Annotated in this window: 97 protein-coding genes (1 of these 97 running past the window's edge); 50 read left to right on the forward strand and 47 right to left on the reverse strand. The window is 42.9% G+C overall.

The genetic code is table 11. The features are described from left to right. Window positions 1–182 precede the first annotated feature (182 nt). The gene (ggt, locus tag JMY02_RS01370) at window positions 183–2,072 is read left to right on the forward strand and encodes a gamma-glutamyltransferase (protein ID WP_227678380.1); all 1,890 of its coding nucleotides are present in this window, start codon (window positions 183–185) and stop codon (window positions 2,070–2,072) included. A 106-nt stretch (window positions 2,073–2,178) separates the two neighbouring features. On the opposite strand, the gene JMY02_RS01375 is transcribed toward ggt, so the two are convergent. Further along, window positions 2,179–3,309, reverse strand: a complete 1,131-nt coding sequence (locus JMY02_RS01375) for a restriction endonuclease (protein ID WP_201594457.1) — start codon at window positions 3,307–3,309, stop codon at window positions 2,179–2,181. A gap of 359 nt (window positions 3,310–3,668) precedes the next feature. Here JMY02_RS01375 and dnaE point away from each other — a divergent pair, with 359 nt between their 5' ends. From dnaE to cysE, 4 genes are all read left to right on the forward strand, one after another. Further along, window positions 3,669–7,382: a DNA polymerase III subunit alpha gene (dnaE, locus tag JMY02_RS01380; RefSeq protein WP_201594459.1), complete on the forward strand. Its 3,714-nt coding sequence runs from the start codon at window positions 3,669–3,671 to the stop codon at window positions 7,380–7,382. Window positions 7,383–7,454: 72 nt separating this feature from the next. Beyond that, complete coding sequence (locus JMY02_RS01385) at window positions 7,455–7,832, forward strand: Hpt domain-containing protein (protein ID WP_201594461.1); 378 nt, start codon at window positions 7,455–7,457, stop codon at window positions 7,830–7,832. Next, the gene (locus JMY02_RS01390; RefSeq protein ID WP_201594463.1) at window positions 7,833–8,723 is read left to right on the forward strand and encodes an RNA methyltransferase; all 891 of its coding nucleotides are present in this window, start codon (window positions 7,833–7,835) and stop codon (window positions 8,721–8,723) included. A 145-nt stretch (window positions 8,724–8,868) separates the two neighbouring features. Further along, on the forward strand, window positions 8,869–9,783 hold the full coding sequence (gene cysE / locus JMY02_RS01395) for a serine O-acetyltransferase (RefSeq protein WP_201594465.1): 915 nt from the start codon (window positions 8,869–8,871) through the stop codon (window positions 9,781–9,783). Window positions 9,784–10,056: 273 nt separating this feature from the next. On the opposite strand, the gene JMY02_RS01400 is transcribed toward cysE, so the two are convergent. The 7 genes from JMY02_RS01400 to pheA form a co-directional block, all read right to left on the reverse strand. Further along, window positions 10,057–11,319 carry an RCC1 domain-containing protein gene (locus JMY02_RS01400; RefSeq protein ID WP_201594467.1) on the reverse strand — a complete coding sequence of 421 codons (1,263 nt, stop codon included), beginning with the start codon at window positions 11,317–11,319 and terminating at the stop codon, window positions 10,057–10,059. 182 nt (window positions 11,320–11,501) lie between these two features. Continuing rightward, on the reverse strand, window positions 11,502–12,044 hold the full coding sequence (locus JMY02_RS01405; protein WP_227678367.1) for a 2-amino-4-hydroxy-6-hydroxymethyldihydropteridine diphosphokinase: 543 nt from the start codon (window positions 12,042–12,044) through the stop codon (window positions 11,502–11,504). Continuing rightward, entirely contained in the window at window positions 12,016–12,402 is a 387-nt protein-coding gene (gene folB, locus JMY02_RS01410; protein ID WP_201594469.1) for a dihydroneopterin aldolase, read from the reverse strand. The genes JMY02_RS01405 and folB overlap by 29 nt, the downstream gene beginning before the upstream one ends. A 37-nt stretch (window positions 12,403–12,439) precedes the next feature. Continuing rightward, entirely contained in the window at window positions 12,440–13,402 is a 963-nt protein-coding gene (gene rarD, locus JMY02_RS01415) for an EamA family transporter RarD (protein ID WP_201594471.1), read from the reverse strand. Between the two features lie 232 nt (window positions 13,403–13,634). Then, the gene (locus JMY02_RS01420) at window positions 13,635–15,977 is read right to left on the reverse strand and encodes a bifunctional prephenate dehydrogenase/3-phosphoshikimate 1-carboxyvinyltransferase (RefSeq protein ID WP_201594473.1); all 2,343 of its coding nucleotides are present in this window, start codon (window positions 15,975–15,977) and stop codon (window positions 13,635–13,637) included. 113 nt (window positions 15,978–16,090) lie between these two features. Beyond that, the gene (gene hisC / locus JMY02_RS01425) at window positions 16,091–17,233 is read right to left on the reverse strand and encodes a histidinol-phosphate transaminase (RefSeq protein WP_201594475.1); all 1,143 of its coding nucleotides are present in this window, start codon (window positions 17,231–17,233) and stop codon (window positions 16,091–16,093) included. Window positions 17,234–17,325: 92 nt separating this feature from the next. Next, window positions 17,326–18,498 (reverse strand): prephenate dehydratase, encoded by a 1,173-nt coding sequence (gene pheA / locus JMY02_RS01430; protein WP_201594477.1) that lies wholly within the window; start codon window positions 18,496–18,498, stop codon window positions 17,326–17,328. 384 nt (window positions 18,499–18,882) lie between these two features. On the opposite strand from pheA, the gene JMY02_RS01435 reads away from it, so the two are divergent. Continuing rightward, window positions 18,883–19,824 (forward strand): transaldolase, encoded by a 942-nt coding sequence (locus JMY02_RS01435; protein WP_201594479.1) that lies wholly within the window; start codon window positions 18,883–18,885, stop codon window positions 19,822–19,824. Between the two features lie 153 nt (window positions 19,825–19,977). Then, on the forward strand, window positions 19,978–20,454 hold the full coding sequence (locus tag JMY02_RS01440; protein WP_201594481.1) for a hypothetical protein: 477 nt from the start codon (window positions 19,978–19,980) through the stop codon (window positions 20,452–20,454). A gap of 77 nt (window positions 20,455–20,531) precedes the next feature. Here JMY02_RS01440 and JMY02_RS01445 read toward each other — a convergent pair whose 3' ends face one another. Then, complete coding sequence (locus tag JMY02_RS01445) at window positions 20,532–21,098, reverse strand: adenine phosphoribosyltransferase (protein WP_201594483.1); 567 nt, start codon at window positions 21,096–21,098, stop codon at window positions 20,532–20,534. A 375-nt stretch (window positions 21,099–21,473) separates the two neighbouring features. Here JMY02_RS01445 and JMY02_RS01450 point away from each other — a divergent pair, with 375 nt between their 5' ends. Both JMY02_RS01450 and JMY02_RS01455 read left to right on the forward strand, forming a co-directional pair. Continuing rightward, complete coding sequence (locus JMY02_RS01450; protein WP_021814629.1) at window positions 21,474–21,638, forward strand: rubredoxin; 165 nt, start codon at window positions 21,474–21,476, stop codon at window positions 21,636–21,638. Between the two features lie 27 nt (window positions 21,639–21,665). Next, a complete protein-coding gene (locus JMY02_RS01455) occupies window positions 21,666–22,727 on the forward strand; it encodes an alpha/beta fold hydrolase (RefSeq protein WP_227678368.1) in 1,062 nt (353 codons plus the stop codon). A 123-nt stretch (window positions 22,728–22,850) separates the two neighbouring features. Here the strand turns inward: JMY02_RS01455 and JMY02_RS01460 are convergent, their stop codons facing one another. Further along, window positions 22,851–23,894 carry a WG repeat-containing protein gene (locus JMY02_RS01460; RefSeq protein WP_201594485.1) on the reverse strand — a complete coding sequence of 348 codons (1,044 nt, stop codon included), beginning with the start codon at window positions 23,892–23,894 and terminating at the stop codon, window positions 22,851–22,853. A gap of 474 nt (window positions 23,895–24,368) precedes the next feature. On the opposite strand from JMY02_RS01460, the gene JMY02_RS01465 reads away from it, so the two are divergent. After that, on the forward strand, window positions 24,369–25,301 hold the full coding sequence (locus JMY02_RS01465; protein ID WP_201594487.1) for a DMT family transporter: 933 nt from the start codon (window positions 24,369–24,371) through the stop codon (window positions 25,299–25,301). 88 nt (window positions 25,302–25,389) lie between these two features. Here the strand turns inward: JMY02_RS01465 and JMY02_RS01470 are convergent, their stop codons facing one another. Next, complete coding sequence (locus tag JMY02_RS01470) at window positions 25,390–26,838, reverse strand: solute carrier family 23 protein (protein WP_227678369.1); 1,449 nt, start codon at window positions 26,836–26,838, stop codon at window positions 25,390–25,392. Between the two features lie 522 nt (window positions 26,839–27,360). Here JMY02_RS01470 and JMY02_RS01475 point away from each other — a divergent pair. Further along, entirely contained in the window at window positions 27,361–28,797 is a 1,437-nt protein-coding gene (locus JMY02_RS01475; RefSeq protein ID WP_406947711.1) for an L-serine ammonia-lyase, read from the forward strand. A gap of 129 nt (window positions 28,798–28,926) precedes the next feature. Here the strand turns inward: JMY02_RS01475 and JMY02_RS01480 are convergent, their stop codons facing one another. The 3 genes from JMY02_RS01480 to xthA all read right to left on the reverse strand — a co-directional run bounded on the left by JMY02_RS01480 (window position 28,927) and on the right by xthA (window position 32,064). After that, on the reverse strand, window positions 28,927–29,325 hold the full coding sequence (locus JMY02_RS01480) for a DUF4377 domain-containing protein (protein ID WP_021814635.1): 399 nt from the start codon (window positions 29,323–29,325) through the stop codon (window positions 28,927–28,929). A 455-nt stretch (window positions 29,326–29,780) separates the two neighbouring features. Then, entirely contained in the window at window positions 29,781–31,004 is a 1,224-nt protein-coding gene (gene argJ / locus JMY02_RS01485; RefSeq protein WP_201594491.1) for a bifunctional glutamate N-acetyltransferase/amino-acid acetyltransferase ArgJ, read from the reverse strand. Window positions 31,005–31,239: 235 nt separating this feature from the next. Then, the gene (gene xthA / locus JMY02_RS01490) at window positions 31,240–32,064 is read right to left on the reverse strand and encodes an exodeoxyribonuclease III (RefSeq protein ID WP_201594493.1); all 825 of its coding nucleotides are present in this window, start codon (window positions 32,062–32,064) and stop codon (window positions 31,240–31,242) included. Window positions 32,065–32,402: 338 nt separating this feature from the next. Here xthA and JMY02_RS01495 point away from each other — a divergent pair, with 338 nt between their 5' ends. After that, window positions 32,403–33,020: an acyl-CoA thioesterase gene (locus JMY02_RS01495; protein ID WP_227678370.1), complete on the forward strand. Its 618-nt coding sequence runs from the start codon at window positions 32,403–32,405 to the stop codon at window positions 33,018–33,020. A 122-nt stretch (window positions 33,021–33,142) separates the two neighbouring features. Here JMY02_RS01495 and JMY02_RS13695 read toward each other — a convergent pair whose 3' ends face one another. Then, window positions 33,143–33,370, reverse strand: coding sequence for a hypothetical protein (locus JMY02_RS13695; RefSeq protein ID WP_265087939.1), 228 nt, complete (start codon window positions 33,368–33,370; stop codon window positions 33,143–33,145). Here JMY02_RS13695 and JMY02_RS13775 point away from each other — a divergent pair. The 5 genes from JMY02_RS13775 to JMY02_RS01515 all read left to right on the forward strand — a co-directional run bounded on the left by JMY02_RS13775 (window position 33,306) and on the right by JMY02_RS01515 (window position 39,332). Beyond that, window positions 33,306–33,596: an ATP-binding cassette domain-containing protein gene (locus JMY02_RS13775; RefSeq protein WP_406947712.1), complete on the forward strand. Its 291-nt coding sequence runs from the start codon at window positions 33,306–33,308 to the stop codon at window positions 33,594–33,596. The genes JMY02_RS13695 and JMY02_RS13775 overlap by 65 nt on opposite strands. Next, window positions 33,478–33,924 (forward strand): ABC transporter ATP-binding protein, encoded by a 447-nt coding sequence (locus JMY02_RS13700; protein ID WP_406947713.1) that lies wholly within the window; start codon window positions 33,478–33,480, stop codon window positions 33,922–33,924. The genes JMY02_RS13775 and JMY02_RS13700 overlap by 119 nt, the downstream gene beginning before the upstream one ends. A gap of 77 nt (window positions 33,925–34,001) precedes the next feature. Continuing rightward, window positions 34,002–34,796 (forward strand): ABC transporter permease, encoded by a 795-nt coding sequence (locus JMY02_RS01505; protein ID WP_201594499.1) that lies wholly within the window; start codon window positions 34,002–34,004, stop codon window positions 34,794–34,796. A 510-nt stretch (window positions 34,797–35,306) separates the two neighbouring features. Beyond that, window positions 35,307–36,998 carry an AMP-binding protein gene (locus JMY02_RS01510; protein ID WP_201594501.1) on the forward strand — a complete coding sequence of 564 codons (1,692 nt, stop codon included), beginning with the start codon at window positions 35,307–35,309 and terminating at the stop codon, window positions 36,996–36,998. Between the two features lie 633 nt (window positions 36,999–37,631). Next, complete coding sequence (locus JMY02_RS01515) at window positions 37,632–39,332, forward strand: AMP-binding protein (protein ID WP_201594503.1); 1,701 nt, start codon at window positions 37,632–37,634, stop codon at window positions 39,330–39,332. 99 nt (window positions 39,333–39,431) lie between these two features. On the opposite strand, the gene JMY02_RS01520 is transcribed toward JMY02_RS01515, so the two are convergent. From JMY02_RS01520 to sohB, 5 genes are all read right to left on the reverse strand, one after another. Continuing rightward, entirely contained in the window at window positions 39,432–40,301 is an 870-nt protein-coding gene (locus JMY02_RS01520; RefSeq protein WP_201594505.1) for an SDR family oxidoreductase, read from the reverse strand. Between the two features lie 185 nt (window positions 40,302–40,486). Next, window positions 40,487–41,242 carry a histidine phosphatase family protein gene (locus tag JMY02_RS01525; RefSeq protein WP_201594507.1) on the reverse strand — a complete coding sequence of 252 codons (756 nt, stop codon included), beginning with the start codon at window positions 41,240–41,242 and terminating at the stop codon, window positions 40,487–40,489. Between the two features lie 75 nt (window positions 41,243–41,317). Continuing rightward, window positions 41,318–42,628: a phosphotransferase family protein gene (locus JMY02_RS01530; RefSeq protein WP_201594509.1), complete on the reverse strand. Its 1,311-nt coding sequence runs from the start codon at window positions 42,626–42,628 to the stop codon at window positions 41,318–41,320. 185 nt (window positions 42,629–42,813) lie between these two features. Then, window positions 42,814–44,064, reverse strand: a complete 1,251-nt coding sequence (locus JMY02_RS01535) for an acyl-CoA dehydrogenase family protein (RefSeq protein ID WP_201594864.1) — start codon at window positions 44,062–44,064, stop codon at window positions 42,814–42,816. 230 nt (window positions 44,065–44,294) lie between these two features. Next, window positions 44,295–45,275: a protease SohB gene (gene sohB, locus JMY02_RS01540; RefSeq protein ID WP_201594511.1), complete on the reverse strand. Its 981-nt coding sequence runs from the start codon at window positions 45,273–45,275 to the stop codon at window positions 44,295–44,297. Between the two features lie 356 nt (window positions 45,276–45,631). Here sohB and aspS point away from each other — a divergent pair, with 356 nt between their 5' ends. From aspS to JMY02_RS01560, 4 genes are all read left to right on the forward strand, one after another. After that, entirely contained in the window at window positions 45,632–47,458 is a 1,827-nt protein-coding gene (aspS, locus tag JMY02_RS01545; RefSeq protein ID WP_201594513.1) for an aspartate--tRNA ligase, read from the forward strand. A 67-nt stretch (window positions 47,459–47,525) separates the two neighbouring features. After that, window positions 47,526–48,482 (forward strand): lysophospholipid acyltransferase family protein, encoded by a 957-nt coding sequence (locus JMY02_RS01550; RefSeq protein WP_201594515.1) that lies wholly within the window; start codon window positions 47,526–47,528, stop codon window positions 48,480–48,482. A gap of 294 nt (window positions 48,483–48,776) precedes the next feature. Then, a complete protein-coding gene (locus JMY02_RS01555; protein ID WP_201594517.1) occupies window positions 48,777–49,577 on the forward strand; it encodes a glycosyltransferase in 801 nt (266 codons plus the stop codon). A gap of 108 nt (window positions 49,578–49,685) precedes the next feature. Beyond that, window positions 49,686–50,531 (forward strand): hypothetical protein, encoded by an 846-nt coding sequence (locus JMY02_RS01560; RefSeq protein ID WP_227678371.1) that lies wholly within the window; start codon window positions 49,686–49,688, stop codon window positions 50,529–50,531. Here the strand turns inward: JMY02_RS01560 and JMY02_RS01565 are convergent. Then, entirely contained in the window at window positions 50,528–51,658 is a 1,131-nt protein-coding gene (locus tag JMY02_RS01565; RefSeq protein WP_201594521.1) for a glycosyltransferase, read from the reverse strand. The genes JMY02_RS01560 and JMY02_RS01565 overlap by 4 nt on opposite strands. 510 nt (window positions 51,659–52,168) lie before the next feature. Between JMY02_RS01565 and JMY02_RS01570 the strand changes: the two genes are divergently transcribed. From JMY02_RS01570 to JMY02_RS01580, 3 genes are all read left to right on the forward strand, one after another. Next, entirely contained in the window at window positions 52,169–53,335 is a 1,167-nt protein-coding gene (locus tag JMY02_RS01570; RefSeq protein WP_201594523.1) for a nucleotide sugar dehydrogenase, read from the forward strand. A 286-nt stretch (window positions 53,336–53,621) separates the two neighbouring features. Continuing rightward, on the forward strand, window positions 53,622–54,371 hold the full coding sequence (locus JMY02_RS01575) for a hypothetical protein (protein WP_201594525.1): 750 nt from the start codon (window positions 53,622–53,624) through the stop codon (window positions 54,369–54,371). A gap of 5 nt (window positions 54,372–54,376) precedes the next feature. Then, entirely contained in the window at window positions 54,377–55,228 is an 852-nt protein-coding gene (locus JMY02_RS01580; RefSeq protein ID WP_201594527.1) for a glycosyltransferase family 25 protein, read from the forward strand. A gap of 26 nt (window positions 55,229–55,254) precedes the next feature. On the opposite strand, the gene JMY02_RS01585 is transcribed toward JMY02_RS01580, so the two are convergent. The 3 genes from JMY02_RS01585 to JMY02_RS01595 are packed head-to-tail and all read right to left on the reverse strand — an operon-like array spanning window position 55,255 to window position 58,100. Next, entirely contained in the window at window positions 55,255–56,349 is a 1,095-nt protein-coding gene (locus tag JMY02_RS01585; protein ID WP_201594529.1) for a glycosyltransferase, read from the reverse strand. A 7-nt stretch (window positions 56,350–56,356) separates the two neighbouring features. Then, window positions 56,357–57,190 carry a glycosyltransferase family 25 protein gene (locus JMY02_RS01590; protein WP_201594530.1) on the reverse strand — a complete coding sequence of 278 codons (834 nt, stop codon included), beginning with the start codon at window positions 57,188–57,190 and terminating at the stop codon, window positions 56,357–56,359. 22 nt (window positions 57,191–57,212) lie between these two features. Continuing rightward, entirely contained in the window at window positions 57,213–58,100 is an 888-nt protein-coding gene (locus tag JMY02_RS01595) for a glycosyltransferase family 2 protein (RefSeq protein WP_201594532.1), read from the reverse strand. A 932-nt stretch (window positions 58,101–59,032) separates the two neighbouring features. On the opposite strand from JMY02_RS01595, the gene rfbB reads away from it, so the two are divergent. From rfbB to rfbC, 4 genes are read left to right on the forward strand one after another with little or no spacing between them, the layout of a single operon-like run. Next, a complete protein-coding gene (gene rfbB / locus JMY02_RS01600; protein ID WP_201594534.1) occupies window positions 59,033–60,097 on the forward strand; it encodes a dTDP-glucose 4,6-dehydratase in 1,065 nt (354 codons plus the stop codon). Window positions 60,098–60,117: 20 nt separating this feature from the next. Further along, complete coding sequence (gene rfbD / locus JMY02_RS01605; protein WP_201594536.1) at window positions 60,118–61,023, forward strand: dTDP-4-dehydrorhamnose reductase; 906 nt, start codon at window positions 60,118–60,120, stop codon at window positions 61,021–61,023. After that, window positions 61,020–61,910 carry a glucose-1-phosphate thymidylyltransferase RfbA gene (gene rfbA / locus JMY02_RS01610; protein WP_201594538.1) on the forward strand — a complete coding sequence of 297 codons (891 nt, stop codon included), beginning with the start codon at window positions 61,020–61,022 and terminating at the stop codon, window positions 61,908–61,910. Before rfbD ends, rfbA begins: the two co-directional genes overlap by 4 nt. 27 nt (window positions 61,911–61,937) lie before the next feature. Beyond that, window positions 61,938–62,510 carry a dTDP-4-dehydrorhamnose 3,5-epimerase gene (rfbC, locus tag JMY02_RS01615; RefSeq protein WP_201594540.1) on the forward strand — a complete coding sequence of 191 codons (573 nt, stop codon included), beginning with the start codon at window positions 61,938–61,940 and terminating at the stop codon, window positions 62,508–62,510. A 247-nt stretch (window positions 62,511–62,757) separates the two neighbouring features. Here the strand turns inward: rfbC and JMY02_RS01620 are convergent, their stop codons facing one another. From JMY02_RS01620 to glnE, 3 genes are all read right to left on the reverse strand, one after another. After that, window positions 62,758–63,600 (reverse strand): glycosyl transferase, encoded by an 843-nt coding sequence (locus JMY02_RS01620; protein WP_201594542.1) that lies wholly within the window; start codon window positions 63,598–63,600, stop codon window positions 62,758–62,760. Between the two features lie 104 nt (window positions 63,601–63,704). Then, window positions 63,705–64,634, reverse strand: coding sequence for a branched-chain amino acid transaminase (locus JMY02_RS01625; RefSeq protein WP_201594544.1), 930 nt, complete (start codon window positions 64,632–64,634; stop codon window positions 63,705–63,707). Window positions 64,635–64,869: 235 nt separating this feature from the next. Next, a complete protein-coding gene (gene glnE, locus JMY02_RS01630) occupies window positions 64,870–67,737 on the reverse strand; it encodes a bifunctional [glutamate--ammonia ligase]-adenylyl-L-tyrosine phosphorylase/[glutamate--ammonia-ligase] adenylyltransferase (protein WP_201594546.1) in 2,868 nt (955 codons plus the stop codon). A gap of 206 nt (window positions 67,738–67,943) precedes the next feature. Here glnE and tusD point away from each other — a divergent pair, with 206 nt between their 5' ends. The 4 genes from tusD (at window position 67,944) to JMY02_RS01650 (ending at window position 69,573) form a co-directional block, all read left to right on the forward strand. Then, the gene (tusD, locus tag JMY02_RS01635) at window positions 67,944–68,357 is read left to right on the forward strand and encodes a sulfurtransferase complex subunit TusD (protein WP_201594548.1); all 414 of its coding nucleotides are present in this window, start codon (window positions 67,944–67,946) and stop codon (window positions 68,355–68,357) included. Between the two features lie 48 nt (window positions 68,358–68,405). Further along, window positions 68,406–68,729, forward strand: coding sequence for a hypothetical protein (locus tag JMY02_RS01640; protein ID WP_201594550.1), 324 nt, complete (start codon window positions 68,406–68,408; stop codon window positions 68,727–68,729). 149 nt (window positions 68,730–68,878) lie between these two features. Then, window positions 68,879–69,208 (forward strand): hypothetical protein, encoded by a 330-nt coding sequence (locus JMY02_RS01645; protein ID WP_201594552.1) that lies wholly within the window; start codon window positions 68,879–68,881, stop codon window positions 69,206–69,208. A 50-nt stretch (window positions 69,209–69,258) separates the two neighbouring features. Beyond that, window positions 69,259–69,573 (forward strand): TusE/DsrC/DsvC family sulfur relay protein, encoded by a 315-nt coding sequence (locus tag JMY02_RS01650; protein WP_201594866.1) that lies wholly within the window; start codon window positions 69,259–69,261, stop codon window positions 69,571–69,573. Window positions 69,574–69,625: 52 nt separating this feature from the next. On the opposite strand, the gene JMY02_RS01655 is transcribed toward JMY02_RS01650, so the two are convergent. Continuing rightward, entirely contained in the window at window positions 69,626–70,186 is a 561-nt protein-coding gene (locus JMY02_RS01655; RefSeq protein WP_201594554.1) for a tRNA (cytidine(34)-2'-O)-methyltransferase, read from the reverse strand. 256 nt (window positions 70,187–70,442) lie between these two features. On the opposite strand from JMY02_RS01655, the gene JMY02_RS01660 reads away from it, so the two are divergent. Then, on the forward strand, window positions 70,443–70,583 hold the full coding sequence (locus tag JMY02_RS01660) for an entericidin A/B family lipoprotein (protein ID WP_201594556.1): 141 nt from the start codon (window positions 70,443–70,445) through the stop codon (window positions 70,581–70,583). A 119-nt stretch (window positions 70,584–70,702) separates the two neighbouring features. Here the strand turns inward: JMY02_RS01660 and hemW are convergent, their stop codons facing one another. Next, window positions 70,703–72,007, reverse strand: a complete 1,305-nt coding sequence (gene hemW / locus JMY02_RS01665) for a radical SAM family heme chaperone HemW (protein WP_201594868.1) — start codon at window positions 72,005–72,007, stop codon at window positions 70,703–70,705. A gap of 287 nt (window positions 72,008–72,294) precedes the next feature. Here hemW and JMY02_RS01670 point away from each other — a divergent pair, with 287 nt between their 5' ends. The 4 genes from JMY02_RS01670 to accC all read left to right on the forward strand — a co-directional run bounded on the left by JMY02_RS01670 (window position 72,295) and on the right by accC (window position 76,802). Next, window positions 72,295–72,777: an EVE domain-containing protein gene (locus JMY02_RS01670; RefSeq protein WP_201594558.1), complete on the forward strand. Its 483-nt coding sequence runs from the start codon at window positions 72,295–72,297 to the stop codon at window positions 72,775–72,777. Between the two features lie 489 nt (window positions 72,778–73,266). Next, window positions 73,267–74,634, forward strand: a complete 1,368-nt coding sequence (locus JMY02_RS01675; protein WP_201594560.1) for an MATE family efflux transporter — start codon at window positions 73,267–73,269, stop codon at window positions 74,632–74,634. Window positions 74,635–74,885: 251 nt separating this feature from the next. Beyond that, window positions 74,886–75,314, forward strand: coding sequence for an acetyl-CoA carboxylase biotin carboxyl carrier protein (accB, locus tag JMY02_RS01680; protein ID WP_021814675.1), 429 nt, complete (start codon window positions 74,886–74,888; stop codon window positions 75,312–75,314). Between the two features lie 126 nt (window positions 75,315–75,440). Further along, a complete protein-coding gene (gene accC / locus JMY02_RS01685) occupies window positions 75,441–76,802 on the forward strand; it encodes an acetyl-CoA carboxylase biotin carboxylase subunit (protein WP_201594562.1) in 1,362 nt (453 codons plus the stop codon). A gap of 68 nt (window positions 76,803–76,870) precedes the next feature. Here accC and JMY02_RS01690 read toward each other — a convergent pair whose 3' ends face one another. Together JMY02_RS01690 and leuA are read right to left on the reverse strand one after the other, a co-directional pair. Continuing rightward, window positions 76,871–77,491, reverse strand: a complete 621-nt coding sequence (locus JMY02_RS01690) for a hypothetical protein (RefSeq protein ID WP_201594564.1) — start codon at window positions 77,489–77,491, stop codon at window positions 76,871–76,873. A 303-nt stretch (window positions 77,492–77,794) separates the two neighbouring features. Beyond that, on the reverse strand, window positions 77,795–79,579 hold the full coding sequence (leuA, locus tag JMY02_RS01695; RefSeq protein WP_201594566.1) for a 2-isopropylmalate synthase: 1,785 nt from the start codon (window positions 79,577–79,579) through the stop codon (window positions 77,795–77,797). 218 nt (window positions 79,580–79,797) lie between these two features. Here leuA and JMY02_RS01700 point away from each other — a divergent pair, with 218 nt between their 5' ends. After that, entirely contained in the window at window positions 79,798–80,286 is a 489-nt protein-coding gene (locus JMY02_RS01700) for an Lrp/AsnC family transcriptional regulator (RefSeq protein ID WP_201594568.1), read from the forward strand. 5 nt (window positions 80,287–80,291) lie between these two features. Here the strand turns inward: JMY02_RS01700 and JMY02_RS01705 are convergent, their stop codons facing one another. The 5 genes from JMY02_RS01705 to JMY02_RS01725 all read right to left on the reverse strand — a co-directional run bounded on the left by JMY02_RS01705 (window position 80,292) and on the right by JMY02_RS01725 (window position 86,665). After that, window positions 80,292–81,542: a YbfB/YjiJ family MFS transporter gene (locus tag JMY02_RS01705; RefSeq protein WP_201594570.1), complete on the reverse strand. Its 1,251-nt coding sequence runs from the start codon at window positions 81,540–81,542 to the stop codon at window positions 80,292–80,294. Between the two features lie 93 nt (window positions 81,543–81,635). Next, window positions 81,636–82,988 carry an ABC1 kinase family protein gene (locus tag JMY02_RS01710; protein WP_201594572.1) on the reverse strand — a complete coding sequence of 451 codons (1,353 nt, stop codon included), beginning with the start codon at window positions 82,986–82,988 and terminating at the stop codon, window positions 81,636–81,638. 76 nt (window positions 82,989–83,064) lie between these two features. Then, entirely contained in the window at window positions 83,065–83,859 is a 795-nt protein-coding gene (locus JMY02_RS01715; protein WP_201594574.1) for a HesA/MoeB/ThiF family protein, read from the reverse strand. Between the two features lie 226 nt (window positions 83,860–84,085). After that, on the reverse strand, window positions 84,086–84,967 hold the full coding sequence (gene prmC, locus JMY02_RS01720) for a peptide chain release factor N(5)-glutamine methyltransferase (protein WP_201594576.1): 882 nt from the start codon (window positions 84,965–84,967) through the stop codon (window positions 84,086–84,088). Window positions 84,968–85,033: 66 nt separating this feature from the next. Next, window positions 85,034–86,665: an AmpG family muropeptide MFS transporter gene (locus JMY02_RS01725; RefSeq protein ID WP_021814684.1), complete on the reverse strand. Its 1,632-nt coding sequence runs from the start codon at window positions 86,663–86,665 to the stop codon at window positions 85,034–85,036. A 768-nt stretch (window positions 86,666–87,433) separates the two neighbouring features. Here JMY02_RS01725 and katG point away from each other — a divergent pair. The 5 genes from katG to JMY02_RS01750 all read left to right on the forward strand — a co-directional run bounded on the left by katG (window position 87,434) and on the right by JMY02_RS01750 (window position 95,166). Beyond that, window positions 87,434–89,620, forward strand: a complete 2,187-nt coding sequence (gene katG / locus JMY02_RS01730) for a catalase/peroxidase HPI (RefSeq protein ID WP_201594870.1) — start codon at window positions 87,434–87,436, stop codon at window positions 89,618–89,620. 434 nt (window positions 89,621–90,054) lie between these two features. Then, window positions 90,055–90,984, forward strand: a complete 930-nt coding sequence (locus tag JMY02_RS01735) for a LysR substrate-binding domain-containing protein (RefSeq protein WP_201594578.1) — start codon at window positions 90,055–90,057, stop codon at window positions 90,982–90,984. A gap of 203 nt (window positions 90,985–91,187) precedes the next feature. Next, window positions 91,188–93,707 (forward strand): glucose/quinate/shikimate family membrane-bound PQQ-dependent dehydrogenase, encoded by a 2,520-nt coding sequence (locus tag JMY02_RS01740; RefSeq protein WP_201594580.1) that lies wholly within the window; start codon window positions 91,188–91,190, stop codon window positions 93,705–93,707. Window positions 93,708–93,963: 256 nt separating this feature from the next. Next, window positions 93,964–94,983, forward strand: a complete 1,020-nt coding sequence (locus JMY02_RS01745) for an LLM class flavin-dependent oxidoreductase (protein WP_201594582.1) — start codon at window positions 93,964–93,966, stop codon at window positions 94,981–94,983. A 30-nt stretch (window positions 94,984–95,013) separates the two neighbouring features. Further along, entirely contained in the window at window positions 95,014–95,166 is a 153-nt protein-coding gene (locus tag JMY02_RS01750; RefSeq protein WP_021814690.1) for a hypothetical protein, read from the forward strand. Window positions 95,167–95,280: 114 nt separating this feature from the next. Here JMY02_RS01750 and JMY02_RS01755 read toward each other — a convergent pair whose 3' ends face one another. The 5 genes from JMY02_RS01755 to ispF all read right to left on the reverse strand — a co-directional run bounded on the left by JMY02_RS01755 (window position 95,281) and on the right by ispF (window position 100,391). Beyond that, window positions 95,281–96,240: an AEC family transporter gene (locus tag JMY02_RS01755; RefSeq protein WP_201594584.1), complete on the reverse strand. Its 960-nt coding sequence runs from the start codon at window positions 96,238–96,240 to the stop codon at window positions 95,281–95,283. A 243-nt stretch (window positions 96,241–96,483) separates the two neighbouring features. Next, entirely contained in the window at window positions 96,484–98,379 is a 1,896-nt protein-coding gene (gene mnmG, locus JMY02_RS01760; protein ID WP_201594586.1) for a tRNA uridine-5-carboxymethylaminomethyl(34) synthesis enzyme MnmG, read from the reverse strand. Between the two features lie 250 nt (window positions 98,380–98,629). After that, window positions 98,630–99,169 carry a hypothetical protein gene (locus JMY02_RS01765; RefSeq protein WP_201594588.1) on the reverse strand — a complete coding sequence of 180 codons (540 nt, stop codon included), beginning with the start codon at window positions 99,167–99,169 and terminating at the stop codon, window positions 98,630–98,632. A gap of 213 nt (window positions 99,170–99,382) precedes the next feature. Further along, window positions 99,383–99,733 carry a Grx4 family monothiol glutaredoxin gene (gene grxD / locus JMY02_RS01770; protein ID WP_201594590.1) on the reverse strand — a complete coding sequence of 117 codons (351 nt, stop codon included), beginning with the start codon at window positions 99,731–99,733 and terminating at the stop codon, window positions 99,383–99,385. Between the two features lie 157 nt (window positions 99,734–99,890). Continuing rightward, entirely contained in the window at window positions 99,891–100,391 is a 501-nt protein-coding gene (ispF, locus tag JMY02_RS01775; protein WP_201594592.1) for a 2-C-methyl-D-erythritol 2,4-cyclodiphosphate synthase, read from the reverse strand. A 260-nt stretch (window positions 100,392–100,651) separates the two neighbouring features. Between ispF and mnmA the strand changes: the two genes are divergently transcribed. Beyond that, window positions 100,652–101,863 carry a tRNA 2-thiouridine(34) synthase MnmA gene (gene mnmA, locus JMY02_RS01780; RefSeq protein WP_201594594.1) on the forward strand — a complete coding sequence of 404 codons (1,212 nt, stop codon included), beginning with the start codon at window positions 100,652–100,654 and terminating at the stop codon, window positions 101,861–101,863. Window positions 101,864–102,103: 240 nt separating this feature from the next. On the opposite strand, the gene JMY02_RS01785 is transcribed toward mnmA, so the two are convergent. Then, the gene (locus JMY02_RS01785) at window positions 102,104–102,874 is read right to left on the reverse strand and encodes a hypothetical protein (RefSeq protein WP_201594596.1); all 771 of its coding nucleotides are present in this window, start codon (window positions 102,872–102,874) and stop codon (window positions 102,104–102,106) included. A gap of 105 nt (window positions 102,875–102,979) precedes the next feature. Further along, window positions 102,980–103,417 carry a hypothetical protein gene (locus JMY02_RS01790; RefSeq protein WP_201594598.1) on the reverse strand — a complete coding sequence of 146 codons (438 nt, stop codon included), beginning with the start codon at window positions 103,415–103,417 and terminating at the stop codon, window positions 102,980–102,982. A gap of 268 nt (window positions 103,418–103,685) precedes the next feature. Between JMY02_RS01790 and purB the strand changes: the two genes are divergently transcribed. Together purB and JMY02_RS01800 are read left to right on the forward strand one after the other, a co-directional pair. Continuing rightward, window positions 103,686–105,077, forward strand: coding sequence for an adenylosuccinate lyase (purB, locus tag JMY02_RS01795; RefSeq protein WP_201594600.1), 1,392 nt, complete (start codon window positions 103,686–103,688; stop codon window positions 105,075–105,077). A 27-nt stretch (window positions 105,078–105,104) separates the two neighbouring features. Continuing rightward, the gene (locus JMY02_RS01800; RefSeq protein ID WP_201594602.1) at window positions 105,105–105,743 is read left to right on the forward strand and encodes a DUF2238 domain-containing protein; all 639 of its coding nucleotides are present in this window, start codon (window positions 105,105–105,107) and stop codon (window positions 105,741–105,743) included. 4 nt (window positions 105,744–105,747) lie between these two features. On the opposite strand, the gene JMY02_RS01805 is transcribed toward JMY02_RS01800, so the two are convergent. Beyond that, window positions 105,748–105,933, reverse strand: coding sequence for an NF038104 family lipoprotein (locus JMY02_RS01805; protein WP_201594604.1), 186 nt, complete (start codon window positions 105,931–105,933; stop codon window positions 105,748–105,750). A gap of 128 nt (window positions 105,934–106,061) precedes the next feature. Between JMY02_RS01805 and JMY02_RS01810 the strand changes: the two genes are divergently transcribed. Further along, window positions 106,062–107,234, forward strand: coding sequence for a cupin domain-containing protein (locus tag JMY02_RS01810; RefSeq protein ID WP_201594606.1), 1,173 nt, complete (start codon window positions 106,062–106,064; stop codon window positions 107,232–107,234). A gap of 174 nt (window positions 107,235–107,408) precedes the next feature. Here JMY02_RS01810 and JMY02_RS01815 read toward each other — a convergent pair whose 3' ends face one another. The 3 genes from JMY02_RS01815 to JMY02_RS01825 all read right to left on the reverse strand — a co-directional run bounded on the left by JMY02_RS01815 (window position 107,409) and on the right by JMY02_RS01825 (window position 113,399). Next, window positions 107,409–108,101, reverse strand: a complete 693-nt coding sequence (locus tag JMY02_RS01815; protein WP_201594607.1) for a 1-pyrroline-5-carboxylate dehydrogenase — start codon at window positions 108,099–108,101, stop codon at window positions 107,409–107,411. Between the two features lie 11 nt (window positions 108,102–108,112). Beyond that, window positions 108,113–111,385, reverse strand: coding sequence for a bifunctional proline dehydrogenase/L-glutamate gamma-semialdehyde dehydrogenase PutA (gene putA, locus JMY02_RS01820; RefSeq protein WP_201594609.1), 3,273 nt, complete (start codon window positions 111,383–111,385; stop codon window positions 108,113–108,115). A gap of 718 nt (window positions 111,386–112,103) precedes the next feature. Then, window positions 112,104–113,399, reverse strand: coding sequence for an NCS2 family permease (locus tag JMY02_RS01825; RefSeq protein ID WP_201594611.1), 1,296 nt, complete (start codon window positions 113,397–113,399; stop codon window positions 112,104–112,106). Window positions 113,400–113,886: 487 nt separating this feature from the next. Here JMY02_RS01825 and tolQ point away from each other — a divergent pair, with 487 nt between their 5' ends. The 3 genes in view from tolQ to JMY02_RS01840 are tightly spaced (at most 15 nt apart) and all read left to right on the forward strand, a layout consistent with a single transcriptional unit that may run on beyond the window. Further along, the gene (gene tolQ, locus JMY02_RS01830) at window positions 113,887–114,609 is read left to right on the forward strand and encodes a protein TolQ (protein ID WP_201594613.1); all 723 of its coding nucleotides are present in this window, start codon (window positions 113,887–113,889) and stop codon (window positions 114,607–114,609) included. Then, the gene (gene tolR / locus JMY02_RS01835) at window positions 114,606–115,064 is read left to right on the forward strand and encodes a protein TolR (protein ID WP_201594615.1); all 459 of its coding nucleotides are present in this window, start codon (window positions 114,606–114,608) and stop codon (window positions 115,062–115,064) included. The genes tolQ and tolR overlap by 4 nt, the downstream gene beginning before the upstream one ends. A gap of 15 nt (window positions 115,065–115,079) precedes the next feature. After that, on the forward strand, window positions 115,080–115,343 hold the 5' end (the start) of the coding sequence (locus JMY02_RS01840; protein ID WP_201594617.1) for a cell envelope integrity protein TolA. 726 nt of this gene lie beyond the right edge of the window; the window shows 264 of its 990 coding nt (coding positions 1–264); the start codon lies at window positions 115,080–115,082; its stop codon lies off the right edge, out of view.

Here is a 115,343-nt window from a genome sequence, read left to right on the forward strand (position 1 = left end):
AACTACGGGTCACCATCTAATCAGCTTAAAACTCTGAGGAAATGGTGTGATATTTAATCCTTATCTACTACAGCCCCAACTATTTTTCTCACTCGCGTAAAAAGGACTTTGCGATGTCACACTTATTTTCTGGTCATCATCACGCCATTCAGTCACCTAAAATCCAGCAATCCCAAAAGCAAATGCCATTCAAAATGACGGCCTTATTAATCAGTAGTACGCTACTGTTGTCTGTATCCGCCCATGCTCTTGAAACAACGGCTTCGATAAACGGCGACACAATCAACAACACCTCCGTCAATACCAGTGCAATTAATTTAGCAGTCATGGCAGACGCACCGATCGTATTGTCTGAAAATCAGCGCATTACGCGAGCGAAAACCACTGGCATTAAACCTGCAATCAATACTGCTCAAGCGGATCAAGCCATCTATTCTGCGGATACTATTCATCATCCTGTTTGGGCAAAGAACGGCATGGTCGCCTCACAAGAAGCGCTTGCGTCTGATATCGGACTTAAGATTTTAAAAGATGGTGGTAATGCGGTAGATGCTGGAGTCGCGGTTGGCTTTGCTTTAGCCGTGACCTTGCCGCGTGCGGGCAATATTGGTGGTGGCGGTTTTATGATGATTTACGATGCCAAACAAGGCAAGACCGTGGCACTCGATTATCGCGAAAAAGCACCAAGTGCTGCCACTCGTGATATGTATCTCGACGCAGATGGCAATGCCGTTAGCGATTTATCTCGTTATCATGGCTTAGCGGTTGGTGTCCCCGGTACAGTCGCAGGACTCCTAAAAGCACTAGAAGACCATGGCACGATGAGTCGCGGACAGGTCATGGCACCCGCCATTGCGTTGGCTGAGGACGGTATAGAAGTCACTGCTGGCTTATCTGAGTCACTCACCGCCTTAAGCGATCGCTTGCAGAAATGGCCAAGTACCAAAAAGGTGTTTTTTAAAGCTGACGGCAGCGACTATCAGCCGGGCGAACGTCTCAAACAACCAGAACTTGCCCGCTCTCTCAAGCTGATTGCAGCCCAAGGCGCGGATGGGTTTTATAAAGGAGAAACCGCCCGCAAACTGGTCAAAGCCGTCAATGATGCTGGCGGCCGTATGAGTTTGCAGGACTTGGCCAATTATGAAGCCATCGCTCGCGAGCCAGTAAAAGGTGAATACCGTGGTTATGAGATTGTCTCTATGCCGCCGCCTTCCTCTGGTGGTATTCACATCATCCAAATCTTGAATACTTTAGAAGGCTATCCGCTAAAAGACTATGGGCAAAACAGCGCCCAAACCATTCACCTAATGGCGGAAGCGATGCAATTGGCGTATGCTGATCGTGCAGAATACTTGGGAGATTCCGACTTTATTGATGTCCCTGCCAGCGGCTTAACGTCACAAGCTTATGCTGACAAACTGCGCGCTTTGATTGATCCAAATAAAGCCACGCCAGCCGCGACGATTAAAGCCAACAATCCACTCCCTTACGAGAGTGACCAGACCACGCATTTCTCTATTGTTGATAAAGACGGTAATGCCATAGCGAATACGTATACGCTCAACTTCTCTTACGGTACGGGTCTTGTCGCTGAAGGGACAGGCATTTTATTGAATAATGAAATGGATGATTTTTCTGCCAAGCCCGGCGTACCGAATGGTTATGGATTGTTAGGCGGTGAGGCAAATGCCGTTGAAGCCAACAAGCGACCACTGTCCTCTATGAGTCCGACGCTGGTTTTCAAAGACAGCAAACCCTATATCGTCACTGGTAGCCCAGGTGGTAGCCGCATCATTACTACCGTCACCCAAGTCATCTCAAACGTCATCGATCATGACATGAATATCGCTGAGGCGACTCATGCCCCGCGTATTCACGACCAATGGTTGCCTGATGAGATTCGTATCGAAAAAGCGCTCAATGTCGATACCGTCAAAAAACTAGAGTCGATGGGACATACGGTAAGCCCGCAATCAGCGATGGGGTCAACGCAATCGATTATGGTTACCCCAAATGGCGTTTATGGCTCATCTGATCCGCGTATTGTCGATGCGGCGGTGGTTGGTTATTGATTTTAAACGGCTTTAGATTTCTAATTAAAATAGCCTTCTATACTTTATTGTATTGAGGGCTTTTTAATAAGAAACAGAAAGCTCTTTTTTAATGCATAGAGACCAATTAATACAGCTTTATCTTTTCAAAAAAATCATTGTCTAATAATAACTTCGGTCTGGCATTTACCTCTTTCAAACCCACCTTATGTTGCATCATAAGCTCAATTAAATTCATTTGATCAATAAGTATTAAACTGTGCGAATCAGTGGAATTAGCATATTCCTGCGCAGGCTTGGTAAAACTGGTTGTGGTAATAAATAAACCATGATGATTGGTTTTTTGCGGTGGATAAGCACCTATAAAATTTCTCAAATCGCCATTAGATATGTTATTACCAGTACTATAAAGTTTGGCTTGAATATAATAGTTATGAACCTCACCATCTGGAAAATCTTGAATAATAAGACCGTCAATACCATTGTCGTTTGAGCGCCCTGTATGACGAGACGTCAAATTACTCTCGGGACTTTCAATTTCTAGAGAGCGTTCAATCAACTTCAAACAAAACCATTCAAACTGTAAGGGCGATAAGCTCTCAATCTGAGACATAATCATATCAGGCGTTACTTTGACAAAATCATTGCCAATAGTAGCATCTGCATAATTATTCATAAATATAGACGTCCGACGCTGGGTTTCTTGTACTAAGTGGTTAATAAGCGCATCACCATTTTTACCATAAGCAGCGACGTTTACTTTTTGCAAATCTGCAAAAGCTTTATGATCAAAACGCTTTAAATTGGCAATATAATCACTGTTTGGGATACGTTCGCCAATATACTGAGTAAAATTATTTCCCGCTAGCCAGAAATATACTTTGCCAAAAGGGTCTAAACGTATAATATTTTTGGGCGTTACTTTTTCGTCAAAGGTAATAAAGTTAGCAAAATTTTGATTTAAATTTGGTACCAAGCTGAACTTATCTTCTTTAACCAAACCTATTGCAGATAAACATAATAAAACTAAATCAATAATCTCGTCATAACAAGGTGAACCATTATGACATTCATTACGTACATCATAATTACTTATATAATTGATTTCTTTATGATCATTTACAATTTGTGCTAACTTTTCAAACTCTCTATAAAATACAGTGCGACCAATAGTATTGCGTGTGCTTAGATTTTTTACCGTTTGTATTCCCGCATTCAACATGTCACCAAATGCAGGCAGCTTCGTAATATTGCTCATAATGTTATCGTCTTTTGGTTGCGTGCACAGTATTGTGTGAACAATATAGTCAAATTGATTTTGTATAACAATAACTTAAGTAAAAATATTTGTGCTACAGACTATTAATATAAAAAGTATTAATTGTTCATACTTGTTCATACTTGTTCATAATACAAAACAACCTACCTCATAACGATTACTAAACTCAATCAGTGGCTGTCTACGGCAAATAATGCTATTATTCACGACCTGATTTAAAGCGAATAAATACGACTATGACTGTATTTTCTGTCGCAGATTATCAGTATAAACCTTTGATAATAATATCTTTATATTTTTATCAGCCTATTTTTTGATCGCATCCGTAAGAGTCCTCTATGGCATTTGTACATCTTGGTATTCATAGCGAATATTCAATCACCGATTCTATCGTGCGCATTAAGCCGTTGATCAAAGCTGCTGCGGCTGACAATCAGCGTGCGCTTGCGTTGACTGATTTATCCAACCTTTATGCGACGGTGAAGTTCTATCGTGCCTGCCTAGGCGCTGGTATCAAACCGATTATCGGCAGTGAGGTCATCATGGAGAATGAAGACACGCGGCTCACTCTGCTGGCGATGAATAATGAGGGCTATCAAAATATTACCCGCATCGTATCGCTTGGATTTACCGAAGGACGTGCTGACCCCATCAATCATGGCACACCAGTCATTAAACGCAGCCATATTTTAGAGCATGCAGCGGGTGTCATTATTTTATTTACCGAAAAGTCAGATGTCGGTCAAGCATTGGTCGGCTCTATGCCAGAAAAAGCCGATGAGCTGCTAACAGAATGGCAAGCACAATTTGATGATCGCTTATATTTTGCGATTAAACGTACCAATCGCTCAGGTGAAGATGCCTTTATTAAAGCCGCTATTCACTCAGGTGCCAAACACAATATTCCCATCATTGCTCATAACGACGTGCGCTTCTTAGAACAAGACGATTTTGATGCGCACGAAGCGCGTGTTTGTATCGCAGGCTCTTACGTACTTGCTGATCTAAATCGACCGCAAACTTATTCAGATGAGCAGTATCTTAAAACTCAAGACCAAATGGCGCAGTTGTTTGCGGATATTCCACAGGTGATTGACAATACGTCACGATTGGCAACGCGCTGCAATGTGACTTTGACGCTTGGTATTAACGTCCTACCCGACTTTCCTGTTCCTGAAGGCGAAACGATTGAATCCTTTTTTCGAGCAGAATCCCAGCGCGGTCTCACGCAACGCTTAGACAAGCTATTTCCTGTTGAAGCGCGCACTGATAATTGGAGCAATATTCGCCAAAAGTATGATGAGCGCCTAGAGTACGAGCTGGAAGTGATCTTATCCATGGGTTTCCCCGGTTACTTTCTGATCGTTATGGACTTTATCCGCTGGGCAAAAGCCAATGGTGTGCCCGTCGGACCGGGTCGTGGCTCTGGTGCAGGCTCGCTAGTCGCCTATGCGCTCAATATTACCGATCTTGACCCTATCCATTATGATCTGTTATTTGAGCGCTTCTTGAACCCTGAACGGGTATCCATGCCCGATTTTGATATTGACTTTTGTATTGAAGGTCGTGATCGCGTCATTGATTATGTGGCGCAAACTTATGGACGTGAAGCGGTCTCGCAAATCATTACCTTTGGTACGATGGCAGCAAAAGCGGTGGTACGCGATGTGGCGCGAGTACAGAGCAAATCCTACTTTTTAGCCAGCAAACTCTCCAAACTGATCCCCAAAACGCCCGGTATTACGCTTAGCCAAGCACTAGAGCAAGAGCCTCAACTCAAAGATTTGATCTCCAATCCTGACAACATGGATTATGAAGACGCCATTGAGATTTGGGAGATGGCAATCAAGCTCGAAGGCGTATGCCGAAATGTCGGTAAACATGCTGGTGGCGTATTGATTGCCCCGCATAAAATTACCGATTTTAGCGCCATTTATTGTGATGATGACGGTCATCGCGTCAGTCAATTCGATAAAGACGACGTTGAAGCCGTTGGGCTGGTGAAGTTTGACTTTTTGGGTTTGCGCAACTTAACGGTGATTAACGCGGCGGTTGAAAACATCAATCTACGCCGCGCTCGCGAGGGCAAAGATGCCTTGGTGCTAGAAGATTTACCCTTAGATGACAAAAAAGCTTATAAGCTGTTGCAAGATGCCAAAACCACGGCGGTCTTTCAGTTAGAAAGCATGGGTATGAAAAAGTATCTAGCTAAATTGCAGCCGACCAATATCGAAGATGTCATCGCTATGTGTGCGCTATACCGTCCGGGGCCACTCGATGCTGGCATGGTAGAGATGTATATTGACCGTAAGCATGGGCGTGAGGAAGTTATTTATGACCATCCCAATCTTGAGCCAATTTTAGAAAACACCAATGGCGTGATTGTCTATCAAGAACAAGTCATGCAAATCTCTCAGGTAATGGCTGGCTACAGCTTGGGCGGCGCTGACATGCTACGCCGCGCCATGGGTAAGAAAAAACCTGAAGAAATGGCCAAACAGCGTGATATCTTTGTCACGGGCGCCACCTCGCAAGGTATTGATGAGGTCACGTCAGGCGGTGTCTTTGACTTGATGGAGAAATTCGCAGGTTACGGTTTTAACCGCTCGCATTCGGCCGCTTATGGGGTTTTGGCGTATCAAACAGCCTATTTAAAACAGTACTACCCTGCTGAATTTATGGCAGCGGTACTCACATCCGATATGAACAACACCGACAACGTGGTGTTCTTTATTAACGACTGCCGTGAAAACTTTGGCTTAACCGTGGTTAATCCGTCGGTCAACCGTAGTGAATGGCACTTCGTTGCGGATACGCCAACCAACATTATTTATGGACTTGGTGCTATCAAAGGTGTGGGCGAAGGCGCTGTTGAGTCTATTGTGGAAGCACGCCGACGTGAAGGTTCTTTCAAAGATTTATATGATTTTTGTCGCCGAGTGGATATCAAAAAAGTCAATAAGCGCACCCTTGAAGGATTGATAAACGCGGGCTGTTTTGATGACTTTGCTGCCACTTTACGACCTGACTTGCCAGCCGATGAAGCGTACGAAATTCGCGGCGCATTAATGAGTCAGCTGCCAAGTGCCGTCCAAGCGGCTGAACAAGACCGTCAAAACCGCGAAATAGGCATGATGGACTTGTTCGGCGAGATGGATGGTGTGGTTGCCGCGCCGCCACTCGTCATGACACCAGAGCTGATCTGGGGTGATAAACATCGCTTAAAAGCGGAAAAAAACACCTTGGGACTGTACCTAACAGGTCATCCCATCAACGAGTATTTGGATGAGTTAAAACGCTATACCTCAGGCTCGCGCCTCGACAAGCTCACTGACACTGGCTACAACGGCAGCTGCTATTTTGCAGGATTAATTATCGATATTGCCAATTTCGGTAATCGCAATGTGATTATCTTGGATGACGGTACGTCTCGACTTGAAGTTAGCTGTTATGCGGAGCGCTTTAACCGTGTTAAAGATCAGCTAAAAGTCGATGAAGTGGTCATCATCAAAGGCAGCATACGCGAGCGTGATGGACGGTTGTTTGCGCGTCTCGATAGCGCGATGAGCATGGTTGATGCACGCTTGCGTTGGCTCAAAAAGATCAGCATCAAAGTTCATGGTAACGACATGACTTTACTCACGCGTTTGCAACCCTTGCTTAAATCGGCACAAGCTGACATTATCCCTGCGCCTCGGTTAGGACATAACAATGAGCAGGATGAGCAAGGTAGCGGTCCTAATGGCGCTTATGATCCTGCTATGGGCGGCAGCTTGTATGATGAAAATGGTAATGACTTATTGGCGTTAGAAAATGATGTCAGTCAAGATAGCCGTTATCCAAACGAGGACAGTTACGCTAACAATGCGCTGAGCAATACGGGTGCTTCTATTAATGACAACTGTTTGCCACTTGGCCTGAGCGTTTATGACGTGTTTGGTATTGCCAATGTGGGACTGTCTGAACATTGGCGTCTCTACCCTAACGATGACAATTTACAACAATTGAAAAACATGGTCAGTGAAGATAACTTACATTTTCATTATAGCTAAGGCGTGTCATCACTTAGTACATTTATCATAGCTATCTTATTGCTTTAATTTTTACAAACTGGATATAAAATCATGGATACAGCCCCACATAATAATATGCCTGAGCAAACAGAAGAAGTCATTAATCACGAGCAGTTCGAAGAGATGCGTGATTTGCTAGAAGAAGACTTTGCAGGACTAATACAAGTCTATATCACTGACTGTGAGCAACGAGTGGCGGCGCTACGAAACGCTCAACAAACAAATGACAATGCCAATGGTTTTGAGATTGCTCATGCCCTAAAAGGCGCGAGTGCCAACTTGGGAACGACACAACTGGTAAACCTTAGCAGTCAATTACAATCACTCTGCCGTGACCATCGTATCAGTGAACAGGCTGAACTTATTGAAAATATCGCAACCGCACTACAACGTGCAAAACAAGAAATCCATCAACGATTGGGACAATAAATGCGTAACGACTTGCCATCCTCTACCGCCCCAATAAAAGCTCATAGTGTGATTGACTATCTCAGTTGCCTGCAAGTGGTCATGGTTAATACGACTTTGCCTGCCAATATTGGCTCGGCCGCCCGTGCCATGCACACCATGGGTTTGTCACGCTTGACTGTCGTTGACCCGAAGCTACCGATTGATGAAACCAGTGTGTCTCATGCCGCCGGTGGTAGCGATCTATTGTCATCCGCAATGATAGTACCCACCCTAGAGTCTGCGATAGCGGACTGTCAGCTAGTATTTGCCGCAAGCAGTCGCAGCCGTCATATGCCGCGCCCTGTCGTGACGCCCACCCAAGCGGCTAATATCATGTTTGATTTTATCGACAAGCAATCCACTCTCGATATAGCTAATGACAATGTAAGCGCTCAGTCACCAAGCAAACCAAATATTGCCATCTTATTTGGTCGTGAAGACCGTGGCTTGACCAATGAAGAATTGGCTTATGCAGATTATCATATTCAAATCGATGCCAACCCTGCCTATCCAGTGCTGAATGTTGCCTCAGCCGTACAAGTGATAGCGAGCTTTATCTTCGCTTATGCACAAACACATTCTCAGCCAGCCCGCAGCCGAGACAATGAGTTGGAGGCAGCAGTTCAGCCTACATTAGACGTCCATCTGCGGCAGCAATGGGATGAGCCAGCCATTACTCAGCAACAGCAGCAGCAACTTACCCAGCGGATGACTGAGCTTATGGTTCAGCGCGGTTTGGCCGATAGCGAACATCTAAAGTCATTACCATCACGATTGTCCAGACTTGGCTCACGCCTACAGCTTGATCAAAAAGAATACCAATTATTGAGCGCTTTAATAGCCAAACTTTCAAAAGACGGCGGCAACTGATTGCGCTTCATTATGCCCTAAGTGATGAATGAATTCTTATATGATCATTCATCACTATATTTTATGATACAAAACTGCTATAACTTAAGAGAAACAAAGACGCTTTTAGTCACGATATTTTACCGACGAATAGATAGGACGCTTTATGTCATTCCCATCCAAATTGTTCAAATCGCTTACCAGCATCAAAAAAGACTTAAAAGAAGATATTGATGCGGTATTCAATCGTGATCCTGCGGCACGTAATAGTCTGGAAGTCATATTGACCTACCCCGGCATTCACGCACTTATCTTGCATCGCGGTGCACATTGTCTGTGGAATCACGAACAAAAACTGGCAGCACGGGTTATCTCCTACGGCTCACGAATTATTACTGGCATTGAAATTCACCCTGCTGCCAAAATCGGTAGACGTTTTTTTATTGATCATGGTGTGGGGGTCGTCATTGGTGAAACCGCTGAGATTGGTAACGACGTCACTCTGTATCACGGCGTGACTTTGGGCGGCGTTTCTTGGAATAATGGCAAACGTCATCCAACGTTAGAAGATGGTGTCACCGTTGGTGCTGGTGCAAAAGTTTTGGGGCCATTTACCGTCGGTAAAAACGCAAAAATAGGCTCAAATGCAGTGGTTGTAAAGCCTGTACCAGCGGGTGCAACAATGGTTGGCAGTGCGGCACGTATGATCTCAGATCATCACGATGACAAAGGCAACCCCATCACAACCAAAGTGCAAGATGCCAAACAGCAAGAAAAAGTGGCGCAAGCTGGTAACACTGACAGACAGCAGACGAAAGACACAGTGTCAGATACGAAGCGCACCACTACTTTTCAAGCCTACGGTGTCGATCCTTTTTCACAAGATCCAGTCACAGAAGCCTTTGCCAAAATGCTGGAACACATCAAGCAATCAGAAAATCGCTTAGATCAAATGCAAGCCGCTATGTGCCAACTAGATCCTAATTTTTGTAAAAAAGAATATGATAAGTTGTGTTTAGAAGATTTAGATATCATTGGGCGTGCTGATATAGAAGATATCAATGATGAGAAAAATCGCTAAGACAGTCGTTAGAAATAGGCAGAACTATTGCCTTATAAACTGGTAAAAAATGCTTATATGGGTTTTAGAAAAAAGGTAATAAAGTCAAAGCGGGTTTAGATCAAATCTACTATATCTACATATATGGTGGATTGATCTGCTTAATCTTCTAGCAAATTCCAATTTTATGAATCGTTGCTTTTCATCTCAGAGTAAGATGCACGAGCTAGTAGCGCATGATAAAAGATATCTTTGATGAACTGTGGCATAATACTTTTCCTTTAATTTTAAAGTCTAATTTAACGTAAATAGCGATTTTTCGGGGGTCAATACGTAATCTTTTTCCATGCTCTCTACTACTTCACCTGTACCACGTTGTCCATTTTCATTCCAATTCCAATACCAAACATTGCCATCGTTGGTTACGACAGCATATAACAGATACCCATCAATGAGTTGAATAGGCTTAACATTTTGCATTATCAAAAAAGGCTTATCATATGTACGAGTTGAAATAGAGTTTCTATTTTCCCCAAATCCATATTCTCCCCATACATATAAATCGCCATTTTCAGTTATTGCTGAACTTTCATCGATATTAATAATTTTATGCAATTTTTCATGTTTTTGAGGTACCAAAATATCTCCAGTAGCTTTCATTGCCAATTGGCCTGATCCATTAGACCCCCAAACCGATACCCTACCGTCTTCTAATAGCGCCATAGCGTGAGAAGAACTAGCATAAAAATCAACTACTTTATTTGGTAGCTGAACTTTTTGTGCTGGATAATACTCAAAGTCTGGGTCTTGAGATAATTCGATGGAACGTCCTAATGCATACTCTGCTTTGCCTGTTGAAAATAGCTCACCTTTTTTGTTTAAAGCAAGTAATACTCCATTTTGAAACTCAATACGAATAATATTCTCAAGATTAGCGACCTTAGTTGGTTCTGATAACACCTCTACTTCTCGAATACCATTTACCCATGCGTGTTCGTTATTACCTAAAACATAAACCTTGCCATCATTATCCAAGAATATAGAATTCATTTCTCCAGCAGCGATGTCTACTATATTCTTAATGCCTTCAATCTTACGAAGCTCTTCAACGAAAGTGTCTTTATCATTAGGATCAACTTGTCCATGATAGTTACTACCCCAACCCCATACTGTGCCATCTTTTCGTAGTAGTAACATATGACCCGCACCTGATACGGCCACCGCATCATTCACACCCTCCACTTGCCTAGGCGTTGGGTCTTGTCCTGTTTTGGTATCACGCAGTAGACCATCTGTACCCCATGTCCAAAGCGTGCCATCGTCTTTTACCCCTGCACTCCATGAGCTGGTCATGGCTAAGCGCTTGGGTTCAATATTAATCTCAAGTGGGGTTTGTAACGGCTCATCTGGCATATTTGCCACAGGGTATTTGTCTTTGGTAAGGGCTTGAAGATGCTCGGAAGGCGTTTTATCACAGGCAGACAAAGTAGACATCATGAGTATTATTGCTAAACTCATGGTTGGTTTTTTCTTCGAGAAATTCATTAGTTTTTGCATAGGTAGTAGTATCTTGAAGATTACATCATCACTTATATTAACAATTGCTTATATAATCGCATAGTTTTTATTAGATTTTTGTCTAGGGAAATGATGGGTTGAGGCAGAGTCAATGCTGAGTAGCGATGATTTTAGGTGAAAGAATATAATAGAGATTAAGATTCAACTACTCACTAGCCAAATTAGAGTTTGGTTAAAATTAGTTCCTGAACTCCAGCTTTCTCATGCGCTTTAAATGGATAACGATCGTTCATAATTATCCATTTAAAAGTGCAATTTTTGCTTAGGCTATTTTCTTTGGTATACAAATTTACGAGCAATACATCAATATCCATCGTAACTTGTTTTATAGACATTGATGGTTCTGCCAAGCGCTGCCTGTGACACTCACATTCAAACTGTTTAAACGTTTGCTGTAGCTGCTGCAAGGTCATGGGCGATTTTAGAGACAGATAGACACATTGATTGGTATAGTCAGGCTTTGGCAACTCAGGGGTCGCTGTAAAGTCGGGATTTTGAAAAGCCGTCGATAATTGTATTTCACCCAAGGCCGACAAGCGCTCCCGAACCATCGCTAAGTATTTTTCAGCATGATAATTGCTACCCAAAGCCAATAGTACGGCAGTCACCAATTGCGTCTGCAACGCTTCAGGCGCATATTTTTCTAAAGTGTCAGTATCTAAACCAGCCAGCGCTTTATGCATCATTAGAGGAAGCTTTGGCATGACGCGTGATTTGCACACCAACCGCATCCGCTTGTTTAATCGCCGTTGGCTTGGCAATGCTTAACGTGACTTTGTGAGTGGCATATTTTTCGAGTAGTTTATCTGCGATTTGTCCCGCCAAATGCTCAAGAAGCTTCGCCTTGATGGCTTGGCACCATTCGCTCACATCATCACAGACCGCTTTATAATTCAGCGCATCGTCAACATTATCCGAGATTGCTGCTTGACCAATATCCGTTTCAAGTGCGATATCAATCAATAACGGCTGAGTGATAGCACGTTCCCACTCATAAACACCAATCACCGCCTCGATTTTCAAACCTTTTATAAATACCACATCAGACTGGGTATGAAACATGTTGCCATCCTCATTTGCTTATTTTTAATTCAAAATTTTATTGACCTTTCTGTAAGGCTTCTTCGCGTAAGCGTTCGGCCTTCAATGCTTTGCTGGGACGATGTCGCCACAAATCGATGCTGAACAATAGCAGACCCAACCAAATCAAACCAAATACCGCCAAACGATGCAAATCAAAAGGCTCGTTGTAATAAAATACCGCTAAGAAGAAAATAAAAGTCGGCGTCAAATAATTCATAAAACTTAAGATACTATAAGCCACCAGCTTAGTCGACTTGTTAAACAGCAATAGCGGTATCAAGGTAATCGGGCCTGCTATCATGAGTAGCCAAATGTTGGGACTGAACCAAAAGCTCAATTGACTACTGACCACATCCGCCTGCCAAAACCACCACAAGCAAATCGGCACCAGCATAGTCGTTTCGACAAACATCGCATCGACTGCCGTCAACGGCGTTTGCCGTTGAATCGTCCCATACGTACTAAAACTAAAGGCCAATATTAGCGATATCCAAGGCAAGCTACCAATCATAACTACTTGAATGACCACGGACAATAAGGCAAAGCCAATGGCGACCCACTGCAACGTTCGCAGGCGCTCTTTGAATAAAATCATTGATAACGCCACGCCCACTAAGGGTCCGATAAAATACCCTAAACTGGCTTCGAGGATACGGTCGTGATTGACCGCCCATACATACGTGAGCCAATTGGTTGCGATAATCAGACCCGATATGAACGAAAAGGCTATCCATCTTGGATTTTTCTTTAGGGTATCGATCCATCCCCAACGTTTGGTAACCACCAACACGACAAGCAAACATGCAAATGTCCAGACGATACGGTGTCCGATAATCTCAGTCGCGTCATAGGCAGCCAATTGTTTAAAATATAACGGAAACCCGCCCCAGATAAAAAACGCAATAAGCGCAGTTACAATGCCACGTCTGGTTGTTTTAATAGGCGCGGCTGGTGTTTTGATGACATTTTGGGTGGTCATAGTACAGTACAACTTTTTAGAGCAAAGCGCGCCCTCGCCTAATACTAATAGTAATAGTACCTGTCAAGGCAATGGCAAGAACGCAGGGTTACTACAGGTAAGGTATAAGTTAAAAAGCAATGCGCGAATGTCCTTACAGACATCAACACATTGCTAACGATATTAGATTAAGCTTTTTATTGATACTTTACGGTGCATGATCATAGGAGCGTATTGATCCATACTCACTCATTTATTCAGCGTCAGTATCCACTTGAATAGACATCCCGATTTGGTTGGCAAGCTCTGCAAAGCCGGGGAAGCTGGTATTGACCGTTTCAACACCTTCGATAGTGATTTGCGTCGAGGCACGTAAACTGGCTACGGCAAAACTCATGGCAATACGATGATCGTGATGTGAGGTAATTTGACCACCGCCAAAAACAGGATGACTGTTATTTATATCTCCGCTTTCACTTGCAACCCCTTTACCCTCAATAATTAGGCCATCGTCAGTCACCGTACAATCAATACCAAGCGTTTGCAATCCTTCTGCCATGACCGCAATACGATCAGATTCTTTTACGCGCAGCTCTTTGGCGCCAGTTAATATCGTACGGCCTTGTGCACAGCTGGCAGCAATAAATAGCACGGGGAATTCATCAATCGCCAATGGCACCAAATACTCTGGTATCTCGATACCAACCAAGTTTGAGCTACGAATCGTAATATCTGCCACTGGTTCGCCGCCCACATGCGTCTCATTACTCAAGGTAATATCGGCTTTCATCAACGTTAAGATATCAATCACGCCAGTGCGCGTAGGGTTAATACCTACCTGCGTTAAGGTCAGCTCACTGCCTTGACTAATGGCAGCTGCCACCATAAAAAAGGCCGCTGACGAAATATCAGCAGGCACGGCGATATCACCACCTGTTAATGTACCGCCACCTGTTACACTGATGCGATTGCCATCGACAGCGACGGGATAACCAAAGGCTGACAACATGCGCTCGGTATGATCGCGGCTGACTTCTGGTTGGGTAACCGTCGTTGTGCCTTCGCTCCATAGACCCGCCAGCAATAAGCAAGACTTGATCTGTGCAGAAGCAACTGGCATCTCATAATCTATCGCCTGTAGCGGCTTACCAACTGTGTCTCGACCAGTAATACTGAGTGGTGCCGTACCACTATGCCCAGTGCTCTGGATGACCGCGCCCATACCACGTAGCGGTGCTGCCACACGCTCCATAGGACGTTTATTCAGACTGGTATCGCCTGTCAACACGCTATCAAAAGGTTGTGCCGCCAAGATACCCGATAACAGGCGCATGCTGGTGCCTGAGTTTCCCATATATAGCGGCGTTTTGCTCGGTTTTAAACCATTCAGCCCCACACCATGAATGGTCAACTTGCCATTATCAGGCCCTTCAATCGTGACACCCATATCGCGGAACGCTTGCAAGGTGGCAAGCGCATCTTCCCCTTCCAAAAACCCAGTGACATTAGTCACGCCTGTCGCAAGGCTGCCCAGCATAATGCTGCGATGCGAGATAGACTTGTCACCAGGAATGGCAATCGTGCCAGAAACGGTATTGCTAGGTGTAATAATATAAGAAGCTGACATGGTAGAGGTATCCGTATAAGGGGTGCTGGCTAACATATGGCCAAAATGTCGCCGTGCGGCTTGCGCACGGCCCAAAATTCCCATCAGGGCGGTTGAGTCTTTATCAATGATAAGCTGACGCATGGTCTGTAAATAAACGCCATATTCATCAAGGGCGCTGACAATCGCGCTTTGATTGGCAAAAAATATATCGTGCCACATCTTAGGATCACTGGCAGCAATACGGGTAAAATCACGGAAGCCGCCAGCAGCGTAACGAAACATATCTAAGTTATCATCATGGCTTGCCAGCTGCTCAACCAAATTAAACGCGAGCAAATGCGGCAAATGACTGGTATGCGCCAATATGGCGTCATGATGGTCAGCGGCCATTGTCATAACCGTCGCGCCCACTGCTTCCCATAACAGACGCAATTTCGCAATGGCTACATCACTGGTCGTGGGTAGCTCGCAAATGATAACGCTATGATTGACAAACAAGTTGGCGCGGCGAGCATGATACCCTGAATTTTCAGCACCAGCAATTGGATGGGCAGGAACCAAACCCACAGGCAGCGATCCAAACACTGCTTTTGCAGCATCAATGATATTGACTTTGGTGCTACAAACATCAGTAATCATGCAATCACTGGCAATTTTTCCATCATCCATTGCCTGTTTGATATTAACAAACACCGCTTGCACCGCTTGTACTGGTACAGCAATGATGATTAAATCACTGCCACCGATTACATCGCTCAGATTGTCACTACCCGTATCCAGCAATTGTTGTTGGATCGCTTCGGCGATACTTGGTGCATGCCTATCAACTGCGACCAGACGCGCACTCGAGCCGTTGTCTTTGATGGCTTGAGCAAGGCTAGCACCAATCAGTCCTAGGCCAATGACACAAACTTGCCTAAATAGTGGCAACTGAGTATTTAAAAGCGGTTTTTTATTATTCTGATGGTGTTTTTGCTGGCTACTCACGGCGTTTCTCGTTGAACAAACTAGCGTCAGTCTTGGTAAAGTACGTGAGCGCTAGTATCATAAAATTGAATGGTCAATGGTGTCATTTATCCAAATCCATATAATGACACGCATTAATCCTCGGTCAAAATAGAACGCAAAGTATCAATCAACCGCAAGTTGTCTTCGGCCACACCCACCGTGATACGCAACCAGTTAGGTAATCCATATACACCTAGTGGACGGACAATAACACCTTGCTCAAGTAGCGCTTGATGGATGGAAGCAGCAGTTATATCTTCCATCTCAACCTGCACCTCAACCATAATAAAATTGGCATGCGACTTCACAAAACCCAGCCCTAGGGTATCAAACTGCTTTTCTAACCAACGCATTTGCTCATCGTTCATCAGACGAGTTTTTTCGATAAAATCTTGATCGGCAAGTGCGGCAGCAGCAGCAGCCAAACCAACACGGCTGACATTAAATGGCTGACGAATACGATTTAATAATTCTGCGACAGCCACCGAACTTAGAGCATAGCCCACGCGCAAACCTGCCAGCCCATAAGCTTTTGAAAACGTGCGAACGATAATAACATTATCAAATTCGTCCAATAGCGCACGGTTATTACTCTCAGGACTGTATTCGATATAAGCTTCATCTAGTACCACCAATACTGAGCTTGGTACACTGGTAACAAATTGACGCAGCTCTTTATGCGCTAACTGTGTGCCAGTTGGATTGTTAGGATTGGCAATAAAGACGATCTTAGTATTAGGGTTGTCTTGAACTGCTTGACTCATGGCTTTTAGATCATGACCAAAGCGCTGCGCAGGCACTTCAACATCCATCGCACCTTGCATCTTCGCCAGCATCGAATACACCACAAAGGCATACTGACTATAGACGATCGCGTCATCAACACCCACAAAACTACGTGCCAAAATGTCAAGCAAATCATCAGAGCCATTACCTAAGGTGATCTGCTCGACTTTAACATCATTGAAGTCAGCCAATGCTTGCTTAAGATAGTAGCCATTGCCATCAGGATAACGTGACAATTGACCCAGTTGCTCAGTGACCGCGAGCGTCACTCGCGGTGAGCATCCCATCGGATTCTCGTTGCTAGCCAGTTTCACCACATCTGAGACACCATATTCGCGCGTCAACTCTTCAATTGGCTTACCTGTTTGATAAGGTGCCAACGCCAGAATACTGTCGTAAGCGGGCACTAATGGCGATAGGTTTGATGCTGTCAATTGATCAGGCTGCATGGTTTATCCTTAAATATTGTCTCTAAATGCTGTCTTTAAATGCTACGACCCATCTATTACATGTCAATTTTAATAAATGAGCCGATATATTCCTACAATACGGCTTTTGGATAAGAGCCAAGTATACGGACATCTTTTACCAATGGGCGAATATCGTTTATAGCTGCGCTGACATTTGGATCATTGATGTGACCGTTCATATCAATAAAGAACACGTACGCCCACTTATTAGGACGCTCAGGCCGTGTTTCAATACTGGTCATCGATACGCCATGATATGACAGCGGTTTTAAGATTTCGATCAATGCACCAGCTTTGTCATGTGCTGAGACAACGATAGAGGTTTTGTCTTGACCAGAGGGTTGAATGGCTTCATGACCGATAATAAGGAAACGTGTGGTGTTACTTGGGTTGTCTTCGATATTGGAGTAAAGCTTATGTAAGCCGTACTCTGCAACAGCGACATCACCGGCGATCGCGGCTGAATGCCACTCGTTTTTGAGACGACGGGCAGCTTCGCCGTTGCTCGATACGGCAACGCGTTCCACATTAGGGAAGTTCACATCCAGCCAATGACGGCACTGAGCCAGTGACTGCTGATGCGAATAAATACGGCTTAAACCGTCAAGTTTGGTATGCTCAGCGACCAAGAAATTTTGATGAATTGGCAGTTCAACTTCACCAATAATCTTTAAGGTAGAAGATAAGAATCCGTCCAAGGTATGATTGACTACCCCTTCTGACGAGTTTTCAACAGGTACCACGCCATACATCGCTGTACCTGCTTCGACTTCACGGAACACATCAGTAATAGTCGTCATCGGCACGGTGTCAGCGGCTTTGCCAAAATGCTTGAGCGCGGCAGCATGGGTAAAGGTACCGACTGGCCCCAAAAAAGCGATGCGCTGCGGTGCTTCTAGATCCAAACAAACCGACATGATTTCACGGAACAAACGCGCCATCTTTTCATCAGCGATTGGGCCAGTATTGCGCGCCATCACTGCTTTTAATACTTGAGCTTCGCGCTCAGGACGATAAAAAATAGGATTACTATTGTTGGCAGTGGCATGATTGGCTGTGTGGTTTTTCTTAACGGCGGCCACTTGTTGCGCCAGTTTGGCACGGTTATTGATTAACGTTTGGATTTCACAGTCTACTGCATCAATACTTTGACGAATATTGTCCAAAAACTCTTTTTCAGTTGCGGTATCGCCGATGGTTTGATTTAGATTGTCCATATTTCGCTCTGATGACTGCTCACTCATTACCGCTCACCCTTTTTAGATTTTATACTTTGTAAGTATTACTGTATTGATTTTAATATGCTATAGATTGGTAGATCAAAAATATTGTGCGCGGCTGTCGCTCACTTATATGATGCGACGAACTGACCATACTTCAAATATCAATGTGGCCGCCAGCCAACTGCCCCGCCCTACTATAGCAAAAACTAGACTCAGTGCCCATGTGTAAATGCGTGTAAATGCACGCAAACTCGCTAATATTCGCAAAGTGCTACAATATGACAGGGACACACGATAAAACTGCGAGCCAACATGGCATCAAAATTATGTTACAGTTCAAAATAAATGGCAAATACCCCTACAAATAAGACAATAATTCCGTAATTAAAGAAGGAAAGATATCTGATGAGCGCATTACAACAGCTTCGTACCATGACCACGATTGTCGCTGATACTGGTGATCTAGCCGACATTGCGCGCCTAAAACCTATCGATGCGACTACCAACCCAAGCCTAATTACCAAGGCGCTCATTCATTCTGACAATCAAGGCATGCTTTCTGAAACCATGAGTCGTTATAATGGGCATATAGATGCCGTGATTGATGCGCTGACCATTCAGGTTGGCTGTGATATTTTGGCACTCATCGAAGGACGTGTTTCTACTGAAGTTGACGCCCGTTTGTCTTATGACACTGGGGCGACAATTGATAAAGCCTTAGCGTTTATAGAAGCTTATCAAAAGGCAGGTATCGACTCAGATCGTGTGTTAATCAAAATGGCCGCTACTTGGCAAGGCATCGAAGCCGCTCGCTATCTTGAGACCCAAGGTATCCATTGTAATCTGACCTTGCTGTTTGGCCAACACCAAGCGATTGCTTGTGCAGATGCTGGCGTGACATTGATATCGCCTTTCGTTGGCCGTATTTTGGACTGGCAAAAACGCCAACAAAACCGGCAAAACGTACCCGCTTCAGATGATATGGGTGTACAATCAGTGAAGCGTATTTATCAATATTACAAACAACATAACTACGCTACGCAAGTAATGGGCGCAAGTTTCCGCTCAACTGAGCAGATATTGGCGCTAGCAGGGTGTGATTTACTGACCATCGCGCCCAATCTTATCGATGAGCTGGCAGCAATGGATACAGAGGTTACGCAGCAGTTATCATCAAGTATGTCACTGGATATGGCTGATATGACCCGAGTGAGCTTAACACATGAAGAGTTCAGCGCTGCTTATCAACAAGACACAGTCACCCAAGACCTATTACCAAAAGGTATCGATGGCTTTATTGGTGCTCGTGATGAGCTGGCTCAGATGTTGGCGGCGATACGTAACTAGGGTGTGTGCTCCTTGTAAAATCCTTATTTATGCATTCCAGACAGCCTCTATTTTACGAGCATAATTAGAGCAGTATATATAAAAGAAATTTGCCTCCCAATAGCAAGTTGGCTATTATGGCCCACTTCCCACAAGAAGAAGCAAGGCTTTACTATGAAACGGCTATCAGTATTATTAGCAAGCGGTGCTCTAGCAGTCAGTGCACAAGCAGTGAATTGGTCAAAGTTGGCAGACAGTCCTACTGGGTCAGTTTTTAGCTTGGATTTAGACTCTATCGAAAGCTCCGACATCAATATCATAGATGAAAAAAGTGTTGAAAACATCACGGTATCTATTCGTAGAACCTACCCTGCACAGAAAAAACCTGCGCAAAAAAACGAAGTACAAGCCAACAAAGAAAACAATATTCACCATAGCGATCAGCAGTTACTCATTTCTTGTAAAGATTTCAGTTACTACAGAAGGGCGTACGTGAATTACGGTGCGGACAATAAAGTCATCAAATCTTGGCAGTCAGAAAAACCGATACTGACTACCAAGGATTTTACCATCACGACCCCTAACACCATTGGTCGCACGATAGTAGAACAGGCTTGCAAAAATCATGAGCAAGCCAAACAAAAGGCATGACATTGATCCCTATAAAAAAGCGCGCTGAATTCTATCAGCGCGCTTTTTTATTTTATAAGACTGGCCTAAAACAGCTATTAAGCTTTTAATACCGTATAAACTGGCACCGGAAACGCACCATGCAAATCGACCAAATCCAGCAGTACCAAAACCCCGACTACAGTATGGCTTGCTGATTGGCAAAGCTCATAAGCCGTTGTCAATGTACCGCCAGTGGCCAAAATATCATCAACCAACAATACGCGCTCAGGTGGTAAATTATTTTGCATCTCAAGCGTGTCTTTACCATACTCTAATGCATAGGATTTATTAGCGACAGGGGGCGGCAGCTTACCGGGCTTACGCAGCAAAATCATACCCTTACCCAATCGACCTGCCAGCAGACTGGCAAATACAAACCCACGCGCTTCTACTGCCCCTAGGCAGTCTACTTCATCCATCAACCCGTCCGGCAATGCAGCAAGCAATGCATCAATCACCTCATTAATATGACTGCGCAGTAATGGGGTAATATCATAAAAATCAATGCCGACTTTTGGGAAGTCTGGTACTGTACGAATAATTTGCCAAAACCGATGATCTGTATTGAGTATATGAGACGGCTCGGCGGCGTTGTTAGCGGATATGGTGGCATTGCTGCTCATAATAACCCTTAATTTATATGGCTTAGATAACAGTATGTAGATAATAATATAACGGTAGTGAGTCACGATGATGATAAATATTCATGAATGTCACTATGGATTTTGCGGTAGCAATTATATCATAGCTGACAGAAATGTTGTGGCTTGCGGCATAAGAATGGCGTTACTCATTGCAAAATACAGCCTAGACTGGTCTTGATAAAAGCCAATCAATCTCAATATACAAGTGTAAACTTAACGACGAAAACCCTAGCCATTTAGCAAAGGTTATATGCTAAACTACGTGCGCTTTTGCAGTCGAACATACGGACTGTGACTCTAAATATAAGCGTTAACCCCTTACTGCAACACTGGTAATGATCGATAGGATTATTTATGAAACGTTATGAATGTATCGTCTGTGGCTGGATATATGACGAAGAGCTCGGCTGTCCTGAAGAAGGCATCGCACCTGGCACCAAATGGGAAGACATTCCTGATGACTGGACTTGTCCAGAGTGCGGTGTCGGCAAGCTTGATTTTGAAATGCTTGAAATTTAGTAGCCGACCCTCTAATTAGGACACTTCATGACAAAATCAACTGACATCAATGACGCCGAACTGTCTGAGAGCTTAGCTGCAAACTCAAGTAACTCTCCAGCATCTGACTCAAGTCATTATCCAACACCTGAGTGGCAAAAATTCGGTGAACATCAATGGCGTGACTCTGACCTTAGCGAACATCTCTCCCAAGCCATGATCGATATTGGTGATGGTATTGAGCTTTGTGTTGAGGCTGGCGGTAATCCCAATCATCCACCCTTGCTGATGGTGATGGGGCTTGGCTCGCAGATGGTGTTTTGGCCAAATAATTTTGTTAAACGCCTTATTGATGCAGGTTTTTTTGTGATTCGCTTTGACAATCGCGATATTGGTTTGTCCTCTAAGGTTCAGATTGATGGTCTACCACGCATCAACCAACTCAAAATGATGATGCGTTTGCAGACTGGACTCTCAAATAAAGGCGCGCCCGTCGCTTACAATCTAACCGATATGGCAGAAGACACCGCGCGTTTGATCAAAGCCCTTAACCTTGGTAAAACCCATCTGCTTGGTGCCTCAATGGGCGGGATGATTACTCAAATTGTAGCAGCCCGTTATCCAAGTCTTGTGCAGCGCATGGCATTGATGTTTACCACCACCAATCGTGCGTTTTTAAGACCGCCAAAACCCAAACAGTTATACACACTGATCAATCGCCCTGAGAGTCATTCTGAACGCGATATCGTGCGCCATAGCGTCTGGTTTATGAAGACCGTTGGTACACCGGGACACGTAAATGTGCGCATGGTGCGTGAGATTGCCAAACTGCGTTATCAGCGTAATTTTCATCCACTCGGTACTGTACAGCAGCTCAATGCTATTTTGGCATCAGGTTCTATTAGCCGGTTTAGCAAACAAGTAAAAGCCCCCACTATCGTGCTGCACGGCAGCGCAGATGGGCTATTACCTGCCTCTCAGGGGCGTGTGGTTGCCAAGACCATTCCGAATGCGACGTTTCACTTAATCGAAGGAATGGCACATGATATTCCTGAGTACTATCAACCTTATATGGTCGACTTGATTCGCAATCATTTATCAGACCAGTGATTTTGCCACTCTCATTACTTGGCTGACTGGCAATAAAAAAGTGTAAACCCTGCGATAGGGTTTACACTTTTTTTCTTATGTTAAATATCAATTTTTTTCTTAAATGCTAGGTTTAAAAAAGCTTCAGTCACAACCGACACCAGCGCCTTCTTTATCGATACACATCTTATTGCCATTTTGTAAATTACCGATCCAAGCCTTACCATCTGTAAATACAAACGCTGACTTGCCTTGATAATCACCATCAGCCGACACGCCGCTATTAGCAAAACGAAAAGGAATCACAAGCTCACCGCCAAGATTTACAAAACCCCAGTCTGTACCAATACGTACGCCCGCCAGCCCTTCAGAAAATGCGCTCACTTCGTCAAAAGAATAGGTAATCATGGTCACATTGTTGTCATCAACAAACCCCCATTTACCATCTTGCTGACGTGGTGATAGCGTTGTAAAACGACTGGGCACTGTTTGTCTTGATGCTGTTTGTCTTGAAGAGTCTGATGCGTTGGCGCTGTCATTCGCAGCAGACTGTGCTACGGTTTTGTCATTGTTCTTACTGTTTGGATCATTTGTCGTTTTACCGTTTGTATCCAGCCAGCTGATCGCGTTATTTTTACGAACACGTGTGACGCCATTTTGATAATTATCAATGTCACTGATCGTAGATGAAAATGGCACGATGGTTTGATTGGAGGGGCTAATCACTCCGTAGTTACCGTCCTTTTTTACCACGATACGCCCATTAGATACTGGACGCGCCCAGCCTTGACTTCCGGTTAGTGTGTCATACATCGTAGGGACGGTTTCTTGACCTTGCATGTTAAGATAACCAACTTTACTGTAGCGTTGCACAGGGAGCAAACCACCTGATAATTTGCTGACATCAACTTTTTGATAGCGTAATAAATCAACGACGACTTTGCCTTTACTGTTAATTAAAGCCACGGGCGCGCCAAAATCTTTCGTTGCCAAAAAATAGCTACTGTTCGCCGTACAAGCCACATTTTTATAATAACTTTTGGGGATTTTACAGCTAGCGGCTTGTGCTGTCGGCATCACAAACCATGCTCCCAATAACACGCCAATAGCCAAACCGTATCGCGGCAACACCTGCGATACTTCACCCATTAAGAATAGTTGTGTTTTTGATAATGAGCGTCGAAACATAAGTAAACCTAAGCCAGTCATATTGGGAGTTTTAATCTAAAGATATAATTAAGAATGTAATGATGCATATGAGCGGATCATTATAAGCTGCTAGAGTAGCAAATGACTCTACGGCCGCCAATATCATTCCTGTAAGAGTGTAACGCAACTATGTAGGCATGCCATAACTCGTGAATAATAATGAGAATAAATTATGCCTTAGCCATTTCTTTTTAGTCTTAAAACCTTGACAATAGGGCCTGCACTAGCATCAACGTCGATGTATAGCCAGTTCAGTTTAAAAAATACAGTGCTGCTGAGATGAATTTTCCGTAGCCTCTGGCGTGCAAAGCACACAGCGAGCGAGAAAAATTTAATCACAGCAAAGTACGATGCAAAATGTATGTCGTTTATGTTGAATTGATAGTGCCATGGTCGAATTATCAAACACGCCCTATAATCAAATAAAAAATAATACTGCTATAAGGGTCATTTATGGCTATCGCTTCTTCACGCTCTGCACCTATTGGTTTGGTCATTGGTTGTGTCATATTTGGTCTAGGCAGCTTGATTGTCGCTCACGTTGATGTCGGTGGCTGGGCAATGTCATTTTGGCGATTGGCTATTTCAGGTATCGTCTTTGCTGTCTTAGCCAGATTCATGGGTCAGCGTCTACCCCGCTCAAGACGCGCGATTTTTTATAGCTTATTATCAGGCGCGTTTTTAGGTTTGGATTTGGCACTTTGGCATGAGAGTATTTATGCCGTCGGCCCTGGTATTTCAACCTTACTCAATAGCCTCCAAATTTTCTTTTTAGCAGCGATTGGCTTTTTATATTTCAATGAACGCCAATCTATTTTGCAGCTCATCAGTTTGTTCTTGGCCATGCTTGGTGTGGCAATGATTGGCAGTCCTGAGTTTGCTCACAATACTGCTGCCACGTGGGGCTTTGTTACGGGTATCTTGTCAGGAGCAATGCTAGCCGCATCCATGACTTTTATTCGTAAAACGCATGATACCGAACCGACGCCGATATTTATGCTGATGCAGCTGATTAGTATCGGCGGGGTTGTCGCGATGATTATTCCGATGCTGGTGTTTGATCTGGGTCATATTTTACCCAATACGTGGTCTGAGATTGGCTGGATACTGGTTTATGGCACAGTGATGCAGTGCTTGGCATGGGGCCTAATCGCCTACTCCATACCTAAGCTGTCTTTGGCGTTGACTGGATTGTTACTGTTGACGGAACCCATTGCCGCCTTAATCATTGATTATAGCTGGCTGGACAAACCGATTGATACGTTACAATGGAGCGGTGCGCTACTCACTATGTTTGCCATTTATTTAGGTTCATTAAAGCCGAAACCTCGTGCGCTACGCCGTTATCGGTTTTTTGCACGATTCTATAAACGCAAATACAAGTAAGCTTGGTATAGTTTGCCAATAAAAAGCGCCCATTCTACACAGTGATAGAATGGGCGCTTTTTTAACCGTAAAAATCAATCGAACTTGATTATTTAACCAATGAGTTTCTGGCCGCCTTTGCCTCAGCGCCTTGATTAAATAAGGCATTTAGTACGATAGCTGCCAAAGTAGCCGTACCAATACCGCCCAGATCAAAACCACCTAAGTGCAAGCTAAAATTACCCGTACCCATGATAACGGTCACAGCAGCGATAATTAAATTGCTGTTTTTGCTAAAATCGATATGGCTATCTATCCAGATTTTTATCCCAGCCACAGTGATAAGACCGAATACTACGATAGAGGCGCCGCCCAATAGTGCCGCTGGTATCGTCTGAATGATCGCACCAAATTTTGGTGATAGACCCAACAAGATAGCAACCAAACCAGCAACCACAAAGATCGTTGTACTATAGACCTTGGTAACGGCCATCACGCCAATGTTTTCGGCATAAGTGGTGACACCCGTACCGCCGAAACCTGCTGAAAAAGTCGTCGCCAAACCATCAGCAAAAAATGCTCGCCCCATATAAGGGGTCACACGCGCCTTGGTCATGCCTTCGACCGCCTTAAAATGTCCTAAGTTTTCAGCAACCAAAATAAAGGCCACAGGTGCAATTAAGACAATCGCGCTCATCTCAAAAGTTGGAGTGTGAATACTTGGCAAGCCAAACCATGACGCCGCTGTCACACTACTAAAATCAATGGCCGACCCAAAGCCCATGATATTCGTCATCACAAAATAGGCAACGTACGATAGCACCAAGCCCACCAGTAATAGTAGACGACGTAGCATACCGCGTGTAAACACCGCCACACCACTGATAAGTAATACGGTCAATGTCGCCATCCAAGCATCGAACTGATTGGCAGACACCCCCTGGATGGTCACAGGTGCTAAGTTCAGACCGATAATCATGACGATAGCACCCGTCACAATAGGCGGCATCAATCGCTCTATCCAGCCTGTGCCAGTTTTCATCACTAATAGGCCAATCAATGCATAGATAATGCCACAAGCCATGATGCCACCTAACGCGACATTCAAATTATCGTTGAATCCTGCACCTGCATAGGCCGTAACAGCAATGACTGGGCCAATAAAAGCAAAGCTTGAACCCAAATAACTAGGCATACGCCCACCAGTGATCATAAAGAACATCACGGTACAAATACCTGACATTAAGATGGCCAAGTTAGGGTCAAATCCCATCAATAACGGCGCAAGCACGGTGGCACCAAACATTGCAAATGTATGCTGCACACCCAATAATATACTTTTTGATGGTGGTAAATATTCGTTGATACCGACCGGATCACGATCTAAGTCACCCTTATATGGTCGCCATGTCGGAAACCAGTGACCATTTTCAAAGTCTGGATTGTGCGGATAATTGATAGCTGCCGAATGAACCCCTGCCGTCTCTAAGGTGGTTTGAGCTGGCTGATTGTTGGCGCTGTTTTCTGAATGTGAGCTGTGATCGTTTTGAGCTGGCATGCGCGCTTGTCCTATGTGAGCTGAGCTAAAATAACGAATAAAATAAAAAATTGATTCAAGCAAGAAGTCAGTGAATAGGATTGTATTACGAGAAATTTTTATAAATAGCGACTCTAATTTTTCTCATTTATAATATGTCGTTTCAATTCATTCATTTATGTTGTAATGTGGCAAACCAAAAGTGTTATTTGGTATGATGCTTAGGTTTTGCTAGCTGTATTGAAACAGATATGTTTTACTAAAAACAGTGGCGGCTACTCATATTTTGACGTGCTATACAGTGATTATAAACTTACAGGATGTTACATAGTCACTGGCTTTGAGCATGATAACGGAGTTTCAAAATAAATAAAAGTTATTATTCAGTCACCGTTTGTACACCTTTACCTTAATACTCTGGACAGTCATGCTTTATGTGGCCGTTTTTTGGCATCATGAGTAATGGCAGTCTATTATATTCTCAATCATAGCGCCTGAAGCAATTCAGATAACATGCTAGCGCGCTTAAATTTTTGGTAGCTTATTATGATTAGTGTTTTTGATTTATTTAAAATTGGCATTGGCCCATCAAGCTCGCATACGGTAGGACCGATGGTGGCTGCCAATTTATTTTTAGCGTCACTAACCAAACAGTCAGCACTGACGGCTGTTGACAGAGTCGAGATTGAGCTTTATGGCTCTTTGGCGGCGACAGGTAAAGGGCACGCAACAGACACCGCCATATTACTAGGATTACTTGGACACACGCCCAGCACCATCGATACGCGATTGACCAGCGACTATCTGTCTCCTGTTTTTGTGGATAAACAGCTCAATATCTCAGGCACTCATGTGATTGAATTTGACACCGAACGAGATATTCATTGGTACGATGATACCGTTTTGCCCTATCACCCCAATGCATTGACGATTCGAGCCATATTGATTGACGGCACTCGTTATCAGCAAACCTACTACTCAATCGGTGGTGGTTTTGTGATTAATGAAGAAGACGCCACTGATCCAAACGAAGATCATGCCAGCCCAACCATTGATAAAGTTCCTTATCCATTCAATAATGCGGCAGAGCTGCTTGAGCAATGTCGTCAGCATGAACTGAGTATCAGTGATTTGGTCTTAGCCAATGAATGCCATTTTCATGACAAAGAAGAGGTGTTTGCTTATTTAGACAGTATTTGGGATGTGATGCAAGACTGCGTCAAACAAGGCTGTGAAAATGGTGGGATTTTGCCCGGTGGCCTAGATGTCAAACGCCGTGCGCAAGATTTGCACCAACAGCTTTCTGCTGAAAAAGACCAGCCAATATCACAAACGGATAAGTTAGCAGCCATGGATTGGGTTGATTTATACGCGCTCGCCGTCAATGAAGAAAATGCCAATGGCGGAAAAGTGGTTACCGCCCCAACCAATGGCGCTGCAGGTATCATTCCAGCAGTATTGCATTATTACCGTGACTTTTTGCCCCATTATAGCCAAGAGGGTGTGCGCAAGTTTTTATTAAATGCCACCGCAATTGGTAGCCTAATCAAACAAAATGCCTCAATCTCTGGCGCTGAAGTCGGCTGTCAAGGTGAGGTCGGTTCTGCTTGCGCCATGGCAGGTTCTGCATTAGCAGAAATCATGAATGGCACTCCCGCCAAATGTTTAAATGCAGCTGAAATCGGTATCGAGCACAATTTAGGGCTTACCTGCGACCCTATTGGCGGATTGGTGCAAGTGCCTTGTATCGAACGTAATGCCATGGGCGCGGTCAAAGCCATTAATGCCGCACGTCTCGCCTGCCGAGGCAATGGTCAACATTTTGTTTCTTTAGACAAAGCGATAGAAACCATGAAGCAAACAGGTGCAGATATGTCTGACAAATACAAAGAAACGGCTCGTGGTGGTCTTGCCGTCTATGCTGACAATCGCATTCCAACGGCGACTCACGGCGTTAGTGTCAATTATAGTCAGTGTTGATTTAATGGATTGGCTTCATTATCAAAACAGTTGAAACAAAAAGGCCTCTAACGAATTAGAGGCCTTTTTTATGTGATTACTTTTAAGCAATTATAAGCGACTTGTAAATACAAGCCTATAAAACTGACATTATTCAGCCGTTTTTGAAATCACTTCATTTAGAATCCAAATTGGTTGTACCATGTTAGAACCCTCAGCCGTTACTGCTTCTTGACGTACATCAAGCACATAGCGGTAGTTTGGCTCATAAGTAAAGCCTTGGATGTTACCATTTAAGGTATTATAATTTTTTTGATACGTCTGACGATACTGTAGGCACTGTGATTCAACTTTGGTGCCATCCGTTGCTGTAAGATCACAAACCGCCTTGCGTGGGGCAATCTCTACTTCAAAGCTTGGAATGTTAACCACTTTAACGTTCATGGTCTGCCCTTCAACGACCATCGTACGCTCATTATCCATACCCATCGTAGAACAACCTGACAGGGCGAAAGTCGTCATTAATGCTGCAAGTGCTAATTTTTTCATTATTCAATCCTTAGTTAATTGGTACTCATTGTGTACTGCTTGCTTAAATTTATTATTGTACACGACCTGCAATAGTGAATAGATATTCAAAGCATATTTGGCAATTTTAATAAATAATTATGGTGATATTACTACCAGCACAAAACTTATAACTCTGTCATTAACACGAGATAGGATCAAAGTTCTGAACAGCCTTACGCTTAAAGCATTTATTAGAACATTTGCAATGTCGTCTATTGTTTACTGGAATTAGTATAGGTCGTCTACCTCCTGCCTCTCTATGACTGCTTTGTAAAGTAACGTCAGTTTTTGCAACTGATGTTAATAAAACGTATTGAATGCGAGAATAAATTGATAATTACTGAGGTTTGCATAATAAAAAGCCAGAGCATATATTGCTCTGGCTTTTTGGCGGGAATGAATACCGCTTGGACAGTTACGAGATCCAAAAATACTTAACTACGGTAATCAGCATTAATCTTGACGTAGTCATAGGATAAGTCACAGGTATAAACCGTGTCGCTGGCGTCCCCACGGGAAAGATCGATATGAATGGTAATCTCAGCACGACTCATGACCATCTTGCCCGCCTCTTCCGTATAATCCGGCGCAACACCCCCATTTTGGCAAATCATCACGTCATCCAAATACACATCAACTTGTTCTGTGTCGAGATCCTCGATACCAGCGTAGCCTACTGCCGCTAAGATACGACCCCAATTGGCATCACTGGCAAAGAATGCTGTCTTCACTAAGGGTGACTGCGCAACTGCATAGGCAACATCGCAGCATTCTTGCGTCGTCTTGCCACCCGTGACTTTCACTGTCATAAACTTGGTGGCACCTTCTCCATCACGTACAATCAATTGCGCCAAACGGACAAAGACTGCCGTTAAAGCTGCAAAGACTGGCTGATAATGCGGATGAGATGAGCTATCGATAATATCTGAACTGGCCGCACCTGTCGCTATTAACACGCAGCAATCGTTGGTCGATGTATCCCCATCAACAGTAATACGGTTAAAAGACTGCTCATTGATAGCAATGAGCATCTCTTGTAATAAATCAGCAGCGATATTGGCATCCGTTGCCACATAGCCCAGCATGGTCGCCATATTTGGGCGTATCATACCTGAGCCTTTTGACATACCCGTAATATGATAGCTGCTATTGTCCACATCGATTTTTTGGCTGGCAAGCTTGGGAACGGTGTCAGTGGTACGAATACCATTAGCGGCTACCAGCCAATTGTCAGCAGCAAGATTCGCTAACGCCGCATCTAAACCTGCAATCACCGCGTCACTGTTTAATGGTTCACCAATGACGCCAGTAGAAAACGGCAATATGCTATTGACATCTACGCCTGTTTTATCTGCCAAAGCGTTACAGATCTCGACAGCACGGCGCTTACCATCAGCACCCGTACCAGCATTCGCGTTACCGGTATTGGTTACCAAATAGCGTGGACTGGCCTTGACAAAATGCTCACGCAATACGCGTACAGGCGCGGCACAAAAGGTGTTTTTGGTCGTTACCAACGCAGTGGTGGCCGTCTCCGCTATTTCAACCACCACCAAGTCATCACGATCTTTGTAGCGTACGCCTGCGGCAGTCGCGCTTAGCTTGATACCCTCGATAGGGTAAATAGTGTTGGGTACTGCAATATTTCCGACAGCCATAGATAAATCCTTCTTTTTTAGTTTTCAATTTTTCGTATTGTTTGTTTTTGGCATTTTTGTATATTGAGTTTAGTATAAAAATGAGTCAGCTGGACTGGTATGAATTTTTTGCAGCCTCTGTCTGCAAAGGCACAGCAAGCCAAAAGAATTTATACCCGTTCAGCGTTGAAATATAATGTATCTATTTTATTTAAAATCGACTATAGAACATCATTTGATAAATACTATTTAAATATTACAATTTACTTAAATCAAATGCCGACCAAATGGGTGCATGGTCAGAGGGTTTTTCCATAGCGCGTAGCTCATAACTAATACCTGCATCGACACACGCCTCAACCAAGTCAGAGGTACACAAAATATGATCGATACGTAAGCCCCGCTTAGGATCATCATTGAAGCCGCGACTGCGATAATCAAACCAGCTATACAACTCTGTACTCTCTGGATAGTGCAAACGGTAAGTATCGGTCAACTCACGTCGCATTAAATCACTATACCATTCGCGCTCTTCTGGCAAAAATGACGTCTTTCTATTTTTCAGCCAACGCTTAGCATTGACTTCACCAATACCGATATCGATATCTTCTGGGGCGATATTCATATCTCCCATTACAACGAGCGAGCGCCCTTCCGCTTGTAAAGTATCGATATAAGCCATTAAGTCCGCATAATACGCCCGCTTCATCGGAAATTTGGTCGGATGATCTTGACTTTCCCCTTGTGGAAAATACCCATTAAGCACATCGATTTCGCGACCTTCAAACTCATAGCGCGCATGAATAAAACGCTTTTGCGCCTCCATATCTTCACTAGGAAAGCCTTTTTGGACAAATATAGGCGCAACCTTAGACAATAGTGCCACACCGTAATGTGCTTTTTGACCAAAGTATTCTACGTGATAGCCCAAACTTTCTATATCTGTGAGTGGAAACTGCTCATCATGAACTTTCGTTTCTTGCAGACCCATGACATCAGGATCGATGACCTCTCGTATGGCCTCAAGTTGATGCTGACGGGCTCGAATACCATTGATATTAAAACTGACAAAGCGGGACATAAACCATCCTATACTGATTGATTAAACTAATTGATGAAAATACGGTGCTGATAAAAATGTAGTCGATACTGAGTAACATGGATACGCGACGTGATAATGCGTGACTGGTACAAATTTTTTTTGCTTGCTGTGCCTGTGCAGACAGAGGCGACAAAAAATTTATCCCTGTCACGCTGGCTTTTTTATATTGTCCTAACTATATATGAGACGTGCTGATAAAAAACGATGATAACAGACGTCAGTCCGTCCTATGTGTTGCGTGCTTTTGTATCTTAAGATAGAGTAACGCTTATTATCACATACATCGTTTTTTATTGAGTATCCCTATGACAACAGCCATGAGTAAAAATACAAACGCAGTAGCTATCTCTACTAAAGCAAAGTCTAATAAGACAAAATCTGATCAAAAGCCTACGCCACTGTTTGCGACTGATTATAACGTTTATATTAATCATACTGACGCCGGTGGCATAGTTTATCATGCCAACCATTTGGTGTTCTTTGAAAACTGCCGACGCGACTGGTTTGGTCAGCTTGGGTTAAACGGTTATTTTCTCAAAGATGATGATGGTGACGTACAGCATTTTGTCGTGAGTCAGGCAGACTTGCAATACAAAAGAGCCATTTTGTTGGATGAAATCATCAATGTGCGCATCGATAAAGTCGAGCTAAAGCCTGCCAGCATTATATTTTATCAAAGTATTCATCGTCGTACACCAGATAGCAGCTCTAGCGATTCTGATGATAACACCAAAGCGAATAATCATTTATTCAATCAGACACTATTAAGTAATGCCAAAATCGTTATTGCCTGCGTGAAAAACCAAGTCACATCAGAACGGATATCTGATAATAAGCCCGATACTAATACCGCACCCATGCGACCTATTCGTGTGCCGCAGGAGTTACGCGACGCAATCCAGCAGGTAATCACCCAAAACGCTGATGAGTCGTAACATTATCAGGATTATACGGCTTTTATTTAGGATCAATCATACATTGGCACTCATAAGAAGAACGTTATGCTAGAGTTCAAAAATATCTGGGTGCACAGTAACCGTTCTATAACAAACCCGAGTCAAAATTTACCTTCTACTACCGCACCTCTTTTATCTAGCACGGCCCATAAATGGCTCAAAAGAATAAAGAAAGATGACATTAAAGACAACAATTTATCTCTCTCTAAAAACGCATTAATAAAAGGTATCGATGGCAAATTGTTATCCGGACAAGTTACGGTTTTGACGGGTGCATCTGGCAGTGGTAAGTCGTTATTATTACGTGTGCTGGCGGGTTTATTACCCATGAGCAGCGGCGATGTCTGTTTGCAAAGGGCTGGCGAGCCAAATAGTCATACCTCTCATGGTACTTATCATAGTATTCATCATACCGCACCCATACAATGGCGCACCCATACAATGGCGCACCCAAGTCGCTCTACTCGCGCAGCATCCACAATTGCTAGAAGGCAGTGTGCTAGACAATTTACAAATGCCATATCGTTTGCAAGCGCATCAGCAGCGCCGTTTTGATAGAGAATGGCATATCGCACAGCTTGCTCATCTAGAGCGTGGTGCTGACTTTTTACATCAAGCGGCCACTCACCTATCTGGTGGCGAGCGGCAGCTGGTCAATACTTTACGTCTTTTGCAGCTGAGGCCGCGCGTATTACTACTGGATGAACCTACCGCTGCTTTAGACGGTGAGACCTCAGCACAATTGGTAAATTTGCTCATTAATTGGTTGCGAGCAGATACACAGCGCACATTATTATGGGTGACTCATGATACACAAGACATCATGCCATTAGCTGATAACCATTGGCATATGCAAGCAGGCGTATTAACCGAATTGTCTTAATACCAAAAAATTCGCATGAAATTTTTAACTCAGTCTCGTTAAACCCTACCTGACAGCCACAACTATAATGAGCACTTATGAGCGGTATGGATGATATACAAGTATTTTTAACTTACGGTGATATTGCCCTCGCCAGCAGTCTAATCGTCATCGTCCTTATTGTTTCTTGGCGATTACGATTACAGCTGACTAAGACACTGTTAATAGCCGCTATTCGTACTGTCGTCCAACTGAGCTTTATCGGTTTGATACTGGCATGGATTTTTGCACGTGAACAGTGGTACGAAGTGCTATTGATTTTAACCATTATGACTCTGATTGCAGGGAGTGCTGCCAAAAACCGAGTCAAACGCACGTATAAAGGCTTATTGACCGATACCCTGCTCGCGGTCAGTGCTTCAGCTGTATTGGTCACAGCGATAGCAATCATCGTTATTTTAAGGGTACAGCCTTGGTATACGCCGCAATTTATCATTCCTATATTGGGTCTGATACTAGGCAACTCTTTGACCGCCATCTCCTTGACGAGCAACCAGCTGATTGAAACCTTTCATGAGCAGCAAGGCCGTATTGAGATGATGCTAAGCCTAGCTGCCCGACCGTTTGAGGCGGTACACGAGCCTATACGTGCCGCCATCGTCAATGGCATGACCCCTACCCTAAATTCTATGCTAGTCGTTGGTATTGTCAGTTTACCCGGCATGATGACGGGTCAAATACTGGCTGGCGCAGATCCCACTCAAGCAGTCCGCTATCAGATAATAACCATGTTTTTGATCTGTGTCAGCAGCACCCTCGGCTGCACAATAAGTGCCTTGCTTATCTATCGACGTTTCTTTAACAAAAATAAGCAGTTGATTCTACCGCAATAACTATCAAGAGAAATATATCACTAGAGCATTCTAAACACGCCACCGTGCAATTCCCATAGTAACTTCCTTCACCAAAACAGCCATTACCTCATCACGTAGCAGAGGCATGATGGCTTAGCTACTTTTGCATCATATATACACGCTATTTTTCAGCTTTATTTATGCACTGCTCAGTGTTGCATCCATATACTACATTATATTGTATTCATGCTAATGTATTGCTTGAATGTATCGGTTTTTTGATACGTTAATGGTAAATAACTGATATCGCTTATTTAATAGCAAGCATGCTTTTATGATTGAGCCATCTGTTTATTTACCCTGCTTAATTATTCTCATTAATATTAGTTAAGAATAATTGTATAAGGCAGCAAAAAATCAGCAGCCAGTCAATAGATAAAGGTATTCAGCGATACATGATCTACGTCAGCGCTGAAGTATTTTATTGACAAGGATATGACTGCTCTACTAACAAATCCCAATCTATTTTAAATTTCAAGGACGCTGACTATGACGCCGAATAAACCTTGGCTCAACCATTATCCTAATGGTGTACCTAAAACAATCAATCCCGACAAATATAGCAGCATCATGGAGCTATATGAAGAGTGTTTTGAGCGCTTTCGTATGCACCCCATGACCATCTGTATGGGCGTTACTCATACTTATGGTGATGTTGATAAAGCCTCACTTGCCGTGGCGGCATGGTTACAAGCACAAGGCATTCCCAAAGGCAGCGTCGTCGCACTCATGATGCCAAATGTCCCTCAATACCTGCCAACGATGATTGGTATTTTGCGCGCAGGCTATGTCTGTACTCCAGTCAATCCATTGTATACCGGTCGTGAACTGCGTCATCAATTGAATGATTCAGGTGCTCAGGTTATTTTTGTGGTTGATAACTTTGCGCAAGCACTTGAACAAGTAGTGGATGAGACTGCTATTAAGCGCATTGTATTGTCCAAATTGGGCGATATGATGGGATTAAAAGGGATGCTGGTCAACACCATTGTTCGCCAAGTCAAACGCTTGATACCTAAATATAAGCTCGACGACCCACGGCATGAAGTGACTAAGTTTCCTGATGTCCTAAAAAAAGGGAAAAACCTGCCCTTCCATCCGCCAAAAATGAGCTTAGATCAGTTGGCCATCTTGCAATATACTGGCGGAACGACTGGATTGTCTAAAGGCACTATCCTCACTCAGCGCAATATCGTGTCAGCGGCCTTGATGGCAGAAGCGTGGTATCGTCCTGTGACCTCAGAGATTAATGAGGTCTATATCAATATGGTCATGGCGTTACCGCTCTATCATATCTTTGCTTTTTCGCTCAGTTTACTGGGTATGCGCTCAGGCTATACATTTATATTAGTGCCAAACCCGCGTGATATGCCGGGCTTTGTCAAAACCTTATCCAAACAGCCGTTCCATATTTTCCCAGCGGTCAATACTTTGTTTAAAGCCTTACTTGAACAACCAAGCTTCAAGTCTTTAGACTTTAGTCCACTACGCATCACGCAGGCAGGTGGTATGGCGGCAACTGAGCAAACCGCGACCCGTTGGTTAGAAGTCACTGGCTGCCCAATGGTGGAAGGCTGGGGTATGACTGAAGGCGTGGCTGGTGGTACAGCCAACCTTATTACTGATCGCAAGTTCAACGGTACGATTGGTATTCCAGTACCAAGTGTTGACATCATTCTCATTGATGAAGATGGTGAACGCGTGGGCGTAAATCAAGCGGGTGAGATGTGTATTAAAGGACCAAATGTGACCTCTGGTTACTTAAACAGAGATAGTCATGAGGACTTTACCAGCGATGGCTACTTCCGTACTGGTGATATCGCCAGCATGGACGAAAAAGGCTACTTTACTTTATTAGACCGCAAAAAAGACATGATATTGGTTTCAGGTTTTAATGTCTTCCCCAACGAGATCGAATCGGTCATGCTGGACTGTGACGGTATTATCGATTGTGCGGTGATTGGTATTCCAGATGAACGCCAAGGTGAAGCCGTTAAAATCTATATCGTTCCTGCTGACAACAATGTGACAAAAGAAGTTATTAGTGAATTTGCCTTAGACAATTTGACAGGTTATAAATGCCCACGTCATATTGAATTTGTCAGTGAGTTACCAAAGAGCAATGTAGGTAAAGTACTGCGTCAGAAACTGCGTGAAAAGCATCAATTAGACCACCCTTAATTCTGAATCAAACATTGATGATTAAAAAAGCCCTCGACATTGTATGTTGAGGGCTTTTTGATTCGAGTTCATAATAGTTATACCAAAAACTGTCATTGTCTAATTATAGCGTTACTTAATTATTATTATAAAGCTCATAAATATCGTCACTATATTGATGAGCTTTTTCTTCAGAGACAATCGGTTCCCATCTTCATATACACCTTTCATTGCCTCGTCACTTACACCATATATTCTCTGATTTATCAATTTGAATTATAAACTCTCAAGTTCTTGTATATGATTAACTAAATAAATCATACTTATGCTAATGTACCGTAAAACATGTTACGACAATTTTTCTTGATGTAAATTACTAATACTTTTAGTTAACTAACATCATTTAAAAGTAACAATTCTTAGGCATTAATACTATTGAACCAACCGTTTAATCTACTTATGTGTTCGCTTCTTTGTGGCTAAATTAAAGTGGTTAAATTAAATCTTATAGAGGTTTCTGTATTTTAGCAGTATGTGGATAGACAGGATAGCACTCAACAATTCTTTGCTCACAAAGCAATGATTTTATTGTTGACATGGATGTGACTAACTTTTTATAGACCCTTAACTTATCTCAATTTAAGGACGCTACGCATGACAGTAGATAAACCTTGGCTCGCTCAATATCCAAAAAACGTACCCAAGACCATTAATCCCGATCAATACAAAAGCCTTATAGAATTGTATGAAGAATGCTTTGAGCGCTTCCGTATGCATCCTATGACTGTTTGTATGGGCGTTACTCATACTTATGGTGACGTTGATAAGGCCTCACTTGCCGTGGCAGCATGGCTGCAAGCTCAAAGCCTACCTAAAGGCAGCGTGGTGGCACTCATGATGCCAAACGTCCCTCAATACTTGCCAACGATGATTGGTATTTTGCGAGCAGGCTATGTCTGTACGCCTATCAACCCGCTATACACGGGTCGTGAGCTGCGTCATCAATTAAATGACTCAGGTGCTCAGGCAATTTTTGTCGTTGATAACTTCGCTCAAGCCCTAGAGCAGGTCATTGAAGAGACAAATATTAAGCGTATTGTTTTATCGAAAATGGGCGATATGATGGGCTTAAAAGGCATTTTGGTCAATACGGTTATCCGTCAGGTCAAACGCTTAGTACCCAAATACAATCTTAATGACCCTAAGTATAATGTCACTAAGTTCCCTGATGTGCTCAAAAAAGGCAAAAACTTACCTTTCACTACCCCAGTAATGAACTTAGATCAAATAGGCATATTGCAATATACTGGTGGTACGACAGGTCTATCTCAGGGCACGATATTAACTCAGCGCAATATAGCGGCTTCTGCAATGATGGCAGAAGCGTGGTATCGACCTATTACCTCAGAAATTAATGAGGTATATATCAATATGGTCATGGCCTTGCCGCTTTATCATATTTTTGCTTTTTCACTTAGCCTACTAGGTATGCGCTCGGGCTATACTTTTATATTGGTACCAAACCCACGCGATATGCCGGGCTTTGTCAAAACCTTATCCAAGCAACCATTCCATATTTTCCCAGGGGTGAATACCTTGTTTAAAGCCTTACTGGATCAGCCAAGCTTTAAATCCTTAGACTTTAGCTCGCTAAGCATCACACAAGCGGGCGGTATGGCAGCAACGGAGCAAACCGCGGCACGTTGGTTAGAAGTCACTGGCTGTCCGATGATTGAAGGTTGGGGTATGACCGAAGGAGTCGCGGCTGGTACTGCCAACGTCGTTACCAATCGCAAGTTCAATGGTACTATTGGCATACCAGTCCCTAGTGTCGATATCATTACTGTCGATGAAAATGGCAAGCGTGTGGGATTCAATCAAGCGGGTGAGATGTGTATTAAAGGGCCGAATGTCATGTCAGGTTACTTTAACAAAGACAACTCGAACATCTTTACCAGCGATGGTTATTTCCGTACTGGTGATATTGTTAGTATGGATGAAAAAGGCTACTTTACGTTACTAGATCGCAAAAAAGACATGATATTGGTATCAGGTTTTAATGTATTTCCAAATGAGATCGAGTCTGTGATGCTTGATTGTGATGGCATCATTGATTGTGCAGTCATTGGTATCCCTGACGACAATCAAGGCGAGGCTGTCAAAATCTATATCATTCCTGCAGACAACAATGTCACCAAAGAAGAGGTTAAAGAGTTTGCATTGGATAATTTGACAGGTTATAAATGTCCGCGCCATATCGAATTTGTCAGCGAGCTACCGAAGAGTAACGTGGGTAAAGTACTGCGTCAAAAGCTGCGTGAACAACACCTATCAGACAATCCTCAAACAATGTAATACGTGTGTTATGATTTTAAAATAAGCGCCAAAAATAAAAGCCCACTATATTAAATATAGTGGGTTTTTTGTTCATTCGTTTTCATTAAGTTAATCGTATTAACTGAATTTATTTATCATCTGCAATGGCAAGTGCTTCATTGCCCGACCGACCATTGACCACGGCAAACTTGGTACACATGCTTCATCTACCCCAGCCTCAATTGCCGCCACAATTGCTTTGGTACCAGTATCGGTATCCACTTCGAATGGTAGTGGTTTCGCATTTTCATTAATCTCAGTGCGAATATACCCTGGATAAATCGTAGAGACCTGAATCGGCAGTTTGGTTAAAAGCATATCCGCACGGATGCCTTCTGCCAGATGCGCCAATCCTGCTTTACTCGCACCATAGGCAGTCAAGTGCTTGGGCAATCCGCGCATGGCTGACATGCTGGATATCACAACCAAATGACCGCTATTTTGGGCACGAAATATATTCATCGCCGCTTCACACTGCGCCAATGCTGATATAAAGTTGATTTCAACAGTATAGCGATTGGTATCAAAGCGTCCTTTACCGATGCGCCGACTATCGCCAACCCCAGCATTGACTACGATACGATCAATCGTGCCAAAATCAGCAGTAAATGCATCAAATACTTCAAAGATGGCATCGTAATTACTGACATCTAAAGCTCGGTACTCGACACGAATATTAGGATATTGCGCCATAAGCTCTGACTGTAGACGCTCCAAACGATCGGTGCGGCGCGCACATATGGCAAGATTGTAGCCAAGCTTGGCAAAAAGCCTTGCCATCCCCTCACCCAAACCCGAGCTCGCACCCGTAATCAATACGGTTTTGTCTCGTCCAGTCTGCTGCTTATTTAAATCCTGTAAGTAGCGTGATGGCTGAATGGCACTAAATATTTGATTTTTACCTTGGCGGGCGCTTTTGGTTACCAAATGTATCAATTTACGTTGCATGGACAGTCCTTTTTTATCAATATTGGCTAGAGTCGGTAGTCTATGATATCGCAAATCTGTAGATTGAGTTTGATAGTTATGAAAATACACCAAAAGCACACAAGAGAAATTCATAGCCGTAGTACTACTTTTTTGCGTTACTCTTTTATTTTAAACTCGCTATATCCTTATTATCAATTGCCAGCTTATCGCCAAGTGACAAAGCGCTTTCCTTCAGAAAACAAATGACTATATTCGTTTAAAGATATCAAACGGGTGCTTTGATCTTTTAGTGTGATAGACGTGACACCCGTATTGACCAAGCTTTTATTCAATTGATAGGCAATTTGGCTGCCTTGTTTCAATAACTGTGCCGTTATAGCAGCGATCACACCACCTGAAGTAAAAACCAGTACCGTACTGTCTTGATCTAAATTGAGATTGGTCACTTTTGTACGTACTTGTTCAAGTGCTTGCTGCGCCCGATTGTTAAATGTTGGCCAGCTCTCGATATAATCTTGGTCATTGTCGCCACCATGCCAGCGCTGCATCGCTTGATCAAATAATTCAGCCAAACGTGTATCTGGCACATCTGACTTAGCAATTTCAGCCAAAATCGCAGCTCGACTGCTAAAAGCCGGATCAGACTTCACGAATACGTCTTTATGATTGAATTCATCAAACTGTGGCAAAATGTAGCTGTCAGGCTCATTTAGATTGATGATAGGCATGCCATTACTATTCTCAGTAGCGACAGATGATTGATAACGCGCCCAAAAATGCTGGGCAGAGTCGCGTTGCCTGACCAAGCTACCTGTAAAAATGGCATCAATTCGACGCTGCGTACTGGCGTAATGTTGACCAAGCAATTGTGCCTGAATGCCGCCCAGCTCTGAAAGCTGATCGTAGTTTTCTTGTCCAAAGGACGCCTGACCATGACGTGCCAGAAGTATGGTTGTCATAATATATTACCTTTTATCGTAATTTCTAAAATGCGGTTTGTTCGATATAGCTATAGTATTGCTGGTGTATCGATATTACTTTTCACCGACTATATTTTCAGACGCTTCAGGTTTATGAGTGGTTTGCCCAAAATAGCTTTTTGGCAAAATACCTTTAATAACCGCTTGCACAGGATTTGGTAACTGCTCAATGGTGGCCGCATCGACACCCATATCCTGTAAGTGCGGCTGCACACGGCTAATAAATAACGCCTCACCTTCGTACTGAGCAATCAACTTAAGACACTTAGCATGTAAGACGTGCACGATAATCCAAAAGTTCTTAAAAGTGGCATTGGTCGTTTGTTTATTATAGTAACGGTAGTAAATTTGCTGGACGATACCTGCTAGGCGAAACAAGCCAAATACTTCATAAAAAGTCCAGTTATCTATCTTTAGACCCGTCTGTTCAAGATAATAGGTCACCACTTCATCACGAGTCATCATACCTTTTAGGTGTGTGGGCTGGCGACGTGATTGTTGCATAATGATATTGTCATCTTCTTCAATCCAATACGCCAACGCGCTGCCCAAATCCATCAACGGATCACCCAGTGTCGCCATTTCCCAATCAAGGACGCCGATGACTTGGGTTGGATCATTAGCGGCTAAAATCACATTATCAAAGCGCCAATCATTATGAATGAGGCAGGTTTTGCTATCGGCTGGCGTGTGCTTACCAAGCCATTGCCTCACCAGTGCAAAACTTGGTACGTTGGGTGTTTTCGCTTTGACATAACGCTTATCCCAACCACTCACCTGACGGGCGCAATAGCCCTCACCCCGACCTAGACTCACCAAATCAGGGTGTTCTGTGTAATCCACTTGATGCAATTCGATCAAAGCATCGATGACATTGGTACACAATGCACGCGTTTGCGCTGTGTCTAACTCAACGCCTTTTGGCAGATTGGCACGAGGAATGATCCCTTCCATCCGCTCCATGACATAAAAATCAGCCCCGATTACTGTTTCATCAGTACAGAGTGCCACCATTTTTGGGACATACGGATAAGCGTCTTCTAATGCTTTTTGTACGGTATATTCGCGAACCATATCGTGTGCGGATTTTGCTTTGGTGCCTTTTGGCGGGCGACGCAAGATTAAATCTTGGCTTTTATCTTCACCTTCATATTGCAAGCGATACGTCCAATTTGATGCGCCCCCTGAAAACTGAGTAACAGTGGGTTCGCCTTGTATATCGACCCCTTGATCACGTAGCCATGTACTTACCACTTTAGCATCAAGCGCTTCACCATCACGGACATCGCCACCTTTATCCAATATTTTATGATTAATTTCCGTATTTTTGTCGTCGGTATGGCTGGCATGATTGTCAGTTGCCATAAGATGTTCCTTATCATTTGGTCATTTATTTTTATAACGTATAGTAGTAATAAAACATTAGTAGTAATGAAACATCCACTATTAATAATTTAATAGTGAATGTTCAATTAACCTCATTATTGTCTTAATTCTGATGAGCTTCAGTCGGCGAAATCATAAACTATCCGCACGATCAGTCATTGTGATTAAGCCTTTGCTGGTTTAGCAGAGCGGCTAAAACCCTGACGCTTTAACTCCAACTTGGCAATCATAGTTTTATGCACTTCATCAGGCCCATCCGCTAAACGTAGCGCTCGTGCTTGGGCAAAAAAGTTGGGCAACATCGTATCTTGACATACCCCCATGCCACCATGAATCTGAATCGCCATATCAACCACTTCTTGCAGTACGGTTGGCGCAACGACTTTGATAGCAGAGATTTCGGTCAAGGCCGCTTTGGTTCCTTGCGCATCCATTTTTTGTGCCGCGTATAAGGTCAATAGCCGCGCTTGGTCAATTTTAATGCGCGCTTCAGCGATACGCTCAAAATTACCACCCAATTGTAGCAATGGCTTACCAAAAGCGCTGCGCTCCATACCGCGTTTGACCGCCAATTCTAAAGACTTTTCGGCAGCACCAATGCAGCGCATACAATGATGGATACGACCCGGCCCTAGACGACCTTGGGCAATCTCGAATCCCATACCTGGCCCGCCAATAAAATGACTTACTGGTACGCGTACATCATTGAAGCTGACTTCGCCATGGCCGTGCGGCGCATCATAATCACCAAACACTTTGAGCATACGCTCGATATTCACGCCAGCCGATTTTGCGGGCACCAGTACCATAGAATGCTGATGATGGCGGTCTTTATTTTCATCAGGGGTATAGGCCATCACAATCAACACATCCACCGCAGGATCACCAAGCCCAGATGACCACCACTTGCTGCCATTAATAATGATCTCATCACCATCAACCACAGCCGTCGCTTGCATATTGGTCGCATCACTTGATGCCACATCTGGCTCAGTCATACAAAACACAGAGCGCGTTTTGCCCTCTAGGATTGGCGTGAGCCATGTAGCTTGCTGCTCCTCAGAACCATAGCGCCACAAAAGCTCCATATTGCCACTGTCAGGGGCGTTACAATTGAATACATAAGGTGCCAGCAAACTGCGACCTGTCAATTCTGCAATTGGTGCATAGTCAGTGACCGAAAGCCCAGCACCTAAGGTGTCATCGGGCAAAAATAAATTCCATAACCCAGCTTCGCGAGCTTGTTTGCGTAAGGTTTCGTATTTTTCTGGCCACTGCCAGTTTTTCCAATTACCATCAGGATTTTGCTGGTGGCAATCCTGCCAAAACTGCGCTTCGATTGGCTCAATATGCGTCTCGATGAACGCTTTGACTTTTGCATGCATGGCTTGACCATGTTCTGTTGCGGTAAACATTAGGGTATCGCTAGACATAAATGACTTCCTTTTCTATGTTGATTGTTTTAATCAATTTCCAATAAAACACTGATAGTGTACGTGCGTATACTGTTTTTCGTATCCTATATTTATAACACAGCAGTTATCAATAAACAGCAAAAAAGGCGCGACCCGTTAGGGCACGCCTTTTACAAAATACAAACAATGAATAGATTAAGCGCAAAACGCTCAGTCATTTCAGATAAAAACTACTTCAGAATGTTTAAACGACTATTCAAATCAAAACGCGCCAGCGCATCCGGTAGCTTGTCAACTGCCATACTTAAGGTCGCTTCGGCGGCTTGTGCCAGTCCCAGCTTTTCTGCTAATGTCGGCTTTTGGCGTGAATGCAGTGCATAGACCTCACTCTCTTCCATTAGATTTAAAATATAACTGTCAGACGTTTGTAAGCTATCGATCAAATTAAGTTTTAGCGCATCTTCGCCATACCAATGCTCACCCGTTGCTACTTTAGCAACCTCCAATTCTGGACGATATTTATTGACAAAGTGTTTAAATAGCGCATGCGTCTGCTCCAGCTCTTCTTGATATTTAGCGCGATCTGCTTCATCGTTTTCGCCAAATACTGTGACCGTACGCTTATAATCACCAGCGGTAAACATCTCATAGTCTACGTCGTGGTTTTTGAGCCACTTATGAAAGTTAGGCAATTGTGACACCACACCGATTGAGCCAATAATGGCGAATGGCGCAGCGACAATATTGTCCGCGACACAGGCCATCATATAACCGCCACTAGCGGCGACTTTATCGACACAGACAGTCAATTTCAAACCCGCTTCTTTTAGACGAACCAATTGCGCTGCTGCTAGACCATAGCCATGCACCAAACCACCACCTGACTCAAGGCGCACGACGACTTCATCGCCTTTATTCGCTGTGCTGATTAGTGTGCTGATTTCTTCACGTAAATGCTTAACAGCCGTGGCTTTGATATCACCATCAAAGTCCAAAACGAAAACTTGTGGTTTTTTATCCGTATTTTTTTTCTTATTTTTAGATTTTGATTTTAGTGCTTGTTTGGCTTTTTTGGCCATGGTCTTTTGGAATTGCTTGAGGGCAGCTTTGCCTTGGGTCGCTTCCATCAGATCTTCGCGGCGCTGCTTTTGTGTTTCGTTAAGGTGTATTACTCTTAGCTCAACAGGGTTTTTAGGGGGATGAAATAGCATGATTACAAATCCTCAAGTCAGTAAATATATCAATATAGCTGGTTTTATTAGCGTGACGTTGATATGCGCACGCTCTGCCACATTTTCAAGCAGAATAATAATATTTAACCCAATACAAATGTTACTGAATAAATACGGCGATACTGCAGTGATCCAATACTCTGATTGAACTCAGCTGGTTGTATAACAATGGCAGATTAGGCATAATATGCGTTTATATCAAATTCTCTGTAGCCAACGTGATGACTATTTGTCTTAATCGCGTTATTTGTGCTTTTTTTGCGAATCACTTGAATCGCACGATTATGGCTGCATTATTGTATTTCGAATTGGGCTGACAACTGGATAACTATATTATGACGCATAGCGAATACCGAGACGAATATTGCGGAGCCGTAACCGAAAGCTTACTTGAGCAAACCATTAGCATCGTAGGCTGGGTACATCGTCGTCGCGATCACGGTGGCGTGATTTTTTTGGACATGCGTGACCGCGCTGGTATCTTGCAGGTAGTCGTTGATCCTGATACGCCAGAAGCTTTTGCCACGGCTGACGCGGTACGTCCTGAATACGTGCTAAAAATCACAGGCCGCGTACGTCGCCGTTATGAAGGTACTGAAAACAACAATATGACCAGTGGTCAGATTGAGCTATTGGGCAAAGAGATTGAAGTACTGGCCAAGTCTGAAACCCCGCCATTCCCATTGAATGACGAAAAAACCACCGTATCAGAAGATTTGCGTCTAAAGTATCGCTATCTCGATATGCGTCGTCCGCAAATGCAGGAGCGTATGGTTTTCCGTGCCAAAGCGACCTCAACGATTCGTCGTTACTTAGATGATCATGGTTTCTTAGACGTTGAGACGCCTATTTTGACTCGTGCAACGCCTGAAGGCGCGCGTGATTATCTGGTACCATCACGTACACGCCCAGGTAACTTCTTTGCACTGCCGCAGTCGCCACAGCTATTTAAGCAGTTGCTGATGGTGTCAGGTTTTGATCGTTATTATCAAATCGCTAAATGCTTCCGTGATGAAGACTTACGTGCTGATCGTCAGCCTGAATTTACGCAGGTGGATATCGAAACTTCTTTCTTAAATGAAGAAGAAATCATGAACATCAACGAAGGTCTGATCAAGCATTTGTTCAAGACCATGATGGACGTTGAGTTTGAACAGTTTCCGCGCATGACTTATGCCGAAGCAATGCGTGACTACGCATCAGACAAGCCTGATTTACGTATTCCATTGAAACTGGTTGACGTTGCAGATTTGATGAAAGACGTTGATTTCAAAGTATTTGCCGGCCCTGCTAACGATCCTAAAGGTCGCGTTGCTGCCCTTCGCATTCCTGGTGGTGCCTCATTAAGCCGTAAGCAAATCGATGCTTATACTAAGTTTGTTGGCATTTATGGCGCACGCGGTTTGGCTTATATCAAAGTCAATGATGCCAGCAGCATCAACAATGGCGTAGATAAAGAATCAGGCCTACAGTCTCCTATCATCAAAAACATGACTGATGATGTGCTTGTTAGCCTGATTGAGCGTACTGCGGCAGAAGATGGCGATATTATCTTCTTTGGTGCCGATAAAGCCAGTGTCGTGAACGACGCAATCGGCGCACTACGTCAAAAAATTGGTCTAGACCTTGAAATGACAACTTGCCAGTGGGCGCCACTTTGGGTGACTGACTTCCCAATGTTCGAGCAAACTGACGATGGTCGCTGGACATCAATGCATCATCCGTTTACTAAGCCTAAAGGCTCGGTCGATGAGCTGAAAAACAACCCAGAAGCGGCCCTATCTATCGCTTATGACATGGTGCTAAATGGTACGGAAGTTGGCGGTGGTAGCTTACGTATCAATACCTTTGATATGCAGCAAGCTGTCCTTGATGCTCTGGGTATCGGCGAGCAAGAGGCTGAAGACAAGTTTGGTTTCTTACTTGATGCATTGAAATTTGGTGCACCGCCGCATGGTGGGTTGGCCTTTGGTTTGGATCGACTAATTATGCTCATGGTAGGCGCAGACTCTATCCGTGATGTCATCGCTTTCCCAAAAACCAAAACTGCTGAGTGCCCATTAACTCAAGCACCTGCTGAAGTCGATAGCAAGCAGCTACGTGATCTTGGTATCCGTGTGCGTGAAAAAGTACAAGCCGATGCCAACAAGTCTGCTCAGTAAATAGCACGATGATTCGTAGTTGTCATCTACAGTGCTTGTTATGTGATTCGTCACCATGTGAGTGGTTGTGAATCCTTATCATCTTTTCAAATTGGTGCCATTGTCTGTATTGCAGATAATGGCACGTTTTGTCGCTTGGATAATCGTTAAAATACCAAGCTTAAGTATCATGCGCACTATTCGTATTAATATGGCGCTGATTGCTCCTAACCTGTCTGACATTCAAAAAAAAGCACTGACTAAAGACATTATTTATCATCAATGTTTAACCAGTATTGAGTCCATCAAAAGCTGGGCGATGTCTCCTGAATGGAGTATTGGTCAGATTCGTGACGTTCATAATAAAGATATTTTATTAGAAGGACTGGCCAATCCTAATGGCATGCTCGCAATCGTACCGCATTTGGGTACGTGGGAGATGATGAACGCGTGGCTAAATCAGTTTGGCGCGCCAACCATCATGTACAAGCCAGTTAAAGGTAATATCACCAATAATTTTGTGCTCCAAGGTCGTGCGCGTCTTAATGCAACTTTAGTTCCGACGGATGGTAGCGGTGTTAAGGCCGTATTTAAAACACTCAAACAAGGTGGCTTTAGTATCGTGTTGCCTGACCATGTGCCTGATCCTTCAGGGGGTGTGGTGGTACCTTTTTTTGGTATCGAGACCTTAACCAGTACACTCGCCTCCAAACTTGCTAGCAAAACCACATGTTCGTTGGTTGGTTTGTCTTGTATCCGCCGTGACGATGGTCGTGGTTTTGATATTTATTGTTATAAACTCGATGATCCTGCTCTATATAATCGTGATGCTGAAACAGCGTCTTATGCGCTCAATCAAGCCATGGAACAGATGATTAGAGATCATTGTAGTCACTATATGTGGGGTTATCGTCGTTTTAAGCATATACCAAATCTAGGCAATCCTTACCGAAAAAGCAAAGCGGCTTTAAAAGCCTTTATTCAAGCTCATAATTCTACAACTGCTAATAGTGACAATCATAGTAAGTTCGATAATTATAAGTAATAACTGTTCTATCGTTTAACTATTTAGACATATCATCAGTTACAGTTATGCTAATATTGGCAATATTTCACCCATTTTTATTTTAATGATTAGGGCGTGTCCTCATTTTGAAAATGGTTATAAAAATGAGATAAATTGAAGCCAAACAAGGAAAATAGCGCTGATAATATCGGGATATTAACCAGTTATTTGACGCAGTTTGGCGAATATTTAGCCATTTTTAACCCATTTAGTCGCTATCGTTCAGATTGAGAACACGCCCTAGTTCTTTATTTACCTCCATGTGAGTGCATTATGACATCTGACGTACCTAAGACTATTCCCAAAAACTTTGCGCAAACAGATACGGATACTGCTGAACCACGTTATATTATTTGTATGAAATGGGGTGATAAATACGGCTCTGAATACGTCAACCGTCTTTATAATATGGTCAGTCGCCATCTCACTCTAGACTTTCAGATGGTTTGCTTGACTGATGACATCACTGGTATTGATCCTGCTATTGCTTGTTATCCCATACCTGAGATGAACCTACCGGCTGGCCCTGAGCGTGGCTGGAAAAAGCTCACTACTTTTAAACCTGAGCTTTATGATTTAAAAGGTGTTGCGTTATTTTTAGATATCGACATTGTGATTGTTGATAATATTGATGCATTTTTTACTTACCAAGCAGAATATAAAGACAGTGTCGTCATCATTCGTGATTGGAAAAAACCATGGCGGATGATTGGCAATAGTTCGGTATATCGATTTAATATTGGTATGAACTCTTACCCTGATTTGCTAGCAAACTTTGAGCGTAACTTTGACACCATCCGTCAGCAAGTTCGCCACGAACAAGCCTACCTATCAAACTATTTACGTGAGCACCATCACCTAGAGTACTGGGACAAAACATGGTGTGTCAGTTTTAAATACCAATGCATTGCCCCAATTCCGTTTAACTTAGTGCGTGCACCAACACTGCCTGATAACGCAAAAATTGTTATTTTTCATGGTGAGATAAACCCACCAGACGCCATTGCAGGTAGTGGCGGCAAGTGGTATCGTCATGTGAAACCAAGCCCATGGTTAAAAAATTATTGGCAATAATCGTTTAGATACTAACTATGTTTAGATGGCTTACAGATAATTTGAAGGTAATGCATCACGATATAAAATACCTGAAGTCAACTACTGGAAAACAGTATGGCGCTATATTTGAGATTACCTACTACCGCTGGGTTTAATATTGATAACGAGATCATCTTTATCAATGCTTTTAATGCTAGTGAACCAGAGCAAAGCTTGCTTGGACAAGACGTCAACATTATCGCCTCAGGTCCATCCATACAGCAGCTATCATTGCCAGAACTACTAAAAATACCCACTATTTTCGTCAATGGTAGCCTTAGCCTCATTGGTCATCATCGCTTCACAGATGTTGTCGGTTATGTCATTAGCGACGCACGCTTTATCAATCACCAACCTGAAATTTTACGTCAGCATTATACTGGTCAACCCTTATACGCAACGTTAGCCGTCTTCGAAGCGATGGCAACAACCCACCCTGATATTATGCGTACTTACCATCATGCTATGCGTGTGTTATATCCAGTAGATAGACCATGGGGCGTAAAATCGAATAAGCTATCATTTAGTAAGCTCATATTTAAGAAAAAATTATTGAATAAAAAAATGCCTTTGTCATGCTTTATGAATCATCCAAATTTTATTATTGATGACAGTTATAAATCTGCTGAGATCGGCGTTTCTCTTAATGTTACTCATGGATTTGTCGAGGCAGGCACTGTTGCCTATGTAGCCACACAACTGGCTTTCTCACGTCATGCAGCTGCTATACACTTATACGGTATCGATTTGATCAACAGCGATCAGCCACGATTCTACGAACACACAAACAACAGCGCCCCAAGTACTCTTAATACCGTCATCAGCGACCGTATTGTCCCGTCGTTCAATTTATTGAGTAGAGTCTATAAAGAGCATGGGGTCTGTGTTATCAACCATTCTCCTATATCCAAAGCATTATTTGGCAATCTCTAGCGCTCATTACTTTCTAAATCTAACACCGAACCAAATGCTAAGTACTGCTGTGCGATGTGATTAGGCAATAGCTGCTGATTTAGCGGTACTGTATAGTGTGTTAGATTGTCTATTGCTTGACCCATGAGTAGGGCAAGCCCATCAATATCCCCTACGGATATCAAATTTTTTGCAGGCAATAACTCTCTTGGACCAAATGGACAATCGGTACTAATTACCGGCACTCCGAGTGCTTGTGCTTCGACGATAACGTAACCAAACCCTTCAAATTTAGACGTCAGTACCATCAATGCGGCGGATGCGATTAACGGATAAGGATTGGTCTGAAATCCCAAAAATCTAACACAGTCACTAATATTAAGCTGAAGCGCCAACTGCTTAATTTCCGCTTCAAGCTTACCTTTACCTACCAACACTAATGGCAGCTTCCGCTCTGTTTTCGCATAAGCTTGTAGCAAGTCTCGATGGCCTTTCATACTATCGAATGAGGCAACATGAATAATGTATTCTTTGTCTCTTAAGCCAAAACTTTCAATATATGGCGTCTGTGCGGCTTTGGTATTAATATCAACGATATCGCAAGGATTATAAATGGTCAGGGTTTTGGTAACTTGCCCTAAAAGTGAGAGCAAGTCTTGACGTGACCCTTCGCTCACACAGCTACAAGGATGAGCACCATATACCATTTTTAGATGGGCTATGGTTTGTACTGTGTCGTCTGACAACTGCTGTTGAAACTGTCTAGATACTGCCGTATGCAACACATTCACGATATTGGCTAGCTTGCTATAAGCCATTATCCAATTTACTTTATAGATGTTAGCCAGTATGAGATCCGGCACCCCTATCTGATTAAGAACATAAAAATCAATACGCTCAGCAACTGCCTTATAAGCATTGGCTTGCTCAGAGTCCGGAGCAAGTTGCTGCTGAGCAAAAACCTCATAATATGGAACAATATGTTTTTTTATTCGAGGATCCAATGGCATTTCTTGGGTATCTTCTAAGCACAGTACATGAACGCTGTAGTCCATTTGAATATAAGCCCGCGCTAACGTCGTTACCATACGCTCGGCACCGCGACCTTCTAACGCTTTTAATATCAATAAAATAATGGGTTGAGTCATAGCTGCCTTGGTGTCATGTTTTATACCATTGATTCACAAATCTCTATCTTTAATGTCAGCCAACACGTGAATAAATAAGTGCAGTGATCTTTTATATGGTGATGTCACCTACTCTCACATTAGGGCGTGTCCTCATTTTAAAAATGGTGATAAAAATGAGATAAATTGCCGTCAAACAAGGAAAGTAGCGCAAATAATATCGAGATATTGATAAGCTATTTGACGATGTTTGGCAAAATTTAGCCATTTTTAGCCCATTTAGAGGACAATGGATTGAATTGAGGACACGCCCTAGCACCGATGATATAATAAACCTTATGTGCATACACTCACCAGCCAATACAAACATGGGTATTTTCCATAGAAAGCCAGACTATAATCAATTTGCTATAAAAAACATAGTGCTGCTATATAGAAGTTTCTCGATTATCTGCCATCATTTTTAATGTTAGATGCCAGTAAATAAAACCAAGCTTAAAACTACAGATAAAATATAAATTTGGATTTTTTATGAAAATAACAGTAGTCGGCACAGGCTATGTAGGTCTATCCAATGCTATATTGCTGGCTCAGCATAATACCGTCATAGCAGTTGATATCGTAGCAGAAAGAGTTGAGCTATTAAACTCAGGAAAGTCTCCTATTGAAGACCCAGATATTGAAGACTTCTTATTAAATAAACACATTGATTTTACCGCCACTTTGGATGCCGAATCTGCCTACAAGGACGCTGACTTCATTATTGTCGCCACCCCTACTGATTACGACTCAAAGACCAATTACTTCAATACTTCAACGGTAGAAACGGTGATTGAGCAAGTACTTTTAGTCAATAAACAAGCCACCATTATCATAAAATCTACCGTCCCAGTGGGATATACAGCAGGCTTAAGACAACGTTATGCGACTGATCGTATTATTTTTTCGCCTGAATTTTTACGAGAAGGTAAAGCACTTCATGACAACTTATATCCTTCACGCATCATTGTAGGTGAACAGTCCGAACAGGCGCAATGGTTTGCCAATCTGCTGCTCGAAGGCGCTATTAAAAAAGAAGTGCCCGTACTATTTGTAAAGCCGACAGAAGCTGAAGCCATTAAGCTATTTTCTAACACTTACTTAGCGATGCGGGTGGCCTATTTTAATGAGCTGGATACTTATGCACAGACATTTGGACTTGAAACCAAACAGATTATAGAAGGCATTGGTCTAGATCCCAGAATTGGCAACCATTATAACAATCCATCCTTTGGTTATGGTGGCTACTGCCTCCCTAAAGACACCAAGCAATTATTAGCAAATTATGATGAAGTACCAAGCAATCTAATAAAAGCCATTGTTGATTCCAACAGAACTCGTAAAGATTTTATTGCGGACAAAATTATCGAAAGAAAACCAAAAATTGTGGGCATATACCGACTGGTCATGAAAAGTGGCTCAGACAATTTTAGAGCATCTGCGATTCAAGGAATTATGAAACGCATCAAAGCAAAAGGTATCGAAGTGGTTGTTTACGAACCTGTCTTGAAAGAAAAACACTTCTTTCATTCACGCGTGGTTCAAGACTTAGAAGAATTCAAAGCCATAAGTGATGTGATTGTTGCAAACCGCTTGTCTGCTGATATAGAAGATGTCGCTGAAAAAGTATTTACACGAGACCTATTTGGAAGCGATTAACCCTTTTATAATACTCAAAACAAAAAATTTATTACAATGAACGTATGTTTATTAAAAATTCATATTTTAATACCTATTCATTGTAAGAAAAAATTACTTGAATTAGATTTAAATATTAATATATTGCGCTCTTGCCATTTAATATTATACAAGTAGTAAAGTCACCTATGGCGCAAAAATCGTTATTTTCCACAGTAGGACTAATTCATCAGCAACCTGCTGCTATCGATGGCGATAAATATTATAAACATGTAAAATCAAGTCTGTGATTATAGGAGCACTGGTAATGAAAACACCTAAATCTAAATTGGCCAGTCTTTTTTCCTTAAATCAGCATCGCAAAAGGCTTGGCGCAGCTACCGTAGCAAAAAAGTTTGATCAGTTGGGCTGGGATGAAATGCGTGAGCAAATGATAGATGGCTCCCATATTGAATATACTTATGGCTCTGATAAAAACCTGCAAAATCATCTTGAAAACCTAAGACGTGAGTTTGTTGGTCATTCAGAGCTTGCATATTATCATGCCACCCTGATAGTGCTTATTCGTCGAGGCTATCAAGTTGATAAAGAGTTTAAGCTATTTGAGCAACTTTGGCATGAGCAAAAAGAGTACTTGATCCATGCATTAAATACCCGCTGGCTTATTTCTGCTTGTGATACATTTATCGACTATAGTGATGATGATTATCTAAAAGCCCTATTAATGAATGCAGTTATTTTAGTTAATACCATTAAGTTACAAGAGAGCGAGCGTTATCTTACTGCAATAGATACTTCTAAGCCTGATGATGGACGCTATACCTCTTTACAAAATGAGAGACTGGCCTTGTTTGATGGCGTAGCAGGATTTGCTGTTGGCACTGATGATACGCTGCGTAACATGCGCTGGCGTTTAGATAAACTAGCACAGTCTCATCCGCTAGGCGATTTAGTCATTGAAATCTTCGAACGAGTACAAAAACCTGAATCTAGTACTGTATATTCACGTTTTCGTGATTTACATACTCGTGATAAAACTGCTTGGTGGAAGGGATAGAGATAATGTCGTATCAGTCAAAAATAACTGCCTTGGTCATTAACTTAGATAGTGCCAAACAACGTTGGGATTTTCAGAGTAAGCAGCTAGATAAACTTGCAATCCTCTATCAACGCTGGGAAGCTATTTCTGTAGATAGCTTGACAGAAGACGAGTACGAAAAATGGGCAAATGACTGGCAGCGTAAACTTAGGCGCACAGAGGTGGCCTGTTTTTTGAGCCATTATCTAGCATGGCAGCATGTGGCTAATCGCGGGCAATCGTTTTTAATTCTTGAGGATGACGCCCTATTATCTCAAGACTTGCCAACGACTCTTTTTGAGATAAGTGGCAATCAAGATATTACGTATGATCATATAACTTTTGAGACTCGTGGACGTAAGAAGTTAATTAGCAAACAAGGTATTCATATCAATAGAGATGTCGCCTTACATGAGTTATTCTTGGATAAAACAGGGGCTGCAGCGTATTTACTAACACCTAAAGGCGCCAAAACTTTATTGGATTCTGTAGAAAAATTTGGCGCAGGACTAGCAGATGCCCTACTTTGTCATACCAAAGACTTAAAGAGTGCTCAAACAGTGCCTGCGCTTGCCCTACAAATGGATATGGCTCAGCACTATGGCATGCCAGAATTACAACTCAGTACTATTGCGAGCAGTAATATCTCAACACCAGCCAATAGTAAGCCACCAGCTAAAGATTTAATTGATAAGTTCAAATACAAGTCACGACGTATCAGTGCTCAATTAGATATGGGATTCATCCAAGCTAAATATTCTAGCCAATCAAAATATTTAGAAATCTCACCCAAACAAAGTGATTTTGTATATTTAAACGCCTTATTAAAATCTTAAGCCCCGTTAGCTATGAGACTATTTACTCAAACCATGTTCAGATATTGCATAGCAACTGACTTAGGTAGAAGACTTACATCAAAGTCACTGCTAAAACTATGTGGGTTTTGCATCAAATCATCTAATTTATCTGCCAAGCCTTGGATATCTCCAACAGCAACCAAGTGATGCTTTGGTAGTAATTCTCTAGGGCCTGAATCACAATCGGTGCTTATAACTGGAACTCCAAGCGCTAATGATTCTGCAATCACTAGTCCAAAACCTTCATATATTGAAGATAACACCATACCTTTTGAATGAGCAATTAAAGGGTAAGGATTTGGAGTAAAACCTACAAATATAACTTTATCTTGTAATCTTAGCTCTTTACATAACTCTTTACATTGCGATTGTAGCTCTCCTTGCCCTACTAAAAGTAAAGGCAAACTCTTTTTTGATTTGGCATAGGCGTTAATCAAGGCAATATGATTTTTCTGTGCTTTAAACTTACCTACATGCACGATATATCCTTTTTTCAATATAGGATATTTTTTTTCAATATTTTGCAGCTCCTCAGTTTTCTGAGACTGAACTATAATTCCCTCTTGGTCAATAGGATTATGAATAGCAGTTAACATCTTAGCACTAGGGACAATAGTGAGAAAATCTTCCTTGGCCCCCTTACTTACAGCAACTACATTTTGAGACTGATACACTTCTCGTAATGCATGATCATTTAGATGGGTGTGAACTTGTTTTTCTTTAGATAATGTATTATGAATCACAAATACTTTATTAGGAAGCTGGCTATGTGTAAGTGTCTGATCAACTTGCCATAAATTGGATAAAGTTAATACAGGCTTATCAGTAATATGTTGGCGCACATAGCTATCAAATACTTTGGCAAAAAGGCGGTGCCGTATACCTTTTGGTAACCAGCGATAAGATTGATAAGACAAGAAATGTATCGGAATATCAGGCTTTTCATAATCAATTTGCGATTTAAAACAAACGATATGTGGTTCATATCCTAGTATTTTAAACCCTTCAGCTAACGTTATAACAAATCTTTCTGCACCTCCACCTTGTAGGCTGAAAATAGTAAGGATGACTGTTTTGTTTTGTTTTATATTATTAATCATTATTTAATTACCCATACATTTTTTTGATATCTTTAATTCTATGTCGCCGCGCTCGCTTTAAGAACAGTCTATGAACATGCTGCGTAATGTTCAGCTCGCATTTTTCCTCTCTTCCAAAAATATCACTATCAACCTGTTTTTGAGTAATGAGTGAGGTAGAAATAAAACCCTGTCTAAGCTCACCAGTTGCATATCTCCATACATAATCAATAGGATAAAACAAGTTCTCACTGGCATGCAAAAATTCAACTGCTGCTTTTTTTGAGACTATGTAACCACTACCCAGTGCAGGTGCAGGATCGCATTCACATATCATTAAATTATCAGCTATTGGTTTCAATTTATAAATACGCCAGTTATTACGCCATTCTAGTTTTTTCCATAATTTTAAAAGCTTTGGATCAATAGGGCGCTTATTCACATCTTGGCTCAGTAGCTCTTTAGCTACCTCTTCGTCATAAGAATAAGGGTTGTTTGAAGATAAATTTATAAAATCAAAATCTTGGTAGTTTTGATAATTACTGATCATCTCAACAACTTGTTTATCAATAATTACATCATCTTCCATTACTAAACAGTAATCAATATTATGATCTACTATATATTGCCAAACTCTTCTATGAGATGAGGCACAACCAATCTCTCCGTCTGTAACTGGACGCTTCATTAAACAGGTAAATTTATAGGCATCTACAAATAACCTTTCTTTCATACTAAGATGCTTGCCGACTGAAGCCGAAAATCGCTTTGCAGATAAGTTTAAAGCAGTTAATTGTTCTTGCATACTAAGCAGACGATCTTTTCTACTATCTAAATTTATATAAAAAATATCTATCATCATCCACCCTCAAATAGATTTTTAGTTATTTATCAAAATAAAGCCATTTAGCTGAATCTTTAAGTATCTTATGAGTAATATCATGCATTACCTGAGCCTTAAGCACTCTAGTTCTATACTTATATGAAAACTTCCCTAAAACTGCATACCTTTTTATACGTTTGATGCTTTTTCTATCAAGATCTTTAATCAATCCATTAAAGAAGTGCTCCTCTTTATGCTTGTGCATAAACAATAACATTGATTTGAAATGTCGATAATAGTAATCGTAATCTTGACTTGGTTCACTAGCTCCACCTTTATGGTAAAAGCTGAGCTTATGATTTTTTAGTAGAGGATACCCTTCATTTTTAATGCGATAACATAAATCTTCATCTTCACAATACATAAAATAGTCTTTATCAAAACCACCTAAGTTTTTAAATACATCATACTTAATAAATAATAGAGAGCCTTGAAACCAACAAATCTGGTTATCATATCCTAAGTTATCAAAAAATTCATAAGTATATCTATCATTCTTATACTCCCCATCGTCATTAAAAGCGCTACTGGTAGCAACACCATAATCTGGGTTAGATGTTAAATAATCAAGCATTTCATCTAAGTAGTGAGTATTATTCAATAAAACATCCGGATTAATGATTAGCAAGTGCTCTGCACAGGAAGCTTTTGCTGCTTCATTCATAGCTCTTCCAAATCCGATATTACTTATCATTTGTAATACTTTGATATTAAGTTCTTGATCTAAACTATTTTTCTCAATTATTTGGGTTAATACATTGTTTTGAACGTTATTACTAATAATAATTTCAAAGTTTTTTTTAATCATTGTCTGCTTAACTATACTAATCAATAGGCTACGAATATAACTTTCTGTATTATAATTAACTATTAAAATCGATATTTTCATTATTTAGGCATTGTCCTCTATAGTTTTTTATTAAGTCGTAATTACTTATATCATATAAAGGTGCTTACTGTAGCTGATTCACTTTGAAAAATACATTGCTGCGATGCCTTCTGCGCATTTCCTGTCACGCAGGCAGCAACAAGCCCAAAGAAATTATTTCAATATGGCGTCATGGAAAAATTAATATAGTTTATATGTCAGACTTCTTGCGAAAGTACCATTTCATTGGATCTGGTTAACGTAGTGATAAAGGTCAGCAATGACTTATGCAAGAGATCTTGGTATCTACCCTATACTTAAATTCTCAGTATATGGTAACATCTCCCGAAAATTTAGAGCTGATTTTTTACAGTCATTATGAGTTTCTTTTATGAAAATAGAGCTATACCAAACTTGGCAGGATCAATACTCTTATCCAGAAGATAGAATCGACCTACTAACCTTTGACTATAGGCAAAACTCTGATTTTTACAAACGTGAGAATGCTCACTTGATCCGCTTACATAATGAAGTCATTCAAAAGTCTGAACTTTAAAACTGTTCTGGACTTCTATCTCCAAAATTTTTTGATAAAAGTAAAATATCTACTAAACAGGTTAGACATTATATTATAAACAATCCTAGTTACGATACTTACTTTTTAATCCATTTATAACGTTAAATCATATATATAATCACGACTCACCTATCTCTAATCGTAATAAAAAATCCCATAAGAAAGAGCTCCATATATATTTTTATTATTTGGAAAAACAGATAGTTAATTTAGAGAAAATTGAATATGGTGTTAACCTTATTCAAGATACTTTAAATCCCCAGTTACTTAAAATTTATAGATAAATTAGTAGAGTTTATATATAAAAATTAAAATAAGTCGGCTAGAAACTGAATTAATGAAAATTAATCATACTATTCGTATACTAAGGAAAATTATGAATATATTAATCACAGGCGGCGCAGGCTTTATTGGCTCAGCTGTTATCCGCCATATTATAGCTAATACCACAGATATCGTTTTAAACATAGATAAGCTCACTTATGCGGGCAATCTAGAGTCTTTGGCGAGTTTATCAAATAGCCCGCGCTATCGGTTTTCCCAAACAGATATTTGCGATCAACAAGCCATCGAAGCACACTTTGCTGATTTTCAGCCCGATATCGTGATGCACTTAGCTGCAGAATCTCATGTTGACCGATCTATCACGGGCTCAGCTGCCTTTATGCAGACCAATATTATAGGCACCTATACCCTATTAGAAGTGGCTAGACATTACTATGAAACCCTAATTGGCGATAAAAAAAGCCGCTTTCGTTTTCATCATATTTCTACTGATGAAGTCTATGGTGACTTAGAAAATAATGACGATTTATTTACTGAGGCCACCTCTTACGCGCCGAGCTCCCCCTACTCAGCCAGCAAAGCCAGCTCAGACCATCTCGTACGTGCATGGAATCGAACTTATGGCTTACCAGTTGTAATTACCAACTGCTCTAACAACTACGGCCCCTATCATTTTCCAGAAAAATTGATACCTTTAGTAATCTTAAATGCTTTAGACGGCAAACCTTTACCTGTATACGGCAACGGGCAACAGATTCGAGACTGGCTATATGTTGAAGACCATGCCCGTGCCTTATATCTGGTCGCTACCGAAGCAAAAATAGGAGAAACCTACAATATCGGAGGGCACAATGAGCATACCAATATTGAAGTCGTTCAAACTATTTGTACATTGCTAGAAGAACTGGCTCCAAACAAGCCACATGGCATCATACGTTATGCTGACCTGATTACTTATGTAAAAGATCGTCCGGGGCATGACTTGCGCTATGCTATTGATGCCAGTAAAATTCAACAATCATTGGGATGGACACCACAAGAAACCTTTACCTCTGGTTTGCGAAAAACCGTAGAATGGTATCTAAAAAACACCACTTGGGTTCAAAACGTAAAAAGTGGTGAATATCAAAACTGGGTCACCCAACACTATCAATAACCAAAGCTTGCAAATTCACCATGAATATTATTTTATTAGGTAAAAACGGACAAGTTGGCTGGGAATTACAGCGAGCTTTGCAGCCATTAGGACATGTTATTTCTTTGGATCGCCAAGCAAATAATGGTGGATTATGCGGAGACATCAGCGACTTTATAGCGATAGAACAGCTTTACAATACCATACGGCCTGATGTAGTCATCAACGCAGCCGCTTATACTGCTGTAGATAATGCTGAAAGTGATTATGTACAGGCTGATTTAATCAATCATTTGGCGGTGAAGCATTTAGCTGATATGTCTAAACGGTATAATAGCTTATTGATTAACTACTCTAGTGATTATGTATTTGATGGTACTCTAAATACGCCTTGGTCAGAAGAAGATCATAGAGCTCCTATAAACAACTATGGCAAGACTAAGCATGATGGAGAAATTGCTTTGGAGCAAAGTGGTGCAAGATTTATTAACTTTCGTACCAGTTGGGTATATGGTACTCATGGCAATAACTTTATTAAAACCATGCTAAAGCTTGCTCAAAGTAAAGAAGAGCTCAATATTATCGCTGATCAAATCGGGGCACCAACTGGGGCAGCTTTGATTGCTGATATTACTGCACAAGCCCTACGTCACTATTTAATAAATGAGCATGCTAGTGGTTTTTACGGACACTATAACTTAGCTGCAAAAGGTGAGTGTTCATGGTTTGATTATGCTCAATTTATATTTTCAATCGCACAGCAAGAGATGGGCACAAAATTACTGATAAAGCAGATAAACCCTATTCCGACATCAATATACCCGACTCCTGCAAAACGCCCGCTTAACTCACGTTTGAATACCCAAAAAATACAAAATAAATTTCAATTACATTTGCCACATTGGCAACAAGGTGTTGCTCACGTATTAGGAGAGTTATTATTATGATTCAAACAAACCGTAAAGGTATTGTTCTTGCTGGAGGCTCCGGTTCACGCTTGCATCCTATTACCTTAGGCACATCCAAACAACTGTTACCAATTTACGATAAGCCGATGATTTATTACCCTTTATCGGTGCTGATGCTGGCTGGTATTCGAGATATTTTAATCATATCTACTCCTGAAGACTTACCAAATTTCAAAAAGCTATTGGGTAATGGTGATGAGCTAGGAATAACTTTATCCTATCAAGTTCAACCTTCACCTGACGGTTTGGCTCAAGCATTTATCTTGGGTGAAGAGTTTATTGGTGATGACAATGTTTGCTTGGTATTGGGAGATAATATTTTCTACGGGCAAAGCTTTAGCCAACAGTTACGCCGAGCGACTGAACAAGCAACGGGCGCAACGGTTTTTGGTTACTATGTAAGTGATCCTGAACGTTTTGGCGTAGTAGAATTTGATCAAAACGGTAAAGCATTAAGTATAGAAGAAAAACCAGATCATCCAAAGTCAAATTACGCAGTCACTGGCTTGTACTTTTATGACAATCAAGTCATAGAAATCGCGAGAAATGTGCAGCCTTCGCACAGAGGTGAATTAGAAATTACTGACATCAATAATGCTTATCTAGCACAAGAGCAATTAAATGTGGAACTTTTAGGGCGTGGGTTTGCTTGGCTAGATACCGGAACACATGATTCTCTACTAGATGCAGGACAATTTGTTCAAACTATTGAGCATCGTCAGGGCCTTAAAGTAGCCTGTCTTGAGGAAATTTCCTATCACAACGGTTGGATTAATGGCGCTCAATTGCTAGAACGCGCCAATTTTTTCAAAAAAACAGGATATGGACAATATTTACTAAAACTATATCAAGAGCGTTCACAATAAACTCATGACAATATCGACATATTCATTATGAAAATCATTGATACCAAAATACCCGAGCTTTTAATCCTTGAACCTCGTGTTTTTGAAGACGAGCGCGGATGGTTTATGGAAAGCTTTAACCAAAAAACATTTGCAACTGCTCTAAGCGAACGCGGGTTCAATCTGCCAAATTTCGTACAAGACAATCACTCCAACTCACAAAAAGGCGTATTGCGAGGCTTACATTACCAACTTAACCCATTTTCTCAAGCGAAGCTGGTTCGCGTGGTACAAGGGCGAGCTTGGGATGTGGCTGTAGATATACGTCAACACTCACCTACTTTTGGTCAATGGGTAGGCTTAGAGCTGACAGCCACTAATCACCGTCAACTATGGATACCTGCCGGTTTCGCACATGGCTTTGTAGCGCTAGAAGACGATACACAATTTTTGTATAAAACCACTCATCATTACCATAAAGAAAGTGAGCGGACGATCTTATGGAATGATGATAGCTTAAAAATTAACTGGCCGATTGAGGGTCTAGAACTTGAGCTAACTGAGAAAGACAATGAAGGCTTAAGCTTTGAAAAAGCTAGAATAATGGGTGATATATTTTAACCGCAATTAACATTTGTTTTGGCTATTCTCTATTTTGTTTTGGCTATTCTCTATTTTGTTTTGGCTATTCTCTATATAGTCAAAACAATGTAAAAGGTACACATCAGGGCTGCGATAATTTTTCGCAGACTCTATCAGTAACGGCACAGCAAACAAGAATAAGTTGTGCATGTGACAAATCATATATAGAACCATAAAATACATAAATGTGCTAACTGACGACATATCCTAGTTCGTTTTAAACCTTTCACTCGCGCCAATACTTTTCAACCCAAGGAGTGGGTAAAATAAAATGTCGCAAATGACGAAATGGCTTTTTCTTAGCTTTGTCCGAGGTTTTCAAAAGTTTAATATGTTCTTTAGCGTTATTTGGATATTCTGTACGATAGCGCCCTTCAATTGCTTCTGGTGGATTGAGAGCGCCCCCAGCAAAAATTACAACCCGCGTATCTTTTGGCAGTTTTGCTGGTAAAAAATAGTTTAATGGAAAAGAGCGTTTACACTCAAACCTAAAATGTCTCACCCAACGTCTAGGATAAAATTCAACCCCACCTGGTGCATTACGAGTGACAAAACGCTGTTCAAAACGGTATTTTTCAGCAATCCCTTGAGGATCCGTGGCAAACAATTTTTGCAAAGAGACCAGTTTACCAACAGGAAACCTGAATAATGACGTCTGCCCAAGCTTTTCAAGAGGATTAGTCATATTGCGTGTCAATACTACTTCTTTTTCAGGCTTATATTCAAAAAAAACATCCAAGTTTCCAACAATCACCACATCCAAATCCAAAAAAAGTACGTCACCCTCTACATTACCTAGCTTCTCACTCCATAAACGTGATTTTGGCCATTGTCCAGAAGTACCTACTGGCATAGGATAATCAATTTCAGGTAAGGGCTGGCATTCTATTTCTGGACGTACACCAGTGGTGTCATCTGTAAAACAGACCAAGCGAAATGGTGGTGTGATATTACGAGATACCATGCCATATAATTTATTGGCATAATCAGCCCCATATTTTGTACCCCATTTGATACAAATGATTTGTTTGATATTTTTATTGTCTGCTGTACTAGAATCTATTGGCATTGACTGCTCACTTTAATCGCATGAATAAATATGACAAATATATTAGCATAAAAAAGCTGAACGATTACGCTCAGCTTTTTTGATAGGTGTAAATAATGTTATTTTTAATCAATAAAGCTTAACCAGTCCATATACTTCTCATTGCGGCCATGTACCACATCAAAGTACAAGGTTTGTAACTTTTCTGTCAACTCACCACGGCCACCGTTACCGATAATACGGTCGTCATATTCACGAATTGGTGTGACTTCAGCAGCAGTACCCGTCATAAAGATCTCGTCCGCCAAGTAAAATTCATCACGAGTGATACGGCGTTCAACCACTTTAATATCTAAATCAGCAGCAAATTGGATAATAGTGCGACGAGTGATACCGTCAAGTGCGCCGCCTGCTAGGTCAGGTGTGTGTAGTACGCCATCTTTTACCAAGAATAAGTTCTCGCCTGCGCCTTGGCAGACGTATCCTTGTGGATCCATCAAGATGGCTTCATCATAACCATTACGAGTGACTTCTTGGTTGGCCATGATAGACACAGGATAGTTGCTTGAGGCTTTTGCTTTGCACATAGTCACATTGGTCATGTGATGTGTAAATGAAGATGTTTTTACGCGGATACCGTTTTTGATACCTTCTTCACCAAGATAAGCACCCCAATGCCAAGCGGCAACCATGGCATTGATACTGTTATCACGCGAAGACAGACCAAGCTTTTCTGCGCCTACCCAAATAAGAGGGCGAATATACGCTTCTGCCAAGTTGTTTTGTTTGACCACATCTTTGTGCGCTTGCTCAAGTGTCGCCGCATCAAAGGGTACATTCATTTGAAAGATTTTTGCAGAACCCAATAGGCGTTCAGTATGTTCTTTTAGGCGAAAAATTGCCGTGCGCTTATCAGCGGTTTGATAAGCACGTACCCCTTCAAACACTGCCATACCATAGTGCAGACTATGCGTCAGTACGTGTACCTTAGCATCTGGCTGTTCAATCATCGTGCCATTCATCCAAAGCTTGCCATCTTGTGTTGCCATGTTCATTTTATAATCCTTATGTTAGCGCTGACGTCTAACTTTTTTAGGTAGGTTGTTTTTGACAGTATGTATCAACATCGTATGATAACACCGCCGCGTCATTTTTTTATTAAAAATATAACGTCATTATTACTCACAGGCCACAGTAATATTATGAGGTGTGGCCGATTATATCACTGGCTGTACAGGTAAATAAAATATTTCGATTTTTGCTTAGAGTGGTTTTATTTATAATAAAATATTACTCATCTTCTGCTGAATCCACACCCATTAAATGTCGCCACTGAGCTTGTACTAACGCTCGTGTCTCTTTCCAGAGTGACTCATCAACCAGTAATGACTGCTCTGATAATGCCAACTGATGGGTGGCCGCACGTATTCTTAGATAGGCGTCAGTCAACGCTTGACAGACTTGCGCCTCCCAAATACCGAGTATGGCGACCTCCTCAAAAATACGCACATTGTCGCTCCATTTGGTCAAACTTGGATACTCATGCGAATACGCCAATACGGCAAATTGCGCCAAAAACTCAATATCGACGATGCCGCCTGCATCTTGTTTGAGATGAAATTTACCCGCTTGTTGTTGCCATTGATTGGTACCCAGATGTTTTTGCATTTTTATACGCATGCTGGTGACTTCACTGCGGACCTGCTCGATTGTACGCGGCAGCGCCAACACCTCTCGGCGAATATCGCAAAAACGTGCGGTCACTCGTTTGTCTCCGCAAATCGCTCGTGCTCGAACCAACGCCTGATGCTCCCAAGACCACGCTTTATCAAACTGATAAGTTTCAAAAGCATGACACGACACGACCATCATGCCAGCGTTACCTGAGGGGCGTAGACGCATATCAATCTCATAAACACGGCCATCTCGGGTCTGGGTGTTGAGGTAATTCATTAGCTTTTGTACCAAGCGCGCAGCAAACTTCATCCCACTCACTGACTTTTCACCCGTGGTCATGCCTTGCTCTTTTATCTTATGCAAAAACACCAAATCCAAGTCTGAAGAATAAGACAATTCTAACCCGCCAAGTTTGCCATAGCCTATGATCGCAAAGCCGCAATCAGCCTCCGTAACCGGATCGCCATCTTGACCGATGGGATAGCCATAGCGTTTGACAATCTCTGCAAAAGCGCGCTCCAATGCGGCTTCTAATACGACTGCCGCAATATAAGTTAAGGAGTCAGACACCTTCATAATGGGGCGTTCAGCCAAGACATCACTGGCAGCAACCGCCAATACTTGATTCTTTTTAAACAGTCTCAGTACGCTGAGCAACTCCTCTTCGTCATCAGGCTCAACACGCAGTAACTGTTGGCGTAAGATGTCATGCAGTTCAAGCTTTTCAGGCAAATGACGGTAGCGTTGCTGTAAAAAAGTATCTAGTAGCACAGGATATTGTGCCAGCTCTTTTGCAATCCACGGACTGGCTGATAGCATCGGAATCAGCTCAATCATGGCATTGGGGTTTTCTGCAATCATGACCAAATATATCGAGCGGCGACAGATAGCTTCCAGTAATGCAAGGAGACGTGGCAAAGCCGTATTGGCCAGTTGCTGCTGGTCTTGATGCGCCAGTAATGCATGCACAATCACAGGATACGCGTCATCCAAGCGCTCGCGGGCTTCCTCACTTAGATTGGCAACCATTTTTGACTGCCAAAAATTTTGTAATAACTCACGATTTTCTTCTACTAGCACTTTATTTAACCGCGCAATCTGCTCGTCCAGATGTTCTGGCTCAAGATTGTTGTCTTCCTGATCTGGCACTTGGCGCTCGGTGACCATCCGCCCGAACGGTACATTGACAGTGTTTCGATGATGATTGAGCGTGTTTAGCAGGGCTTTCCAGTCGTCAAATCCAAGTGTGATGGCTAGATTATGCTGCCAGCTTGGATCATGAGGTAAGCGCTGAGTTTGCTGGTCGTTGATGGCTTGAATGGCATGCTCCAACCGACGTAAAAATCGATAGGCCGCTTGTAATTGCTCGTGGGTTGTCAACTCCAAGTACCCAAGTTCGCGCAATACTTGCATCGCTCGCAAACAAGATTTGACCTGTAGCTGTGGATGCCTGCCGCCATAGATCAACTGAAAAGCTTGGACGATAAACTCAATATCTCTAATACCGCCTGCACCAAGTTTGATATTGTCCAAGTCTTCACGCTGAGCAACTTGATTTTGAATGAGAGATTTCATTTCTCTGAGTGCGGAAAAAGCACTGTAATCCACATAATAACGAAAGACAAATGGCTTGATAAGCGCTTGCAGTTCATCATAAAACGGCGGCTCTACTTGTCCCACCACTCGTGCTTTTAGCCAAGCAAAACGCTCCCACGCACGACCGTGCAAGGCAAAATATTTTTGTAGTGCGGACAAATGAATGGCCAAATCGCTGCCATCACCCCACGGACGCAAACGCATATCCACTCGAAAGACAAAACCATCGGCTGTTTTGTTGTCTAATAATTTGATGATACCTTGACCAAGCCGAGTCATAAAACGCTTGTTGTCTATACTGCGCGTGCCGCGGGCTTTATCGCCGTTGGTTTCGCCGCGGGCCTGATGGACAAAAATCAGATCAATATCACTCGATAAATTCAGCTCTTGTGCCCCAAGCTTGCCCATGGCCATAATCGCCATATCATCAATTTGCACATTACCTTGCGTATTAATAAAAGTGGGTTGACCGTATTTTTTAACCAAATGCTGATAGGTATAATCTTTGGCAAATGAGAGGCAACCATCAGCAAACTCAGACAACTCATCCGTCAATTGCTCAAGCGCTATCATCTGTAAGGCATCTTGCCAAATCCAGCGCATCATCAATAATGTACGAAGATGGCGCAGGCCACTCATCACCTTAGGTTCATCAGCAAGTTGGTAGTTTTCATCCAAAGTATAATCTTGAATCAGATCATCAATTTGCTGGCGTGTTAAGGTCTTATCCAATGGGTAACTACGTAAAAACGTCTGACATGAGACCGTCCGGCTCTCCCAAATCTGATACGCAAATTCGCTCGCCGTTTGCAACACTTGCAATTGCGCCGTGGTCGGCTGATCATCTGTACCATGGTTCATACTTGAAGGCATAGCAGGTAACATAGGGACATAAACTCCTTGCATAGAATGATAAGACTACGTGAAGCTAGCGCATAAGTTTATTGTTTTTTCTTACGAGGCAGTCATCGTATCGAATAATAGCAGTTAATATCCAGCATAAACCATATTTCATAACAGTGCGCCTATTTGCTTGAATGGCTTTATGGTAGCATAAACAACTTTAGTATGAATCAATGATAAGAATTCCTATGACAACCATCACACCACTACTTCTGATAACTGCTGACCCCAGTCACCCCCTTGCGCATTTGGCGCTACGTTATACTCGCGCGTATCTCCAAAGTGACACTAATGAGGGCGAGATCAACCATGCTCCATTACATGTATTTTTTTATGGAGATGCGGCGCATATTGCCAATCGATTACGCTGGCAATCTGCCGACCAAGTTAACATAACCAAAGAGTGGCAAAGTCTAGCTGAACAGTATAAGTTAGCGCTGCCCGTCTGCGTCAGCACCGCCCTCAGTCGCGGTGTCAGTGACGCCGATAACAGCACACGTCATCAGCTTGATAGCAGCAACCTTGCCTCAGGCTTTACCTTGGTTGGACTGAGTGAGCTTGCGATGATGATGCAAAATGATTGTCGGCTGATACAGTTTTAATAGGCCGTGTTGATGCGTGCCTTTGCCCCACTCGATTAGGAATTAATCATGAAATTATTAATTCAGCTGCACACGCCAACTGAAATGGCAAGTTATGAGGGCTGTGCGCTTGCGCTAACGCTGGCGACCTTTGGTCATGAAGTTCAGCTATATTTAGACGCACCGGTCTTTGGCTTATTGATGCAATCTGAATCACGTTTGCACGGTATGATTCAATCCCTTGATCTATACGACATGCCAGCCGCTTGGCTGCCGAACGATGTCTTTAGTGGTTGGGTCACAGGTATGGTGCCAACGGATTTGGCGTCACAACTGAGCTTGGTACCAGACGTCATAAACTCGCAAGACTTTGAGCAAATCCTGCGCTTTTAGTGTTTTATGCTCTTTATCAAAAGAATTAGTAAACAGACAGCTATTCGCTTAATGCTAGGGCATGTCATCAATTAGATTATGAGCATTAAAATGTATCAATGCGGTAATTGATAACATGCTCTAAACAACTACCGCAACTGGAAACCGTCATGGCAACTTTATACCAATTACAGAGTACGATGGATACACTCAGACGCAATATTGAAGAGATGTCGCGCACGTGGCGTGCCGGTGATAGTATTGTTTTACTGGGTACAACGGTCGCTTTTATTGACTGGCTCAATGCCTACGTCGCTGATAGTGAGATTCAAGATATTGCAGGTATCTATGCTCTAGCCGATGATGTCGCAAAGCTAACGCCCAATACCAGTGCTAAGCTAAATCTAGACGCTAAGTTAAGTAGTGTTCTGACAGATATAGAATGGGTTCACCTGACCCAAGATCCTCAATTTGATAAAGTGGTGACCATCGCTTTATGAGTAACGACAATGTGAGTAAAAACAATGTGACTACCGCTATTATGACCGCCATGAATGTTGAATTGGATCAAGATGGCCATCTATGTGATCATACTGTCTGGACGCCCGCTATCGCCCAACAATTGGCACATACCATGGATGTGACTTTGAATACTGAGCATTTACAGATTTTACAACAAGTACGAGCGTTCTTTGCTAAGTTTAATCACGCCCCAGCGACACGGCCACTGATAAAATGGCTGCAAAAAACCTTACCTGAGCAAAATATTAGCAATCAAAAGTTGCAGCAATTATTCAATACTGGCTTGGTTGCCCGTCATGTAAATCGCTTGGCTGGTCTGCCCAAACCGCCCAATTGTTTGTAAATCACTAATTAATAAGATGCTAAGGCGTATTTTCAATGAGCATATTAACCCGCTATTTTGGGTCATAGACCGTCAATGTCTCATAACCAATACTGCGCCCTTCATCGCCTGCAAATCCTTGCTGACGCCATATCTCATATAGGCATATTGCCACGCTATTGGACAAATTCAAACTGCGTGAATCCGCCAGCATTGGCAATCTCAGCCAGTTGCTAGCGCCAATATCTTCACGAATATCATCTGTTAGCCCTGCTGTTTCAGAACCAAAAACCAGTGCAATATTTGGCATCAAAGCATCGCCTGTTGTTTCAACGTCTTGCTGACCGCTAAAATCATAATCATAAAAGGGCTTACTAAGCTTGGTCGTCAGGGCGGTAATAACGTGGCAATCAGCGGCTTGTAATGCCTGTCTTGCTGCTGTCCAATCATCATGTACTTGTAGATGGGCGTATTCGTGATAATCCAAGCCTGCTCGGCGTAGCTTTTTATCATCCAGCTCAAACCCTAAAGGCCTGACCAAATGCAGCTGCGCACCTGTATTGGCACAAAGACGGATGATGTTACCGGTGTTACTTGGCATTTTTGGGGCTACCAACACTATGTGGATGGTCATACTGATTCCTTAAATAATTGAGACTGACTATATGTAGATTTATGAATTATTTGTAATGAAAAGTTACAGTTTAACGCCCATAATTACACTTTGATACTGTGCAGCGTTTTTAACTTTCACTATGATGTCGGTAATGGATAGCGAGATAATATGTATACCTTATTATTTTAGCCCATACCTTCAGTGAAGCTTGAGCTTATTGCTTGGCATCACTGTTATTATTTATAACCACCCATTTATTTTTGAGGATATTATTATGAAAAAAGTAATCATCGCATCTTTGACTGCTATGTTTGTTCTAACTGGTTGCAACACTTTTAAAGGTTTAGGCGAAGACGTATCAAGCGCTGGTAATGCTGTAAGCAACACAGCTACAGACGTAAAACAGAAAATCTAAGTGTGAATTTCTTAGACTATTTAAAAGGCTTATCATTAATTTGATAAGCCTTTTTTTATTCTGTTTCTATCTTTTGGTTTTATAGAATTGTTAAAACATAGGGCTATCAAAACCCAAAACTATAAAAACGCTCGTAATATTTGATTGAGATAACGTTGTCCTAATATCGTCGGTTGTAGCCGCTCAGTACTGTCTATCAGCAATCCTTGTGCTACCAATTTATCTACTTGTACTTCAATCTCACCATAACTCAGCCCCGTTCTTGCTTCAAACAATGACCAATTAACCCCGCCATGCAAACGTAAAACATTGAGCATAAACTCACTAATCAGCTCCTCACTCGCAACCTTTTGCCAACCAATCATTTTCGGTGCATTTTGGTGAATGTCAACATGCTCAGCATCTTGGCAATCCTTAGCGTTTTTAAGTAAATATTCTGTAGATATATCATCTTTAAGTATATAATCTCTAGGCAAACGTGACTTACTAAAACGATAAATACCTGCCTCTGTCAAATATTCATTTTCTAGTACTTCACCATCTTCTAATGGTTTCCATATCTTTTCATCTGCTTTCGATAGCTGATTGCCAATTGTAACTTTGCCATGCGCACCAGCACCAATCGCTAAATAATCACCAAACTGCCAATAATTGACATTGTGGCGGCACGGCTTATCTGCTGCACCCACCCAAGCGGAGACTTCGTAATTGTGATAACCCAATTGCTGCAATAAGGCCTGACCTGCTTGCTCAATATTCGCCAAACTGTCCTCATCTGGCAAAATAGGCTGGCTACGGTAAAACACGGTATTGGGCTCAATCGTTAGCTGATACCAAGAAATATGCGTCGCGCCAGCATCATGCGCCATTTGAATGTCATCCAGCGCCTCGCTCATGGTTTGCTGCGGTAAGCCATGCATCAAATCCACATTGATCCGCTCAAAGCCAGCCGCACGAGCAGCATAAATTGCCGATATTGCCTGAGCAGGATTGTGTATGCGGCCGAGCGTTGTTAACTTATCAGCGGCAAAGCTTTGCACACCAATTGACAAACGATTGATACCCACGTCCAAATACTGTGCAAAAGGCGCGTGCTCTAGCGTGCCAGGATTGGCCTCCATCGTCACTTCGATGTCATCAGCGAACCCAAAAATATGGCGCAAACCAGAAAATAGACGCTGATACTGGACAATGGGCAGCAATGATGGCGTACCGCCGCCTATAAATATTGAACCAATCTCACGCCCTTGAGTGAATGACTGCTGCATAGTTGCATCTAACAATAGCGCGTCTACGTACTCATCATACATAGACACCTGCATATCTATCGGTAGCTCATGCGAATTAAAGTCGCAATACGGACACTTTTTAACACACCACGGGATATGAATGTAGAGCGCCAGTGGAATGTCTCTCACCGCCATCACACTCTCAGCAGAATGCGTAAAGGCGCTCAGTTTGTTTGAAAAGCTAACATCTTTAGTATTTGGCATAAACGAATTTTCTATCAATAGGTAACTGCTGTCATTAGCAGAAAGTAGCGCTAGGATAACGGCTAGACGGCATAAAGAAAAGCATAGCGGCGATAAAATTACCAATAAAGCCATTTACAAAAATGGATGTTAAAGCTGATGGCTTACAGGCAAGATACAGCAACGTATTGAGTACTACATTTAGTATATAGTCGGTGAATAACATAAGGATAAAATATATGGCTTACTGGTTGATGAAATCCAACCCCAAATTTTTTGGTATTAAAGATTTAGAGCGTTTGGGAACGGAACATTGGGATGGCGTTCGCAATTACCGTGCCCGCAATTTTATGCGCGATGATATGCGGGTTGGTGATCAGGTTGTCTTTTATCATTCTAGCGCCAAGCCCTCTGGTGTTGCTGGTATTATGACTATCAGCAAGGCGGGCTACCCTGACCCTAGTCAGTTTCATCCTGAACATCGTCATTATGATCCACTTGCAACCGAAGATGAACCGCGTTGGTATATGGTAGACGTGACTTTTGAGCAAGCTTTTAACCATGTTTTACCTTTATCAGAACTTAAGTTTTTGCCAGCCCTTGAAGACTCCCTATTACTTAAAAAAGGCTGTGAGCAGCTCACTGTTATTCCACTTGAAGCCAAACATTGGCACGCTATCATGGATATGGCAGAGATACTTGATCTGTTGCCAAACGAGTAAAGGCTATAGGTGATCCACTTTAAAAAGGTTGCCGTTCTGCTTGTATGAATTTTATGAAGCATCTGTCACGCTTATAGGCAGCCAGCGAGGAAAATTTATACCAGTAGAACATCATTAACGGATGTACCATTTTTATTCTAGATTGGCTATATGATGGTAATGATTCTAACCACAGCAATATGGCTTACGACTATCTTAATGAGTGTCAGAGCTTGACGGTATTAAACGTGTGTAAAGCGTTGACATCATGACCTAGCTTCTTTACCATCTTATTTACTTATGACCTGTCAATCCTCCGCTTGGATTGACGGGTTATTTTCATTTTTGTGCCTTTTATTTTTTATACTCTGTCTATATAGGCTTGCCCATATTCTTTATCAGAGTATGATCATCGGCACTACTTCTCTCTTATCGTCTCGCTATTAACTTACTGATGGCAGTATTTGCTCATCAGTAATAATTACTGCAAAGAATAAAAAGTTGCTCATTATGGTTTTTCCATTATCTTTTAGAGATTTCAAAAGTTACAGTTTTCGCTTAGGCGTGCTCGCACTTCCTATTTTAATCACGCAATTTTGCCAAGCAGCACTAGGGGTTGTCGATGCCATCATGGCAGGTCAAGTTTCTGCGCTTGACTTGGCTGCCGTGGCTGTTGGCTCCGGTATTTGGCTTCCTCTGTTCTTATTAGCAACAGGGATTTTGATTGCAACCACACCGCTCATTGGTGAGGCTATCGGTCAAGACCAACATGATAAAGTGCCGCATATCACGCAGCAGTCTTTATGGACGGCAGGTGTGCTTGGTATTATTGGTTTTGTTGTGGTTAATTTAGCACCAAATGTACTTGGCGTCATGGGTGTACCTGAAAACATTCAACCAATAGCCACGCAGTATTTGCATGGTGTCTCCTTTGGCTTCCCTGCTATGGCTGTCTATGCTGTGCTACGCAGTTATTGCGAAGCGCTTGGACGACCGGAGCCCGTGACGGTGATTAGTATCATTGGCTTAATTGCAGACATCCCTCTCAATTATATCTTTATACATGGTCTATTCGGTATGCCGGAGATGGGCGGCGCAGGCTGCGGTGTTGCAACCGCCTTGGTATTGTGGATAAATGTACTCCTATTGGCCGTTTATACTAGCTTCACTAAGCGCCAACAATTTGCGAGCACTCGCTTTTTTTATGCCTTTGCCCGCCCAAATCGCGCACAAATTAAAAAACTTCTTAAGCTTGGCATTCCTATTGGCATTTCTATCTTTTTTGAGGCCAGTCTATTTAGCTTAGGGGCGTTGGTTATCAGTCCATTGGGTGAATTGGCAACCGCGTCGCATCAAGTCGCATTAGCAGTAACCTCACAGCTGTTTATGATACCCATATCAGTCGCCATGGCACTGACCATCATGATATCCAATCGCTTTGGCGAAAAGAACCTCATGGCGCTGCGGCAAGTACAAGCCACTGGTTTAATCTGGACTGTATTGATTGCGATCATTTGTATGCTCGGCATATGGCTATTCAGACCCGAACTAGCAGCCGCCTTCACTGACAATCCAGCTGTTATCGCTCAGTCGATGCATCTGCTGATATTTGCGCTTGCTTATCAGCTGTTTGATGGCTGGCAAGTGAATGTGGCGGGTATATTACGCGGCATGCAAGATACTGCCGTACCGATGTGGGTCACCTTCTTTTGTTATTGGCTGGTGGCTTTACCACTGGGTATTTATTTGGTGCGCTTTACTGACGTTGGCGCACAAGGATTTTGGATGGCATTAATCACAGGGCTATTTTTGTCTTCTATCCTTTTGACATTGAGACTGCGCTATCAACAAAAGCGCTTACTAGCGATGTGGGGCTGATATGGCTAAGCTAACTTTAGCTAAACACCGTATCTGGTGATATTTACTAGCACTAGACGGTCACATAGACTATGATAAATCATTTAACATTTCTTACTCGCAAGATAGCTTACGTCATAATATGTAAAAAAATTCAGTTAACAACTGTACATCGATTGCTCATTGCCATGAATATAGGTATCATTAGCAATTATCTACACAATATTTAGTTACACTATTTCTCGAATTTGGTACAAGGCAAAATTAAAACTATGGATATTGAAAAAATACGCACCCTGATCGCACTCATGGAAGAAAGTGAACTGGTTAATTTAGAAATCAGCTCGGATGATGAACATATCAGTTTAACACGCCACTATGATGCACCAGCTCCAACGATGATGGCAGCTCCTTCTGTAGGCGCGGCTCCCATTGCTGCTGATGCAACACCAGCGGTAAAAGCTGGTAGCGTTGAGACATCTCCAATGGTTGGTGTCTTCTACTCAGCGCCAACTCCTAACGACCCCCCGTTTGTAAAGGTTGGACAAAAAGTTCAAGCGGGTGATACTTTAGGCATCATTGAAGCCATGAAAATCATGAATCCCCTTGAGGCGACTCAAAGTGGCATCGTTGACGAAATCTTGGTAGATAATTCTGAAGTTGTACAGTTTGGCCAACCTGTCATACGCTACAAAGCGTAACGATATTTGCCACACCTTACTTCATTATGACTGATGTCTTTTGATATTTATGCCTGTAGCGTTTAATCTTGCGATGCTATCTATCAGGACTCAGTCGATGACTGCCGCTTCGACAAGGATGACCCCATGATAAAAAAACTGCTCATCGCCAATAGAGGTGAGATTGCCCTACGTATCGTTCGCGCCTGCAAAGCCCTTGGTATAGAAACCGTAGGCGTCTATTCTACGGCGGATGCAAACTTGATGCATTTGCGCTTTGTTGATGAGGCAATCTGTATTGGCAAACCCAATGCCAATCAAAGCTATCTTGATATCAATACTATTTTAACCGCTGCTGAAATCACTGGTGCTGATGCCATTCATCCCGGCTATGGTTTTTTGTCAGAGAATGCTGAATTTGCTGAACGAGTAGAAGAAGCCGGTTTGACTTTCGTTGGCCCTAACGCTGACCACATTCGCTTAATGGGCAATAAAGTCTCAGCCATCAATGCCATGAAAAAGGCTGGTGTGCCGACCGTGCCAGGCTCAGTGGGTGCAGTAACATTGCATAATGCCGAAGACCAAGCACGTAATATCGGCTTTCCCCTGTTGATTAAAGCAGCTTCTGGTGGCGGTGGCCGCGGTATGCGCGTGGTCGAGCGCTTCGAAGAAGTTATCGGACAAGTACAAGCGGCCAAGCAAGAAGCTGAACTGTGGTTCGGTGATGATACTGTCTATATGGAACGCTATCTACAAAACCCGCGTCATGTAGAAGTACAAGTGCTTGGTGACGGTAATGGCAACGCCATTCATTTATACGACCGTGATTGCTCGCTGCAACGTCGTCACCAAAAGGTGTTAGAAGAAGCCCCTGCACCTGATATTCCTGATGATGTACGCGAACCTATCTTAAGAGCGTGCGTGAAAGCGTGCGAGCTTGTAAAATATCGCGGTGCAGGTACTTTTGAATTTTTATTTGAAAACAACGAGTTTTTCTTCATTGAAATGAATACTCGTGTACAGGTAGAGCATCCAGTCACCGAGATGATTACCGGTATTGATGTGGTCGTTGAACAACTTAAAATCGCTGCTGGCTATGGCTTGTCTTATCGTCAGAGCGAGATTGAGATTCAAGGTCATGCGATTGAATGCCGTATCAATGCTGAAGATCCAGCGACCTTTATGCCGTGTCCTGGCACAGTCAGCCAGTTGTTTGCCCCAAGTGGCGCTGGCGTTCGTTTTGACTCACATTTATACCCTGGCTATGAGATACCGACGTATTACGATTCATTGATCGGCAAGCTGATCTGTCATGGTCAAACTCGCCAGCAAGCAATCTCTAAAACGCTACATGCGCTTGACGAGTTAGTGATTGAAGGTATCAAAACCAACATACCTTTGCATCGTGATGTGATTTTGGCGAATGACAATTTTGTCCATGAAGCCCAAAACATTCATTATTTGGAAAGAGAGCTTTTGACTGCTAACAAAGCTAAAAATCCCTCTTAAGAATAAAACAACTCCATAAAAAAACCGCTATCTAATAGCGGTTTTTTTATATTGGTCAGATCGATATACTAAGGTAAAACTCTATTAAAAGTCATGAAGCACTCTTTTCCATCAGGATCAGCACACCACTGCATTTGGTTATTATCATGGCTTAAAAACGCAATCAACGCTTCATCAGTTTGGTCAATCTGGTTACCTGAGCAATCTACTTCATTATTGTCATAAATTGTCTTGAGAGCGATAATAGGCAGTCCTTCTTCACGGTGCGTGATTAAGTAGCGACCGTACGTCCATTCTTTACCACTGACCGCCCACATCTCATTGTCGGCACTAAAATTATATAATTCACGGCACTGCCTAGATGGTTTGGTAGATGCCATCAATTGTGTATTGGCATTTGGCTGAATATTAAGAACGCGCTTTTCAGTTTGAGTGAGAACACCGCCCTCTGTGCCAGCAGTCACTTTCGGCTCATCAACTTTTATCTGTGAGCTGTCTTTTAATGTGGCTTGGGCAGCGGCCGCTTCTTTTGTCATCGTTATACCACTATCTAACTCTATCTCCCATTGACCAGCAATAGCAGGACTGATGTGGGTGGTAATAGTCGGCTTACTAATGACTTCACCATTCGCTGGCAAAGAAGCCAAAAGCGCCGCCAATGAAAATGAAGCAAATGATATAGGTTCCATAATTAACCTTTTGTTTATAATGATATGCGTTATATACATTAGCGTAAGTCTTAGACACCAAAAACACAAGTAACATTATGCTATTGGTTGTGATGTCATAAAAAACCACACGGTAGATTATGATAATAATTCAATAATTTCTGAAGATGAGTTTTTCTTTACTCAAAAAATAACGCCATCGCTTTGCTCACTAAAAGCAAGAAGCGATGGCGTTATAAGTAGACGCTATTCATACTATAGTCAACACACTATAAAGTACGTACAGCGCTGCTAGGACCAATTACATTAGAGCGGTTTCTACATTTAAGCGGCCGTTTTGCCTACTGCTTGGGCAAAGGCGGATAGCGCACCTTTTAGCATTGCTGATACGGTACTGCTACAAGTACCAATACCTGAGTAGACCTCACCATCCACATTTAGCTGAATATAAGCCGCTGCGTTAGCATTGGTTTTGTTATCATTATTGGTATCATCATCGATGCCGTTACCGCTGTTATGATGCGGATTAATCGCATGCTCAGCATAGTTAATGACGTGTAATGACTTACCGGTATGCTGCGCAAGACCATCGATAAACGATGATAAAGGCCCATTGCCCGTGCCATCAATATTGATGATGTCACCATGCATTTGCACCTGCCCATTAAAGTAGACGTCACCGCCTTTATTATTGACACTATAATCTAATAGCTCAAACTTACCTTGCTGTAGATACGTAGTCTCAAACGTCTGTAAGATTTCATCATTCTGTAATTCGCGTGCAGCCGTCTCCGCTTGCTTTTGTACCACACCGCTAAAGTCAATTTGCATCCAGCGCGGCAAGTTAAAACCATAATTGCGCTGCAAAATATAAGCGACGCCACCTTTACCCGATTGACTATTGATACGCACCACATCTTGATAGCTACGACCAATGTGCGCCGGATCAATTGGTAGATATGCCACATCCCACACATTGTCGGTCTCGTCTTGATGCTTCTCATTATAGTCGAGCGACTTTTTGATGGCATCTTGATGCGAGCCACTAAAGGCAGTAAAGACCAACTCGCCCACATAAGGATGGCGCGGATGCAAAGGCAAATTATTGCATTCACTCACCACCTGTACAATCTCACTCATGTTACTAAAATCAAGCTCAGGATCGATACCTTGACTAAACAGATTCATGGCCATGACCATAATATCCATGTTACCCGTACGTTCACCATTACCCAATAAGGTACCTTCGATACGATCAGCACCAGCAAGCACACCAAGCTCAGCAGCAGCCACGGCACAGCCACGATCATTATGCGTATGCAAACTGATAATCACATGCTCACGATGGGCAAGGTTTCGACAAAAATACTCAACTTGATCGGCAAAAACATTGGGCATAGAGGCCTCAACAGTCGCTGGCAAATTAAGAATAACTTTTTGACCTTGCTGCGGTTGCCATATCTCACAAACCGCATCACAGACTTCTACTGCATAGTCAGTCTCTGTTTGACTAAAGCTCTCAGGAGAATATTGGAATATCCATTCTGTCTCAGGATATTTGGCAGCATATTCAACCAATAAGTTGGCACCAGCAATGGCAATCTCTTTAATTTCAGCTTTGTCTTTCGCATAGACCTTTTCACGTTGTACGCGGCTGGTTGAGTTATAGACGTGGACCACTGCACGTTTTGCGCCTTTTAGTGACTCAAAGGTACGGGCGATCAAATGCTCACGAGCTTGTACTAAAACTTGCAAGGTCACATCATCGGGCACATGGTTTTCTTCAATAAGTTTACGAGCAAAGTCAAATTCAACCTGCGCTGCTGACGGAAAGCCAATCTCAATCTCTTTAAAACCCACGTCTACCAATGTTTTAAAAAAACGCATTTTTTGTTCAATAGTCATCGGATCAATCAGCGCCTGATTGCCATCACGCAGATCCACACTTGCCCATATTGGCGACTTCTCAATCGTCTTGCTCGGCCAAGTGCGATCTGGCAGCGATGGCGCAAATGCAAATGGGCGATACTTACGGAAATCAAAAGCAGCATTTTTTGGTGTCATCTTTGCCGTCGTTGCGGCTACAGGGCTTGTGGCTTGGTCAGACATAATCAATCCTTAGATGATATGAGAATTTATATTTTTAGCTGGTGGCTGGCGATTAGATCATCTGTTTATCATAAGAGATAACCCATGTTTATACCATTATAATAGCAAAGTTTACAGCAGAGAAATCAGCTTTATTTCATTAAATTTAACATTATTTTAGTGAAAAAATCTGCATGAGCTACTATAATTAGATGAATTCACTAATGAGATAATAAATCATGCCCAGCAGTCATTTTGATAACACATCTTTAGCCGATATAGATGACACCGATAGACAGTTATTGCGCTTATTACAAACGCAGGCGCGTATGAGTATTACCGAGCTTGCCGAACGTGTTAACCTGTCAGCCACTCCTTGTGCACGCCGCATTAAGCGTTTAGAAGATGCAGGCATTATTACCGGCTACCATACCAAAACGGATGCACAAAAACTGGGCTACCCATTGGCGGTATTTATTGCTATTAGTATGGATCGTCATACTGCGGAGCGTTTTGAACAATTTGAAACAAAGGTTCAAAGCTTTGATGAAGTCGTCAGCTGTAGTATTGTCACGGGTCGCACAGAGGACTATCTCATTAAAGTGCGGGTGCGCGATATGGCGCATTATGAGGAGTTTTTATTACATAGACTGAATCGTATCGAAGGCGTCGCGCAAGTACATACCAGCTTTGAGCTGCGAGAAGTGTTCAGTCGTAGTGTGATTTAGGCAGGTTAAGCAGTTATCGTTGATTGTCGACGAAATAGTAACAGTAATATTAAACCAACAATCAACCCAATAGCAGCAACCAATAGCCCTGCATTAAAATTGCCGTCCTCCCCTGCCAATGCCACTGTTACCAATGGCCCCAAAAACTGCCCTAGTGCATAGGCCAATGTAGCCAGTCCTATCAGCAAGTTTGAGTAAGTTGGATTGATGTTTTTGATTAAGGTCAAGGTCATTGATACCATACCAACGAAAGTCAGTCCTAATATCGCGGCATTGCCGTACAGACCTATAGCACCATCGAACCATATCGGCAAGCACATCCCCAATGCCTGTAATACAGTCAAGCCTATTAAGGTTTTTATTTCACCAATTCGTTTGGCAAGTGCGCCCCACAAAGGATTAGAGAGCGTTGCAAAAATCCCCACAACCAGCCAAATAACTAACCCAGCATAAGTCTGCGTCGTTAACCGCTGTGCTGCCATAACTGGCAAAAAAGTCGCCGACGTAATATAACCAAAACCTGCCAGCACATAACTTGCTAACAATAAAGCAATGGCTTTATGATGACCAGCAACAGAGTCATACAAGGATTTTTTAAAGCTCAAATACGTTTGATATATCGATAGACGGGGGATAGGATGATTCGAATCCGTAAGATCGGATTTCTTAGGTTTTATAGCGTACAGTAACCATAAAAGCGGCAGGCTACTTAGCCCCGCCACCAGCCAAATGACATCAAAATGATAGCCCAATACCAGCAGCCACCAAGTCAGAATAGCAGAGGCGCTGATCCCAACACCAATACCAGCATAGTGTACTGCCGAAAGCACAGATCGGCGAGCTGGGCTTAAGCTTTGAATAATGAAGGATGAGCTTAAAATCATCGCCACCCCGCTTGCGACTCCTGCCAACAGCCGAATGACATACCATAGATTTAACGACATATCGGGCACAACCAGCAGCATCGTCGTCACGACACTCACTATCGTCCAAAGCATCATTGCTCGCCATGTCGAGCGCTGAGGAACAAACATAGCGATGAGTGCGCCGACAAAATAACCGATGTAGTTAATAGAAGCGAGCCAGCCTGCAATCGTCGTCGAAAGCGACAGTTGCACCATAATGTCAGGCAAGGTGGCGGTAAACAAAAAGCGTCCGTAGCCCATGACGACTGCCATGCAATAGAGACCTATAAATGCAATGGCTGTCTCGTTGGTAATAGCAGGAAACGCACGGCTTTTGAAAGCAGTCCTCATGACAGAGCCATTTTGCGGCAATTAGCACACAATCCTTTGTGTTAAAACATTCGAAAGCAATAACGAGTAGAACATTTAAAACATTATAAAAAATTAGGAAACATTCAACGTTGGCGCTGTATTCGTCTCAGCCTCTGTTTGTCCGAGCATTTGCACGCGTTGATCGCTGAACATGTCCATATCAGGTGCAAGCGTACGCATGAACCGATCGAAATATAACATCTGCTTGGTCAATAAAGCAAAATCACGTGGAAAATGAATACCATGACGCTTACCAACATCGACAATTTCGAGCATCATGGTATTAAGCTCATCGGCTTGCTCTTTACTGTTAAAAGGCACACCACTGGTAAAGGCTTTGTCTTCTGCCATGATGGTCTTCATCATACGCTGCAAATCACTTCCTAACGCCACCACATCAACTTGATTGCCACCATGAGTCATTTCCATATCAATCATGTGACGCGCCATCGCTTGATAGTCATTATCTTGCATCGCTTGCATCATACCCATACACGCGCGCCAGCTTTCTGCTTTTAATTTACCGACAATACCAAAGTCTAAAAAGCCAATACGGCCATCGGTGAGCAGCATTAAATTACCCGCGTGCAAATCGGCATGAAAACTATTGCACAGCATGAGACTGGCAAACCATGTATTCAAAGTATCGGCCATGACTTGCGCAGGATCAGCACAGTACTGACGCATCGACGACTCATCTACCATAGAGACACCGTATAAGCGACTCATCGTGAGCACCCGCTTCGTCGTTAGCGCCTCATACACTTCTGGGGCAACCACACGGGTGTTGCCTGATACCGCCAAAAACTGCTGAAAATCACGAATATTTTGTGCCTCAGCGATAAAGTCCGTTTCCGCAAGCATACGCAGACGAATCTCATCAATAATCGGTGCAATACTGGCAAACTTCATCGATGGCATCAACAGTTCAAGCAATTTAGTGACGCCATGCAATACGCCCAAATCCGTCTGCATGATGGTCTCGACACCAGGCTTCTGCACTTTTAGCACAATCTCATCACCGTTGTGTAGACGTGCCGCATGAACTTGGGCGATAGAGGCCGATGCTAGCGGTTTTGAGTCGATATGCGCAAACATATCATCAAGCGTCATGCCATCAATCGCTAACTCTTCTGTTAATACTTGCTCAATATAAGCGTAAGATAATGGTGTGGTTTGATCCAAACAGCTCTGGAATGCGGTGACATAATCACGTGGAAACAATGACGGCGTACTGGCTATAAACTGACCAATTTTGATATAAGTCGTCCCTAATTGCTCAAAAGTCTCTTTGATCAGCATCGCATCAGGCTTTTCACCTCTTGCGACTCTTAGTGCCGAGAGACCAGCAACGCTAGCCGTTTGGCGAACACGATTGACAACATTAAACGTATGCTTTAATAAATGCGGACGATGAATCTTCATAAAAAACAACTATGGTAATAAAAAGGAAGGTTGGGAATAGCTAAAAATGCGTTAAACAGTCAGTGATTAATAAAGATCAATGACCATTACAGACAGGACACTGCGGATCTTTGCGATAACCCATCAGCCGTTGCTGCATCTGCTTACCATCCCATAATAGCAGCTTGTTTGTCAGTGGATTTTTGGTTAATCCCAAATATTGCAAAGCCGCATTGGCTTGTAAGTTGCCCATGATTGCAGTAGTGCTGGCAAGCACACCTGAATTGGCACAAGTACGCTCATCATCAAGCTCGTCAAGCACTACTGAGCCAAATACACAGTGATAGCAGCCCGTATTTAGATGCGGTTCAAACAACGCCAGCTGACCTTGCATCGCAATTGCCGATGCAGACAGTAATGGAATCTGGTAGCGCACACTAATACGATTGATAATGTCACGCGTGGCGAAGTTATCCGTACAATCTAAGAGTAAATTAGGCTTACCTACCGCTATATCGAGCAACTCATAAGCGTTGTCTTCACTCAATCGTGCCACCGTACCGCGCGCTGCTATCAAGGGATTAATACGCTCTAATATGGTCGCAGCTGTCAAGGCTTTAGGTTTGCCAATATCTTCAGGCAAAAACAGCGTTTGCCGCTGTAAGTTGCTCGCCTCAATCACATCATCATCAAGCAAATGAACTTGCCCAAGTCCTGCACGTACTAAGGTCTCAGATGCTGGACATCCAAGGCCGCCTGCGCCAATGATGACCACACGAGACGACTTGAGTCTTAACTGAGCATCCATATCCCAGCCATCAAGTAATATTTGCCGCGCATAACACAGCAGCTCACTGTCTAATAGTTGCTCTGTATCCGACGATTGCGCCATATTCATTCAAAACCTATGATTAAAAAGCTCATTGTTGCAAAATCTGACTGTTGACTATAGTCGATACCAAATAAAACGAATACTCAACATTATAGGGCAAGACTGGTACAAATTTTTCTTGCTTGCTGTGCTTTCGCAGCTCGATGCTGCAAAAAATTCATCCCAGCCTCGCTGACCCTTTTTTAGGTTGACCTGACTATATTAGAGAGTTTGCCTATATATCTTGCTATTGGCTTTGACCAAGCGTCACGCGATCATTACCACCATAATCTTGCACTGTCGTTACAGACTCAAAGCCATTGTCTGCAAAAAGTTGACGGACAGCAGCGCCTTGATCAAAACCATGCTCAATCGCTAGCAGTCCTCCCGCGCTCAGATAAGGCGCAGCCTGCCGAACGATATGCTCGATATCAGCCAAACCTTGATTGGGTGCACTCAATGCACTAATAGGTTCAGCGACTAGCCGTGCTAGATGTTCGTCTGCTTCATCTATATAGGGAGGATTGGAGACAATCACATCAAATGACTGTGGCTCATGAGTAGAGAGCTTGTCATACCAGCTGCTTTGTATAAATTCAATATGAGCGACATCATTCATAACAGCATTATGCCGAGCGATTGTGAGCGCTTCTAGCGATAAATCGACAGCGACCACTTGCCAATTGTCATGTTTTAACTCATGCTTTAATTCATGCGCCAGACTGATGGCAATACAACCTGAGCCTGTGCCCAAATCCAATAAGCGCTTAGTACTGGCGTGGGTTGACTGGGTATTTATCCAATTTAATACTTGCTCAATCAGCACCTCAGTATCAGGTCTCGGAATCAGAGTATGCTCATTGACCGTAAAGCTAAGCGACCAAAATGCTTGCTGACCTGTTAAATAGGCCAACGGCGTACCCTGCTGCATCTGACTCACACCTGCATTGAATTGCGCCAGCTCACTGTCCGTCAGCTCATAGCTTTCATCAGTAATCAAAAATAGCGCTGGCTTATCAATAACATACAACAACCAATCTGTTAGCCAAAATGACGGTAGCATAGCTGTATCACTGCTCGTCATCTGCTGAATTTGCTGCTTTATTTGCCGAATGGTCAATGCTGTCATCACTTGCTTTTGCTCTTGCTTTTAGAATATTTGGGCTTTGGAATACATAAAAAAATACCGATTAAGTTACTCTGACGCTCGCGGTGGTTCTTTGGTATCCGTCAGATTTGGATTGGCTTTGGTTAACTTGTCATCACTGTCACCGTAGATATCATCGTTATCACCAATGACAATATGTTTATCCACCAAATAAATCAGCACTAAAATTGGAATACCGATAGCAAAGGTGAAGATAAAGAAAAACGGATAGCCCATATTATCAACAATGGTGCCCGAATAGCCGCCCAAAACCTTGGGCAATAAAGTCATAAGTGAAGAAAATATGGCGTATTGTACCGCCGTAAAACGAATAGAGGTCAGTGCTGATAAGAAAGCGATAAACACAGCACTGGCCAGACCTGCGGCTAGATTATCAAAAATCACAGCTACGTACATCACTGGCAAGCTGCCTTGATGATAGGTCAGTAGCACAAACAGCAAATTGGTCACACAGGCCAAGATCGCACCAACCATCATTGCCTGCATCATACGCAGCTTTTGTGCCATCAGACCGCCCAAAAACCCACCGGCAATCACCATAATGACCCCAACCAATTTCACAGCATTGGCAATATCGGTTTTGGTAAAGCCCATATCGAGATAAAAGACGTTAGAAATCACGCCAGCGACGATATCAGAGATACGGTAAAGACCAATCAACGCCAGTAATAACAGCGCTTTTTTGCCATAACGGCGGAAAAAATCTGCAATAGGCTCAACCCAAGTCGCCTTTGCTACCTCTTCTTTGACCAATCCGACTTTTACTAGCGCATAACCAATGACTAACGCTGTAATCAAACTCAACGCCAAATGTACAATTTCAATCAAGAAGCCCCATAGCGCGCTCTCAGTTTCAGGCAGTATGGCACCAACATTGGCAAATACCATGACAAAACCAACCACTGACAAGGCAAATACCAAGACCAAACGCGTATAATCTGATGTTTGTCGTGGCACACGTACCTGTTCACTCACTGGCTCATGAATAACTAGAGTAGTCACCACACCAATACCCATAACCCCTGCCATGATCCAGTAGGTATTGCGCCATGCTTCATAGCTATAAAGCGTTTCTGTAGAGCCAAAATAGTCAGCCAAATACAGTGCACCCGCGCCCGCAACAATCATACCCAAACGATAGCCAGCCGTATACATCGCTGATAGTACCGATTGCAGACTTGGCGGTGCCAGCTCAATACGATATGCATCGATGACGATGTCTTGGGTGGCAGAAGAAAAACCAAGCAGTACAGCGCCAACTGCCATCCAAACCAGACTGCTTTCATCGATTGGATTGACACTAGCCATCAGACAGATGGCGAGAATAATCAATAACTGAGCGACCAATATCCAGCTGCGACGACGACCCAATAGTTTGGTCAATATGGGCAACGGTACAGCATCGACTAAAGGCGCCCAAATAAACTTAAACGAGTAGCCCAAAGCCGCCCAGCTGAACATGGTCACAACGCTGCGATCAATGCCTGCTTCACGTAGCCATAATGAGAGACTCGAAAAAATAAGCAGAATTGGAATGCCAGCAACAAAACCCAAAAACAACATGATAATAGCACGCCGATCGAGATAGGCTTTTGCCGCATCTCCCCACGATTTTTTGGCAACGGGTTGATTGGGTGGCACAGATTTGACAGCAGACATAATAACTCACCAACACTTGAGACAAAGAACACAACTGCGCACAATTTTTATCAATCATTCAGATCAACTGTCGATAAAAGGGATCGATATAAATTGCTTAACGTTGCAAAAATACGACCGTTACAACAAAATTCAATTATGGTACTTGAGAACGTCTACCTTGACTAGATATTTTTGCATTAACTGCTTGATTGTAAATCTCAGAGAGGGCTTACTTTTTTCCATGTAACGCAGCGTAGACTAGTGTTTCATCGAAGTTAAATTGACCCTTATTTTTCTTGCTCTTTTCTTTCTTTATTACTCTCATTAAAGGTATATGGTAATTCATTTATTTCCGTGTAATATTGTAATATGTAGGTAGACACAAAAGTCGTGTGGGTTTCATTATCGAGAGTGAAGGATGGTATTAGTAACACACTGGATGAGGCAACCCCTCAAATCTTTATGATTGGTAATTTAAAACTTATAATTCTTATTTATTAGTTTTATAAATGCATGGCGCTTAGCTATGCTCTATACATAAGCAATAATTATCACGATTAACGGTTTGTTCTTTCAATATTCTAGTCTAGGAGTTATAAAATGTCCGATTCGACCCCCACCCCAACTGACCAAAATGCGACGCCAGATACTGCTCGTTGCCCTGTGAATCACCATGACGGCGGTGACGCTGCTCCAACCAACACAACCTACGACCAAGGTGACGATAAAGGGCCGACGATTCATAGTGAAAACGTCGATCAAACGCACACACCGCAGCGCCCTAGTATGGGTGGCTGTCCTGTCATGCATCAAGCACATACCACCACGGCATCTGCCGCCACCGATTGGTGGCCAAACAGCTTAAATTTAGATATCTTGCATCAGCAAGACCAAAAAACGAACCCAATGGGTGCAGACTTTGATTATGCCGAAGCTTTTAAACAGCTTGATCTAGAAGCTGTTAAACAAGACCTAAAAGACTTTATGACTGAGTCACAAGTGTGGTGGCCAGCAGATTGGGGTCACTATGGTGGTTTGATGATCCGCATGGCATGGCATTCGGCTGGTACTTATCGTAATGCTGACGGTCGCGGTGGCTCCAATACGGGCAATCAACGCTTTGCGCCACTAAATAGCTGGCCAGACAATGTCAACCTTGACAAAGCACGCCGTTTATTATGGCCTATCAAGAAAAAATACGGCAATAAATTGTCGTGGGCTGACCTGATGATTTTGGCAGGTAATATGGCCTATGAGTCGATGGGCTTTAAAACTTTAGGGTTTGCGGGTGGTCGCGCTGATATTTGGCACCCAGAAAAAGACATCTACTGGGGCTCTGAGCGCGAATGGCTTGCCCCTACCGAAAACCGTTATGAAAACGATGAAGAACGCGAGTCACTTGAAAACCCACTGGCAGCGGTGCAAATGGGCTTGATCTATGTCAACCCTGAAGGTGTCGATGGCAACCCTGATCCGCTAAGAACTGCTCAAGATATGCGTACCACTTTTGCACGTATGTCTATGAATGATGAAGAAACCGTAGCCTTAACAGCAGGCGGACATACCGTGGGTAAGTGTCATGGTAATGGGGATGCCACTATATTAGAAGATGAGCCAGAAGCCGCAGATGTGACCGAGCAAGGTTTAGGCTGGCGTAATCCTAAAGGGAGTGGCAACGCAGGCGACACGGTCTCAAGTGGTATCGAAGGCGCATGGACCACCAATCCAACCCAGTGGGATCACGGCTATTTCGAGCTGCTTTTAAACCACAACTGGGCATTAACCAAAAGCCCAGCAGGGGCATGGCAGTGGGAGCCGACTGACATAAAAGAAGAAGATCGCCCGTTAGACGCACACGATCCAAGTGTACGCCGCAACCCAATCATGACCGATGCAGATATGGCATTGATCAAAGATCCTATTTATCGTGAGATTTCAGAGAAATTTCATCAAGAACCAGCGTATTTTGACGAGGTATTTGCCAAAGCTTGGTTCAAATTGACTCACCGTGATCTGGGCCCGAAATCTCGCTACTTAGGGGCAGACGTACCAAGCGAGGACTTTGTATGGCAAGACCCTATTCCTACAGGCAATGCTGATCTGACGGCTGATGATATTGCGACGCTAAAATCGCAAATATTAGACAGCGACATTAGCCGCCGTGAATTAATCATTACTGCATGGGATAGCGCACGCACATTCCGCGCTTCAGACTATCGCGGCGGTGCCAACGGTGCACGCATTCGTCTGGCACCGCAAAAAGACTGGGCAGGCAATGAGCCAGAGCAGTTACAACGTGTGCTTGAGACATTGACCAGCATTCAGTCTGACTTTGATAAAGACGTGAGTTTGGCTGATCTGATTGTGCTCGCTGGTAATACCGCTATTGAACAGGCAGCAAACGATGCAGGTGTAGAGGTTACTGTACCGTTTAAAGCAGGTCGCGGTGATGCTGAAGCAGCAATGACTGATACAGAGTCTTTTGCCGATTTGGAACCTTTACACGACGGTTATCGCAACTGGGTCAAAGAAGACTACGCCGTCTCCCCCGAAGAGATGCTACTTGATCGCACGCAATTGATGGGATTGACCGCGCCTGAAATGGTGGTACTAATCGGTGGTATGCGCGTCCTAGATACCAATCATGGTCAGAGCCAACATGGTGTCTTTACTGAGCGTGCTGGCATCCTTACCAATGACTTTTTCGTTAATCTAACGGACATGAATTACACGTGGCATCCAGTAAAAACAAACGACACAGGCAGTAACGCAAACACTTATGAAGTACGTGAGCGCAGTACCGGAAACACCAAATGGCAAGCCAGCCGTGTAGACTTGGTGTTCGGTTCTAACTCTATATTGCGTGCTTACGCTGAGCTATATGCACAAAACGACAATTTAGAAAAATTCGTTCATGATTTCGTTAATGCTTGGAGCAAAGTGATGAATGCGGATCGCTTTGATCATGCCTAATACCCCTAATATCTCTTTTTATTAGGTCAAATAGCGCTGGTTAGATATGGTCAGGTGAACATAAAAAATGGTCAGTGAGACTAGGATAAATTTTTTGCAGCATCGAGCTGCGAAGGCACAGCAAGCAAGAAAAATTTGTACCAGTTTCGCGTCATAATATTGTGTATCCATTCTATTTAATATCAACTATACATAATTTACGAACAGCTATCTTTTAGAAGGTAGCTGTTTTTTTGTGTAGTCATTTATTTTGCTTACAGTCATCACTTAACTTTATAATGAAAATTTCATATTCCTAATTAATATAAATTGATAGCTATTTATTATATACAAGAATAATAGCTTTGTTTTACACTACGCTCTTACGGCATATTCGTACATTTTTACTTTCACATACAGACAGGGTCTGTATAGCTATACAATAGGATTAAGTTATGGCAATCGACGTGGTAGTCAATCAGCGGCATTTACAAATTCAGCTTAAACAGCTGGAAACAGTATGGCATACGGTGATCAATGGCTATAACTTAAGTCAAGCCGCAACCGTACTACACACCAGCCAATCAAGCCTGTCAAAACATATCGCCGCGCTTGAAAATCAACTTAAGACGGAAGTTTTCGTTCGTCAGGGCAAACGATTGACTGGGCTTACCACCATGGGCACAGCACTCATGCCACATATAGAGTCTATCTTCGCTGAAATACGTACGATTGAAAATTTGAGCCTAGATTTCAACAATCCTAATATCGGCACGCTCACCATTGCCACGACTCACACGCAGGCACGTTACGTGTTGCCGCGAGTGGTGAAAGAATTCAAAGAGCGCTTCCCTAAAGTGAATTTGATATTGCAACAGGCAGATCCTGAAACTATCGCGCAGATGGTGATACGTGGACAAGCTGACATTGGTATTGCAACTGAGTCTTTACTCCATAATAACTATCTCAGATGCTATCGGTATTATGACTGGACGCATCGCGTCATCGTACCGAGCGATCATGAACTTGCCACTCAAGAATCTATTGATCTACCAACGCTTGCCAGCTATCCCATCGTAACCTATCACGGTGGCTTTACGGGACGCGGTGCGATTGATAAAACCTTTGAAGACGCCGGCTTAGAGCCTGATATTGTATTAGCAGCGCTCGATGCGGATGTGATTAGCACCTATGTCGGACTTGGGCTTGGCATTGGTATCATCGCAGAAATGGCATTTGAGCCGAGTCATTATCAAAACTTAACAGCGATTCCAGTGGATCATTTTGGACGCTTTACCAGTTGGATGGCGGTACGTGATGATGCGGAAATTCGACAATACGGTCGTGCCTTTATGGAGCTGTGTCAGAAACAATTTGACAACTAAATAGGGCTGCTAAACCGCTGGCCCTACCTTACCCTACCTTTACCGAGCTTATGTATAAGTGATAAAATACAATCTAGAACGTTATTCAACGTTTGATTTGTTTTTTATTTATGCATGTATTGCTGGACGCCTAGACAATTAATGGTTACTGGGTGTCGATCATTGCATGTCCATTTGCTTTTACGTAACAGGTTATACCGCTCATGGAAAAACTCGTAGCGATCATCATGGCAGTTTTTGCCGCCCCTTTGCTTATCGGCGGCGCTTATCTGCTCTCTTTAGGCGGTAGTCCATACTATCTCTTTGCTGGCATTGTCATGCTAGCGACAGCATTTTTATTGTTCAAAAAACACTGGAGTGCTTACGGTCTCTACGCGATCTTTATCGTCGTGACCATTGTGTGGGCACTTTGGGAGTCTGGCTTTTATTGGTGGGCACTGGCACCTCGTGTGGGCTTCCCATTGATCTTTGGTCTATTAATGTTATTGCCGTGGGTATCTAATAAGATGCGCGGGGATAAGGCTCAAGTATCAACCACAAACAGCGTTAAGAAAAGTCCGCTTTATTATTGGAGTCTGCTTGCTAGCGTGGTGGTAGGTGCACTGCTTTCCTTTGGTAGCTTAGCAAACAACGCGACGGACAAGTTAGGTGAACTTGATTTAAGTGCCTCTGATAAAGACTCCTCTACAAATCTTGGTGACCCATTATCGAATGGTCAGCAAACGCCAGATGGCGAATGGAGCGCATATGGTCGTACTGACTACGGTCAGCGCTACTCGCCTCTGACTCAAATTACCACTGACAATGTCAAGGATTTAGAGCTCGCTTGGCAAATCCAAACAGGCGATGTTAAAGGTCCTAATGACGTTGGTGAAACCACTTATCAGGCAACGCCTTTAAAAATCGGCAATGCGCTGTACTTATGTACGCCGCATAACTGGGTAATGGCACTAAATGCTGACTCTGGTGAGACATTATGGAAGTTTGATCCAAAAGTAGAAAAAAACCTACAACGCCAACACCAAACATGTCGCGGTGTGTCTTACTATGCGGGCCAATCTGGCACGAATAGCACTCCTCCAGTGGCTAATAATGAGACAAGCAGTACCACCAACAATACAGCTGTCAGCAATAAAACCGCTGCAACCAGCGATATGATGGTGCAAAAAATTGCTGGTAATACCTTTGAAAATGCATCTAAGCAATGCGATGCTAAGATATTTATCCCAACTTCTGATGCCAAACTATATGCACTCGATCCAAATACTGGGCAACGCTGTCAAGATTTTGGTGAAGATGGCGCATTAGATTTGATGCACAATATGCCATTTACACAGGCAGGCTACTACTATTCGACGTCGCCTCCGATAGTGGTAGGCAATACGATTGTTGTGGCAGGTGCCGTCAATGACAACTATGACGTTAACTCACCCTCTGGTGTTATCCGTGCTTATGATGTCAATACTGGTGAGCTATTGTGGAACTGGGATTCAGGTGATCCTGACAACACCGCGCCTTTTGATGTCAATGATCCTACTCAGACGTACAAAACCAGCTCCCCAAATTCATGGGCGATCGCTAGTGCTGATGAAGAGCTGGGTTTGGTTTACTTCCCTATGGGTAACCGCACGCCGGATCAGCTGGGTAGCTACCGCAACGCTGCTGAAGAAAAATATGCAACCTCTGTGGTCGCGTTAGATATTAATACAGGCGAAGCACGCTGGGTTCAGCAATTTGTCCATCATGATCTTTGGGATATGGATACCCCTGCTCAACCAACGTTGCTTGACTTAGATACCGCTGATGGCGTCCAACCTGCTCTAGTTGTACCGACCAAGCAAGGTGATGTGTATGTCTTGAACCGTGCAACAGGCGAGCCTATTGTACCAATTAAAGAACGTGAGGCACCGCAAGGCTATCTTATTGCAGGTGAACACGCCGCACCTACTCAGCCTTATTCTGGTTTGAGTTTTGAGCCACCGATGTTGAAAGAAAAAGACATGTGGGGTGCCAGCCTGATTGATCAGATGATGTGCCGGATTGAATTTAACCAGCTTAATTATGATGGTCGTTATACACCACCATCAACGAATGGCAGCATAGTCTATCCAGGTAACTTTGGTACCTTTAACTGGGGCGGAATCGCAGTCGATCCTGAAAATGGCGTGATGTTTGGTATGCCAACTTACCTTGCCTTTACCTCAAAACTCATTCCTAAAGAAACACTTGGGGATGTTGAAACCAATAAAGGTGAGCAAGGTGTGAATGCCAATGAAGGCGCAGATTATGCGGTAGAAATGGGACCGTTTTTATCACCGCTTGGCGTACCTTGTCAGCAGCCACCATGGGGCACGATAGCGGGTGCTGATCTAGCCACAGGTGAGATTGCTTATCAACGCAAAAATGGTACGGTACAGGACTTATCTCCTATTCCATTAAAATTGGAGTTGGGTGTCCCTGGTATCGGTGGACCTATCATCACTAAAGGCGGCTTAGCATTCTTATCAGCGGCGACCGAAAACAACTTTCGTGCTTATGATTTGAAAAATGGCGATGTGCTATGGAATGTGCGTATTCCAGCAGGTGGTCAAGCCACGCCTATGACTTACTTGAACTCTAAAGGCGAGCAGATGGTAGTACTTGTTGCTGGTGGACATGGTTCAGTGGGTACCACCATTGGCGATTATGTCATGGCCTATAAGCTTAGTGACCAATCTAAATAAAACCATATTGATAAAGCATTAATGATTTGATTCATTGCCGCTTTAATAATAGCCAATCGAAAAAGCAGGTAACTTAGGTTGCCTGCTTTTTTTATGAAATACCAACAATCAACCTCATTTTTTTATCCATTAGAGTGCGTAAAAGCAACTCACGCTAATTTGTTATGAATTATTACTACTCAGTAACACGACTTGAAATCGAGATTGATAACGGGCATATCAAGAGAAAATAATTAATAACTCTATTGGATCACTTATGAGTAACAAAATCCCATTGTCTTTTTTAGACCTTGCCCCTGTACCTCAAGGAAACACTATCGCTGAAGGCATCGCCCAAACGGTTGAAACCGCGCAGCAAGCAGAAAAATCTGGCTTAAATCGTTATTGGATGGCTGAGCATCATAATATGCCGGGCATCGCCAGTGCAGCAACCTCAGTGCTACTATCGCATATCGGTAGTCAAACCAAGCACATACGTATTGGTGCAGGCGGCGTGATGCTACCCAACCATGCGCCTCTCGTGATCGCTGAGCAATTCGGCACATTACAGGCATTATATGGTGACCGTGTTGACTTAGGTTTGGGACGTGCACCTGGTACTGATGGTGCTACGTTTCAGGCACTACGCCGGCAAATGAAGGATGCTGAGCGTTTTCCACAAGACGTGCAAGAACTGATGTATTTCTTGGGTAATGACACAGATAACAGTCCTGTACAGGCTTTCCCTGGAGCAAATTCAAAAATTCCTATTTGGATATTAGGCTCCTCCTTGTTTGGGGCAACCTTAGCGGCTCATTTAGGGCTACCCTATGTGTTTGCCTCACACTTTGCACCGCAAATGCTTTCTCAAGCCATCACTGCTTATCGTGAGAACTTCAAACCATCTGCCTATCTAGACAAGCCTTATGTGATGGTAGCTGCAAACTTGTTACTTGCTGATGATGATGCGACTGCAAACTATCACTTTACTTCAGCTCAGCAAAGTTTCGTACGTTTGCGCCGTGGTGAAAAGGGTCAGATGCCCAAACCTACTCACGATATGGATAGCATTTGGAGTCAAGCAGAAAAAATGATGGTGGATAATGCGCTGTCTGTCTCCTTTATCGGCTCTGTTGACACGGTAGAACCAAAACTTGCTGCATTTTTGGCAACGTATCAGCCAGATGAGCTAATAGTGACTGCCAATGTACATGATCATGCAGCACGTATGCGTTCACTTGAACTTACACCTGAGCTAAACTTATTTACTTTACAATCCAATGAGACGCTTGCATAATTATTGATAAACTATACTGAGAAAATGGTTATGGAACCCTCTACTTTTATCGGTTCATCGATATTTCTATACATTGCAGCGTTTATTGTCGTGATGGCTATTGCTGGTTATGTAACATATCGTACTAGCCCAAAGCGCAAACAGCGCCGAGAAGACAAGCGCAATCATGATAATGTAAGATAATAAAAGCCCTTTTCTCCGATTGGAGAAAAGGGCTTTTTTAGTGCTATAAGAACATGCCGACAGTTAATGCTTATATCGAGTTAAAGTTATTAAGTCACCTTACTAAAACTATTATTACATCAAACCAAGCGCCCGCAACGCTGCGGCACCAAACGCCATTCCAAACATCCCTACGACAGTGGTAAATGCTAAAATATTTGCCGCAAGCACGTCATTACCACCCATAGCCTTTGCCATGACATAACTGGCTGCTGCGGCTGGTGATGCCACCATCAAGAATAGTACGCCCATATGTACACCTGATAAGCCAAACGCTAACCCAATCGCAATAGCTACCAATGGCGCAACCACGATACGACCGATACTGGCCTGCATGGACAGCCCTGATGCATTCAACATCGACTTCAAATCAATACTGGCACCAGCGCAAATCAGTGCTAAAGGCAACGCTACCGCTGCCAATAAATCACCAGTAGTGTGAATCACACCCGTCAGCGGTGGCAATGGCAGCGCCTTATAGGCAAATGCTGCTAATAATGCCAGTATGAGCGGGTTGGTAAATACTTTTTTGATAATCATAGTACTGCGACTGACCCAAGTATCATCCGCACTTTTGGATACGCGGCTTAGGGTAATGACAGCTAAAATATTAAACAGTATCGTGACTATTCCCATATAGACAGCACCGATACTTAAACCTGCGTCTCCGTAAGCATTGTAAACGGTCGCTAGACCTATAATAGCCATGTTGCTACGGAAAATACCTTGTACAAACACCCCTTGGTCAGCAGGTCGTTTGACATAACGCTTGGCATAAAGCTCTGCCCCAATAAACAGAATAAACGTGACTAAGATACCAACCAAGATTAGTGTGATTTGCTTACCATAGTCGACGTCGCTATCGACCACACTAAAGAATAGCAAACACGGTAAGCAATAGTTGAATACAAAGCTTGATGACTGATCAATAAAAGTTTGACTTGCCTCACCGCGTCTTTGCATAAAAAAACCCAACCCCATTAAAGCAAGGTTGGGAAAGACAATAGTAATGGCAAAAATAATAGCTTCAATCATAAATAAGCTCGATTCGGTGACAAGCCCATAATAATATGAGCATCAGCGAAATAAATTAATAAGTAGCAACAAAATTTTCTGACCCAGTATAAAGACAAAGTAACAAGTAAGACAAGGTCGTATGTTATTTTCTTTTGATGAGCGCTATCTCCGTTGATAAATATAGTACTCTATCATAAACAAAAGCCCGCAACGAGACATCGTTGCGGGCTTTTTTTATCATAAATCTTTATCAGTCTGCCATTATGAGTCTAGCGCTGCCTTCGCTTTTTTATGCTTTTTGACTGTCATTGCCAAGAGCTGTATGGCAGCAGGTGTAACACCGCTCACACGTCCAGCTTGAGCAAGCGTAGCAGGACGAACATGAGTGAGCTTCTGTACAATCTCATTTGATAATCCCGATACGGCACTATAATCAAAGTCCATCGGCAGCGCCGTATTCTCCAGACGTTTCAACTGATCAATCTCTTCTTGCTGACGATCAATGTATCCTGCGTATTTGACAGAAATCTCTATCTGCTCTCCCACTTGTGCATCAACTTTTGAGTCAGTGATAGCGGCGATATCAGCAAAATGTATTTGCGGACGCTTTAGCAAATCAAAGGCGGTTGATTCTTTAGAAAGCACCTCGCCAGTTTGCTCAGTCACTTGCTTTCCTAAGGCATTAACAGGCGTTGCCCACATGTCTTTTAAACGTGACGTTTCTGTCGTGATCGCATCCATTTTCTCTTGGTAAGCCTGCCAGCGTACGTCATCCACCAAGCCCAATTTACGACCAGTCTCTGTTAGGCGTTGATCCGCATTGTCTTCACGTAGCAATAGACGATACTCAGCGCGGCTCGTAAACATACGGTATGGCTCGGTGGTACCATGCGTAATCAAGTCGTCAACAAGCACGCCAAGGTACGCTTCATCACGACGCGGTGTCCACGTTTCAAACTCACTATTGTTAGTAGTGACCAATGCAGCATTGGTACCTGCTAGCAACCCTTGTACACCCGCTTCTTCGTAGCCCGTCGTGCCGTTGATTTGACCTGCAAAGTACAAACGATCGATAGATTTGGTTTCAAGCGTTGGCTTTAGATTTTGTGGATCAAAGTAATCATACTCAATCGCATATCCTGGGCGAGTAATATGCGCGTTTTCTAAGCCTTTCATACTATGAATAAAGTCTAACTGCACATCAAATGGCAAACTGGTCGAGATACCATTCGGATAAAGCTCATGTGTGGTCAAGCCTTCTGGCTCAATAAATATCTGATGGCTATCTTTGTCAGCAAAACGATGTATCTTATCTTCAATAGATGGGCAATAACGAGGGCCAACCCCTTCGATCTTGCCAGAGAACATCGGCGAGCGGTCGAGGTTTTCACGGATAATGTCATGAGTACGGGCATTGGTATGCGTGATATAACAGTTAACCTGTTCTGGATGCATGGACACATCACCCATATAGCTCATGACTGGTAGCGGTGTATCACCCGGCTGTACCGCCATCACACTAAAATCCACGCTACGCGCATCGATCCGCGCTGGTGTGCCAGTTTTTAAACGCCCGACTGGCAGCTTAAGCTCACGCAAACGGTCAGCGAGCTTGATAGAAGGCTGATCCCCTGCGCGTCCACCATTTGAGTTCTCAAGACCAATATGAATAACCCCGCCTAAGAAAGTACCTGAGGTCAGCACAACAGTTTCGGTCTTAAAGACAATCCCAGTAGAGGTCACAACTGCCGTAGCACGACCATTCTCCACCAAGATATCATCAGCAGCTTGCTGAAATAAATCCAAATTTGGCTGGTTCTCTAATGTATGACGAATCGCCGCTTTATAAAGAATGCGATCTGCTTGGGCACGTGTGGCACGAACGGCTGCCCCTTTACGGCTATTTAATACGCGAAACTGAATACCTGCTTTATCTGTCGCTAACGCCATCGCCCCGCCTAACGCATCAATTTCACGTACTAAATGTGATTTACCGATACCACCAATCGCTGGATTACAACTCATCTGTCCCAGCGTTTCGATATTATGCGTCAACAATAAGGTTTGCGCGCCCATACGTGCAGCCGCCAAAGCCGCTTCTGTGCCAGCATGACCACCACCGATCACTATCACGTCGTAATGTTTTGGGTACTGCATGTATGCCTCACTTGACTCATAACGCTGCTGATTCCCATATTCTATTTCACAGAACATGGCTACCAGCAAATAAACGTCAGTCGAATTTATAAAAAAGATAACGACCCAGATAAGTCGTTCGTAATTGATTGAATAACCCAACATTATAACAATTTTTTAACGCTTAAAAAACGTTAGGACAAAAACTATTAGAATTAAGTTTTAATGATAAAAGATACGCCACGATAACCATTTGATTAAAGCTAAATTATTAATTTAGTTTATTAGCCGGACTCAGCGGTACGATCTGATCTGAATGACCACTCGTCACCATATGGTGGCTGCCATAGCCTTCTGGATTGATTTGTAGATACGCATTCATTTGACCAATTGCGTCGCCATCATCACTCGCTAGAATTTGCTCTTTAATCATATCAACTGGCGGTAATGGTAAGTTTTTGAGCAGAGCCAAGCGCTGCTGATTATCACCTTTATTGACAACCAACTCAATAAGCTGGCGGGCATCAATCGGCAAATCTGGTGTGCTTTGTGCCAGTAATGCTAAATGATAAGCACCCGCAGCATCTTGGTCTGCGACAATACGCTGCTCGATGGCAATGTAGGTCGCTTCCGTTGCACCGCCTGCCACACTAAGCTGATGAATGCATTTAAGTGCTGAGTTTGCCTCACTGCTCGCAATTTCAATGATACGTAAAGATCCACTTTTTAAACGCTCGCGACGTTTTTCGATAATTGCTTGCTCGGCGGCTTCTTTTTGCGCTTGTTGCTGGTCAGATTCCTCGATATTCATAAGACTCTCTTTTTGATAATTGTACTTATCATTCTGTTTATATTGAACACTTTATGGGGTCAAAACCTATAAAATCAATCAAGTATAAAAGTCATAAAAAAACCCAAATAGCCATTAAGACCACTTGGGTTCGTTGTGCGTTGATCGTAAAACTTATTTATGTATTACTCACTCATTACAATGTCAGAGCAATTCCATAAACCATTTTAACTATTAAGCAGCAGGGCTATTGGCTTCAACCAATGGCTTTAGCTCACCTGATTGATACATCTGCAAAATAATATCCGATCCACCCATCAATTCGCCGTCAATCCATAATTGCGGAAACGTCGGCCAGTTAGCGATTTTTGGCAACGTCGCACGAATTTCTGGGTTTTCTAAAATGTTTACAAAAGCAAATGGACGACCGATTTGGGTAAGAACCTCAATCGATTTAGCAGAAAAACCACACTGCGGAAACTGCGGTGTGCCTTTCATATAGATAATAACTTTGTTGTCTTTGATTTGATCACGGATCAGTTGTTCAACATCATTTGCAGCGGTATTTGGGGTTTGCTCACTCATAAAAGCTCCTATTGATAATAGCGGTTCATTAAAATATTATTTGTGTTGCAAAATAATTAAGTAAAGATATGGCTGATACATGGGGCGATTGCCACTGTATTACAAGCACTATTTTATATTGTTTTGACTAGTCGCTGCCTTGCTAGGTTCGCCAGCATTAAAGATTAACAGTATTAGGCACTAATAATACCACGGCATTGGCCATGATACCCTCTTGTCGACCCGTAAAACCCAGTTTTTCAGTGGTGGTGGCTTTAACGCTGATATGACTCACTGATGTTTGCAAGTCACTAGCGATGTTTTCACGCATGGCTTGACTGTGAGGGGCCAGTTTTGGACGCTCGCACATGACGGTAATATCTGCATTCCCTAGGCTATAACCCGCTTCTTGTACTTTACTATAAACGTAACGTAGCAATATTCGCGAGTCCAAGCCTGCATGAGCGGCATCTGTGTCAGGGAAATGCTGACCAATATCACCAAGCGCCAATGCACCCAATAGCGCATCTGCGAGCGCGTGTAGTACCACATCGCCGTCCGAATGCGCCAACAAACTGTGAGTGTGCTCGATAGGCACGCCCGCTAGTATGACATATTGCTGCTGCTGACCATTATTGTGAAAAGCATGAACGTCGATACCTTGACCAATTTTTATCATTATTATTCCAAATTCGTTAGGCGTGATTAAAATAATTTAAAACCACTATTTGAATTTTTAGAGCGGTTTTGCTCACAGTAAAATGCCATGGGTCGCCACCAGTTTCAATTAACTGGTATAATATGACGCTTATTTTATCATAATACCAAATCCAAAAGAAAAACAGGAACTGTCAGCTTGCTAAGATTGTCATTCGTCTTTGTATTGATTTTCAGAACCCTTATGGCTTTTGGACAAAGTATAAATAGTTGAGCCGCTCTATGTCAGCCATTGTACCAAACTCAGATTCTTTTACCGCCCATCGCCCTTTAACACTTGCCGATATCGACAATCCTAGCGCCAAGCATGTGATTGTTGGCATGTCAGGTGGGGTCGATTCTTCTGTATCAGCCGTTCTGCTCCAGCAGGCAGGTTTTAAGGTTGAAGGCCTGTTTATGAAGAACTGGGAGGAAGATGACGGTACCGAGTACTGTACAGCGATGGATGATCTAGCAGACGCGCAAGCCGTGTGTGATAAAATCGGTATGAAGTTGCACACAGCCAACTTTGCCATGGAATATTGGGATCGGGTTTTTGAGCACTTCTTAGCCGAATATAAAGCGGGTCGTACGCCAAATCCTGATATTTTGTGCAACAAAGAAATTAAGTTTAAGGCATTTTTGGATTATGCTTTGACACTCGGGGCCGATTATATCGCCACCGGACACTACACACGTCGCAGTGTGAATTATAAAAATGAGCATGGCACTGAGGTTGCGCAGTTATTGCGCGGCCTTGATAACAATAAAGACCAAAGTTACTTCTTACATGCAGTTGGCGGCGATAAAATTGCTAAGACGCTATTCCCAGTCGGTGAGCTTGAAAAACCTGTGGTTCGTCAAATCGCTGAGGAGCATGATCTGGCTACCGCCAAGAAGAAAGACTCTACCGGCATTTGCTTCATTGGCGAGCGACGCTTTAAGGATTTTTTACAGCAGTACTTGCCCGCCCAAAAAGGCGATATTGTTACTGATGATGGCAATATCATCGGAACTCATGATGGCCTTATGTATTACACTTTGGGTCAACGCGGTGGTATCGGGATTGGCGGCGTCAAAGACCGTCCAGAAGAACCATGGTTTGTACTGGCAAAAGACTTAGATAAAAATCGTTTAATCGTGGGTCAAGGTCACGAACATCCTATGATGATGAGCAACGAGCTAAAAGCTTATAAGCTTGATTGGATAGATGGTTTGCCATCTGTTGATGTCTTTAGCGAAAATGGTTTGCGCTGTATGGCAAAATCTCGTTATCGTCAGCCTGACCAAGCCTGCTATGTGTTTGCAATGAAAGATGACGGTAGTGAAGTGCTCGTGGTATTTGATGAGCCACAGCGTGCCGTGACCCCAGGTCAATCAGCAGTATTTTATATTGATGAAATCTGTTTGGGCGGTGGCGTGATTGCTTCTATTGATGCCCCGTGTGGGTTCTAGAATACACAAGGAGCATTGATTGAAATGCTGATCTGGATCATTGCTATTTGGCTTTCGACACTGATATTGCTACTACTTGGAATTTCCAAATTATCTAAGAAAGGAGAGCCTAATTACTCTCCAAAAAAACGTATCTTATTATGGGCAGCTTTAATGAGCCATATTTGTTGTTCATTCGCCTTTATCGCCGTCTGTATATCCGCAGTTTTTAATACAGCGGCTTCTGTTTGAACTTGATTATTATTCATTTACCTTGTAAATATTATAAGTCAATTGTGCCACAGGCTGTAGCTCTGAGGTGAATTGATAAAAGCGAATATCATAGCTGCCCTGTGTCCAACCATCGTCTGGCTTAAAACTGACCCAGTTTTGATTGCTATTGGCAACGATGTCTTTTTTCTCAAACAATAATACTTGTCCTGTCTGATTATTTACCCATTTGACAAACACGAATGGGCTGGCAGGTACTTTCCCCGCTGTGTCAAGATGCGCAAACACAGTAGCATTTTTCTCGATGTTTGAGGTATCCATCGACGATGATGGCATTGAAGACGTGAGTGACAATTTAACTTCACCGACGAGTGGTTGATTGTCATTTTTCTTGTATAGCTCCTCAACTGCACGCTGGGCAAATTGTCGCTTATCCGCAAGCGCCTCGCCTGCGCCTTGTGACATAAACCGATCAATGTACTGTCCTAGCATATAGTCAGGCATTTTATTGACGATATCTAAAGCTTGCTCTTGCGAGTAATCATTAGTAGAAGGAACATTTGACCCTTTGGCATTTTTTGTAAGAGAATTTGCGCCTGCATTATTTACATCACTCTGTATTTCGGACAAAGGATTGCTTGCTGGATTGCTGCTACTTTGGTTATCTATAGCGACAGGCACTTGCTGCTTTGCCTGCATAATATTATCCATCTGCTGCTTGGTCATGAGCAGATATGTTACTACGCTACCAAAAATGAAGGCTACCAAAATGGATAAGAAAAATAAGGTTTTGTCTTTCATAAGCGAATTAGTATTCTTTAGTTAATAACTGATAAACCTATTACTTTAATAAAAAAAGGTATCCACTATTCAAGTAGATACCTTTTCAACTTTAAATGATTGATCTTATTTAGCACAACGGAATTGATAGTTATTTATATTGATACCGCCTCCAGAGGTTACGCCACCTGAATTGAGGATGCCATTACTACAACTATACGTCACTTTAGCACCACTATTAACGATTGATGCTGAATAAGTACAGCTTCCATTATTAGGAACAGTCACATTAACAGTCGCTGGGCTTGTACCTGTAGAAGCACAGGTAGCTAATGTTGGGTTTGTAGGAGTAGTTGGGTTTGTAGGAGTAGTTGGGTTTGTAGGAGTAGTTGGGTTTGTAGGAGTAGTTGGGTTTGTAGGCAGGTCTGGTGTATCATTATTACTTCCACTGCTATCACTATCACCGCCGCAAGCGCTAAGCGCCAATGCTGAGCCTAACACTAAAACGCTAAAGAATTTATTCATGTATTGATTTCCATTTAGTGAACTATTGATTGCTAACATAAAGGTCATTAAAGCATTTTTACATTATAAAAACAATACTGTTACAAACATAAATTGCTTATTTTATAGGAAAAATTTCAGGAAGTCCTATCGCCTAACGATTCAATAATATCTTGAATACTTCATTAAGCTTATTCCTAATGAATAATCAATGGATGCAGGTATTAAGACTGACTTTTTTGTGTCAACTTTTGCTATAATTGCGCGACCAAAATTTTCCTGATGTAGTAAGCATTCATTCACTCTCTGCTAATTCAAAGGCGATATTATGACCACCCTTACCGCGCTATCCCCCATCGACGGTCGCTATGCGTCCAAAGCCGACAGCTTGCGTCCTTATCTCTCTGAATTCGGTCTGATTAAAGCTCGCGTAACCGTTGAAATTCGCTGGTTACAGTCATTAGCGGATAATGATGCAATCGGTGAGCTAGCCGCATTTGATGCGCAGACTAATAACTTTTTAAATACCATTGTTGATGATTTTAGTGAAGCAGATGCACAAGCTATTAAAGACATTGAAGCGACAACCAATCATGATGTCAAAGCGGTCGAGTATTTTATCAAAGACAAGTTTCGTGGTCAGGATGCACTCATTGAGTCACTAGAATTCATCCATTTTGCTTGTACCAGTGAAGATATTAATAACTTATCATATGCCCTAATGCTCAAAGACAGTCGTGAAATTGTATTGGCAAAAATGCAGCAACTGACCGATAGCATCGTAGATTTGGCCATTGCTCATGCTGACCAGCCAATGCTGTCACGCACTCACGGTCAAACCGCTAGCCCAACCACGCTTGGTAAAGAGATGGCAAACGTGGCTTACCGCCTTGCCCGCCAAATCAAGCAAATCAGTCAAGTGGAACTACTGGGTAAAATCAATGGCGCAGTCGGTAACTATAACGCCCATTTTTCGGCGTATCCTGATGTTGATTGGCAGAGCCATGCAGAGCAGTTTATTGAGCAGCGTCTAGAACTGGCCTTTAACCCTTATACCACGCAAATCGAGCCACATGATTATATCGCTGAGTTGTTTGATGCAGTCAAGCGTTTTAATACAATACTAATCGATTTTAACCGTGATATTTGGCAATATATTAGCTTAGGCTATTTTAAACAACGCCTAAAGGACGGTGAAGTTGGCTCTTCTACTATGCCGCATAAAGTCAACCCGATTGATTTTGAAAACTCAGAAGGTAACTTAGGCGTTGCTAATGCGATGTTGGCACATTTGGGTGAAAAGCTACCGATTTCGCGTATGCAGCGTGACCTATCAGACTCAACCGTATTACGTAATATTGGTGTTGGTCTGGCTCAGAGCATGATCGCTTTTGATGCTTGCCTAAAAGGGGTGAGTAAACTTGAATTGAATGCTCAGCGTCTAAATGATGATTTGAATCAAGCACAAGAAGTATTGGCTGAGCCGATTCAAACGGTCATGCGTCGCTACCGTGTTGAAAACCCTTATGAGAAGCTAAAAGCCTTGACGCGTGGCAATGCTATGACTCGTGAAGCCATGCTGACGTTTGTGGAAAGTGATGAGTTGTCTGCTGTTAGCGATGCTGATAAAACACGCTTACGTGAAATGACCCCTGCTACCTATATCGGTAATGCTGCTGAACAAGCACGTACGATTAAAGAGTGGATTGCCAAGCTTTAATAGCAAATAAATAAGCAGGCGCTTACAATGTATAGTCGCTTTAATGCTATTACTGTCAGTACTATCGCGATATTCATCGTCATGGTACTGGCAAGTATTGAGCCTTTAGAATGGTCAAGCTACCTGCTACATCAGCTCGGTACGTTGCTTTTTTTAGCATTGATGCTGAGCGCTTATCATTATCGGCATATTAGCGCACGCTCTTATGTGCTCGCTTCGTTGTTTTTAGTCATTCATATTATAGGCGCGCGGTATTTATACTCGTACGTGCCATATGATGATTGGACAGAGCAACTATTTGGTATACGTTTGGACGAGTTATTTGGTTGGCAGCGCAATATGTATGATCGCCTCGTACACTTTAGCTACGGGCTTTTGCTATTTAGCGCCATGGTTGAAAGTACAAAATCCATCTTTACCATTCAATTAACCAAACTATTAATAGCTGTCGCACTGATGGTAAATATGTCATCAAGTCTGCTCTACGAGCTCATCGAATGGGGCATTGCGACTACTTTGTCACCAGAAGCGGCTGAAGCTTATAACGGGCAGCAAGGTGATGTTTGGGATGCCCACAAAGACATGGCTTTAGCATTACTCGGTGGGCTGATTGCGGCAGGTATTATGCTATTTCAAACGGGTAAAAATCAAATATTAGACAAATAATAAATTAATCGTCTTTTTTATCATCATCGCTATCACCCGGTATGATGGCTTTACCCACTGCAACTGTGCCTTTGACCACGCCTTTGGTGGTTTTATAAGCGACTTTGACTGGGACTGTCACGATCTTGTGAACACAGGCTTGTAATAAAAACATGCTAGCGATAATGACGATAAAATGCAGTTTTTTCATAAACTTCCTAAGAGTGATTGGATGCTCTAATAATAGTCATCACAGATGATAATCATAAACTATTAAACCTCTCCTATAAAGCATCTCTTACTATCAATCTCATACGCATTTAAAATATGGATTTATCAATGACTTCTATTCCTCTTTGTCTACCCGACTCTATTACGCCTGAGCAGTTTTTGGCTGAATACTGGCAAAAAAAGCCCCTACTTATCAAGCAAGGTCTACCGCAATTGATCGATATGTTTGAGCCAGACGACATGATTGGTCTTGCCCTTGAAGAAGATGCTAGCGCCCGATTGCTGACCCAAGCAGCAAATAAGAAAGAAGGTCAGGCACAGTGGCAACTCAAAAAAAGTCCGCTGAGCGAGACTGATTTTGAGCACTTGCCAGAACAGTGGACAGTGCTGGTACAAAACCTTGAACAATGGTCGCCTGAGCTTGGGCAATTGTGGCAAGCGTTTGACTTTATTCCGCAGTGGCAACGTGATGACATTATGGTCTCCTATGCGCCTAAAGGTGGTTCGGTCGGCAAGCATTATGACGATTACGATGTCTTTTTAGCGCAAGGCTATGGCTCTAGACGTTGGCAATTGGGAAAATTCTGTGACAAAGATACAGAGTTTGTCGCTGATGAGCCTATTCGCCTCTTTGATGATATGGGTGAGATTATTTTTGATGAGATACTAGAGGCAGGTGACGTCCTTTATGTCCCGCCAAAGCTCTCCCATTTTGGTGTTGCACAAGATGATTGCCTAACCTTTTCATTTGGCTGTCGTCGTCCAAACTTGATGCAAGTTATCGATAGTATCGCTGATATCGCCACCAATGATAGTGATTTATTTGTTCCAATGCTACTACCGCAAGCCATGCAAGAATCAGGTGAATTGCAAACAGACAGTATCAATGCGATCAAAACCCAATTATTACAAATGCTACAATCTGAGCGCGGAGATGATATGATTCGCCAAGCCGTGTCTGAGGTGGTTAGCAAGCGTCAATATGATGCGCTCATGCCAGAAGAAACACTGGATACTGATGAGCTGATGCAAGCTTTATCAGAGGGTGCAACGCTACAAGCGGATTACAGTAATCGTCTGATTTATAGCCAAACTAATGATGGCATAACGCTATATGCAAATGGTCAGCGTATCGATGGGCTTGATGAAACGACAATGACTGTACTGATACGTTTGGCAAATGGAGAAAAATTGTACAGCGCAGATGTCAAAGAGATTGATGCAGATGATTTAAGTGAATGGTTAGAAAATGGTTGGGTATGGATTGATTTTGCAGAGTAAGTATAAATCCACTTACTTAAACCAATTTTTCATACAAACAAAAAAACCGATATCTGATTATTAGTCAGATATCGGTTTTTTTGGCTATATTTAAACGTTTGTATTCGGCATTTATACTTATGCCAACTACCACTTAGCTTTTATAAAAACCAAGTGGCGCTATAATTAAAATACTTACTCTGTACCAAGCTCAAGCAGACTGGCATTACCACCGATCGCTGTGGTATTGACTGTTCTTACGCGCTCAGTCACAAAGCGATGCAAATAATCAGGCGTCAACATCTCTGATAGGCCTTCCATATCTGTCACACTGATAACCTGCGTTAAGATACCATCAGTATTGGCAAGCTCTTGACTGATGACCTGTACTTCGCTACGACTACCAGCGACAGCAACTTGCGCAAGACGGTCGATATACAACAGCGTGATGGTTTGCGAGTCATTAGCCACACTCAATACATCATCACTGATTCCTGCTTGATAAAGTATGGTTGCAGCTTCATTACACATCTCATCTTGGCTCGGGCAATGCAAGATCACTTCGTTGCCCGTCAATAAGGCCGCAATCAGTTGCCCTAGTACTGCCATTGCTCTAGCAGACTCACCACCGATAACCATGGTTTTGCCACGGCCCGTGACATACAAATCATTGGATTCGCCAGTCGCACCAGTCATGCGATGCACCTCATCCAAGCTCGCCGCCGCACTCAATAAATGATTGAATAGACGCTTTGCTTTATTGGCATCACCTGTCAGCAAAGCCAGTTTTGTAACGGCTGCCTGTAGATAAGCAGCACGATTCACTGCGCCAAGTAGTCGCCAAGACTCACAAACCTGGGCATGATTTTTTTTGAATTCAGTTGCCATGTTGCTACTCCTTATGCGATTTCTGTTTGGGTGGTTAATGTTGCTGTATTACTATTCATCAGTGTTTGCTCAGTCGCTGACCTCTCATTTACTGATGATTCCGTACTTAATTGCATCAAACGGGCGACATAGTGCGGGCCACCCGCTTTTGGACCTGTACCAGACAGACCACAACCACCAAACGGCTGTACATTCACAACCGCGCCAATTTGGTTACGGTTGATATAAGTATTACCGACAAAAGCACGACGCTCGATGTGCTCAGCAGTATTTTCGATACGGCTATGAATCCCTAGAGTCAAACCAAAACCTGTACCATTAATCGCATCAATCAGCTTATCTAAATCGCGGGCTTGATAACGCAGTACATGTAAGATTGGACCAAAATGTTCACCACCGATGACTTCAATGCTTTTTACTTCAATTGCGGTTGGCAATACAAAGGTAGACTGCTCTTCACTCACAACTGAGCTTGAACTCATTGGCGTTTGTGCCAAAATAGTCGCTGTCGGCTCCACTCTCATGCGCTCGATATGCGCTTCAAGACCTTGTTTGGCATCGCCATCAATCACTGGCCCCACGTCCGTGGCTGCATACAGCGGATTGCCTACCGATAGTTCAGCCATATTCCCTTGCAGCAATTCAATCAAATCATCAGCCATTTCTTCTTGCACGCATAGTATGCGGCAAGCTGAACAACGCTGACCCGCTGAACCAAAGGCAGACAATACAGCATCTCTAACCACTTGCTCAGGCAAGGCGGTTGAGTCAACAATCATGGCGTTTTGACCACCAGTTTCAGCGATAAATACCGGTAGCTCGCCGCTGACTTGTGCATGGTCATTTAGACTTTGATTAATACGTTGCGCGGTCTGAGTTGAACCAGTAAAAATAACGCCTGCGATATTGTCAGCGGCTGTTAGTGCACCGCCAACGTCCCCAGCACCAAGCACTAGCTGCAATGCTTCTACTGGTACGCCTGCCTGATACATCAGTTGTGCCCCAAAATGGGCAATTAAACTGGTTTGTTCGGCAGGTTTGGCCACGACAGTATTTCCGGCTGCCAATGCCGCCATGATTTGACCGGTATAAATGGCCAATGGGAAGTTCCACGGACTGATACAAACAAAAGTGCCGCGCGCTTTATAAACTTGGCGCGATTGTTTGCCACTTAAATCTGTAAACTCATGCACAGTCTCATCGAGACGCTCTGCTTCGTCCGCATAAAAACGACAGAAATCAACGGCTTCTTTGATCTCATCGATGCTGTCTTGCATGGTTTTGCCCGCTTCGACTTGGCATAGCGCCATCAATTCAGCATAATTCTCTTCAAAAATATCCGCTGTTTTGCGCAATATAGCCGCGCGTTTGGCAACTGGCACTGCTTGCCACATACTTTGTCCTACCACTGCGGCATCGATGGCTTGGCGCGCCAATTCGGCATTGGCATAAGTGACATCACCTGCGCTCACGTCATGATTCCAAGGCGCACGGACGGTTTGACTGTCAAGTTGCTGGGTTACGCCATCCGCTTCATAGCCATTAATTGCCTTGCCGTTAATAACAGAAGTCGCTGACCATGTTTTGTGCAAATGGCTATCGATGGCCGATTTAAACGGAAGCCATTGCGACTCTACAAATATATTGGGACCAAAGCTGGCACGTCTTGCACCATAGATTTCTAGTGGTAATGGAATATCTGGATTGTGCAACGTAGCATTGGTCAGCAGCTTGTCATAAGGATGCACCGTCAGCTTATCGATTGGATACGATTTATCTAATAGCTGATGGACAAACGAGCTATTGGCACCATTTTCGAGCAAACGGCGTACCAAATATGGCAGTAAGTCTTTGTGTGCACCCACTGGCGCGTAGATGCGTACAGGGATTTGATACGCTTGTAGGATATGATCATAAAGCGCATCACCCATGCCGTGCAGACGCTGAAACTCGAAATCTCTGTGTTGACTCATCGTCATAATCGAGGCAAGCGTATGAGCATTATGAGTAGCAAACTGCGGCCAAATCAATCCACGTAGATGATCTGATAACAAGAAGCGCGCACACGCCAGATAAGCGGTATCCGTGCCTTCTTTACGTGTCCAAACAGGATAACCTGACAGACCTTTTTGCTGAGCAAGCTTAATCTCAGTGTCCCAATACGCGCCTTTTACCAAACGGACTGGAATACGGTCACCCACTTCGGTCGCCAAACGAGCAAGCCAAGCCAAAACAGCGATTGCGCGCTTAGAATAACCCTGTACGACGATACCCAAACCATCCCAATCGGCCGTCAAATTGTCACGGTACAGAGATTCAAATAACTTCAAAGAAATCTCAAGACGATCGGCCTCTTCTGCATCGATACTGAGATCAACGTTGACTTCACGTGCCGCTTCGATAAGCAACATGCAGCGCTGACGTAGCAACCCCATCACTTGGGCTTCTTGCGTGGCCTCATAGCGAGGATGCAATGCTGATAATTTGATAGATACTGAAGGCTTCGGCATGCCTTCTTTGACTTTGATACTGGCAGTGGCTCTAATGGCATGCAAATAGTCATTGAAATATTTCTCAGCGTCCCTATGGGTAATCGCCGCTTCGCCTAGCATATCAAACGAATAGGTATAGCCTCTATTACGATATGGCTGGCTGTTTTTGTTGGCGTCTTCAATGGTCTCACCCAATACAAACTGATGCCCCATGATACGCATGGCTTTTTGCATCGCACTACGAATGACTGGTTCACCCATCTTTTTGGTCATGCGATCCAAAAACCCTGATGCTGTGGTGTCACTATCAATACTGACGACGCGACCCGTCATCATCATGCCCCACGACGAGGCATTGACCATAAAACCATTGTCGTTCTTGATGTGCTTTTTCCAGTCAGCCACACTCATTTTGTCATGAATAAGCGCGTCAGCCGTATAGTTGTCTGGCACTCGAATCAAAGCTTCTGCCAAGCTCATCAGCAAGATACCTTCTTGAGTGTCAAGGCTGTATTCGAGCAATAATGAGTCGACCATTTTGACCGCTTTGCCATCATTACGTACATGTTCAACCAATTGACGAGTTTGCTCAGCAGCAGCATCGCGCTCTTCAGCACTAGGTTTGGCAAGTGGTAATAATTCAGACAACCAGCGTTCTTCATCAACGCTATACAATGGCGAAATACGCGCATGCAGCTCTTTTGATGACTGGGCGATATATTCTGGTGACAGCATATCGACAGGATTAAATAAAATAGGCTCTTGCGGGGTAAACTGGTCTACTGGGTTCATAACAACTCCATAACTATCGTTTAAAAACCATAATAAATGGTGCTTTAGGAAGTCTGATCGTTCTGCTTGACCGACTATGACTACCATTACCTGAAATAGTGGTCATGAATGGATACTCACAGCAATAATCAAAACACCAAACAGCGCCATCACAAAACGGGAAAATCCAGCACAGGCTGGAAATCTTTAGATAAATCGTTCGAGTGTTAAACGGGCTACGTTAACAATACAAAGGCAACAACGAACAGTTAAGCGGCATTAGTGCCTTCTTCTTGTCAGTAGTGAAAGGAGTGTGATGGTCAGATATGTCTACCGCTTGATCAAAACAATAATAAGTAAAAGATCATTTTGACTGAGCCTAAATCTGTCATCTTATATAACGCAAATTCACTGTAAGAAAAACCTCTACGGCGTTGATTGAGGTGATGCGCTTAACTTGGGCATGTTAGCATGAAAAAATTTTTCAAACTAACAATATTTACCATTTTCACAAATTAATATCATTCTAAAAAACAACCAGTTATAAGCACTTTATCAACTATGACGCTATGGTAATATTTTTCTATTTACTATAGTGAATTAATTATTTTTTAAATCAAATACTTGAGAAAACCAGAAGTCATTTAATCATTCTCTATAGCCAAAAAACCCCCTTCATCATTTCGCAATAAAGGGGGCTAAAAGCAGCAATAACTGCCTGAACAATGACGTTAAAAACTTACAAAAGCACCAGTTTAGCCAATAAAATGACCGTCAAAACCCACACTGGAATGGTAATCTCTGAGAATTTACCAGTCATCAGCTTTACTGCGGTAAAGGTAATAAACCCAAGCGCAATACCATCAGCGATAGAATAGGTAAGTGGCGTTAGTAATAGCACCACAGCCACTGGCGCGGCTTCTGTTAAGTCTTCCCAGTTGATGTCTTTTAAGGTAAATAGCATCAGTACAGACACATAGAAAATTGCCCCTGCCGTGGCGTAAGCCGGAATCATACCAGCCAAAGGCGCAAAGAAAATACTCAATACGAACAATACGCCGACCGTCACAGCCATCAGACCTGTACGGCCACCAGAAGCAACACCAGAAGCACTTTCGATATAACTGGTCGTCGATGACGTACCCAGCATAGCACCCGTAACCGTGGCCGTTGAGTCAGCCAGTAATGCCTTGTCCATATTGGGAATATTGCCATTTTTATCGATTAGACCCGCTTTACTGGCGATGCCTACTAGGCTGCCCGTCGTATCAAATAAATCAACGAATAAAAAGGCGAAGATAACGCTGATCATACCAACGTCGAATGCACCTGCAATATCAAGCTGCATGAGCGTCGGTGCGATAGATGGCGGCGCAGACATAATGCCAGCAAATTGGGTGTGACCTGTAAACAAGCTAATCAACGTAATGATTAAAATACCAATCGTGACAGCACCTGGCACTTTTTTATAAACCAAACCGATAATAATAAAGAAACCCAAAGCGGCCATCATAGGCGCAAATGAACTCATATCACCCAGCATTACCAATGTTGCATCACGACCAATAATAATGCCAGAGCTTTGCAGTGCGATAAATGCTAAGAATGCACCAATACCTGCCACAATACCTTGCTTGAGACTGGTTGGAATGGCATTGATAATCCATTCACGAATTTTAAATAAGCTCAAAATGATAAACAAACAACCTGAAAGGAAAACCGCCCCTAGTGCCGTTTGCCATGCATAACCCATGCCTAGTACAACGCCATAAGTAAAAAAAGCATTCAAACCCATGCCCGGTGCCAACGCCACAGGCAGTCTGGCATAAATACCCATGATAAAGCAGCCTATTGCGGCAGCTAAGCAGGTGGCAACAAACACAGCCCCTTTATCCATACCAGCTTCAGCCAATACGTTTGGGTTTACAAAGATGATATAAGCCATGGTCAAAAAGGTGGTAATACCGGCAAGGATTTCCGTTTTGATCGTGGTGTTTTCACCATTAATCCCAAAATAGCGTTCAATTGCATTCATAAGTATCGCGCCCAGCTTGCTAGTGAAAGAACAAATTTATTGCTGCCAAAAATAGAGATGACGCCAGCAAAAAATTGCGACGTCATTATCAAACGGCAGGGGTAACAAAGTGCAACATTTTAGAGAAATTACGGTATAAATTCAATCATTACCAGTGTCGCATGGGTATAAATGTATTATTCATACTGGCTCAATCAGTATTAGCCTAACGATATCTCAGCGATAGTCGATTGACTGTCACAGAACAGTGATACTGACTGAATTGTTTTCTTATTAAACCATTCAGTCAGCGATATAGAATCAACAATATAAATCGCAACGATCCTATTTGATATTTAACACTTTAATAAATGATATTTTCTGTATTTAACAGTACACTAAGCCCCTAATATAAATATGCTAATTGATGACATGCCCTAGCACCGCTCTTATCTGGTTTTTATGTCGCGCCATACCAGTGATTATCCATTATTCATGAGTCTTATACATGCCTGAATCCTTAAACATTATCGACCTTATTACCCAAGCCAGCCTCTTAGTTCAGATTGTGATGGCATTATTGTTATTGGCTTCCTTGCTTAGCTGGGTGATTATTTTTCGTATGAGTGCGCGGCTCGGTACGGCCAAAAACTTTGATCAACAGTTTGAGACGTGGTTTTGGTCGGGTGAAGATTTGGCCAAACTTTATCAAGGTGTACAAGGCTCGCCTGAACGCCAAGGACTTGAGCAGATTTTTTATGTTGGGTTTTCTGAATATCTGCGAATGCATAAAAAACGCCAACCCAAAGATGACATCATCGATGGTGTGGAGCGCAAGCTGCGAGTCGGTCTAGGACGTCAGCAGCAATTATTGGAGTCAGGACTGACAACACTAGCAAGTATCGGCTCAGTTGCGCCTTACATCGGCTTGTTTGGCACCGTTTGGGGCATCATGAATGCTTTTTTGGGACTGTCTCAAACGGAGCAAGCAACGCTGGCGTCTGTCGCTCCGGGTATCGCTGAAGCCCTAATTGCAACCGCCATGGGTTTGTTTGCGGCTATTCCTGCGGTACTGGCTTACAATCATTTTACCGCCAAATCTAGCCTTCTGTATGACTCTCGTGCATTGTTCTGCGATGAGATGACCGGTATGCTCCAGCGTGAGACCAGCGCAGAAAACATTATTAATAGAGAAACTCAAATCAATGCCAATCAGGTTAAAGGGCTATGAAACAAAGTCCCTATCGCCGTGAAAAAAAGGCATTAAATGCGGAGATGAACGTCGTTCCTTATATCGACGTCATGTTGGTACTGCTCGTGATATTTATGGTCACCGCCCCGATGCTGATTACGGGCGTCGATGTTGATTTGCCAAAAGAGCAGACCAATACCATGAGCCAAAGCCAGCTGCCAGTCATCGTCTCATTGACCGATAGCGGTGAGATTTTTATCAGTTATGAAGATAATGTCGACTTGCCAATGAGTGAGCCAGAATTGATTGACACCTTAACCACGCTACAAACCCAAAGTAGCGATGCGGGTGCTCAGCCTTTACAAGTCATGATTAATGCTGACCAAAACAATCAGTATGGTGCCATCATGACCCTCATGGCAACCTTACAACAAGCAGGCATTCAAAAGGTTGGTCTATTAACAGGCGCTCCTTTGCCCACACCATCGTTGTAATTGAGTACCCTTATCATGCATAATGCTCCTACCGTCTACGTGCCGACCCAACCTGAGGGCAATGGATTAACGTTGCCGACGTTACTCAGTTTGCTAGCACACGGCTTGGTGATTGGGTTACTCGTTTATAGCTATTACAACACTGAAACGACACCCATCGGCAATATCGAGACTGTCATGGTCTCACCTGAGCAACTTGCTGAAATGCAAGGACAAATCTTGGCCAATCGTGCAGCAGCGGCCAGTGCCATGCAAGCTGAAAGCAGCACGGCAAGTGCG

The organism is Psychrobacter vallis, assembly GCF_904846715.1.
In the GTDB taxonomy this organism is placed as follows: Bacteria; Pseudomonadota; Gammaproteobacteria; order Pseudomonadales; family Moraxellaceae; genus Psychrobacter; species Psychrobacter vallis.

Coding starts and splice junctions, on each gene's coding strand:
- JMY02_RS01715 (WP_201594574.1), bottom strand. CDS start 83,859: ATGGCGCAATCGTCGGATACAGAGCAACTATTAGACAGTGAGCTGCTG.
- JMY02_RS01740 (WP_201594580.1), top strand. CDS start 91,188: ATGGAAAAACTCGTAGCGATCATCATGGCAGTTTTTGCCGCCCCTTTG.
- rfbD (WP_201594536.1), top strand. CDS start 60,118: ATGAATATTATTTTATTAGGTAAAAACGGACAAGTTGGCTGGGAATTA.
- grxD (WP_201594590.1), bottom strand. CDS start 99,733: ATGAGTGAGCAAACCCCAAATACCGCTGCAAATGATGTTGAACAACTG.
- accC (WP_201594562.1), top strand. CDS start 75,441: ATGATAAAAAAACTGCTCATCGCCAATAGAGGTGAGATTGCCCTACGT.
- JMY02_RS01620 (WP_201594542.1), bottom strand. CDS start 63,600: ATGCCAATAGATTCTAGTACAGCAGACAATAAAAATATCAAACAAATC.
- tolR (WP_201594615.1), top strand. CDS start 114,606: ATGAAACAAAGTCCCTATCGCCGTGAAAAAAAGGCATTAAATGCGGAG.
- JMY02_RS01815 (WP_201594607.1), bottom strand. CDS start 108,101: ATGGCAACTGAATTCAAAAAAAATCATGCCCAGGTTTGTGAGTCTTGG.
- ggt (WP_227678380.1), top strand. CDS start 183: ATGCCATTCAAAATGACGGCCTTATTAATCAGTAGTACGCTACTGTTG.
- JMY02_RS01405 (WP_227678367.1), bottom strand. CDS start 12,044: ATGCCAAAGCTTCCTCTAATGATGCATAAAGCGCTGGCTGGTTTAGAT.
- JMY02_RS01450 (WP_021814629.1), top strand. CDS start 21,474: ATGAAACGTTATGAATGTATCGTCTGTGGCTGGATATATGACGAAGAG.
- JMY02_RS01590 (WP_201594530.1), bottom strand. CDS start 57,190: ATGATGATAGATATTTTTTATATAAATTTAGATAGTAGAAAAGATCGT.
- dnaE (WP_201594459.1), top strand. CDS start 3,669: ATGGCATTTGTACATCTTGGTATTCATAGCGAATATTCAATCACCGAT.
- JMY02_RS01625 (WP_201594544.1), bottom strand. CDS start 64,634: ATGAACATGGCAACACAAGATGGCAAGCTTTGGATGAATGGCACGATG.
- JMY02_RS01400 (WP_201594467.1), bottom strand. CDS start 11,319: ATGCAAAAACTAATGAATTTCTCGAAGAAAAAACCAACCATGAGTTTA.
- JMY02_RS01375 (WP_201594457.1), bottom strand. CDS start 3,309: ATGAGCAATATTACGAAGCTGCCTGCATTTGGTGACATGTTGAATGCG.
- JMY02_RS01530 (WP_201594509.1), bottom strand. CDS start 42,628: ATGGCAACTGACAATCATGCCAGCCATACCGACGACAAAAATACGGAA.
- argJ (WP_201594491.1), bottom strand. CDS start 31,004: ATGGCTGTCGGAAATATTGCAGTACCCAACACTATTTACCCTATCGAG.
- JMY02_RS01585 (WP_201594529.1), bottom strand. CDS start 56,349: ATGATTAATAATATAAAACAAAACAAAACAGTCATCCTTACTATTTTC.
- rarD (WP_201594471.1), bottom strand. CDS start 13,402: ATGACCACCCAAAATGTCATCAAAACACCAGCCGCGCCTATTAAAACA.
- JMY02_RS01440 (WP_201594481.1), top strand. CDS start 19,978: ATGAAACGGCTATCAGTATTATTAGCAAGCGGTGCTCTAGCAGTCAGT.
- JMY02_RS01655 (WP_201594554.1), bottom strand. CDS start 70,186: ATGACCATCCACATAGTGTTGGTAGCCCCAAAAATGCCAAGTAACACC.
- JMY02_RS01650 (WP_201594866.1), top strand. CDS start 69,259: ATGAATGTTGAATTGGATCAAGATGGCCATCTATGTGATCATACTGTC.
- JMY02_RS01675 (WP_201594560.1), top strand. CDS start 73,267: ATGGTTTTTCCATTATCTTTTAGAGATTTCAAAAGTTACAGTTTTCGC.
- JMY02_RS01735 (WP_201594578.1), top strand. CDS start 90,055: ATGGCAATCGACGTGGTAGTCAATCAGCGGCATTTACAAATTCAGCTT.
- JMY02_RS01800 (WP_201594602.1), top strand. CDS start 105,105: ATGTATAGTCGCTTTAATGCTATTACTGTCAGTACTATCGCGATATTC.
- JMY02_RS01510 (WP_201594501.1), top strand. CDS start 35,307: ATGACGCCGAATAAACCTTGGCTCAACCATTATCCTAATGGTGTACCT.
- folB (WP_201594469.1), bottom strand. CDS start 12,402: ATGTTTCATACCCAGTCTGATGTGGTATTTATAAAAGGTTTGAAAATC.
- ispF (WP_201594592.1), bottom strand. CDS start 100,391: ATGATAAAAATTGGTCAAGGTATCGACGTTCATGCTTTTCACAATAAT.
- rfbA (WP_201594538.1), top strand. CDS start 61,020: ATGATTCAAACAAACCGTAAAGGTATTGTTCTTGCTGGAGGCTCCGGT.
- katG (WP_201594870.1), top strand. CDS start 87,434: ATGGGTGGCTGTCCTGTCATGCATCAAGCACATACCACCACGGCATCT.
- JMY02_RS01640 (WP_201594550.1), top strand. CDS start 68,406: ATGAAATTATTAATTCAGCTGCACACGCCAACTGAAATGGCAAGTTAT.
- JMY02_RS01520 (WP_201594505.1), bottom strand. CDS start 40,301: ATGCAACGTAAATTGATACATTTGGTAACCAAAAGCGCCCGCCAAGGT.
- JMY02_RS01690 (WP_201594564.1), bottom strand. CDS start 77,491: ATGGAACCTATATCATTTGCTTCATTTTCATTGGCGGCGCTTTTGGCT.
- JMY02_RS01565 (WP_201594521.1), bottom strand. CDS start 51,658: ATGACTCAACCCATTATTTTATTGATATTAAAAGCGTTAGAAGGTCGC.
- JMY02_RS01710 (WP_201594572.1), bottom strand. CDS start 82,988: ATGAAGATTCATCGTCCGCATTTATTAAAGCATACGTTTAATGTTGTC.
- purB (WP_201594600.1), top strand. CDS start 103,686: ATGACCACCCTTACCGCGCTATCCCCCATCGACGGTCGCTATGCGTCC.
- JMY02_RS01580 (WP_201594527.1), top strand. CDS start 54,377: ATGTCGTATCAGTCAAAAATAACTGCCTTGGTCATTAACTTAGATAGT.
- JMY02_RS01385 (WP_201594461.1), top strand. CDS start 7,455: ATGGATACAGCCCCACATAATAATATGCCTGAGCAAACAGAAGAAGTC.
- JMY02_RS01525 (WP_201594507.1), bottom strand. CDS start 41,242: ATGACAACCATACTTCTGGCACGTCATGGTCAGGCGTCCTTTGGACAA.
- JMY02_RS01765 (WP_201594588.1), bottom strand. CDS start 99,169: ATGAATATCGAGGAATCTGACCAGCAACAAGCGCAAAAAGAAGCCGCC.
- JMY02_RS01790 (WP_201594598.1), bottom strand. CDS start 103,417: ATGTTAGCAATCAATAGTTCACTAAATGGAAATCAATACATGAATAAA.
- JMY02_RS01670 (WP_201594558.1), top strand. CDS start 72,295: ATGGCTTACTGGTTGATGAAATCCAACCCCAAATTTTTTGGTATTAAA.
- mnmA (WP_201594594.1), top strand. CDS start 100,652: ATGTCAGCCATTGTACCAAACTCAGATTCTTTTACCGCCCATCGCCCT.
- JMY02_RS01445 (WP_201594483.1), bottom strand. CDS start 21,098: ATGAGCAGCAATGCCACCATATCCGCTAACAACGCCGCCGAGCCGTCT.
- hisC (WP_201594475.1), bottom strand. CDS start 17,233: ATGCAGCCTGATCAATTGACAGCATCAAACCTATCGCCATTAGTGCCC.
- JMY02_RS13695 (WP_265087939.1), bottom strand. CDS start 33,370: ATGGGTAATAAACCCGCCAGCACACGTAATAATAACGACTTACCACTG.
- rfbB (WP_201594534.1), top strand. CDS start 59,033: ATGAATATATTAATCACAGGCGGCGCAGGCTTTATTGGCTCAGCTGTT.
- JMY02_RS01725 (WP_021814684.1), bottom strand. CDS start 86,665: ATGTCTGCTGTCAAATCTGTGCCACCCAATCAACCCGTTGCCAAAAAA.
- JMY02_RS01480 (WP_021814635.1), bottom strand. CDS start 29,325: ATGAAAAAATTAGCACTTGCAGCATTAATGACGACTTTCGCCCTGTCA.
- prmC (WP_201594576.1), bottom strand. CDS start 84,967: ATGACAGCATTGACCATTCGGCAAATAAAGCAGCAAATTCAGCAGATG.
- JMY02_RS01660 (WP_201594556.1), top strand. CDS start 70,443: ATGAAAAAAGTAATCATCGCATCTTTGACTGCTATGTTTGTTCTAACT.
- JMY02_RS01535 (WP_201594864.1), bottom strand. CDS start 44,064: ATGTTTACCGCAACAGAACATGGTCAAGCCATGCATGCAAAAGTCAAA.
- cysE (WP_201594465.1), top strand. CDS start 8,869: ATGTCATTCCCATCCAAATTGTTCAAATCGCTTACCAGCATCAAAAAA.
- mnmG (WP_201594586.1), bottom strand. CDS start 98,379: ATGCAGTACCCAAAACATTACGACGTGATAGTGATCGGTGGTGGTCAT.
- JMY02_RS01825 (WP_201594611.1), bottom strand. CDS start 113,399: ATGAATGCAATTGAACGCTATTTTGGGATTAATGGTGAAAACACCACG.
- JMY02_RS01745 (WP_201594582.1), top strand. CDS start 93,964: ATGAGTAACAAAATCCCATTGTCTTTTTTAGACCTTGCCCCTGTACCT.
- JMY02_RS01810 (WP_201594606.1), top strand. CDS start 106,062: ATGACTTCTATTCCTCTTTGTCTACCCGACTCTATTACGCCTGAGCAG.
- aspS (WP_201594513.1), top strand. CDS start 45,632: ATGACGCATAGCGAATACCGAGACGAATATTGCGGAGCCGTAACCGAA.
- putA (WP_201594609.1), bottom strand. CDS start 111,385: ATGAACCCAGTAGACCAGTTTACCCCGCAAGAGCCTATTTTATTTAAT.
- JMY02_RS01705 (WP_201594570.1), bottom strand. CDS start 81,542: ATGAGGACTGCTTTCAAAAGCCGTGCGTTTCCTGCTATTACCAACGAG.
- JMY02_RS01515 (WP_201594503.1), top strand. CDS start 37,632: ATGACAGTAGATAAACCTTGGCTCGCTCAATATCCAAAAAACGTACCC.
- JMY02_RS01700 (WP_201594568.1), top strand. CDS start 79,798: ATGCCCAGCAGTCATTTTGATAACACATCTTTAGCCGATATAGATGAC.
- tusD (WP_201594548.1), top strand. CDS start 67,944: ATGACAACCATCACACCACTACTTCTGATAACTGCTGACCCCAGTCAC.
- tolQ (WP_201594613.1), top strand. CDS start 113,887: ATGCCTGAATCCTTAAACATTATCGACCTTATTACCCAAGCCAGCCTC.
- JMY02_RS01455 (WP_227678368.1), top strand. CDS start 21,666: ATGACAAAATCAACTGACATCAATGACGCCGAACTGTCTGAGAGCTTA.
- JMY02_RS01495 (WP_227678370.1), top strand. CDS start 32,403: ATGAGTAAAAATACAAACGCAGTAGCTATCTCTACTAAAGCAAAGTCT.
- JMY02_RS01575 (WP_201594525.1), top strand. CDS start 53,622: ATGAAAACACCTAAATCTAAATTGGCCAGTCTTTTTTCCTTAAATCAG.
- JMY02_RS01570 (WP_201594523.1), top strand. CDS start 52,169: ATGAAAATAACAGTAGTCGGCACAGGCTATGTAGGTCTATCCAATGCT.
- accB (WP_021814675.1), top strand. CDS start 74,886: ATGGATATTGAAAAAATACGCACCCTGATCGCACTCATGGAAGAAAGT.
- JMY02_RS01555 (WP_201594517.1), top strand. CDS start 48,777: ATGACATCTGACGTACCTAAGACTATTCCCAAAAACTTTGCGCAAACA.
- JMY02_RS01755 (WP_201594584.1), bottom strand. CDS start 96,240: ATGATTGAAGCTATTATTTTTGCCATTACTATTGTCTTTCCCAACCTT.
- JMY02_RS01750 (WP_021814690.1), top strand. CDS start 95,014: ATGGAACCCTCTACTTTTATCGGTTCATCGATATTTCTATACATTGCA.
- xthA (WP_201594493.1), bottom strand. CDS start 32,064: ATGTCCCGCTTTGTCAGTTTTAATATCAATGGTATTCGAGCCCGTCAG.
- sohB (WP_201594511.1), bottom strand. CDS start 45,275: ATGCTATTTCATCCCCCTAAAAACCCTGTTGAGCTAAGAGTAATACAC.
- JMY02_RS01465 (WP_201594487.1), top strand. CDS start 24,369: ATGGCTATCGCTTCTTCACGCTCTGCACCTATTGGTTTGGTCATTGGT.
- JMY02_RS01805 (WP_201594604.1), bottom strand. CDS start 105,933: ATGAAAAAACTGCATTTTATCGTCATTATCGCTAGCATGTTTTTATTA.
- JMY02_RS01435 (WP_201594479.1), top strand. CDS start 18,883: ATGAGCGCATTACAACAGCTTCGTACCATGACCACGATTGTCGCTGAT.
- JMY02_RS01785 (WP_201594596.1), bottom strand. CDS start 102,874: ATGAAAGACAAAACCTTATTTTTCTTATCCATTTTGGTAGCCTTCATT.
- rfbC (WP_201594540.1), top strand. CDS start 61,938: ATGAAAATCATTGATACCAAAATACCCGAGCTTTTAATCCTTGAACCT.
- hemW (WP_201594868.1), bottom strand. CDS start 72,007: ATGGCGGTGAGAGACATTCCACTGGCGCTCTACATTCATATCCCGTGG.
- JMY02_RS01505 (WP_201594499.1), top strand. CDS start 34,002: ATGAGCGGTATGGATGATATACAAGTATTTTTAACTTACGGTGATATT.
- pheA (WP_201594477.1), bottom strand. CDS start 18,498: ATGAGTGAGCAGTCATCAGAGCGAAATATGGACAATCTAAATCAAACC.
- JMY02_RS01595 (WP_201594532.1), bottom strand. CDS start 58,100: ATGAAAATATCGATTTTAATAGTTAATTATAATACAGAAAGTTATATT.
- leuA (WP_201594566.1), bottom strand. CDS start 79,579: ATGTCTGACCAAGCCACAAGCCCTGTAGCCGCAACGACGGCAAAGATG.
- JMY02_RS01645 (WP_201594552.1), top strand. CDS start 68,879: ATGGCAACTTTATACCAATTACAGAGTACGATGGATACACTCAGACGC.
- JMY02_RS01460 (WP_201594485.1), bottom strand. CDS start 23,894: ATGTTTCGACGCTCATTATCAAAAACACAACTATTCTTAATGGGTGAA.
- glnE (WP_201594546.1), bottom strand. CDS start 67,737: ATGTTACCTGCTATGCCTTCAAGTATGAACCATGGTACAGATGATCAG.
- JMY02_RS01470 (WP_227678369.1), bottom strand. CDS start 26,838: ATGCCAGCTCAAAACGATCACAGCTCACATTCAGAAAACAGCGCCAAC.
- JMY02_RS01390 (WP_201594463.1), top strand. CDS start 7,833: ATGCGTAACGACTTGCCATCCTCTACCGCCCCAATAAAAGCTCATAGT.